Here is an 88,587-nt window from a genome sequence, read left to right as displayed (position 1 = left end):
ATCTCGTTGACCAGCCTTTTCTCGACAACTATTGCATCGGCTACGATGAAAAGACCCTTCCGGCTGACGCGCCCCCCAATGGCCATTATAAGGCTTATATTTTGGGCCAGGGCGAGGACGGTATCGCGAAGACGCCGGAGTGGGCGGCGCAAATTACCGGTATCCCGGCGGATCGCATTATTAAGCTGGCGCGAGAAATCGGCAGCGCTAAACCCGCCTATATTTGCCAGGGGTGGGGACCACAACGTCATGCTAATGGAGAAATCGCCACGCGCGCCATCTCGATGCTGGCGATCCTGACGGGTAATGTTGGGATTAACGGCGGTAACAGCGGCGCGCGCGAAGGGTCTTATGCCCTACCATTTGAACGTATGCCCACGTTGGAAAATCCGGTTGAAACCAGCATCTCCATGTTTATGTGGACCGATGCCATTGAACGCGGCCCGGAAATGACGGCGCTGCGTGATGGCGTGCGGGGTAAAGATAAGCTGGACGTGCCGATCAAAATGATCTGGAACTATGCTGGCAACTGTTTGATTAACCAGCACTCTGAGATTAACCGCACCCACGAAATCCTGCAGGATGACAAGAAATGCGAAATGATCGTCGTTATCGACTGTCATATGACCTCGTCGGCAAAATACGCCGATATTCTGTTGCCTGATTGTACTGCTTCTGAGCAGATGGACTTTGCGCTGGATGCCTCCTGTGGGAACATGTCTTACGTTATCTTCACTGACCAGGCGATTAAACCGCGCTTCGAGTGTAAGACGATTTATGAGATGACCAGCGAACTGGCGAAACGTCTTGGCGTGGAACAACAGTTTACCGAAGGACGGACGCAAGAAGAGTGGATGCGTCATCTGTACGAACAGTCGCGTAAATCCATTCCGAATCTGCCCACCTTTGAGGAGTTCCGTAAGCAAGGCATCTTCAAACAGCGTGACCCCGAAGGCCACCATGTCGCCTATAAAGACTTCCGCGAAGATCCGCAAGCGAATCCACTTACAACGCCATCGGGCAAGATTGAAATCTATTCACAGGCGTTGGCGGATATCGCCGCCACTTGGGAGCTGCCGGAAGGCGACGTGATCGATCCATTACCGATCTACACGCCAGGTTTTGAAAACTATAACGATCCGCTAACGGATAAATTCCCGCTGCAGTTGACGGGTTTCCACTATAAAGCGCGTGTGCATTCCACTTATGGCAACGTAGACGTACTGAAAGCCGCCTGTCGCCAGGAAATGTGGATTAACCCAATGGATGCGCAGAAACGCGGTATCAACAATGGCGATAAAGTCCGCATCTTCAACGATCGCGGCGAAGTACACATCGAGGCTAAAGTGACGCCGCGCATGATGCCGGGCGTGGTCGCCCTGGGAGAAGGCGCATGGTATGACCCGGATGCAAAACGCGTGGATCAGGGCGGATGTATTAACGTACTGACGACCCAACGTCCTTCTCCGCTGGCGAAGGGGAACCCGTCACATACGAACCTCGTTCAGGTTGAAAAGGCGTAAGGAGTAACCGATGACAACCCAGTATGGATTTTTTATTGATTCCAGCCGTTGCACCGGTTGCAAAACCTGCGAACTGGCCTGCAAGGACTACAAAGATTTGACCCCGGATGTCAGCTTCCGCCGCATTTATGAGTATGCGGGCGGCGACTGGCAGGAAGATAACAGCGTCTGGCACCAGAACGTCTTTGCCTACTATCTCTCCATCTCCTGTAACCACTGCGAAGACCCGGCCTGTACCAAAGTCTGCCCGAGCGGCGCGATGCACAAGCGCGATGACGGTTTTGTGGTGGTGGATGAAGACGTATGTATCGGCTGCCGCTACTGCCACATGGCCTGCCCGTACGGCGCGCCGCAGTACAACGCCGCCAAAGGTCATATGACCAAGTGCGACGGCTGTTATGATCGGGTGGCGGAAGGCAAGAAACCGATCTGCGTGGAATCCTGCCCGCTGCGGGCGCTGGACTTTGGTCCTATCGACGAACTGCGCAAAAAACACAGTGAGCTGGCTGCCGTCGCGCCGTTGCCGCGCGCGCATTTCACGAAGCCGAATATTGTGATTAAACCCAACGCCAACAGCCGCCCGACCGGGGACACCACCGGTTATCTGGCCAATCCGAAGGAGGTATAAGATGGGAAGTGGATGGCATGAATAGCCGTTGATGATCTTCACGGTCTTTGGTCAGTGCGTGGCCGGTGGTTTTATTGTTCTGGCTCTGGCGCTGATGAAGGGCGACCTGCGCGCGGAAACGCAGCAGCGGGTGATCGCCTGTATGTTTGGTCTGTGGGTGCTGATGGGGATTGGCTTTATCGCCTCGATGCTGCATCTGGGCTCGCCGATGCGCGCGTTTAACTCGCTTAACCGCGTGGGTGCTTCCGCACTGAGCAATGAAATTGCCAGCGGCTCGGTGTTTTTTGCGGTCGGCGGGATTGGCTGGCTGCTGGCGGTACTGAAAAAGCTGCCGCCGGCACTGCGCACACTCTGGCTGATTATCACGATGGTACTGGGCGTCGTCTTCGTCTGGATGATGGTACGCGTCTATAACAGCATCGATACAGTACCGACCTGGTATAGCGTCTGGACGCCGCTGGGCTTCTTCCTGACGCTCTTTATGGGTGGCCCGCTACTGGGTTATCTGCTGCTGCGCATCGCAGGCGTGAACGGTTGGGCGATGCGTTTGTTGCCTGCGGTGTCGGTGCTGGCGCTGGTGGTTATTGCCATTATGGTGGCCATGCAGGGCGCGGAACTGGCGACGATTCACAGTTCCATTCAGCAGGCGTCTGCTCTGGTGCCGGATTATGGCTCGCTGATGGCCTGGCGTATGGTGCTGCTTGCGGCGGCGTTGTGCTGCTGGATTGTGCCACAGTTAAAAGGGTATCAACCTGCGGTACCGTTGCTCTCTGTCGCCTTCATTCTGATGCTGGCGGGGGAATTGATTGGCCGCGGCGTATTCTATGGGCTGCATATGACCGTGGGCATGGCGGTAGCCAGCTAACGCGTTGACGCGAATTCGGCCTGCAGAACGTGCAGGCCGAATGCGCCTTTAGCCGCCATCAATTTAAGGAATATAACCGGGGCGGAGAAGGCGCATATAAATCCATAGAGAAGAAAACGAAGCTAAAGGAACCATGAAATTTTTCGACTGAACAAAACGCCGATTTTGCGGGTTAGATCAATAAAAACAAGGGGATGAATTTTTAGCCTTTCAATATATTCACGAACAGAATAAGTAAATCAAATCGATAGTCTCAAAACTTGCGGATCGCCCATGCGGAGCCGATTGACAATGTTTTTGGCGATGGCATGATGCGCATGAAATTTGAACTTCCTCACGGTTTTTATTCATGTTCACCTATACCCGTCCCGTCATGCTTTTGCTGTGCGGGCTACTTTTGTTGACCCTGGCCATTGCGGTACTGAATACGCTTGTGCTGCTGTGGCTTGCTCAGGCAAACCTTCCGACCTGGCAGGTGGGGATGGTCAGCTCGTCTTATTTTACCGGCAATCTGGTCGGGACGTTATTTACCGGGTATTTAATTAAACGCATTGGGTTTAACCGTAGCTATTATCTTGCCTCGCTGATCTTCGCCGCGGGTTGTGTCGGATTGGGGGTGATGGTGGGGTTCTGGAGCTGGATGAGCTGGCGTTTTATTGCTGGTATCGGCTGCGCTATGATTTGGGTGGTTGTCGAAAGCGCGTTGATGTGCAGCGGAACCTCGCATAATCGCGGGCGCCTGCTGGCTGCCTATATGATGGTCTATTACATGGGGACCTTCCTTGGACAATTATTGGTCAGTAAAGTATCTGGTGAATTGCTGCACGTCCTTCCCTGGGTGACCGGAATGATTCTGGCGGGAATTCTGCCGCTACTCTTTACCCGAATTGTAAATCAGCAAACGCAGACACGTCATTCCTCTTCTATTAGCGCCATGCTGAAGCTACGCCAGGCGCGTCTTGGCGTGAATGGTTGTATTATTTCCGGCATTGTTCTTGGTTCATTATATGGCCTGATGCCGTTATATCTGAAGCATCAGGGGATGGCTAACGCCAGCATCGGTTTCTGGATGGCGGTGCTGGTGAGTGCCGGCATTTTGGGGCAATGGCCAATGGGACGTCTGGCGGACAAATTTGGTCGCTTGCTGGTGTTACGCGTACAGGTATTCGTTGTCATACTCGGTAGTATTGCCATGTTAACCCAGGCGGCGATGGCGCCAGCTCTGTTTATTCTGGGGGCGGCGGGTTTTACGCTTTATCCCGTTGCAATGGCCTGGGCCTGTGAAAAAGTCGAACACCACCAGCTTGTGGCAATGAACCAGGCGCTGTTGTTAAGTTATACGGTAGGGAGCCTGTTGGGGCCGTCTTTTGCTGCGATGTTAATGCAGAATTATTCAGATAATCTGCTGTTTATTATGATCGCCAGCGTATCGTTTATTTATCTGCTGATGCTGTTACGTAACGCCGGCCAGACGCCTAATCCTGTCGCCCACATCTAACTGTTCTCTGAATCGTATGCAGGACGTGAGTCTTGCATACTCTTTGTTTATGTTTTACGTAAAATAATTGACCTGCATAATTTTCTTGCTTTACTGAAAAATAAAATGTGCCGAAGGTTATAATTTTGCGCTCCTCTATTTTCTCTCTTCGTCTTTACCGCGCATAATCCCCCGCTTCATTTATAGTAATAGCATTGTGTTCACGAAGGATCGCGTTATGCCGAATGTGCAGGAAAAACAGTTGCGATGGTACAACATCGCCTTGATGTCGTTTATTACCGTTTGGGGATTCGGCAATGTTGTCAATAACTATGCTAACCAGGGGTTAGTGGTTGTCTTCTCCTGGGTGTTTATTTTTGCGCTCTATTTTATTCCTTATGCCTTAATCGTGGGGCAACTGGGCTCAACCTTCAAAGAGGGAAAAGGGGGCGTCAGTACCTGGATTAAGCATACGATGGGGCCGGGGTTGGCTTACCTTGCGGCATGGACTTATTGGGTCGTGCATATTCCCTACCTGGCGCAAAAGCCGCAGGCGATACTCATTGCATTGGGATGGGCTTTAAAAGGCGACGGCTCGTTGATAAAAGAATATACCGTCGTTGCCTTGCAGGGGCTGACGCTGGCATTGTTTGTTTTCTTTATGTGGGTTGCTTCCCGGGGGATGAAATCGCTAAAGGTTGTTGGGTCTGTGGCCGGGATTGCCATGTTTATCATGTCAATTTTATATGTTGTGATGGCAGTGACCGCGCCAGCAATTACAAACGTTGAAATTGCGACCGCTAACATCACCTGGCAGTCATTTATTCCCCATATCGATTTTACCTATATCACCACCATCTCTATGTTGGTCTTTGCGGTTGGTGGGGCGGAGAAGATCTCGCCTTACGTCAACCAGACGCGGAATCCAGGAAAAGAATTTCCGAAGGGGATGCTCTTTTTAGCCGTCATGGTTGCGGTCTGCGCTATCCTCGGTTCGTTGGCGATGGGAATGATGTTTGATTCCCGGCATATACCTGACGATTTAATGACCAACGGGCAATATTATGCATTCCAGAAATTGGGTGAGTATTACCATATGGGTAATTCATTGATGGTGATTTATGCCATTGCCAATACTCTGGGGCAAATCGCCGCGCTGGTGTTTTCTATTGATGCGCCACTGAAAGTATTACTGGGTGATGCAGACAGTAAATATATCCCGCAGCGCTTATGTCGTACTAACGCTTCAGGTACGCCAGTTAATGGTTATTTGCTGACATTAGTGTTGGTCGCTATCTTGATTATGTTGCCAACGCTTGGCATCGGCGATATGAACAACCTGTACAAATGGCTGCTTAATCTCAACTCAGTCGTCATGCCGCTGCGCTATCTGTGGGTATTCGTCGCCTTTATTGCCGTCATTCGACTGGCGCAAAAGTACAAACCCGAATATGTGTTTATTCGCAACCGGGCGTTGGCGTTAACTGTGGGGATATGGTGTTTTGCCTTCACCGCGTTTGCCTGCCTTACCGGTATTTTCCCCAAAATGGAGGCGTTCACACCGGAGTGGACATTCCAGCTGACGTTGAACATCGTGACACCTTTTGTCCTGGTCGGGTTGGGATTAATTTTCCCACTGCTGGCGCGTAGAAACACATAACGACGCTCTTTTCCACGGCGCTCCTGTCAGGCGAGCGCCTTTTAAGGTTACAGGTGCCTGGGTTCCAGGCGGAGACCACGGTATTAACAGGCGCCGGGGGCAGCAATAGTTGTCAGACCTTCAACCCAGCAGCAGATAAGCGACTCTGTATTTAATACCTGGTAAGCGTAATATTGTTAACCAGGCCTGTCTGACGGCGGGGTCGGGTATTTTAGCGGTAAGAGCGTTACCCAGACAGCAAAACGGCTACCGTCATGGGTAGCCGTTTAAAAGCGGATAAGATAGCAGGCGATTAATACATCACTTTATGACCATACTGCTCAAGAATACCCTTTACACGCTCTATGGTCTCTTTTTTAGGCGGCTTCACGCCATCCAGTTTATATTCTTCGCCCATTGCCACCCATTTATGTTTGCCCAGCTCATGATAGGGCAGCAGTTCGATTTTTTCGACATTACCCATATCGCGGGTAAACTCACCCAGGCGATGCGCGGAATCATCGTCGTCAGACCAGCCGGGAACGACAACGTAACGGATCCAGACCTTCACATTTTTCTTTGATAAATACTGCGCGAATTCCAGCGTCCGGTGATTGGAGACACCGACCAGATTCTGGTGGATCTCATCATTCATCTGCTTGAGATCGAGCATCACCAGATCGGTAACGTCCAGCAGTTCATCAATCACCGGGTCATAACGGCGCACAAAGCCGTTGGTGTCGAGACAGGTGTGGATACCTTCTTTTTTACAGGCGCGAAACCAGTCGCGTACAAATTCTGCCTGCAAAATGGCCTCGCCGCCGGATGCCGTCACGCCGCCGCCAGAAGCATTCATAAAATGCCGATAGGTCACCACCTCTTTCATTAAGTCTTCAACGGTGATTTCTTTACCGCCATGCGTATCCCATGTGTCGCGGTTATGGCAATACAGGCAGCGCATCAGGCAGCCCTGGAAAAAGGTAATAAAGCGGATGCCTGGGCCATCAACGGTGCCACAGGACTCAAAGGAGTGAATGCGACCAATAACCGGCTTTTTATCAGCAGTTACTGCAACACTTTCATTTGTAATACAATCGGTTAAGTTACTCATATCGCTTCGGCTAGCTCTAAATAACATGGGGTTTATGGACACATTCCGGGCATGTTGAGCACCCTGGTAAGGGGGGGGCATCCTGTAAAAAAGCGGTACTGCGAGCGTAAATTTTGGACTACAGAATGTGTGGCTGTTCCAGAATGTGCTGCAATGGAGCTATTTTACCTCTATTCAGTATAAAATATACGGCAAATCTATGCTGCATAACTCGCACCGCCAGAAATTCTGGCTCATTCATCAGCTCGTAACGCCTCAACCGCAATACATACTGCAAGTGTATCATCCATAGCGCCCTGGTTTTACTGTTTATGATCCGCCTCTTTTTTCGAATGGTTGGCGCCGTTTTGTTGTGGTCAGAACGAAAATAATTCTCAACATAATTCAGATGTGTCCAAAGAACGTTATGCGCTGTCCAGCGCCTGGCGTCGCATTCAACGCGCAATCAGGTGTAAATCTGATGTCATTTCTAAACCCAGGCTGATTCAATCTCTTAAATAGAGTGTGGTTTTAATCAAAAAATGAGAGCAACGGATTGGATTTTGCTTTCGCGGTAAATAATCAAAGGAGTTATTATGCCAGTTACGTTAAGTTTTGGTAATCGTCATAACTATGAAGTTAATACTTCACGGCTAATCCGTTTGATGAGTCCTGATAAAGAAGAAGCGCTATACATGGGGGTATGGGATAGATTTAAGGACTGCTTCAGAACACACAAAAAAAAGAGGTGCTGGAGGTATTATATACACTCATCCATGGATGTGAACGTGAAAATCAAGCTGAACTTAATGTTGATATAACCGGCATGGAGAAGATACATGCCTTTACACAATTAAAACAATATGCTAATCCATCTCAACAAGAGCGCTTTGTTATGCGTTTTGATATGAATCAGACACAAGTTTTATTTGAGATTGATGGCCAGGTTATTGATAAATGTAATTTGCATCGTCTCCTCAACGTTTCAGAAAACTGTATTTTTAAAGTGATGGAAGAAGATGAAGAAGAGTTGTTTTTTAAAGTATGTATTAAGTATGGAGAAAAAATTGCTCGCTATCCAGAATTATTAGAAGGCTTTGCTAATAAACTTAAAGATGCAGTTAGTGAGGATGATTACATTAAGGATGAAGTTTATAAGTTTATGCGATCTGGAGAAGATCGAAAAAGGGCATGTGTTGAATGGAATGGTACGCTTACTGAAGAGGAGATGAATAAACTACGTTGTCTTCAAATGGGGTCTTTTAATATTCATACCCAATTTTGTAACATAGGTTACTGGGAATTAGAGGAAGAAGTCCTGTTTGATATGGTTCATCCAACACTTATCTATCTGCTACACGCATATAAACCGTCATTGTTATCTGATTTAATAGAAACTAACACCATGCTGTTTTCTGATGTATTAAATAAGGATTATGATGAGTATCAAAATAATAAAAGAGAAATTGATGCTATTCTGAGAAGAATATATAGATCACATGATAACACTTTATTTATAAGTGAAAATTCTTGTTGTCGCAATATGCTTATATAAAAAGTCATTAAAAAGGCCCCACTGACATGGAGCCTTTTTTTGTACGCTTTTTATGGCGTAATTTCAGTCAAACCCATTACATGGTCTGCGTGAAGGTACGAGTAATAACGTCCTGCTGCTGTTCTTTCGTCAGGGAGTTAAAACGTACTGCGTAACCAGATACACGGATGGTCAGCTGCGGATATTTTTCCGGATGTTCCATCGCGTCCAGCAACATTTCACGGTTCATGACGTTGACGTTCAGGTGCTGACCGCCTTCGATGGACGCTTCGTGGTGGAAGTAACCATCCATCAGACCTGCCAGGTTAGTCTTACGAACTTCGTCGTCTTTACCCAGTGCGTTCGGAACGATAGAGAAGGTATAAGAAATACCATCTTTCGCGTAAGCAAACGGCAGTTTAGCAACGGAGGTCAGAGAGGCGACAGCGCCTTTCTGGTCACGACCGTGCATCGGGTTAGCACCTGGTCCGAACGGCGCGCCAGCACGACGACCATCCGGGGTGTTACCAGTTTTCTTACCATACACAACGTTAGAAGTGATGGTCAGAACAGACTGCGTCGGGATAGCGCCACGGTAGGTGGTCAGTTTCTGAATTTTCTTCATGAAACGTTCTACCAGGTCAACCGCCATGTCATCTACACGAGCGTCGTTGTTACCAAACTGCGGGTATTCGCCTTCGATTTCGAAGTCGATAGCCAGGCCATCTTCGTCACGAATCGGTTTAACTTTCGCATATTTGATGGCAGACAGGGAGTCAGCCGCAACGGACAGACCTGCGATACCACACGCCATGGTGCGGATAACGTCACGGTCGTGCAGCGCCATCAGAGAGGCTTCGTAGCTGTACTTGTCGTGCATGTAGTGGATAACGTTCAGCGCGGTGACATACTGTTTAGCCAGCCAGTCCATGAAGTGATCCATGCGATCCATCACTTCGTCGAAGTTCAGAACATCGCCTTTGATCGGTTCGGATTTCGGACCAACCTGCATTTTCAGTTTTTCATCAACGCCGCCGTTGATTGCGTACAGCATGGTTTTCGCCAGGTTTGCACGCGCACCGAAGAACTGCATTTGTTTACCAACGATCATCGGGCTTACGCAGCATGCGATAGCGTAGTCATCATTGTTGAAGTCCGGACGCATCAGGTCATCGTTCTCGTACTGCAGAGAAGAGGTGTCGATGGAGACTTTAGCGGCGAATTTCTTGAAGTTCAGCGGCAGTTTTTCAGACCACAGAACGGTGATGTTCGGCTCCGGAGACGGCCCCATGGTGTACAGGGTGTTCAGGAAGCGGAAGCTGTTTTTGGTGACCAGAGTACGGCCGTCAACGCCCATACCACCGATAGATTCGGTTGCCCAAATCGGGTCGCCGGAGAACAGTTCATCATATTCAGGAGTACGCAGGAAGCGAACCATACGCAGTTTCATGACCAGGTGGTCAATCATTTCCTGTGCGTCTTGCTCGGTGATTTTGCCTGCTTTCAGGTCACGTTCGATGTACGCATCCAGGAAGGTGGATACACGACCGAAGGACATTGCTGCGCCGTTCTGAGATTTAACCGCAGCCAGGTAACCGAAGTAAGTCCACTGGATTGCTTCCTGAGCGTTAGTCGCCGGACCAGAGATATCGCAGCCGTATTTAGCCGCCATTTCTTTGATCTGACCCAGAGCGCGGTGCTGTTCAGCGATTTCTTCACGCAGACGGATAGTCGCTTCCAGATTTACGCCGTTTTCCAGATCGGATTGCAGAGACGTAAACTGCGCGAATTTGTCTTTCATCAGGTAGTCGATACCGTACAGCGCTACGCGACGGTAGTCACCGATGATACGGCCACGGCCATACGCATCCGGCAGACCGGTCAGAACGCCGGATTTACGGCAACGCAGGATGTCCGGAGTATAAACGTCGAACACGCCCTGGTTGTGGGTCTTACGGTATTCGGTGAAGATTTTTTTGATCATTGGGTCCAGCTCGCGATTGTACGCTTTGCAGGAACCTTCAACCATTTTGATGCCGCCGAACGGGATAATCGCACGCTTCAGCGGAGCTTCAGTCTGCAGACCAACAATTTTCTCAAGCGCTTTGTTGATGTAGCCAGCGTCGTGAGAAGTGATGGTGGAAGCAACGGAGGTGTCAAAGTCAACAGGCGCGTGAGTGCGGTTTTCCTGTTTAACGCCTTCCATTACGCTGTCCCACAGCTTGGTGGTCGCGTCAGTAGCGCCAGCCAGGAAGGACTCGTCACCCTCATACGGAGTGTAGTTTTTCTGAATGAAGTCACGGACGTTTACTTCATTCTGCCAGTCACCTTTGGTAAAACCTTCCCAGGCTGTGGCTAACTTTTCATTAAGCTCGGACATGTAACACCTACCTTCTTAAGTGGATTTTTTATTTACTGCGTGTAATAGGCATCAACAGATTAATGATGCTCGTTACCACGCAGGTAAATGACCCAGTATGTCAACCCGACCAACAAACCGCCGCCGATAATATTACCGATCGTGACCGGAATCAGGTTATCAGTGATGAAGCTCATCACGGTCAGGTGAGAAAAACTTTCCGGAGACGAACCAACCGCGGTCCAAAACTCCGGTGTAGCGAAATCGCGTATTACAATACCCATAGGAATCATAAACATGTTTGCGATACTGTGCTCAAAACCGCTGGTGACAAACATGGCGACGGGCAGTACCATGATGAACGCTTTGTCCATCAGGCTACGACCTGAGTAGCTCATCCACACGGCCAGACAAACCATCAGGTTCGCCAGAATACCGAGGCAGACAGCTTCAATAAAAGTGTGGTGCATTTTGTGGTCGGCGGTTTGCAGGACGTTAAGTCCCCATTGACCGTTGGCAGTCATATACTCGCCGGAAAGCCACATCAGTAACACGAAAAGCAGAGCGCCAATCAGGTTACCAAAATAGACGTTTAACCAGTTTTTAGCCAGTTGCCCCCAGGTGATGCGACCGCTAGCTTTAGCTACAACGATCAGAACAGTAGAGGTGAAAAGATCAGCGCCGCAAATAACACAGAGAATCAGTCCCAAAGAGAAACAGATACCCCCGATAAGTTTCGCCATACCATAAGGCATCGCGCCAGTACCGGTTGTCGCAGTAATATAAAAAACAAAGGCAATTGAAATGAATACGCCGGCGGTAATCGCCAGATAGAAAGTCTTAAGCGGATGTTTCGTTGCTTTATAGACGCCTGCTTCTTCAGCCACTTTGGCCATTGCTGCAGGGAGTAAAAGGTCAAAAGGGTTGTCAGCTTTCACACTAACTCTCTCTTTATTAAGTCGGCGACGAGATACTAACAAAGCATTATAGATGAGAATTTGATATAGATCATATCTCGCCTGGCTTATAGGCCCGTAAGTCGCATGGCTTTTATGCAATTACGGTGTAACTTTTTGATTATCCTAATAAAAATAAATTTTAAAAATTATAAATAGAGTTGAATTTTTTCCTGGCTCCTCCTGCTGCACGGTTAATTAATATGGAGTAATCAACAAATAAAGTAACATCACTATGTCAATTAATTTAATGTCAACAACCAATATTTAACCTTGTTATTACATTTTTCGCCGTTTAGTGAAAATAAATAAAACGGGGCCGCAAAGGCGCCCCGTAATATAACGCAGCCGAGAGGGTAAACCTACCCTAAGTCACTCATATGGCCTTATTTTGACCAGTATGCCGCTTTCGCGCGCTGTAATTTATCATACGCTTTTAACAAGGACTGATGCGCCGGGAACGCTTGTAGATCGTGGTCGACAGCCGGTAGTCCATAAAAAGCCGCTTCACCGCTAAGCGCGGCGCTGGCGGCTTCTACAGCCTCTGCGCCATACATTTTTATAAAAGCATTGAGATATTGCAGTGGCTGACGCGCATCTTCTTGCGACAGGAGCAGCAGCGTTTGCAGGCAACGGTAATAGTTTGCGCGTGCCGGACTAAAGACCGACGAATTGAACTCCATCGTCCATTCTGTCCAGATTAGCGCCTGCTCCAAATCGCCGCCCGCTAACGCTAGCATTGCTTTTAATTCGCCGACGCGCAGTGTATACCAACCATTGTCCGCTCCGGTCGCCAGACCCAACAGTTCACGCACGCGGGTGAAATCGTCAAAACCTTCTTCATCCAATTGTTCAATCAGATTGAGATAGTCTTCTTTATTCCAGGCGCTACCGGGCAGCGAAAGCAGAGTCTCACGAAGATGGCTACCCATATTGTTGTTGGCCAGCCACAGATCTTCGGCAGGATAAATATCAGACATTCCCGGTACGATAATACGACAGGCGTATACGCCGAGATGCTCGTAATCGGCAATGTAAACTTCTTTATCTTCAGCAGCAAAGATGGCCATCAGCGTGGCGAATTCTTCTTCGGTAGTGCCGGAAAAACTCCAGTCCGTGAACGGGTAATCGGCGTCCTGTTTGAACAGATCCCAGGAAATCAGGCCGCTGGAGTCGATGAAGTGGGTCTCCAGATTAGTGTGCTCCGCGACTTCTTCATCATCGAACGTTGGTGGCGTGAAGACATCAAGATCTTTCAGTCCGCGTCCCTGGAGTAGCTCGGTCACTGTACGTTCCAGCGCAACGCCAAAGTCAGGATGGGCGCCAAAAGAAGCAAAGCAGGTACCGTTAGCCGGGTTGAACAGCACGACGCAGATAACCGGATACTTACCGCCCAGCGAGCCGTCATAGGCGAAAATCGGGAAACCCTCGGCTTCCAGCGTGGCGATTGACTCCATTACCGCCGGATAACGCGCCATCACCTCTGCGGGAATCTCCGGCAGACTGATACTTTCCGCAATGATGCGATTTTTCACATAACGCTCGAAGACTTCCGACAGCCCCTGAACGCGGGCTTCATTACGCGTATTGCCGGCGGACATTCCGTTAGAGACGTACAGGTTGCCGATGATATTCATCGGAATATACACGGTCTGGTTATCTGATTGACGGGTAAACGGCAGGCCGCAGACGCCACGATCTTCATTACCGGATTGCAGGTCGATAAGCATGCTTCCGGTTAATTCGTTCTCTGGATCGTAAAATGCGCGCAGACGGGCATCAAGCAAGCCTTCCGGTACGTCGTCATTTTCAGTCAGCGGGAACCACTTTTCATTCGGATAATGCACGAACGGGCTGTTGGCGATGGTTTCACCCAGCCAGAAATCAGCAAAAAAGTAGTTGGTTGACAGACGCTCGAAGTATTCGCCCAGCGCCGAGGCCAGCGCCGCTTTTTTGGTCGCGCCTTTTCCGTTGGTAAAGCATAACGCGCACTCTTTATCGCGAATATGCACTGACCAGACGTTTGGCACCGGGTTCAGCCAGGAGGCCTCTTCGATGTGAAAGCCGAGGTCGAGTAACTTTTGCTGGAAGCGGGCGATGGAGTCTTCCAGCGCGGCGTCTTTGCCGGGAATAAATGTTTGCGTCATGAAAATCACTTTTGTCGTACGGAAAGCGCGCAATGATACGGGTTTTATGTGACGGGCGCTATCTCGCCGGGACATCGGCGGAAATAAAAGTATTGGCTATGCTTTTACACTGGAATTCACAGGAAGAGCATAAAAAATGAAAGCATTTGATTTGCAACGAATGGCGCTGGATAACGTGCCGGTAGCGTTTTTGGGGGAAGTGGCGCTACGTAGCTTTTACACCTTTGTTCTGGTGTTTCTTTTCTTAAAGGTGACAGGACGACGCGGCGTACGGCAAATGTCGCTTTTTGAAGTGCTGATCATTTTGACATTGGGATCGGCGGCAGGCGACGTCGCGTTTTATGATGACGTTCCGATGCTCCCTGTTCTGGTGGTATTCATCACCCTGGCGCTGCTCTATCGCCTGGTCATGTGGCTGATGGCGCATAGTGAAAAGTTGGAAGATCTGCTGGAAGGCAAGTCGGTGGTCATTGTTGAAGACGGCGAACTGGCGTGGGAAAAACTGCAGCGCTCGAATATGACGGAGTTTGAATTTTTTATGGAGCTTCGCTTGAATGGCGTTGAGCAACTGGGGCAGGTCAGACTGGCCATCCTGGAGACAAACGGACAAATCAGCGTCTATTTCTTTGAAAATAAAGACGTTAAGCCGGGGTTAAGCATTCTTCCTGAGCACTGTACGCCACGCTTTATCGTGGCGCCGGAGGCTGGCGACTATGCCTGCGTACGTTGCAGTGAAGTGATACGCATGAACGCCGGGGAAAAGCAATTATGTCCGCGCTGCGCAAATCCAGAATGGACGAAGGCAAGCCGGGCTAAACGCGTTGTTTAACAGCGAAAATATCGGATTTATATGGTTAATCCGGAAGATTCTGTTGTGTGACGAATGCCGCATTTTCTCCTCGCATTGTTTTACCCATTGCGGCGCGTGTCACTGAATGATAAAACCGATATTCACATGAATAACGTTTGCCTGATGTCTGTCAGGCAGGAAACAATGCAGCGTGGTGAGGGGAAATGGCTCAGGTCTTTAATTTTAGTTCAGGTCCGGCGATGCTACCGGCGGAAGTACTTAAACTGGCGCAACAGGAACTGCGTGACTGGCACGGTCTTGGTACGTCGGTAATGGAAATTAGCCATCGAGGCAAAGAGTTTATCCAGGTCGCTGAAGAGGCGGAGCAGGATTTTCGCGATCTCCTTAATATCCCCTCCAACTATAAAGTTTTATTTTGTCACGGCGGCGGTCGCGGGCAGTTTGCTGGCGTGCCGCTCAATCTGCTGGGCGATAAAACCACGGCGGATTATGTCGATGCTGGTTACTGGGCGGCGAGCGCCATCAAAGAAGCCAAAAAATACTGTGCTCCGCAGATTATCGACGCCAAAATCACCGTTGACGGCAAACGTGCCGTGAAACCGATGCGCGAGTGGCAGCTTTCCGATAACGCCGCTTATTTACACTATTGCCCGAATGAGACCATTGACGGCATCGCCATCGATGAAACGCCGGATTTTGGCCCGGAGGTGGTCGTCACGGCGGACTTTTCTTCTACCATCCTGTCTGCGCCGCTGGACGTCTCTCGCTATGGCGTAATTTATGCTGGCGCGCAGAAGAATATCGGTCCGGCAGGACTGACGCTGGTTATCGTCCGGGAGGATCTGTTAGGCAAGGCGCATGAGAGCTGCCCGTCCATCCTCGACTACACCGTCCTGAGTGATAACGACTCGATGTTTAATACGCCGCCGACTTTCGCCTGGTATCTTTCCGGTCTGGTGTTCAAATGGTTGAAAGCGCAGGGCGGCGTGGCGGCGATGCACAAAATCAATCAGCAAAAAGCGGAGTTGCTGTACGGTGTGATTGATAACAGCGATTTCTACCGTAACGATGTCGCACAGGCCAACCGTTCGCGGATGAACGTTCCGTTCCAGTTAGCGGACAATGCGCTGGACAAGGTCTTTCTGGAAGAGTCTTTCGCCGCCGGTCTGCACGCCTTAAAAGGGCACCGTGTTGTTGGCGGTATGCGCGCCTCTATCTATAACGCCATGCCGATTGAAGGGGTGAAAGCGCTGACCGATTTCATGATCGATTTTGAGCGCCGCCACGGCTAATACGTTTCTTTTTTCATCCCCACGGCCAGTCTGTGGGGTTTTTATTTCTGTTTTTTGAGAGTTGAGTTTCATGGAATCCCTGACGTTACAACCCATCGCGCGGGTCGACGGCGCCATTAATTTACCTGGCTCCAAAAGTGTTTCAAACCGTGCTTTGCTCCTGGCGGCTTTAGCTTGTGGTAAAACCGTTCTGACGAATCTGCTGGATAGCGATGACGTCCGCCATATGCTCAATGCCCTGAGCGCGTTGGGGATCAATTACACCCTTTCTGCCGATCGCACCCGCTGTGACATTACGGGTAATGGCGGCCCATTACGCGCGTCAGGCGCTCTGGAACTGTTTCTCGGTAATGCCGGAACCGCGATGCGTCCGTTAGCGGCAGCGCTATGTCTGGGGCAAAATGAGATAGTGTTAACCGGCGAACCGCGTATGAAAGAGCGTCCGATAGGCCATCTGGTTGATTCGCTGCGTCAGGGCGGGGCGAATATTGATTACCTGGAGCAGGAAAATTATCCGCCCCTGCGTCTGCGCGGCGGTTTTATCGGCGGCGACATTGAGGTTGATGGTAGCGTTTCCAGCCAGTTCCTGACCGCTCTGCTGATGACGGCACCGCTGGCGCCTGAAGACACAATTATTCGCGTTAAAGGCGAACTGGTATCAAAACCTTACATCGATATCACGCTAAATTTAATGAAAACCTTTGGCGTGGAGATAGCGAACCATCATTACCAACAATTTGTCGTGAAGGGCGGTCAACAGTATCACTCTCCAGGTCGCTATCTGGTCGAGGGCGATGCCTCGTCAGCGTCCTATTTTCTCGCCGCCGGGGCGATAAAAGGCGGCACGGTAAAAGTGACCGGGATTGGCCGCAAAAGTATGCAGGGCGATATTCGTTTTGCCGATGTGCTGGAGAAAATGGGCGCGACCATTACCTGGGGCGATGATTTTATTGCCTGCACGCGCGGCGAATTGCACGCCATAGATATGGATATGAACCATATTCCGGATGCGGCGATGACGATTGCCACCACGGCGCTGTTTGCGAAAGGAACCACGACGTTGCGCAACATTTATAACTGGCGAGTGAAAGAAACCGATCGCCTGTTCGCGATGGCGACCGAGCTACGTAAAGTGGGCGCTGAAGTCGAAGAGGGGCACGACTATATTCGTATCACGCCGCCGGCGAAGCTCCATCACGCGGATATTGGCACGTACAACGACCACCGTATGGCGATGTGCTTCTCACTGGTCGCACTGTCCGATACGCCAGTCACGATCCTGGACCCTAAATGTACTGCAAAAACGTTCCCTGATTATTTCGAACAATTGGCGCGGATGAGCACGCCTGCCTAATTTTTCTGTTGTGCCAGTCGACGGGCTGGCGCGCCGAGTCCGCATTCGCACTATTTTTACAATTATGACTAATGCTAATTTGTTGATGATTTAACACATTGATTTATGTGTTTTTTATAATAGTTATCAACGGAAGATTAGTATGAAAAATAAATCATTACTACTGGCGGTGGCGATTTCCGCTACGCTACTGGCAGGATGTAAAAATGGCGTGAATGGCAATTTAATCGCCAGTTCCGGCATGTCAGCCTACAAAGCCGCCACACTGTCCGATGCGGATGTTAAAGCATTATCTAATAATGCCTGTAAACAAATGGACAGCGAGAATCAACTGGCAGGTTCGAAAAGCAAATACACCAAACGTCTGAGCAAAATCGCCAAAGCGCTGGGTAACAACATTGAGGGTACGCCGGTTAGCTATAAAGTCTATATGACCAGCGATATCAACGCATGGGCGATGGCGAACGGTTGCGTTCGCGTATACTCCGGCCTGATGGATCTGATGACCGATAATGAAATTGAAGGTGTACTGGGCCATGAACTGGGCCATGTCTCTTTAGGGCACTCCCGCAAGGCAATGCAGACCGCCTATGCCACGCTGGCGGCTCGCGATGCGATTTCCGCCACCAGCGGCGTTGCAGCGCAGCTTTCCCAGTCTCAATTGGGCGATCTGGCGGAAGGCGTCATCAATTCGGCGTTTTCTCGCAGTCAGGAGTCGGATGCGGATGACTTCTCTTACGATCTGCTGAAAAAACGCGGGATTAACACCCAGGGCTTAGTCACGGCATTCGATAAATTCGCCACAATGGACGCAGGTCATGCAAAATCATTGATGGACTCCCACCCGGCCTCAGCCGATCGCGCGCAGCATATGCGCGACAGAATTGCCGAAGATAAAAAGTAAATCATTGTCATCTTTCGGGCTGGTTTCTCGCCGGCCCGCTATAATTGCGCAATTATTCCGCATCTGATTACAGACAAAACTGGTTTTTGCACGCAACGTTAACGGTCGCGAGCGTTGGCGCGTATAATGCGCGGCGTTTACGTTAACGGTACGCCTGTTTAAGGAGATAAAGATGACGGCAATTGCCCCGGTAATAACCATTGATGGCCCAAGCGGTGCAGGTAAAGGCACCTTGTGCAAAGCAATGGCGGAAGCATTGCAATGGCATCTGCTGGATTCCGGCGCGATATACCGCGTACTGGCGCTGGCGGCATTGCATCACCATGTCGATCTCGCCTCTGAAGATGCGCTGGTGCCGCTGGCGTCCCATCTGGACGTGCGTTTCGTCTCAACGGACGGCAACCTGGAAGTTATCCTGGAAGGCGAGGACGTTAGCGGCGAAATCCGTACGCAGGAAGTCGCGAACGCGGCATCCCAGGTGGCGGCATTCCCACGCGTGCGTGAAGCGCTTCTTCGCCGCCAACGCGCATTCCGCGAAGCGCCTGGTTTAATCGCCGATGGACGCGATATGGGGACCGTGGTCTTCCCGGATGCGCCGGTAAAAATTTTCCTTGACGCCTCCTCGGAGGAACGTGCGCATCGACGTATGCTACAGTTGCAGGAGAATGGCTTTAGTGTTAACTTTGAACACCTTTTGGCCGAGATCAAGGAACGCGACGATCGCGATCGTAATCGCGCTGTAGCGCCGTTAGTTCCTGCTGCTGATGCATTAGTTTTGGATTCTACCCGATTAAGCATTGAGCAAGTGATTGAAAAAGCGTTACAATATGCGCGCCAAAAATTGGCTCTCGCTTAAATGCGACCGAATTTGTAGTACCCCCGTTGCAAAGGATTGACAGCGGGTATGTTAAACAACCCCATCCGGCACGGAGCCAGGTGGACGTTAAATATGAAACCTGAAGATTAAACATGACTGAATCTTTTGCTCAACTCTTTGAAGAATCCTTAAAAGAAATCGAAACCCGCCCGGGTTCCATCGTTCGTGGTGTTGTTGTTGCTATCGACAAAGACGTAGTACTGGTTGACGCCGGTCTGAAATCTGAGTCTGCCATTCCGGCTGAGCAGTTCAAAAACGCCCAGGGCGAACTGGAAATCCAGGTTGGTGACGAAGTTGACGTTGCTCTGGATGCAGTAGAAGACGGCTTCGGTGAAACTCTGCTCTCTCGTGAGAAAGCTAAACGTCACGAAGCATGGATCACGCTGGAAAAAGCTTACGAAGATGCTGAAACTGTTACCGGTGTTATCAACGGCAAAGTTAAGGGTGGCTTCACTGTTGAGCTGAACGGTATTCGCGCGTTCCTGCCAGGTTCTCTGGTAGACGTTCGTCCGGTGCGTGACACTCTGCACCTGGAAGGCAAAGAGCTTGAATTCAAAGTAATCAAGCTGGACCAGAAACGTAACAACGTTGTGGTTTCTCGTCGTGCCGTTATCGAATCCGAAAACAGCGCAGAACGCGATCAGCTGCTGGAAAACCTGCAGGAAGGCATGGAAGTTAAAGGTATCGTTAAGAACCTCACTGACTACGGTGCATTCGTTGATCTGGGCGGCGTTGACGGCCTGCTGCACATCACTGATATGGCCTGGAAACGCGTTAAGCATCCGAGCGAAATCGTGAACGTTGGCGACGAAATCAACGTGAAAGTGCTGAAATTCGACCGCGAGCGTACCCGTGTATCCCTGGGCCTGAAACAGCTGGGCGAAGATCCGTGGGTTGCTATCGCTAAACGTTATCCGGAAGGTACCAAACTGACCGGTCGCGTGACCAACCTGACCGACTACGGCTGCTTCGTTGAAATCGAAGAAGGCGTTGAAGGCCTGGTTCACGTTTCCGAAATGGACTGGACCAACAAAAACATCCACCCGTCCAAAGTGGTTAACGTTGGCGACGTAGTGGAAGTGATGGTTCTGGATATCGACGAAGAACGTCGTCGTATCTCCTTAGGGTTGAAGCAGTGCAAATCTAACCCGTGGCAGCAGTTCGCAGAAACCCACAACAAGGGCGACCGCGTTGAAGGTAAAATCAAGTCTATCACTGACTTCGGTATCTTCATCGGCCTGGACGGCGGCATCGACGGCCTGGTTCACCTGTCTGACATCTCCTGGAACGTTGCAGGCGAAGAAGCAGTTCGTGAATACAAAAAAGGCGACGAAATCGCTGCAGTTGTTCTGCAGGTTGACGCAGAACGTGAACGTATCTCCCTGGGCGTTAAACAGCTCGCAGAAGATCCGTTCAACAACTGGGTTGCTCTGAACAAGAAAGGCGCTATCGTAACCGGTAAAGTCACTGCAGTTGACGCGAAAGGCGCAACCGTAGAACTGGCTGACGGCGTTGAAGGTTACCTGCGTGCTTCTGAAGCATCCCGTGACCGCGTTGAAGATGCGACTCTGGTTCTGAGCGTTGGCGACGACGTTGAAGCTAAATTCACCGGCGTTGATCGTAAAAACCGCGCAATCAGCCTGTCTGTTCGTGCGAAAGACGAAGCTGACGAGAAAGATGCCATCGCAACTGTTAACAAACAGGAAGATGCAAACTTCTCTAACAACGCAATGGCTGAAGCATTCAAAGCAGCTAAAGGCGAGTAATCCTCTGGAACTTCGGGCCTTTTAGTCCGAAGTATAACGAGATTACTTGACAGATTGCAGGTTTCGGCCTGTAATCAAGCACTAAGGGCGGCTACGGCCGCCCTTAATCAATCTCACGGCTGCAGCCAATTTGCCTTTAAGGAACCGGAGGAATCATGACCAAGTCAGAATTGATTGAAAGACTTGCAACCCAGCAATCTCACATTCCCGCTAAGGCGGTTGAAGACGCGGTAAAAGAGATGCTGGAGCATATGGCCTCGACTCTTGCGCAGGGCGAGCGTATTGAAATCCGCGGTTTCGGCAGTTTTTCTTTGCATTACCGCGCGCCTCGTACCGGACGTAACCCCAAGACCGGCGATAAAGTGGAACTGGAAGGAAAATACGTTCCTCACTTTAAACCGGGTAAAGAACTGCGCGATCGCGCCAATATTTACGGTTAAGTTTTAACGCAAAACTTGAACCCGAAAAAAGCACCGTCAGGGTGCTTTTTTCATTTATACGCCGTCAGGCGCAAACGCTATTCGACCGAAAACTGGAAAACGTTTCGCATTTTTTGCTGCGTCTTACATTTATCAGGTAAAAAACCTGGAATCCGCGCCGTATAGCACAAAATCCCCTCCAGACAATGGCGTCCTGAACCTGCACACTTTCCCGCACAGGGAGGTGTCTATGAAGATAACGACGGTCAGCGTATGCGTAGTATGCGGCATACTTCCGCTCATGATATTGCCAGTATTACCTGATACGTGGATTCTCGCGGTGCTGTTTTGTCTGGCATGTTTGCTTTGCCTCATACCCCATCACTATGCGCGCTACGCGGCATTAACCTTGCTCTTTTTCATGTGGGGGATATTTGCCGCCAGGCAGGCCATCTGGGCGGGAAACGTCCTGCCCGCCGCGACGCAGGAGGCGACAGTCGTCATTACTGCCACCGATCATATGACCACTCATTATGGGCGAATTACCCATTTGCATGGAAAGCCACTCTTTCCTGCTGTAGGGATTGTCCTGCATGGCCAGTACTTACCCACGGAAGTGTGTGCCGGACAGCAGTGGGCGATGACGCTGAAGGTCAGAGCGGTACACGGACAGCTTAACGAAGGCGGTTTTGATAGCCAGCGTTACGCGCTGGCGCAGCACCAACCGTTGACCGGGCGTTTTCTACAGGCTAAAGCGATTAACCCTGAGTGTAGCTTGCGTGGGCGCTATCTTGCTTCGCTTCGCGCTACGCTTGCGCCTTATCCGTGGCAGCAGGTTATTCTGGCGTTGGGAATGGGGGAGCGGGGAGCGGTGTCGCAGGAGGTGAAGGCCGTTATGCGCGATACGGGGACTGCCCATTTGATGGCGATTTCCGGCCTGCATATCGCTTTTGCTGCGTTATTGGCTGCCGGATTAATCCGTGGCGGACAATTCTTTTTGCCGGTCAGATGGATTCGTTGGCAGACGCCATTGCTGGGCGGCATTCTTTGCGCGATATGTTATGCCTGGCTTACCGGCTTACAACCGCCTGCGCTGCGCACGGTGGCGGCACTGAGCGTCTGGGGAGGATTAAAATTAAGCGGACGACAGTGGAGCGGCTGGCAAGTCTGGTGCTGCTGTCTGGCCGCGATTATTTTCGCCGATCCTGTGGCGGTTATATCACAAAGTCTTTGGCTGTCAGCATTTGCGGTTGCCGGCCTGTTATTCTGGTATCAGTGGTTTCCTGCGCCAAACGGAAATTTTCCACGAGGCTTACGCTGGTTGCTTAACCTGCTTCACCTACAGGCAGGCATTACACTTCTGCTTTTGCCTCTCCAGGTGGCGCTTTTTCATGGCATAAGCGTTACCGCAATGCTGGCGAATCTTTTTGCCGTACCTTGGGTCACATTTGTGACGGTTCCACTCATCCTGGCGGGAATGATTCTGCATTTAACCGGGCCGTTTTTTCTTGAAGAGTGGGTATGGTACCTGACCGATCGCGCGTTAGCCGCGCTATTTTACCTGTTGAATGCTTTACTGTAGGGCTGGGTGAATATTGATAACCGTTGGCAGTGGCTGACGCTTTTACCCTAGCTAACGCTTATCGCGTGGCGATTAAACGTCTGGCGTACCTGGCCGGCGGTCTGTTTATGCGGGTTATTGTTGATGAGCTGGCCACTCTGGCGGCCGATAAACGCCAGCGGATGGCAGGTGCATATGCTGGATGTCGGTCAGGGGCTGGCGATAGCGATCGTCAGGGGCGATAAAGTAATACTCTACGATACCGGTCGGGCATGGCCGGAGGGCGACAGCGGGCAACAGGTTATTATTCCCTGGTTGCGCTGGCATAATCTGACGCCGGAGGGCGTTATTTTGAGTCATGAGCATCTGGATCATCGGGGCGGGCTGCGTTCGCTACAGCAGGTCTGGCCGTCAATGTGGATTCGCAGCCCGTTAGGCTGGCAGGGACATTTGCCCTGTTTTCGCGGCGAGCAGTGGCAATGGCAGGGGCTAACGTTTCAGGCGCACTGGCCGTTACACGAAAGTGCCGATCGAGGAAATAACCGTTCTTGTGTGGTCAAAGTGGATGACGGTGTACATAGCATCCTGCTCACGGGCGATATCGAAGCGGGCGCTGAACAAAAAATGCTAAGTCGTTACTGGCGACATCTTGCGGCGACGTTTATCCAGGTGCCGCATCATGGTAGTAATACGTCGTCGTCGTTACCATTTATTCAGCGCGTACATGGTGAAGCGGCGCTGGCGTCCGCATCGCGCTATAACGCATGGCGGCTGCCGTCCCGCAAGGTAAAACAGCGCTACCGACAGCAGGCGTATCAGTGGTTTGATACACCCCACCAGGGGCAAATTTCGCTGCTGTTTTCTCCGCAGGGCTGGCGCATACAAGGCTTACGGGATCAAATTTTACCTCGCTGGTATCATTAGTGGTTTGGCGTGTCCGAGGATAACGGGTAGAATATGCGGCTATTTCAACAAATGCTGGTTTTTTGAATGCATAACGATAAAGATCTCTCTACGTGGCAGACCTTCCGCCGACTGTGGCCAACCATAGCGCCTTTTAAAGCAGGTCTGATCGTGGCGGGCATAGCGTTAATTCTCAACGCAGCCAGCGATACCTTCATGCTATCGCTCCTCAAGCCATTACTGGATGATGGTTTCGGTAAAACGGATCGCTCAGTGTTGCTGTGGATGCCGCTGGTGGTTATTGGGCTGATGATATTACGAGGCATCACTAGCTATATCTCCAGCTACTGTATTTCATGGGTGTCAGGCAAGGTGGTAATGACCATGCGCCGTCGCCTGTTTGGCCATATGATGGGAATGCCCGTCGCCTTCTTTGATAAACAGTCTACCGGTACGCTGCTGTCGCGTATTACATACGATTCAGAACAGGTTGCCTCTTCTTCATCTGGCGCGCTGATTACCGTGGTGCGTGAAGGGGCATCGATCATCGGATTGTTTATTATGATGTTCTATTACAGCTGGCAGCTGTCGATCATCCTGGTTGTTTTAGCGCCGATTGTGTCGATTGCGATTCGCGTTGTCTCAAAGCGGTTCCGCAGCATCAGTAAAAATATGCAGAACACGATGGGACAAGTGACTACCAGCGCTGAACAAATGCTGAAAGGACACAAAGAGGTACTGATTTTCGGCGGTCAGGAAGTCGAAACTAAACGCTTTGATAAAGTCAGCAATAAGATGCGACTGCAAGGCATGAAAATGGTCTCTGCCTCGTCAATTTCCGATCCTATCATTCAGCTCATTGCCTCGCTGGCGCTGGCGTTTGTTCTCTATGCTGCGAGCTTCCCAAGCGTAATGGATAGCCTGACGGCAGGGACCATCACGGTGGTGTTCTCCTCCATGATCGCGCTGATGCGTCCATTAAAATCGCTGACAAACGTTAACGCGCAGTTCCAGCGTGGGATGGCGGCTTGTCAGACGTTGTTTGCGATTCTGGACAGCGAACAGGAGAAAGATGAAGGTAAACGTGTCATTGACCGCGCGACCGGCGATCTCGAATTCCGCAATGTGACGTTTACTTACCCGGGCCGTGAAGTGCCGGCATTGCGTAACATCAATTTGAAAATTCCTGCCGGGAAAACCGTGGCGCTGGTGGGGCGTTCCGGATCGGGTAAATCAACTATCGCCAGTCTGATCACCCGTTTCTACGATATTGATGAAGGACACATCCTGATGGATGGTCACGATCTACGCGAATACACTCTGGCCTCTCTACGTAATCAGGTGGCGCTGGTTTCGCAAAACGTGCATCTGTTTAACGACACGGTCGCCAATAACATTGCTTATGCCCGGACGGAAGAATACAGCCGCGAGCAGATTGAAGAGGCGGCGCGCATGGCCTATGCCATGGACTTTATCAACAAGATGGATAATGGCCTGGATACCATCATCGGCGAAAACGGCGTACTGCTTTCCGGTGGTCAACGTCAGCGTATCGCGATTGCCCGCGCCTTACTGCGCGACAGCCCGATTCTGATCCTTGATGAAGCTACGTCCGCGCTGGATACCGAATCTGAACGTGCGATTCAGGCCGCGTTGGATGAGCTGCAGAAAAACCGTACCTCTCTGATGATTGCGCACCGTCTCTCCACCATCGAACAGGCGGATGAGATCGTTGTAGTCGAAGACGGTATTATCGTTGAGCGCGGCACTCATAGCGAGCTGCTGGCGCAACACGGCGTTTACGCCCAGCTACATAAGATGCAATTTGGCCAATGATTGCGCGTATCTGGTCGGGTGAATCCTCTCTATGGCGGTTACTGCTGCCGCTCTCCTGGCTGTATGGCCTGGTGAGCGGGGCGATTCGTCTGAGCTATAAGCTTGGTTTGAAACGCGCCTGGCGAGCGCCAGTACCGGTGGTTGTGGTAGGGAATCTTACGGCTGGCGGTAACGGTAAAACCCCCGTAGTCATTTGGCTGGTGGAAAAGCTGCAACAGCGTGGCGTGCGCGTGGGGGTCGTTTCCCGCGGCTACGGCGGGAAAGCTGCCGCTTATCCGCTACTTCTGACGCCGGAGACGACAACCGCAGAAGCGGGAGATGAACCGGTATTGATTTATCAACGGACCGGCGCGCCTGTCGCGGTAGCGCCTGAACGCGCCGCGGCGGTGAAAGCGATTCTGGCGGCGCATAATGTGCAGATTATTATCACCGACGATGGGTTGCAGCATTACCGACTCGCGCGAGATATTGAAATTGTGGTGATTGACGGGGTGCGCCGTTTTGGCAACGGCTGGTGGCTTCCTGCCGGTCCTATGCGCGAACGCGCCAGTCGCCTGAAAACCGTAGACGCCGCTATCGTGAATGGCGGCGTCGCCCGGGCGGGCGAAATCCCCATGCAGCTAGCGCCTGGACTGGCGGTGAACTTACGTACGGGAGCGCGTTGCGATGTGGCGCAACTGAGCAATATTGTGGCGATGGCGGGCATCGGTCATCCGCCGCGCTTTTTCGCCACGCTGGAAGCCTGTGGCGCGCATCCGCAAAAGTGCGTCCCGCTGGCCGATCATCAAACGCTCGCCCCTGCTGACGTTCAGGCGTTGGTCGGTGAAGGGCAGACCCTGGTAATGACGGAAAAAGACGCGGTGAAATGCCGTGCTTTTGCCGAAGATAACTGGTGGTTCTTACCGGTTGATGCGCGTTTGTCCGGTGAGCAGCCTGATAAGTTGCTTGAACATATCACCTCGCTGGTTCGCTAGCGTCCCCCAATGCAGCGGCAGTGATGAATTTATGGAGTCATGAATGTCATTGCCGTACCTTTCTCTTTCCCAGGCCCGGTGTCTTCACCTTGCTGCGCAGGGACTATTGAAAAAGCCGCGCCGTAACGCGCTGCCTGGCGATGTTCTTGCCGCCATCTCACGCATGGCGTTGCTGCAAATTGATACCATCAATGTTGTCGCACGTAGCCCCTATCTGGTGCTGTTTAGCCGTCTCGGTTCGTACCCGCAGGCCTGGCTGGATGAGGCGCTGCGACGCGGCGAGTTAATAGAATACTGGGCGCATGAGGCCTGTTTCTTACCACGCCGCGACTTTAAACTTATCCGCCATCGTATGCTGTCGCCGGAAAAGATGGGCTGGAAATATCGCGCGGCATGGATGCATGAGCACGCGGAAGAAATAGAACAGTTAGTGCGGCATATTCAGGAGCACGGTCCGGTGCGTTCTGCCGATTTTGAACATGCGCAGAAAGGCGCCAGCGGCTGGTGGGAATGGAAACCACATAAACGCCACCTTGAGGGTTTATTTACCGCCGGAAAAGTCATGGTTGTTGAGCGGCGTAATTTTCAACGCGTATATGATTTAACGCGCCGTGTGATGCCGCACTGGGATGATGAACGCGATGGACTGTCACAGCCGCAGGCGGAAAGCCTGATGCTGGATAATAGCGCGCGCAGTCTGGGGATTTTCCGTGAACAGTGGCTGGCGGATTACTACCGCCTGAAACGTCCTGACCTGAAAGGATGGCGGGAGAGCCGGGCGGAACAGCAGCAGATTATTCCGGTCGAGGTGGAAACGTTGGGGCGGATGTGGCTTCATGCCGATCTTCTTTCGCAGCTTGAACCGGCGCTAAATAACGCCTTAAAGGCGACCCATAGCGCAGTGCTGTCGCCTTTCGATCCTGTGGTATGGGATCGCAAGCGGGCAGCGCAGCTCTTCGCATTCGACTACCGGCTGGAATGTTATACGCCCGCGGCGAAGCGCCAGTACGGTTATTTTGTGCTGCCGCTATTATACCAGGGCCGTTTAGTCGGGCGAATGGACGCCAAAATGCACCGTAAAACGGGGGTGCTTGAGGTTATCTCGCTGTATCTGGAGGACGATATTCGCCCTGGCGTTAGTCTGCAAAAAGGAATCTGGCAGGCCATTAGCGCGTTTGCTGCCTGGCAACGAGCATCGCGCGTGACGCTGGGACAATGTCCGCCAGGCCTGTTTAGCGCCATGCGTCATGGCTGGGAAATAGACCCTGCACCATAACCGATTATGTTAATATTGAAGGATTCACAATCCGGTCCATCTGGAGGAACTATGGATCATCGTCTGCTTGAAATCATCGCCTGCCCGGTATGTAACGGCAAACTCTGGTATAACCAGGAACAGCAAGAATTAATTTGCAAACTGGATAATCTCGCTTTCCCGTTACGCGACGGCATTCCTGTATTGCTGGAAAATGAAGCTCGCGCCCTGACATCTGATGAGAGTAAATCATGAGTTTCGTCGTCATCATTCCGGCCCGTTTTTCATCTACCCGACTGCTAGGCAAACCATTAGTGGATATTAATGGTAAACCCATGATTGTTCATGTCCTGGAGCGGGCGCGCGAATCTGGCGCGGAACGCATTATTGTCGCGACCGATCATGAAGACGTGGCTCGTGCGGTAGAAGCGGCTGGCGGCGAAGTGTGCATGACGCGCGCCGATCACCAGTCCGGCACCGAACGGTTGGCGGAAGTGGTAGAGAAGTGCGGATTCAGCGACGATACCGTTATTGTGAACGTTCAGGGCGATGAGCCGATGATCCCGGCGGTTATTATTCGCCAGGTCGCGGAAAATCTGGCGCAGCGCCAGGTTGGCATGGCGACGCTGGCGGTGCCGATTCACAGCGCCGAAGAAGCGTTTAACCCGAATGCGGTAAAAGTCGTGCTGGATGCTGAAGGCTATGCGCTTTACTTTTCCCGGGCGACGATTCCCTGGGATCGCGATCGCTTTGCAAAAAGTCTGGAAACGGTAGGGGATGCTTGCCTTCGTCACCTGGGCATTTATGGCTATCGCGCGGGATTTATCCGCCGTTACGTGAGCTGGCAACCCAGCCCGCTGGAACATATTGAAATGCTGGAGCAACTCCGTGTGCTGTGGTACGGCGAAAAAATTCATGTCGCTGTCGCCAAAGCGGTGCCCGGCACGGGCGTAGACACCGCCGACGACCTGGAGCGCGTGCGCGCTGAAATGCGTTAACATGATCCTGTTCATGATCGTCTTAGACGGTCATGAACAGCGCGGTATGATAGCGCAAAGATGAATACTCACGTCTGCTCATCAGTGGCGGCTTTCTCGTACCGTTACGATTTTCCTCATTTTTCTTTTCTTCCCTTGATCTGATACGGGTGACATCTGTCCATACGACGCTCATTATTAAAGCAGTAGCACTAATGGGGGTAATCTGGAATGGAACAGTTGCGGGCCGAACTCAGTCATTTGTTGGGTGAAAAACTTAGCCGTATAGAGTGCGTGAATGAGAAAGCGGATTCCGCATTGTGGTCATTATATGACAGCCAGGGCATTCCGATGCCGCTGATGGCGCGAAGTTTTACTACTCCCGGTGTTGCGCAGCAACTGGCATGGAAAACCTCAATGCTGGCGCGTAGCGGTACGGTGAGGATGCCGGTAATCTATGGCGTATTGACGCATGAAGAGCATCCTGGTCCGGATGTGCTGCTACTGGAACGACTGCGCGGTGTGCCGGTCGAGGCGCCGGCGCGCACTCCGGAACGCTGGGAACAGCTAAAAGATCAGATTGTCGAAGGATTGTTAGCTTGGCATCGGCAGGATAGCCGCGGTTGCGTGGGCGCCGTAGACCATACTCAGGAGAATATCTGGCCTTCCTGGTATCGTCAGCGTGTGGAAGTGCTGTGGACGACGCTAAATCAGTTCAGCAATACCGGCCTGACGATGCAGGACAAACGCATTCTGTTTCGTACCAGAGAATGTCTTCCTTCGTTATTTGAAGGGTTTAACGACAACTGCGTACTGGTGCATGGCAACTTCTGCTTGCGCAGTATGCTTAAAGACGCCCGTAGCGATCAGCTTCTGGCGATGGTCGGCCCCGGGCTGATGCTGTGGGCGCCGAGAGAATTCGAACTGTTTCGCCTGATGGATAATCCATTGGCGGAGGGATTGCTTTGGCATTATCTGCAACGCGCGCCAGTGGCGGAGTCATTCATCTGGCGGCGTTGGCTCTATGTGCTGTGGGACGAGGTTGCGCAATTGGTCAATACCGGACGTTTTAACCGTACCAATTTTGATCTGGCGGCGAAATCATTACTCCCCTGGCTTGCCTGATATGCCTTTCAGCCATTGCCAAAGTCGCCCTAATGTTTCATACCCAGCGCGATCGCTGTGCATCAGCCAGACCGGGGACGGAATTGCCCGCTCCCAGGGATTGAGCGGCGAATCGATCGCCAACTGATTCGCCGGCGCGGGAAGCGGATTCAGCCCGGCATGCTGAAAGAAAATCATCGCACGCGGCAAATGCGAGGCGGAGGTTACCAGCAGGAAAGGCGCGTCGCCGATGGCCTGCTTAACGGCGGCGGCTTCTTCTTCCGTATCTTTTGGTTTATCCAACGTAATAATATCGCTACGCGGTACGCCCAGCGACTGCGCCACCCGCGCACTGACTTCCGCCGTGCTTACCGTATTGGTTTTTGCTACGCCGCCGGTAAAAATCAGCTTTGCTCCCGGATTCGCGCGCCACAGCCGGATGCCTTCCGCCAGCCGCGGCAAGCTGTTGTTAATTAAATTAGAGCTCGGCGCCCACTGCGGGTTCCAGGTATAGCCGCCGCCGAGAACCACAATATATTCCACCTGTTGCGGACCCTGCCAGGTAGGATAGCGGTTTTCTATTGGACGCAGCAGATGGTCAGAAACGGGTTGCAGGCTTAATAGCAATAGCGCCAGCCAACCTACGCTGATAAATACTTTTCCGGTTTTCTGAAAGCGGCTAAACCAGACTAGCGCCAGGCCGACGCCAATGATCAGCAACATCAGCGGAAGCGGCAATAACATACCGCCAATCACTTTCTTTAGTGTAAAAAGCATCCTTTTTGGTTCCTTTTTTAACCATATAGCGGAGGATTAACGGTGATATTACACCAGACAGGTTCATTCTCGCCGCGGCTGTGACAAAATAGCGGTTTTATCAGATAACGCCTGAGCCAGCCTGTGGAGAGTCCGATGCAGGATCGCAATTTTGATGACATTGCTGAAAAGTTTTCCCGTAACATTTACGGCACGACCAAAGGACAACTGCGGCAAGCCATTCTGTGGCAAGACCTGGATCGCGTGCTGGAGGAGATTGGCGGGCAAAAACTGTGGGTACTGGATGCCGGCGGCGGCGAAGGGCAAACGGCGATTAAGATGGCGGAACGCGGCCATCAGGTAACGTTATGCGATCTGTCTGGTGAAATGATCGCCCGCGCGCGGCAGGCGGCCGAGGCAAAAGGTGTGAGCAAAGACATGCATTTTATACAATGCCCGGCTCAGGACGTCGCTTCGCATTTGGAAAGCCCGGTTGATCTGATATTGTTTCATGCTGTGCTGGAGTGGGTAGCCGATCCTGTCGGCGTATTAGAAACGCTCTGGTCAGTATTGCGCCCTGGCGGCGCGCTGTCGTTGATGTTCTATAACGCTAACGGTTTGCTGATGCACAATATGGTGGCGGGTAATTTTGACTACGTGCAGGCGGGGATGCCTAAACGCAAGAAGCGCACGCTGTCGCCTGACTACCCGCGCGACCCCGCGCAGGTGTACCAGTGGCTGGAGGCGATTGGCTGGCAGATTACCGGTAAAACCGGCGTGCGTGTGTTTCATGATTATCTGCGTGAAAAACACCAGCAGCGTGACTGTTATGAGACCCTGGTCGAACTGGAAACGCGTTATTGCCGCCAGGAGCCGTATATTAGCCTTGGGCGCTACATTCATGTCACCGCGATTAAAAGCCCGGCGCTAGCCGCAGATGCAAGGATAACCTATGAGTGAATTTTCCCAGACAGTCCCCGAACTGGTTGCCTGGGCCAGAAAAAACGACTTTTCCATCTCGCTGCCGGTAGACAGACTTTCCTTTCTGCTGGCGGTCGCCACGTTGAACGGCGAACGCCTTGACGGCGAGATGAGTGAAGGCGAGCTGGTGGATGCATTCCGCCATGTGAGTGATGCGTTTGAGCAAACCAGCGAAACCATCGGCGTGCGCGCTAATAACGCGATTAACGATATGGTGCGTCAACGTCTGCTGAACCGCTTTACCAGCGAGCAGGCGGAAGGCAATGCGATTTACCGATTAACCCCGCTCGGGATTGGCATCACCGATTACTACATTCGTCAACGCGAATTCTCTACGCTGCGTCTTTCTATGCAGTTGTCGATTGTGGCCGGCGAATTGAAGCGCGCGGCGGATGCGGCAGCGGAGGGTGGCGATGAGTTCCACTGGCATCGCAACGTTTACGCGCCATTGAAATATTCGGTGGCGGAGATTTTCGACAGTATCGATCTCACCCAGCGCATCATGGATGAACAGCAGCAGCAGGTGAAAGACGATATCGCACAACTGCTGAATAAAGACTGGCGGGCGGCGATTTCCAGCTGTGAACTGCTGCTTTCCGAAACGTCCGGTACGCTGCGCGAATTGCAGGATACGCTGGAGGCGGCGGGCGATAAGCTGCAGGCTAACCTGCTGCGCATTCAGGATGCCACGATGACGCACGACGATCTGCATTTTGTCGACAGGCTGGTGTTTGACTTACAAAGTAAACTTGACCGCATTATCAGTTGGGGTCAACAGTCTATTGATTTATGGATCGGCTACGATCGTCACGTGCATAAATTTATCCGTACCGCGATCGATATGGATAAAAACCGTGTCTTCGCCCAGCGGTTGCGCCAGTCCGTGCAGACTTATTTTGACGATCCGTGGGCGCTAACCTACGCGAATGCCGATCGTCTGCTGGATATGCGCGATGAAGAGATGGCGTTGCGTGACGATGAAGTCACCGGGGAGTTGCCGCCGGATCTGGAATATGAAGAGTTTAACGAGATCCGCGAGCAGTTAGCGGCCATCATTGAAGAACAGCTGGCTATCTACAAAACCAGACAAACGCCACTGGATCTTGGGCTGGTGGTGCGCGAGTATCTGGCGCAATACCCGCGCGCGCGTCATTTCGACGTGGCGCGTATTGTTATCGATCAAGCGGTACGTCTTGGCGTAGCGCAAGCAGATTTCACCGGACTGCCAGCCAAATGGCAGCCGATTAATGATTACGGAGCCAAGGTACAGGCGCATGTCATTGACAAATATTGAACAAGTGATGCCGGTTAAGCTGGCGCAGGCGCTGGCGAATCCGTTATTTCCGGCGCTGGATAGCGCATTACGTTCGGGCCGCCACATCGGGCTGGACGAACTGGATAATCATGCCTTTCTGATGGATTTTCAGGAATACCTGGAAGAGTTTTACGCGCGTTATAACGTGGAACTGATTCGCGCGCCGGAGGGGTTCTTCTACCTGCGTCCGCGTTCTACCACGCTTATCCCGCGCTCGGTGTTATCCGAACTGGATATGATGGTCGGTAAAATTCTCTGCTACCTCTATCTTAGCCCGGAGCGTCTGGCCAACGAAGGGATCTTTACTCAGCAGGAGTTGTACGACGAGCTGCTTACCCTTGCGGACGAAGCCAAACTGCTAAAGCTGGTGAATAACCGCTCGACGGGATCTGACGTTGATCGTCAGAAACTGCAGGAAAAGGTGCGTTCTTCTTTAAACCGCCTGCGTCGTTTGGGCATGGTATGGTTTATGGGCCACGACAGCAGCAAATTCCGCATTACCGAATCGGTCTTCCGCTTTGGCGCGGATGTCCGCGCCGGCGACGATCCTCGCGAGGCGCAGCGTCGTCTCATCCGCGACGGGGAAGCGATGCCCATTGAAAACCATCTGCAACTTAATGATGAGACCGAAGAGAGTCAGCCGGACAGTGGAGAGGAAGAATAATGATTGAACGCGGTAAATTTCGCTCGCTAACGCTGATTAACTGGAACGGTTTTTTTGCCCGCACTTTTGACCTGGATGAACTGGTCACGACGTTATCCGGGGGCAACGGCGCCGGGAAATCCACGACGATGGCGGCGTTCGTCACGGCGCTGATCCCGGATCTTACATTACTGCACTTTCGTAACACCACGGAAGCCGGCGCCACCAGCGGTTCGCGTGATAAAGGTCTGCACGGTAAGCTGAAGGCGGGCGTCTGTTACTCCATGCTCGACACCATTAATTCCCGCCATCAGCGGGTGGTGGTCGGCGTGCGTCTGCAGCAGGTCGCTGGGCGCGATCGCAAAGTGGACATCAAACCGTTCGCTATTCAGGGGCTGCCGATGTCGGTACAGCCGACACAACTGGTGACGGAGACATTAAACGAACGTCAGGCGCGCGTACTGTCGCTTGCTGAGCTGAAAGACAAGCTTGACGAGATGGAAGGCGTGCAGTTTAAGCAGTTTAACTCCATCACCGATTATCATTCGCTGATGTTTGACTTAGGGATTATCGCCCGTCGTCTGCGCTCCGCTTCCGATCGTAGTAAATTCTATCGTTTGATAGAGGCCTCGCTGTACGGCGGGATCTCCAGCGCCATTACCCGATCGCTACGCGATTATTTATTGCCGGAAAACAGCGGCGTGCGCAAGGCGTTCCAGGATATGGAAGCGGCGCTGCGCGAGAACCGACTCACGCTGGAAGCGATTCGTGTTACCCAATCCGATCGCGATCTGTTTAAGCATTTGATCAGCGAAGCCACCGATTATGTGGCGGCGGATTATATGCGTCACGCTAATGAGCGTCGGGTTCACCTTGATCAGGCGTTGGCGTTTCGACGCGAACTGTACACATCGCGCAAACAACTGGCGGCGGAGCAGTACAAGCACGTCGATATGGCCCGTGAGTTGGGCGAACATAACGGTGCCGAAGGTTCTCTTGAGGCGGATTACCAGGCGGCGAGCGATCACCTGAATCTGGTGCAAACCGCGCTGCGCCAGCAGGAAAAAATTGAACGCTACGAAGCGGATCTTGAAGAGCTGCAGATTCGACTCGAAGAGCAAAACGAAGTGGTGGCGGAAGCCGCCGAAATGCAGGACGAAAATGAAGCGCGTGCCGAAGCCGCCGAGCTGGAAGTCGATGAACTCAAAAGCCAGCTTGCGGATTACCAGCAGGCGCTGGATGTACAGCAAACGCGCGCGATTCAGTATAACCAGGCGATATCAGCGCTCGCCCGCGCTAAAGAACTTTGCCATCTGCCGGATCTAACGCCGGAAAGCGCCGCCGAATGGCTGGATACTTTCCAGGCAAAAGAGCAGGAAGCTACGGAAAAACTGCTGTCGTTGGAACAAAAAATGAGCGTGGCGCAAACCGCGCACAGTCAGTTTGAGCAGGCTTATCAGCTGGTAGCGGCGATCAACGGCCCGCTGGCGCGTAGCGAAGCCTGGGACGTGGCGCGCGAGCTGTTACGGGACGGCGTGAACCAGCGTCATCTGGCGGAACAGGTACAGCCGTTGCGGATGCGCCTGAGCGAACTGGAACAGCGGCTGCGCGAGCAGCAAGAGGCGGAACGTCTGCTGGCTGAGTTCTGTAAGCGACAGGGCAAAAATTTTGATATTGACGAACTGGAAGCGCTGCATCAGGAGCTGGAAGCCCGCATAGCGTCCTTGTCTGATAGCGTATCGTCAGCCAGCGAACAGCGTATGGCCTTGCGTCAGGAACAGGAACAGCTGCAATCCCGTATCCAGCATCTGATGCAACGCGCTCCTGTCTGGCTGGCGGCGCAGAATAGCCTGAACCAGCTTAGCGAACAGTGCGGCGAGGAGTTTACGTCCAGCCAGGAAGTGACCGAATACCTGCAACAGCTACTGGAGCGTGAGCGCGAAGCCATTGTCGAACGCGACGAAGTGGGCGCGCGTAAAAATGCGGTTGATGAAGAGATCGAACGTTTAAGCCAGCCGGGCGGCGCGGAAGACCAGCGTTTGAATGCGCTGGCGGAGCGTTTTGGCGGGGTACTGCTGTCGGAAATCTACGATGATGTCAGCCTTGAAGATGCGCCGTACTTTTCCGCACTGTATGGTCCGTCGCGCCATGCGATCGTCGTACCGGATTTATCGCAAATAGCCGAACAGCTTGAAGGTCTGACCGACTGCCCGGAAGATCTGTACCTGATCGAAGGCGATCCGCAGTCTTTTGATGACAGCGTATTCAGCGTTGACGAGCTGGAAAAGGCGGTGGTCGTGAAAATTGCCGACCGTCAGTGGCGTTATTCGCGTTTTCCGTCGCTGCCTATTTTTGGCCGTGCGGCGCGCGAGAACCGTATTGAAAGTCTCCATGCGGAACGGGAAGTGCTTTCCGAGCGCTTTGCCACGCTCTCGTTTGACGTGCAGAAAACCCAGCGTTTGCACCAGGCGTTCAGCCGTTTTATCGGTAGCCACCTTTCTGTTGCCTTTGAGGACGATCCGGAAGCGGAAATTCGCCGACTGAACGGGCGTCGCGTCGAGCTGGAGCGCGCGCTGGCGACGCATGAAAGCGACAACCAGCAGCAGCGCCTTCAGTTTGAGCAGGCCAAAGAGGGCGTTTCCGCGCTTAACCGTTTGCTGCCGCGGCTGAATTTATTGGCCGATGAAACGCTGGCCGATCGGGGCGATGAAATTCAGGAGCGGTTGGATGAGGCGCAGGAAGCGGCGCGATTTGTGCAGCAATATGGAAACCAGTTAGCCAAACTGGAGCCAGTAGTTTCCGTTCTGCAAAGCGATCCGGAACAGTTTGAGCAATTAAAAGAAGACTATGCATGGTCGCAGCAAATGCAGCGCGACGCGCGCCAGCAGGCTTTTGCTCTGGCTGAAGTTGTCGAACGTCGGGCGCATTTCAGCTATTCCGACTCGGCGGAAATGCTGAGCGGCAACAGCGATCTCAACGAAAAGCTGCGCCAGCGGCTGGAGCAGGCGGAAGCCGAGCGTACCCGCGCCCGCGAAGCGCTGCGCAGCCATGCCGCGCAGTTAAGTCAGTACAGCCAGGTTCTGGTCTCGCTAAAAAGCTCTTACGACACGAAAAAAGAGCTGCTTAACGATTTGCAGCGCGAATTACAGGATATTGGCGTTCGCGCCGACAGCGGGGCGGAAGAGCGCGCCCGCCAGCGTCGGGATGAACTGCACGCTCAGTTGAGCAATAACCGTTCGCGTCGCAATCAGCTTGAGAAAGCGCTCACCTTCTGCGAAGCGGAGATGGAGAACCTGACCCGTAAGCTGCGCAAGCTGGAGCGTGATTATCATGAAATGCGCGAGCAGGTTGTGACCGCGAAAGCCGGCTGGTGCGCAGTCATGCGGATGGTGAAAGACAATGGCGTGGAACGCCGTCTGCACCGTCGTGAGCTGGCTTATCTGTCGGCGGATGAACTGCGCTCCATGTCGGATAAGGCGTTGGGCGCGCTGCGCCTGGCCGTCGCGGATAACGAACATTTACGCGACGTATTGCGCCTGTCGGAAGATCCGAAACGCCCGGAACGTAAAATCCAGTTCTTTGTGGCCGTTTACCAGCATCTGCGCGAACGTATTCGTCAGGATATTATTCGTACCGACGATCCGGTTGAAGCCATTGAACAAATGGAGATTGAGCTGAGCCGTCTGACGGAAGAGCTGACATCGCGTGAGCAAAAGCTGGCGATCAGTTCCCGCAGCGTGGCAAACATTATCCGCAAGACTATCCAGCGTGAGCAGAACCGTATCCGTATGCTGAACCAGGGGTTGCAAAGCGTCTCGTTTGGCCAGGTGAATAGCGTGCGGTTAAACGTCAACGTGCGTGAAACGCATGCCACCTTGCTGGATGTGCTTTCAGAACAGCAGGAGCAGCACCAGGATCTGTTTAACAGCAATCGTCTGACCTTCTCCGAAGCGCTGGCGAAACTGTACCAGCGTCTGAATCCGCAGATCGATATGGGGCAACGCACGCCGCAGACCATCGGCGAGGAGCTGCTGGACTACCGTAACTATCTGGAAATGGAAGTTGAAGTTAACCGTGGGTCCGACGGCTGGCTGCGTGCGGAATCCGGCGCGCTATCAACGGGGGAAGCTATCGGGACCGGGATGTCAATTCTGGTGATGGTGGTGCAAAGCTGGGAAGACGAAGCGCGCAGACTGCGCGGGAAAGATATTTCGCCATGTCGCCTGCTGTTCCTCGATGAAGCGGCGCGTCTGGATGCGCGCTCTATCGCCACGCTGTTTGAACTATGTGAACGTTTGCAGATGCAGCTCATCATCGCTGCGCCGGAAAACATCAGTCCGGAGAAGGGCACGACCTATAAGCTGGTGCGTAAAGTGTTTCAGAATACTGAGCATGTTCATGTTGTCGGGCTGCGTGGCTTTGCGCCGCAGCTTCCGGAAACGCTTCCCGGTACGCAAACGGAAGATACGCCTTCAGAAGCGAGCTAAATACGGCAGAAACGATGAAGTGCCCGATGGCGCCTCGCTTATCAGGCAAGGCCGGATAAGTCGGTTACGCCGCCATCCGGCACAACAAGTTCTGCTTTATCATTAGCCTGGGGCGGCGAAAGCCGCCTTTTTCTTTATCTGAAAAATCTCTCCGGGTAGTGCATTTTCTTTAAACTTCTTTACATTAGGTTAGGCAAAAACGTAACGAACTTTATATACTGGAGTTAAGCCTGACGAGTGAGCAGGCTGACTCGTCATACTAAACAAAAGCATTGGTTGAGGTTGACCCCCGCTGCGGGCAGCACAGTCATGCGGAGTATGATAACGAAAACAGGGGGCAAGGGATGTTGCTTAATAAGATGTGTGGTCGTTGTCTGTCGGCAATCAGTTTATGCCTGGCCGTAACATTCGCTCCACTGTTCAATGCGCAGGCCGATGAGCCTGAAATGATACCTGGCGATAGCGCCGTTGCCGCGACGGGTCAGGCTGGGTCGCAGAAGCAATCAGCCGCGACGGCGATTCTGGCCGGGATTCAGCCGCTGCCGGAGGGCGTTTCAGCCGAGAAAGTTCGGGCTGATTTACAGTCGCAGCTTCCTTCCGGCTATACGCCGGTCTATATGAGCCAGCTGACATTGCTGTATGCCGCGCGCGACATGAAGCCCATGTGGGATAATCGCGATGCGGTGAAAGCCTTCCAGCAACAGTTGGCGGAGGTGGCGATTGCCGGATTCCAGCCGCAGTTTACCGCCTGGGTGGCATTGTTGACCGATCCCGCCGTAAACGGTATGGCGCGCGATGTTGTGTTGTCAGACGCCATGATGGGCTATCTCCATTTCATTGCGAATATCCCCGTCAAAGGCCAGCGCTGGTTATATAGCAACAAACCTTACGCATTGGCGACGCCGCCAGTCTCGGTGATTAACCAGTGGCAAATCGCGCTGGAAGAGGGGCAGTTGCCGATGTTTGTCGCCAGCCTGGCGCCGCAGCACCCACAGTATGCGCCCATGCATGACGCACTGCTGAAGCTGGTGGCGGACTCTCGCCCGTGGCCGCAGTTGGCCAATACCGCGACGCTGCGCCCGGGGCAATGGAGTAACGATGTGCCTGCGCTGCGCGAAATATTACAGCGTACGGGGATGCTGGATGGCGGTCCAAAGATAGCCTTACCCGGCGATAACACTGCTGATAGTGCCGTCGTCAGCCCCTCCGCCGCGATAGTCGAAACATCGGTGGCGCAGCCGGTCGACGAACCAACGGCCCGCCGTAGTAAGTCGGCTCCGGCGGCACGCGCCTACGATCGTGAACTGGTCGAGGCGGTAAAGCGTTTTCAGGCATGGCAAGGGCTGGGGGCGGATGGCGTTATTGGCCCGGCGACGCGTAACTGGCTTAATATGACCCCCGCGCAACGCGCAGGCGTACTGGCACTGAATATCCAACGTTTACGCCTGCTGCCGGCGGAACTCTCTACCGGTATTATGGTAAACATTCCCGCTTATTCGCTGGTCTACTATCAGAATGGCAACCAGGTGCTGGCTTCGAGGGTGATCGTCGGGCGTCCCGATCGTAAAACGCCGATGATGAGCAGCGCGCTGAATAATGTGGTGGTGAACCCGCCGTGGAACGTTCCGCCCACGCTTGCGCGTAAAGACATTTTACCGAAGGTGTGGAATGACCCAGGCTATCTGGAGCGCCATGGCTACACCGTGATGCGCGGCTGGAACAGCAAAGAAGCGATCGATCCGTGGCAGGTTGACTGGACCACCATTACGCCATCGAATCTTCCGTTCCGTTTCCAGCAGGCGCCAGGCGCGCACAATTCGCTGGGGCGTTATAAATTTAATATGCCGAGCTCAGATGCGATCTATCTGCACGATACGCCTAACCATACTCTCTTTCAGCGTGACGCCAGGGCGTTAAGTTCCGGCTGCGTGCGGGTCAATAAGGCCTCTGAACTGGCGAATATGCTCTTGCAGGATGCTGGCTGGAACGATGCGCGGATCTCAGGCGCCCTGAAGCAAGGCGACACGCGGTATGTCAATATCCGGCAGAACATTCCAGTAAATCTTTACTATCTGACCGCGTTTGTCGGCGCAGATGGACGTATGCAATATCGTACAGATATTTACAATTACGATCTCACAGCGCGATCCAGCGCACAAATTGTGCCAAAGGTTGAACAATTAATCAGGTAAATGAAGAAGTTCTGGTAAATATGTTGTCCTAATGTTTGGCTTCAACGGGGCGTTTCGCTGTAGACCCCCGTTGTGGCTGGGGGAGGGCCATCTTGACGCGGGCTTTATCGGCAGTTAAGGTGCCTTTCGTGCGCCAGAAGTGCATATACAATAACCTTTAAGTCGACCGGGCCGTTCAGAAGTCTGTGCCAGCCGGTATCATGTCTGCTTAAAGGTAGAAGTGTATTAACGATAACATTGACCTGTAGACCTGATTATCATGGACAAATTTGACGCTAATCGCCGCAAGCTGCTGGCGCTTGGTGGTGTCGCTCTCGGCGCCGCCATCCTGCCCGCGCCAGCGTTTGCCACACTCTCGACCCCACGCCCGCGCATTTTGACGTTAAACAATCTCCATACCGGAGAGTCAATCAAGGCGGAGTTTTTCGATGGAAGAGCCTACATTCAGGATGAATTAGCAAAGTTAAACCATTTTTTCCGTGACTATCGCGCGAATAAAGTCCGATCAATCGATCCCCGCCTGTTTGACCAACTTTACCGACTTCAGGGGCTGTTAGGGACGCGTAAACCTGTGCAGCTCATCTCAGGCTACCGTTCTCTTGATACCAATAATGAATTACGCGCCCGTAGCAGCGGCGTAGCGAAAAAAAGCTACCATACAAAAGGGCAGGCGATGGATTTTCATATTGAAGGCGTGGCGCTGAGCAATATTCGCAAAGCGGCGTTATCTATGCGCGCAGGTGGTGTAGGATATTACCCACGTAGTAACTTTGTGCATATTGATACCGGGCCGGCGCGGCACTGGTAATCAGCGAGGCTTAATCAAAGGAGCAGTATGAACTATCGTATTATTCCGGTCACCGCGTTCTCCCAGAACTGTTCATTAATCTGGTGCGAACAAACCCGGCTGGCGGCGCTGGTCGATCCGGGCGGCGACGCGGAAAAAATTAAACAGGAAGTGGACGCCAGCGGCGTGACGTTGATGCAAATTTTACTCACGCATGGGCATCTCGATCATGTCGGCGCGGCGAGTGAACTGGCGCAGCATTACGGCGTTCCTGTTATCGGTCCGGAAAAAGAAGATGAGTTCTGGCTGCAAGGACTGCCGGCGCAAAGTCGCATGTTTGGTCTGGATGAGCGTCAGCCGCTGACGCCTGATCGCTGGCTGAACGACGGCGATCGCGTCAGCGTAGGGAATGTGACGTTACAGGTGTTACATTGTCCGGGACACACGCCGGGACACGTGGTTTTCTTTGATGAACAGTCGCAACTGCTGATCTCCGGCGATGTGATTTTCAAAGGTGGCGTCGGGCGCAGCGATTTTCCTCGCGGCGATCACACCCAGTTGATTGACGCCATTAAGCGTAAATTATTGCCGCTTGGCGATGATGTGACCTTTATTCCTGGCCACGGCCCGCTCTCTACGCTCGGATACGAGCGTCTGCATAATCCCTTCCTGCAAGATGAGATGCCGGTCTGGTAAGCAGAATGAAAAAGCCTGCAATGTGCAGGCTTTTTTATCGGTCACGCCAGTCGGCAGCTTTTTACAGTACCGCGACAATGGCTTCGCACAGCGGCGCCATATTATCCGGGGTCATGCCCGCCACGTTTACGCGACCAGAAGCCACGGCATAAACGCCAAACTCTTCACGCAGACGCAGCACCTGATCTTTGGTCAGACCGCTGAATGAGAACATCCCGTTCTGCTTGATAATAAAGCTGAAGTCACGGTTCGCGCCTTTTTCCTGCAAGGTATTCACGAACAGTTGACGCATACGCTGAATACGCTGGCGCATGTCCGTCAGTTCCTGTTCCCAGATAGCGCGCAGGACGTCATTACTCAGGATAGTCGCGACGATGGACGCGCCGTGCGCTGGTGGGTTGGAGTAGTTAGCGCGAATGGCGGATTTCATCTGGCTAAAAGCGCGATCCACGGTTTCCGCATCGGCAGCCACGAGGGTGCAGGCGCCGACGCGCTCATTATATAAGCCGAAGTTTTTGGAGTAGGAGCTGGCGACAATGAGCTCTTTATGCAGCGCGGCAAAGGCGCGCAGACCTTCCGCATCTTCTTCCAGGCCGCGGGCAAAGCCCTGGTAAGCGAAATCGAATAGCGGCAGCCACCCTTTTTCAACGGAAAGCTCAGCCAGAACCTGCCACTGTTCCAGAGTAGGGTCAATGCCGGTTGGGTTATGACAGCAACCGTGGAACAGAACCACATCGCCGGCCTGTGCTTCGCTCAGGCTGGCTTGTAGCGCTTCAAAATCCAGCGTGTGATTTTCCGCATCGTAGTAAGCGTACTCCCGAACTTCCAGGCCGGCAGCGTTAAACACGCTTTTGTGGTTCGGCCAGCTGGGGTTGCTCACCCACACCCGTTTTACCGGAGTATTTTTTGCCAAAAAGTCGGCGGCAATGCGTAACGCGCCGGTACCGCCCGGCGTTTGCGCCGTGCGTGCGCGCTTATCGTTAATCAGCGCGCTGCCTTTGCCGAACAGCAGTTCCTGAGTGCAGCGAGCAAATTCTGGAATCCCGTCAATGCCGAGATAGTTTTTCGTCGTTTCATTTTCCAGTAAATACTGCTCGGCTTTTTTAACGCTGGTGAGCACCGGTGTTTTGCCGGTTTCATCTTTATATACGCCAATGCCAAGGTTAATTTTCCCTGGACGGTCATCGGCGCGAAACAGATCGGCCAGGCCCAAAATCGGGTCGGCAGGAGCGGCGGTTATGTTCTCAAACATGACGAGGTTCCATTATAGTTACAGAAGGGAAATCCGCTATCAGGTTAACGGCAGATTTACAAAATGCCAACCGTTAGCGCTAAAAAGCCCGCCTGTTTTTGAAAGACGCACATTTTCTCTAAGAGAGATAAAAAAACAGGACCGAAGTCCTGTTTTTGAGGCATAAAACAAAGGGGTCTGCTGATCAGAACTGGTAAGTAATACCGACAGCCGCCTGATCGTCGGTGCCAACGTAGCTGGAGCTGTAGTCGTTTTCGTCCAGCAGGTTGAAACGGTAGTCAACCCATACGTTCATGTTTTTGTTGAAGTAGTAAGTCGCGCCCGCCTGAATATATTTCGCCAGATCGGCCGAGCCGTCGGCGCCGTTCAACTGCTTACCTTTACTCTGCACATACGAGATTGCCGGACGCAGGCCGAAGTCAAACTGGTACTGAGCGACCACTTCCAGGTTCTGCGTTTTGTTTGCCATTTCCACGGTATCGGTAACCGTATTTTCAACAATGCTCATATTGCGGGTTTCAGCATATACGGCAGCCAGGTAGACGTTGTTTGCATCATATTTCGCGCCAACGGCCCACGATTCTGCGCGATCGCCATTACCATCGCGATCCTGCTGATCGTTAGTACGCTTGCTGTTGCTGTACGCTGCGGTGACGCCAAAGCCGTCGAACTCATATGCCATGGTGTAACCTACGCCATCGCCATTCTGAGAGTTAATGCTGTGGTTGTCCTGATTTTTACCCTGATACTGGATACCGAAAGAGAGACCGTCCACCAGACCAAAGAAGTCAGAGTTACGGTAGGTCAACAAACCGCCAGCACGGCTGGTCATGTAGTTATCAGTATAGGCGCCGCCCCAGGTTTCGCCGGAGAAGTAGGGGGCCATATCGGTATAGGATTCAACATCGTAAACGATACCGTAGTTACGACCATAATCGATTGAACCCACTTCCGCGTATTTCAAACCCGCGAAAGCCAGACGGACCAGATTCGAGTTCTGCTGTTCGCCTTCAGCGCGGTCTGCTTTAGTACGGTATTCCCACTGACCGAAACCGGTCAGATCGGTGTTAATCTGCGTTTCCCCTTTAAAACCAATCTGGGCATAAGTCTGGTCGGCATTTTTACTATCGCCGGTCGTTGTCCATACGTGACGACCCACGGCTTTACCGTACAGATCCAGCTTATTACCATCTTTATTATAAATTTCTGCTGCGTTTGCGGTTGCAGCAGCCAGCAGGGCAGGGATCACCGCTGCCAGGATTTTGCGCTTCATCATTATTTATTACCCTCATTGGTTTTTTTATATGACACCTGCCACTGCCGTCAATAAATTCCGTAAATAAAACTTTACAGAAATATTGATGAGAGTTTGGTGTCTTTATGTGTCTGACAGGCATCTTTCCATTCAAACTAACGTTTCGCTACCGTGAAAGTGCTACAAATATAAATATTTAGTTTCAAAAGGAAAAAATATGTAAACAAATATTATTTTCGCGGAACTTTGTGAACAACGTCAAACTTCCCCTGAGTTCTCGCTTTGATTTGATCGTTTTTCTTTTATCGCTATGATTTTATTGTAATTATTCGCTTGTGGAACCGTTGTGCCTGAAAAAGCAGCAGACGAGCTATTTCATAAAAATAGCCATTTGGAAGTCTTGATGTCTGAAATTGTGGTGAAAAATTGTGCTACTAGAACAGAAAAATCTAATCCGCAATAAAATTAAGGATTAATTTTTATGTGTAAATATTTTCTTGAAATAAACAGTAACAAGATGTGGTAATTCAGAGGGTTGTAATTAAATTTATTTACTTATTGAGAATAAAACTGACATTCAGGCGAAAAAAAAGGCCAGCATAGCTGGCCCTGAGTGTGACGTAAAAATCAGAAGCTGGCGTTGCGTGGGGTCCGTGGGAACGGAATAACATCGCGCACGTTTTGCACACCCGTGACGTAAGCGATAAGGCGTTCAAAGCCCAGGCCAAAGCCGGAATGCGGTACAGTACCGTAGCGACGCAAGTCGCGATACCACCAGTAATCCTCTTTATTCAGCCCCATTTCGGCCATACGGGCATCCAGCACATCCAGACGCTCTTCACGCTGGGAACCACCGATGATTTCGCCGATTCCCGGCGCCAGCACATCCATGGCCGCCACGGTTTTGCCATCTTCGTTAAGGCGCATGTAAAACGCTTTAATTTCTTTCGGATAGTTTTTCACCACTACCGGCGCTTTGAAATGCTCTTCCGCCAGATAACGTTCGTGTTCGGAAGAGAGGTCGACGCCCCAGAACACCGGGTTTTCAAATGTCTTACCACAGCGTTCCAGAATGGCGACCGCATCGGTGTAATCCACCTGAGCGAAGTCGGTGGAGACAAAACGCTCCAGACGAGCGATAGCGTCTTTATCCACGCGTTCGGCAAAGAACTTCATATCATCCGCACGCTCTTCCAGAACCGCCTTGAAGACATATTTCAGCATGGCTTCCGCCAGACGGGCGTTGTCTTCCAGATCGGCGAACGCCACTTCCGGCTCCAGCATCCAGAACTCCGCCAGGTGGCGGCTGGTGTTGGAATTTTCCGCGCGGAAGGTCGGCCCAAAAGTATAGATTTTGGACAGCGCACAGGCATACGTTTCACCGTTGAGCTGGCCGGAGACGGTCAGGAATGATTCTTTGCCAAAAAAGTCTTTGTCAAAATCTACCCTGCCCTGGTCGTTACGCGGCAGGTTTTCCAGATCCAACGTTGAGACGCGGAACATTTCGCCAGCGCCTTCGGTATCGGAAGCGGTAATCAGCGGGGTAGAGACCCAAAAGAAACCCTGCTCATCGAAGAAGCGATGCAGCGCCTGCGCCAGAGTATGGCGGACGCGCGCTACCGCGCCAATCAGGTTGGTGCGCGGGCGCAGATGCGCGACCTCACGCAGATACTCAATGCTATGGCGTTTTGCCGCCATCGGGTAGGTATCCGGATCTTCCACCCAGCCTGCGACTTCTACTTTCGTGGCCTGGATTTCGAAACTTTGCCCCTGTCCCGGCGACGCGACAACTTTACCTGTTACTACCACGGAGCAGCCTGTCGTCAGGTGTAATACTTCTTCATTATAATTGGGCAGAGAATTATTAATGACAGCCTGTACAGGATCAAAGCAGGAGCCGTCATAAACGGCGAGGAAGGAGATGCCAGCTTTTGAATCTCGGCGGGTACGCACCCATCCGCGCACGGTGACTTCTTGGTCAACGGCTACGCGGCCCTGGAGTACGTCGGCTACAGGCACAACGCTCATAATATTCTCTCTAGTTAATAGTCGGAAAAAATAAACACTTGTCCACCCGAAATGGGGGTATTCCTATGTTACCTGGCATCTGCAATCAGACAAGCAGAAATCGCATCTGGAAGCAGGTTTTCAGAAAGAAACCTGTAAAAAGTTCGCACCTGCTCGCGAACAATTGAGAATTTAGGCTGGTTTTGCAAGCTTTGCGCACGTTACTCGATCAGGACGCGCATCTCTTGCTTGGCGTTTTGCATCACGACAATCGTTTTAAAAGACTTAATATTGCCTGAGGAAAAGAAAAGCTCACGGGTAAGCGTTTCATATTCCGCCATGTCACGAACATTGAGCACCAGTAAAAAGTCGAAATCGCCCGTTACGTAGTAGACCTGCTGCACCTGCGGGCAACTGACAAACCGTTGACGAGCCTCTTCCAGTAAATTGAATCGCTCGTTTTCGATCACCACCTGCACCACAATCGTGACCGGGCGTCCCACTTTGCCAGCATCAACAAGGCTGACATTGCCTTTAATTATGCCCGCCTCCTCCAGTGCCGCGATACGACGATTCACTGCCGAAGGTGAAAGATTGACCTGTTCGGCGATTTCCCGCTGAGAAAGACGATTATCGCGTTGCAATAATGTCAGAATGTTTTTATCCCAGGCGTCAAGCTTCATATCGCAAATAACCTCTTTAATGTGATGACTATCACTGTGCGCAATTTTGCCGCGTCCAGGCCGTTAAAAAAAGGTGAAAATTGCACGACGATGGGCATTTTCGCGCCATTTAACAGCAATAAGCATAGTACTATCATAATCAGCGGAATAAAGAAAAGGACGTAATAGATATTGTGCGACTCTTTTATCAGTACGGTTTATTAAAGTGAGGATAACCACTACTACAGCCACAAAACGCGAGTTCTTTACTTGTTTCTACTCAATAATTGCCAAAAACATATTATTTCAATAAATAAACTTTAACAAAAGGTATCATTATGCATGAGCTTATTAAATACCAGTTTAATACACGTCGGAAAAAATATGGTACAGGAGCGGCTTTAAGTTTGCTTAACGGAAATGTTGGGCGTGAGGTGTTAGCATTTCATAAAAAATTACCCAATTATGCCGTTACGCCGTTACATAATCTGGCGCATCTAAGCCGGCGGCTTGGACTAGGGTCCATCCATATTAAAGATGAGTCCTGGCGTTTTGGTCTGAATGCTTTTAAAGGTCTGGGCGGCTCTTATGCTGTAGGAAAATATCTCGCTGATAAATTGCAATGTGATATTAACTCGTTAAGTTTTGCTGCCCTTAACACTCCTGAGATTAAAGAAAAAATTAAAGATTGTGTTTTTGTTACCGCGACGGATGGCAATCATGGCCGTGGTGTGGCGTGGGCGGCGGAGCAATTAGGTCTAAAAGCCGTCGTTTATATGCCTAAGGGATCATCGTTAATCCGGGCAGAGAATATTCGCCATCATGGAGCTGAATGCACCATCACCGATCTGAACTACGATGATGCAGTGCGACTGGCCCATAGAATGGCGCAAACAAAAGGCTGGGTGCTTTTGCAGGATACAGCCTGGACAGGGTATGAAGAGATCCCAACATGGATTATGCAAGGCTATATGACACTAGCGGTTGAAGCTTATGAGCAGCTCGCAGAAACAAACAGTCCGTTGCCAACCCACCTTATTTTACAAGCGGGGGTGGGATCATTTGCTGGCAGTGTTATGGGTTATTTTGTTGAAAAAATGCAGGAAAATACCCCTAATATTATTGTGGTTGAGCCGCATCAGGCCAACTGTCTTTATCAATCCGCAGTTATGAATGATGGTCAACCTCACTGCGTCACTGGCGATATGGCGACGATAATGGCCGGGCTTGCGTGTGGGGAGCCGAATATTATCAGTTGGCCTATTATTCGGGACAACACCAGTTGTTTTATTTCCGCTGATGATTGTCTGGCGGCTAAGGGTATGCGCATTGCTGCCGCGCCGCGTCCAGGCACTGATACGCCTTTTATTTCCGGCGAGTCCGGAGCTATTGGCGTAGGGTTACTTTATGAGTTGATGAACAATATGCATTATCAGGATCTTGCTAATCGCTTACAGCTTGATGCCAATGCTCATGTTCTGCTTATTAGCACCGAAGGCGATACGTCCCCAGATATTTATGAAGATATAGTCTGGAACGGACGCAGTGCTTAAACATTACGACTAAAAAATTAGATAATAAAGGCAGCATGTAAAAAACGCGTTTTTTATACGCATAATAAACCTAATGCAGGAAGCAAAACTTCATAACAATATACCATTAAAACGGCATTTAGTGAGTAAGGGATGCTCCTACCCGCTGACTTTCCAGTTTAGTGTTGTTGGCAAAATTCAGGATTACGCTGAACTGGAAAGATTATTTCTGAGACTGAACGAATTAATTTAAATCCGAGGTCATTATGTTAGAGCAACTTTCACAACTCTTTGAATTTCTATGGGGTGGCCCATTATTTTTGTGTGTCATCGGCATTGGCTTTTATTTTACAGTACGCCTCAAATTTTTCCAGATTATCAATTTAAAAGAAATTTACCGTAATACAATTGGTACACTTGCCGGAAAAAATAAACAAAACACTACTGGCGAGGCAGCGTCTAAAAAATCCTTAAAATCAATAGAGGTGGCTGCCACTGTGCTATCCGGCTCATTAGGCGCGGGAACGATCGCAGGTGTTGCTGCGGCTATTGCGGTTGGCGGACCTGGGGCAATTTTCTGGATGTGGATCATTGCGGTCGTGGGTATGATGACCAAAATGGTTGAAGTGACGCTGGCGGTGAAATACCGAAGTAAAGGTGAGAATGGCGAATATTATGGCGGCCCAATGCATTATATTAAGAAAGGGCTCAATAAAAAATGGCATCCCCTGGCAGGATTATATGCGTTTGCATTAATGATTCTGGTTATTACGGATGCCTGTTTTGTGCAAACTAATACGATGGCGGCGGTCATTCACTATACGTTTGACATCCCAACAAGCGTCATTGGGGGATTTATTGTCATCGTAGGCGCGTTGGTTATTTTAAAAGGACTCGCCAGTCTTGGTAAATTCTGTACGATTGCACTTCCACCGATCACCATTGCCTATTTCATTGGTGCCGCTGGTGTAGTGGTATTGAATATCGAGGCTATCCCACAGGTTATAAAAAGTATTTTCTATTATGCCTTTGCCCCTGCGCCAGCAGCCGGTGGCTTTGTCGGGTCAACCATCATGATGGCCATCAGTAAAGGAGCCAGTCGCGGAATATTCACTAACGAAGCCGGCATGGGTACCTCGGCCACAGTACATGCTACTGCCAACGTGGATTACGCTTTCCGTCAGGGAATGTGGGGGGCAGTGGAAGTTTTTTTTGTCTCAATGATTACCTGTAACTTTACTGCATTTGCTGTACTTGCTTCTGGTATGTGGACAGACGCCAGTTATCAAGGTATTCAGATTATCTTTGCCGCCTTAAAAGAAACATGGCATCCGATTATTGTTCAGGTTCTCTGTCTCGGTGTGGCGTTGATTCTGTTTACTTCTTATCTTGGTTCATATATTAAATTTCGCACTTCGATAAACTATATTTTTGGCGATAAGCTAGAACGCATCATTAAATGGCTATATTTTTTGCCGCCACTGATTGCCGTTAATATGGAAATCCCGGTAATCTGGTTAATGGCTGATATTGCTGTCGGTTTTCTGGTTATCCCCAACGTAATTGCTCTGTTCTTGCTGCGTAAAGAATTTATTAGCGAATTCAATTTATTCAGAACGCGTACACAGCGGGACACTAATTCTGTAAAAACAACGCAAATCACGCACGTAAATATGTCGAAGAGTGAAGGGAAAGAAGAGTAACCATCGCGGCCAGAACAGGTAAGATGGTCAGAAGAGTAACAAAGCGCCCACTTTCCGGGCGCTTCGCACAGGCATGGTTAACTTGCTTTACGCACCTGCGGGAGATCGAACGCTTTACGCAGCGCGCGCACAAACGCTTTATCATGACAGATCGTTTTACCGGGGCTGTCGGAAAGTTTAGCCACCGGCTTTCCGTTACATTCCACGAGTTTAATCACGATATTGAGCGGTTTTACCTGAGGGATATCGCAGGTCAGGCGGGTACCGATGCCGAAGCTTAACTGCACGCGAGAGGCGAAATGGCGATAGAGCTCGACCGCCTTTTGCAGATCAAGGTTATCTGAAAAGACCAGCGTTTTTGTCAGCGGATCAATCCCCAGCTTTTCATAATGGGCAATCGCCTTTTCGCCCCATGCGACAGGGTCTCCTGAGTCGTGGCGTAACCCCTGATAACGGCTGGCGAATTCAATGCCGAAATCGCGTAAAAACGCATCCATTGTAATGCAATCTGTCAAGGCGATACCAAGCTGGTCCGGATATTCGTTAAGCCAGGCGGCCAACGCGGCACGCTGACTGGTCGCCAGGTCCGGACTGATTTGTTGATGCGCCTGGAACCATTCGTGCGCCTGAGTGCCCATCGGCGTCAGCGCCAGGCGACGCGCGAGATCATAGTTGCTGGTGCCGACGAACCATGACTCCTGCTGGAGACGTTTAACTATCGCCTGCTGCACTTCACGAGAGAAACGGCGGCGGGTGCCGAAGTCCATCAGATGGAAGCGGGACATATCGAGATTGGCGGTTAACGCAGTGAAATCAACCAGCTTACTTTCCAGCGCGTCGAGCGCCTGATCAACGCCTGCGTTTGGCGAGCGGTAGTGATGAACCAGCTCACTGATCACGGCCAGCAGCGGCACTTCCCACATAATGACTTCACGCCACGGGCCGGTTAAGCGAATATTCAGCTTGCCGTTATCGTTGGTGACACAGACTTGAGCTGGGTTATAGCGAAACTCGCGTAACCAGTTCAGATAATCCGGTTTAAAAAAGGGCAGGCCGGAGAGCCACTGGAACTCGTCCTCCTGGAGGCGCAGGTGCTGCATCGCGTCCACCTGCTCGCGAATAGCATCGGCATAAATACCCAGCAGGTCGTCGCCACGGCAACGAAACTCAGCCGCTACCTGCACATCATAGTAGTGGTGAAAAACGGCTTGCTGCATATGCAACTTATAAGCATCTGTATCCAGCAACGAGTGCAGAACAGGAGAAGCGAATTGTGTCATAGGTGCGCTGTTGCGTCCTCTCACGGGAGCGTTTAGTACAATAAACAACTAAGAAAACAGCTGGAGTATACCTTGTTTAGCGATTTATTGAACCCCGATCACACCATAAGCTGTCTTTAGGGTCGAGCGCATTTCGTGCCCCATGTTATAAAAATGTAGCAAATAGGCCGTTTGTGCCTGAAAAGATGAACATTCTGCGTAGCGCGATTTGCGCAACAGGAATAGACTGGAGTCGACACTCTACACAAAGATGCGAAAGGTTTTTTATGACACAACAGCCACAAGCCAAATACCGCCATGACTATCGCGCGCCGGATTACCAGATTACTGATATTGACTTGACCTTTGACCTCGATGCCGAAAAAACCGTGGTCACCGCAATAAGCCAGGCTGTTCGTCATGGCGCGCCTGATGCGCCTCTTCGCCTTGATGGGGAAGATTTAACGCTGGTATCTATCCACGTCAACGATGCGCCGTGGACAGTATATAAGGAAGAAGAGGGCGCGCTTATCATCAGCGACCTGCCAGAGCGTTTTACGTTACGCATTGTCAACGAGATAAGTCCGGCGGCGAATACGGCGCTGGAAGGATTGTACCAGTCCGGCGATGCGCTCTGTACCCAGTGTGAAGCGGAGGGCTTCCGCCATATTACCTGGTATCTTGACCGCCCGGACGTACTGGCGCGATTTACCACCAAAATTATTGCCGATAAAAGCAAATATCCGTTCCTGCTTTCCAATGGCAACCGTGTTGCGCAGGGTGAACTGGAGAATGGCCGTCACTGGGTTCAGTGGCAAGATCCGTTCCCGAAACCGTGTTATCTGTTTGCGCTGGTGGCCGGTGATTTTGACGTGCTGCGCGATACCTTTACCACCCGCTCCGGGCGTGAAGTCGCATTAGAACTGTACGTTGACCGTGGCAATCTGGATCGCGCGCCGTGGGCAATGACCTCGCTGAAAAATTCCATGAAATGGGATGAAGCGCGTTTTGGGCTCGAATATGACCTCGACATCTATATGATTGTCGCGGTGGATTTCTTTAATATGGGCGCGATGGAGAATAAAGGTCTCAATATCTTTAACTCCAAATACGTGCTGGCGCGAACCGATACCGCGACGGATAAAGATTATCTCGATATTGAGCGCGTGATAGGCCATGAGTATTTCCACAACTGGACCGGCAACCGCGTCACCTGCCGCGACTGGTTCCAGTTGAGCCTTAAAGAGGGGCTAACCGTGTTCCGCGATCAGGAGTTTAGCTCTGATTTGGGGTCACGCGCGGTGAACCGCATCAGTAACGTACGTACCATGCGCGGTTTACAATTCGCGGAAGACGCCAGCCCGATGGCGCATCCTATCCGCCCGGATAAAGTAATCGAAATGAATAACTTCTACACCCTCACCGTTTATGAAAAGGGTGCGGAAGTCATTCGCATGATCCACACGTTGCTGGGTGAGGAAAATTTCCAGAAAGGGATGCAGCTTTATTTTGAGCGCCATGACGGCAGCGCCGCGACGTGTGATGACTTCGTACAGGCGATGGAAGATGCTTCTAATGTCGATTTGTCCCATTTCCGCCGCTGGTACAGTCAGTCCGGCACGCCGATTGTAACGGTAAAAGATGATTATAATCCGGAAACCGAGCAGTACACGTTGACCATCAGCCAGCGCACTCCGGCGACGGCGGATCAGGCGGAGAAGCAGCCGCTGCATATTCCATTCGCCATCGAACTGTACGATAACGAAGGCAACGTCATTCCGTTGCAAAAAGGTGGTCATCCGGTCAATGCCTTGCTGAACGTCACGCAGGCGGAGCAGACATTTACCTTCGATAATGTCTACTTCCAGCCTGTTCCGGCCTTGCTGTGCGAGTTTTCAGCGCCGGTGAAACTGGAATATAAATGGAGCGATCAGCAGTTGACGTTCCTGATGCGCCATGCGCGCAATGATTTCTCCCGTTGGGATGCGGCGCAAAGCCTGCTGGCCACATACATTAAACTGAATGTGGCGCGTCATCAGCAGGGGCAACCGCTATCGCTTCCGGTGCATGTCGCTGATGCGTTCCGCGCAGTACTGTTGGATGAGAAAATCGATCCGGCGTTGGCCGCAGAAATTTTAACGCTGCCTTCGGCCAATGAAATTGCGGAGCTGTTTGAGGTCATTGACCCGATCGCCATTGCGCAAGTTCGTGAAGCGCTAACGCGTACGCTGGCGGCAGAACTGGCGGATGAGTTCCTGGCTATCTATAACGCCAATCATCTGGATGAGTATCGTGTTGATCACGGCGATATCGGTAAGCGCACGCTGCGCAATGCTTGCCTGCGCTTCCTGGCGTTCGGCGAGACGGAGCTGGCTAATACGCTGGTCAGCAAACAGTATCGCGACGCCAATAATATGACCGATGCGCTGGCGGCCCTGTCTGCTGCGGTGGCGGCGCAGTTGCCGTGCCGCGATACGCTGATGCAGGAGTATGACGATAAGTGGCATCAGGACGGCCTGGTGATGGATAAATGGTTTATCCTGCAATCCACAAGCCCGGCGGAAAATGTACTGGAAACCGTACGCGGCCTGCTCAAACACCGTTCTTTCAGTATGAGCAACCCGAACCGCATCCGTTCATTAATTGGCGCGTTTGCTGGCAGCAACCCGGCGGCGTTCCATGCGCAAGACGGTAGCGGATACCAGTTCCTGGTCGAGATGCTGACCGATCTGAATAGCCGTAACCCGCAGGTAGCATCTCGCCTCATTGAACCGCTGATTCGTCTGAAACGTTATGATGATAAGCGTCAGGAGAAAATGCGCGCGGCGCTGGAGCAGTTAAAAGGACTGGAGAATCTTTCCGGCGATCTGTACGAGAAGATAACTAAAGCGTTAGCCTGACAGTATCCGTTATAAAGAGGTAAGACATGCCCGGTAAGCGTTAGCGCTGCCGGGTATTTTTTTGCCGGACGATGACGCTCCCTGGCGAAACGTGAAGTGAGAATGAAGGAAAACGATTGCTATTTATTGCCGTAGGTCAATTCCCTTTTGCCTTGTTATCGCCCATAATACGCCCCCGGTTTGCACACCGGGAATCCAGGAGAGTTCATGTACTATCCCTTCGTTCGTAAAGCCCTTTTCCAGCTCGATCCAGAGCGCGCTCATGAATTTACATTTCAACAATTACGCCGCATTACAGGTACGCCGCTGGAAGCGCTGGTGCGCCAGAAAGTACCGACAAAGCCGGTTACCTGCATGGGACTTACCTTTAAAAATCCACTGGGGTTGGCTGCCGGTCTGGATAAAGACGGGGAGTGCATCGACGCGTTAGGCGCGATGGGGTTTGGCTCCCTGGAAATCGGCACCGTGACGCCGCGCCCACAGCCGGGTAACGATAAGCCGCGTCTTTTTCGTCTGGTGGATGCTGAAGGTCTCATCAATCGAATGGGCTTTAATAATCTGGGCGTCGATAACCTGGTCGAGAATGTTAAAAAAGCCCATTTTGATGGTATTCTGGGAATTAACATCGGTAAAAATAAAGATACACCTGTCGAAAATGGCAAAGATGACTACCTGATTTGTATGGAAAAAGTCTATGCTTATGCGGGTTATATCGCCATTAATATTTCTTCGCCGAATACGCCAGGGCTACGTACGCTCCAGTATGGCGATGCGCTGGACGATCTGTTAACTGCCATTAAAAATAAGCAAAACGATCTTCAGGCGATCCACCATAAATATGTGCCGGTGGCAGTAAAGATCGCGCCGGATCTTTGTGAAGAAGAATTGATCCAGGTTGCCGATAGCCTGCTTCGTCATAATATTGATGGGGTGATTGCGACAAATACCACCCTCGATCGTTCTCTGGTACAAGGAATGAAAAATTGCCAGCAAACGGGGGGATTAAGTGGCCGGCCATTACAATTAAAAAGCACAGAAATTATTCGCCGTTTATCCCAGGAGTTAAAGGGACAATTGCCTATTATCGGCGTCGGCGGCATTGACTCAGTTATCGCCGCGCGCGAGAAGATAGCGGCAGGAGCTACGCTGGTACAAATTTATTCCGGCTTTATTTTTAAAGGCCCGCCATTGATTAAAGAAATCGTAACGCACATCTAAACTTTAGCCTTTATCAGACAACCAGGGCTTTATTTCCGGCGCTGGTTGTTTTATATTTCTCCACTGTTGCTTATTTAGACATTTTAGGCTTTTATTATTGGGGTAATAAACGAAGCGGCAAAAGGGCAATGCTGTTACGAGTTGCTTAAAAGCGGGAGAGAGGTAATGCGAATTAAACCTGACGATAACTGGCGCTGGTATTATGATGAAGAGCACGATCGTATGATGCTCGATCTCGCCAATGGTATGCTTTTTCGCTCGCGCTTCTCTCGTAAAATGCTTACGCCGGACGCGTTTTGCCCGACCGGTTTTTGTGTGGATGATGCCGCGCTCTATTTTTCCTTTGAAGAAAAATGCCGGGATTTCGAATTAACCAAAGAGCAACGCGCGGAGCTGGTGTTGAATGCGCTGGTGGCGATTCGCTATCTCAAACCGCAGATGCCAAAAAGCTGGCATTTTGTGGCGCATGGCGAAATGTGGACCCCGGGAACGGGCGATGCCGCAAGCGTCTGGTTAAGCGATACGGCGGAACAGGTTAATTTGCTGGTCGTTGAGCCGGGAGAAAATGCCGCGCTGTGTCTGCTGGCCCAGCCGGGCGTGGTGATAGCAGGCCGAACCATGCAGCTTGGCGATGCGATTAAAATTATGAACGACAGGCTGAAACCGCAGGTTCACTGTCACAGTTTCAGCCTTGAACAAGCGGTTTAATTTTCCAGTCGTAACGCGGTCTTAGGCACGCAGCTACAGCTCAGAATCGTACCATCGTCACCCATAGCCGATTTTTTCAGCGGACTTACTTCGCCTTCCAGCAAACGTATCCGGCAGCAACCACAGATACCAGCCCGGCAAGAATACGGAATACGAATCCCCTGATTCTCCAACTGTTCCAGTAGTACCTGTTGATTATTCCCGCAGAAGGTTTGCCCCTGCCAGTCGATGGTTACACTCGCGTCCGGGTGTTTATCTGGCGTAACGCTGTCGTCGACCGTTGTGGCGCCATAAGCTTTTGCCGGGGCAGTCGCCAGAATCTCCACTTCATCGCCGACGCGAATGACGCCGCTATTGCGGGCAATCAGATTCTGACCGAAATCCACATCACCATTGTCCTGGGCGGTACGAAAAGCTTGCAGTGTCGCCAGCGGTTCTCCGGAAGGATGTTTTTGCCCCTTTTCAGGGCTGACGGTCGTAAAAATACAGCGGCTACAGGGCTTCACGACGTCAAAAATCACATCGCCAATGCGAAGCACTTTCCAGCTATCTTCCTCCCAGGCCGCTACGCCGGAAACCACTAAGTTTGGGCGAAATTGCTCCATTTGTACGCCTGCCGGACAACACTGTTGCAGATCGCGCAGTGAGGCTTCGTTGGTCAATAAATACGGGTAGCCATCGGCAAATCCCAGCGGCACCGCGTTATGCCGTTTAACCCGGCGCGTCAACTGCGGCCCAACCCAGCGCAACTGGACATCGCGGGAGAAAAAGCCGCTCAACCATTGATTAATCGCCGTCGGGGCGACGCGAGCGGTAAAATGATTTCCCCAGACCTCGGTCGGCGCATCCTGCGGGGTGAAATCCGTAAAGCGAACCAGCGCGCTGCTGCCGTCTGGCGCGGTCAAATGGAGGCCGTCGTGTAAGGGAGAGGGGGTAAAACGTACCATTTGTGGAAACTGGCGGGCGGTAATAAATGTGCCGTCAGACTCGGTTACCATGAAGATGCGATCAAAAGCCAGGCCGCTGATATCTGCCAGCGCATGAGTCAGGCCAATGCCGCGCATGGATTTGACCGGATGAATAAAGAGCCGTGATAACGTCGCCACCGTACAGTCCCTCAAATGAAAATAAGCCTTCAACTTTATGACATGGGCGTGAGATTAGCTATAATGCGCAACAATTTTCTTAGCGTAAAAGTGACAATATGAATTCTCTGTTTGCCAGTACGGCCCGCGGGCTGGAAGAGCTGTTAAAAACTGAACTGGAAAAACTGGGCGCCGTAGGGTGTCAGGTTGTTCAGGGTGGGGTCCATTTTCAGGGCGACACGCGGCTTATTTACCAGAGCCTGATGTGGAGCCGCCTGGCCTCGCGTATTATCCTGCCGATGGGTGAGTGCAAGGTCTACAGCGATCTCGATCTTTACCTCGGCGTTCAGGCGATAAACTGGACAGAGATTTTTAATCCTGGCGCGACGTTTGCGGTGCATTTCAGCGGCCTGAACGACACCATCCGTAATAGTCAGTATGGCGCGATGAAAGTTAAAGACGCGATTGTCGATGCGTTTACGCGGAAAAATCTTCCGCGTCCAAATGTGGACCGCGAATCGCCGGACCTCCGTATTAACGTCTGGCTGAATAAAGAAACGGCCAGCATTGCGCTGGATCTCAGTGGTGATGGCCTGCACCTGCGCGGTTATCGCGATCGCACCGGGCTGGCGCCAATTAAAGAGACGCTGGCGGCAGCGATTGTTATGCGTTCCGGCTGGCAGCCAGGTACGCCGCTGCTCGACCCTATGTGTGGTTCGGGGACACTGTTGATTGAGGCCGCGATGTGGGCGACCGATCGCGCGCCGGGCCTGCACCGTGGTCACTGGGGATTTAGCGGCTGGGCGCAGCATGACGAGACTATCTGGCAGGAAGTGAAAGCCGAAGCGCAGACCCGGGCGCGTAAGGGGCTGGCGGAGTATTCCTCTCATTTCTACGGTTCCGACAGCGATGCGCGTGTCATTGAGCGGGCGCGCAGCAACGCCCGTCGCGCCGGTATCGGGGAGCTTATCACCTTTGAAGTGAAAGATGTGGCGCAACTGAGTAATCCATTGCCGAAAGGCCCGTATGGTACGGTGATCAGTAACCCGCCTTACGGCGAACGTCTGGACAGCGAACCGGCGCTGATTGCGTTGCACAGCCTGTTGGGTCGTACCATGAAAAATCAGTTTGGCGGCTGGAACCTGTCGCTGTTCAGCGCTTCGCCCGATTTGCTGGGCAGCCTGCAATTACGTGCCGACAAACAGTTTAAAGCCAAGAATGGCCCGCTGGACTGCGTGCAGAAAAACTATCATATTGCGGAAACCACGGCGGACAGTAAGCCGGCGACGGTGGCGGAAGATTACGCTAATCGCCTGCGTAAAAATCTTAAAAAGCTGGAGAAATGGGCGCGCCAGGAAGGGATTGAATGCTATCGCTTGTATGATGCCGACCTGCCGGAATATAACGTGGCGGTAGACCGTTACGGCGACTGGGCGGTGATTCAGGAATATGCGCCGCCGAAAACGGTGGATGCGCAAAAAGCGCGGCAGCGCCTGTTCGATATTATTGCGGCAACCTTGTCAGTGCTCGGTATTCCGCCGAATAAACTGGTGTTAAAAACCCGCGAACGGCAAAAAGGAAAAAACCAGTATCAGAAAATGAGCGAGAAGGGCGAGTTCCTTGAGGTCAGCGAATATAATGCGCGCTTATGGGTAAATCTGACGGATTATCTCGACACCGGTCTGTTCCTCGATCACCGTATTGCCCGCAGAATGCTGGGAGAAATGAGCAAAGGCAAAGATTTCCTGAATCTCTTTTCTTATACCGGCAGCGCCAGCGTACATGCGGGTCTGGGCGGCGCGCGCAGCACCACAACGGTGGATATGTCCCGCACCTATCTGGAGTGGGCCGAACGTAATTTGCGTCTGAACGGACTGAGCGGCCGCGCGCATCGCCTGATTCAGGCCGACTGCCTGGGCTGGCTGCGCGAGGCGAATGAACAGTTCGATTTGATCTTTATCGATCCGCCGACGTTCTCTAACTCAAAACGTATGGAAGAGTCGTTTGATGTTCAGCGCGATCATGTCGCGTTAATGAAAGATTTAAAACGTCTGCTGCGTAAAGGCGGCACCATCATGTTCTCAAATAATAAGCGCGGATTCCGTATGGATCTGGAAGGGCTGGCTGAGCTGGGGCTTACCGCACAAGAAATTACGCAAAAAACGCTTTCCCCGGATTTTGCCCGTAACCGTCAGATCCATAACTGCTGGCTGATCCGCGCCGCCTGAAAGGAAAAGTAAATGTCATTAATCAGTATGCATGGCGCATGGCTGTCGTTCAGCGACGCGCCGCTTCTCGATAACGCAGAGTTGCATATCGAAGATAACGAACGCGTCTGTCTGGTGGGGCGTAACGGCGCCGGGAAATCCACCTTGATGAAGATCCTCAACCGCGAACAGGGTCTGGACGATGGGCGTATTATTTATGAACAGGATCTGATCGTCGCGCGTCTGCAACAGGATCCGCCCCGTAATATTGCGGGCAGCGTCTATGACTTTGTCGCCGAAGGTATCGAAGAACAAGCGGAATACCTCAAGCGCTATCATGAGATTTCCCGTTTGGTGATGACCGCTCCCAGCGAGAAAAACCTCAATGAAATGGCGCGCGTACAGGAACAGCTCGATCATCATAATCTGTGGCAGCTGGAAAACCGTATTAATGAAGTGCTGGCGCAGCTTGGACTCGATCCTAACGCCGCGCTGTCGTCGCTCTCCGGCGGCTGGCTGCGTAAAGCCGCGCTGGGTCGGGCGCTGGTCAGCAATCCGCGCGTATTGTTACTGGATGAACCGACTAACCATCTGGATATCGAAACTATCGACTGGCTGGAAGGGTTTCTGAAAACCTTTAACGGAACGATTATTTTTATCTCTCACGATCGTTCGTTTATTCGTAATATGGCGACCCGCATTGTCGATCTCGATCGTGGCAAACTGGTTACTTATCCGGGAAATTACGATCAATACCTGCTGGAGAAAGAAGAAGCGCTGCGCGTAGAAGAATTACAAAACGCGGAATTTGATCGCAAACTGGCGCAGGAAGAAGTCTGGATTCGCCAGGGTATCAAGGCGCGCCGCACCCGTAATGAAGGGCGCGTGCGGGCGTTAAAAGCGATGCGTCGTGAACGCAGCGAGCGCCGGGAAGTGATGGGCACGGCGAAGATGCAGGTCGAAGAGGCGGCGCGCTCCGGTAAAATCGTTTTTGAGATGGAAAACGTCGATTACCAGGTAGAAGGAAAACAACTGGTAAAAGATTTCTCCGCTCAGGTACAGCGCGGTGACAAGATTGCGTTAATTGGCCCGAACGGCTGCGGTAAAACCACGCTACTGAAACTGATGCTGGGACAGCTTCAGGCTGACAGTGGGCGCATCCACGTAGGAACGAAGCTGGAAGTCGCCTACTTCGATCAGCATCGCGCCGAACTGGACCCGGAAAAAACCGTGATGGATAACCTTGCGGAAGGCAAGCAAGAGGTGATGGTAAACGGTAAGCCGCGCCATGTACTGGGCTATTTGCAGGACTTCCTGTTTCACCCCAAACGGGCGATGACGCCCGTCCGCGCGCTTTCCGGCGGCGAACGTAACCGTCTGCTGCTGGCGCGACTGTTCCTCAAGCCGAGCAATCTTTTAATTCTCGATGAACCAACGAACGATCTTGACGTCGAAACGCTGGAACTATTAGAAGAATTAATTGATGGCTATCAGGGCACGGTACTACTGGTCAGCCACGATCGGCAATTTGTCGATAATACCGTGACGGAATGCTGGATTTTCGAGGGCGGCGGCAAAATCGGACGTTATATTGGCGGCTACCATGATGCGCGCGCGCAGCAAGAGCAGCATCTGGCGACGAAACAGCCAGTGGCGAAAAAAAATGAGGAAGTTATTGCCCCTAAAGCAGAAATTGTAAAACGTGGCAGTAGCAAACTAAGCTATAAACTGCAGCGCGAGCTGGAGCAGTTACCCGGTCAGCTTGAAGACCTGGAAGCGAAGCTGGAAGCGCTACAGGCGCAGGTTGCGGATGCGGCCTTTTTTAGCCAACCCCATGAGCAAACGCAGAAAGTTCTGGCCGATTTAAGTCAGACGGAGCAAGAACTTGAGCAAGCCTTCGAACGTTGGGAGTATCTTGAAGGCCTGAAAAACGGGGCATAACGAAAGGAGCGCCTATGTGTGAACATCACCATGCTGCGAAGCACATATTGTGCCCGCAATGTGACATGCTGGTGGCTTTACCCCGCCTCTCGCATGGGCAAAAAGCAGCATGTCCACGATGCGGCGCAACGTTAACGACCGAGTGGGACGCGCCCCGGCAGCGTCCTACCGCCTATGCGTTAGCGGCACTATTTATGTTGCTGCTTTCTAACCTTTTTCCCTTCGTGAATATGAATGTCGCGGGCGTCACCAGCGAAGTCACGCTTCTGGAAATCCCCGGCGTCATGTTTTCTGAAGATTACGCCAGCCTCGGCACGTTCTTTTTATTATTTGTCCAACTGGTGCCGGCATTTTGCCTGGTGACCATTCTATTACTTGTCAACCGCGCCAGTCTGCCGTTGTCGGTAAAAAAAACGCTGGCAAGGATCTTTTTCCTCCTCAAATCGTGGGGAATGGCGGAAATATTTCTCGCCGGGGTGTTGGTCAGTTTTGTTAAGCTGATGGCCTACGGCGATATCGGCATCGGCAGCAGTTTTATTCCCTGGTGCTTATTTTGTCTCGTTCAACTGCGGGCGTTCCAGTGTGTCGATCGCCGCTGGCTGTGGGATGATATCGCCCCGCAGCCTGCACTGGCGCAGCCGTTAACGCCGGGGATTACCGGTATTCGGCAGTCTTTGCGTTCTTGCGCCTGCTGTACGGCGATCCTGCCTGCGGAGAGTCTCGTCTGTCCGCGTTGCCATACGAAAGGCTATGTCCGGCGTAAAAACAGTTTGCAGTGGACGCTGGCGTTATTATTTACCTCGATCATGCTTTATCTGCCCGCCAATATTTTGCCGATTATGATTACTGACTTACTGGGCTCGAAAATGCCGTCGACCATTCTGGCTGGCGTGATTTTGCTGTGGAGCGAGGGGTCTTATCCGGTGGCGGCGGTTATCTTTCTTGCCAGTATTATGGTGCCGACGCTAAAAATGTTCGCCATTGCCTGGCTTTGTTGGGATGCGAAAGGCCACGGTAAGCGCGACAGTGAACGGATGCATTTTATTTATGAAGTAGTGGAGTTTGTGGGGCGCTGGTCAATGATTGATGTCTTTGTCATTGCCGTACTCTCTGCGCTGGTGCGTATGGGAGGGTTAATGAATATTTATCCTGCGATGGGTGCGTTGATGTTTGCTTTAGTCGTCATAATGACAATGTTTTCTGCGATGACCTTTGATCCGCGTCTGTCGTGGGATCGTGAATACGAACCAGGCCATGAGGAGTCCTGATAGCATGGAACCTAAAAAAGGGGAAGCCAAAGTACAAAAGGTGAAAAATTGGTCGCCTGTCTGGATATTCCCGATTGTTACTGCGCTTATCGGAGCCTGGATTCTGTTTTATCACTACAGCCACCAGGGACCGGAAGTTACCTTAATTACCACCAATGCGGAAGGCATTGAAGGCGGAAAAACGACGATCAAAAGTCGCAGCGTGGATGTCGGCGTGGTTGAAAGCGCGACGCTGACTGACGATCTGACCCATGTACAAATCAAAGCACGGCTTCATTCCGGTATGGAGAAGTTGCTGCATAAAGACTCGGTATTTTGGGTCGTAAAACCGCAGGTGGGGCGTGAAGGCATCAGCGGGCTTGGGACGCTGCTATCAGGCGCGTATATTGAACTACAACCAGGAAGTAAGGGCAGTCAGCCGGAAAGCTATCAGCTTCTTGACTCACCGCCGTTGGCGCCGCCCGATGCCAAAGGTATTCGTGTGATTCTGGACAGCAAAAAGGCCGGTCAGCTCAGTCCTGGCGATCCCGTTCTGTTCCGGGGTTATCGGGTAGGATCCGTTGAAACCAGCTCTTTCGATCCGCAAAAACGGACAATGAGTTATCAGTTGTTCATTAAGGCGCCAAACGATCGATTGGTCACCAGTAATGTCCGATTCTGGAAAGATAGCGGTATCGCTGTGGATCTGACATCGGCGGGAATGCGCGTGGAAATGGGATCGTTGACGACGTTGTTTGGCGGCGGCGTGAGTTTTGATGTGCCGGAAGGACTTGAGCAGGGGCAACCCGTCGCCGAAAAAACGGCGTTTAATCTCTACGACGATCAAAAAAGTATTCAGGATTCGCTGTACACCGATCATATCGATTACCTGATGTTCTTTAAAGATTCGGTGCGCGGATTACAACCCGGCGCGCCGCTGGAGTTCCGCGGTATTCGTCTGGGGACGGTAAGCAAAGTGCCTTTCTTTGCGTCTAAAATGCGCCAGGTATTTAACGACGATTACCGTATTCCTGTGCTGGTGCGCATTGAACCGGAGCGTCTGAAAGCGCAATTGGGAGAAAATGCGGATGTTGGCGCGCATTTGACGGAACTGCTTAAGCGCGGTTTACGCGCTTCGCTTAAAACCGGTAACCTGGTGACCGGGGCGCTGTATGTCGATCTGGACTTTTATCCTAAGGAGCCGCCGATTACCGGGCTACGCGAATTTGATGGTTATGAAATTATTCCCACCGTCAGCAGCGGTCTGGCGCAAATTCAACAGCGACTGGTGGAAACGTTGGATAAGATCAACAACCTGCCGCTGAATCCGATGATTGAACAAGCGACCAATACGCTGTCGGAAAGCCAGCGTACTATGCGTCGGCTGCAAACCACGCTGGATAATATGAACAAGATTATCTCCAGTCAGTCGATGCAGCAGCTTCCGGCAGATATGCAAACGACGTTACGCGAACTTAACCGCAGTATGCAAGGCTTCCAGCCTGGATCGGCGGCGTATAACAAAATGGTGGCGGATATGCAGCGTCTCGATCAGGTGCTTCGTGAGTTACAACCGGTGTTGAAAACTCTGAACGAGAAGAGCAACGCGCTGGTATTTGAAGCGAAGGATAAAAAAGATCCTGAGCCTAAGAGGGCGAAACAATGAAAAAATGGCTAGTCGTGATAATGGCGTTCTGGCTGGCGTCATGTAGCTCCGGCGGAGAGAATAAAAGCTATTATCAGCTCCCGATAGCGCAAAGCGGTGTGCAAAGCACCGCAAGCCAGGGCAACCGTCTCTTATGGGTAGAGCAGGTTTCCGTACCTGACTATCTGGCAGGTAACGGCGTGGTGTATCAAACCAGTGATGTCCAGTATGTGATTGCCAATAACAATCTGTGGGCCAGCCCGCTGGACCAGCAATTACGTAACACGCTGGTGGCGAATCTTAGCGCCCGGCTTCCTGGCTGGGTCGTCGCTTCCCAGCCGTTGGGAACCACCCAGGATACGTTAAACGTTACCGTAACCGGATTCCATGGACGCTACGATGGTAAGGTTATCGTCAGCGGGGAGTGGTTATTAAACCACAATGGACAGCTGATTAAGCGGCCTTTCCATATCGAAGCCAGTCAGCAGAAAGATGGCTATGATGAGATGGTCAAAGTACTGGCAAGCGCATGGAGTCAGGAAGCAGCCGCTATCGCAGATGAGATAAAGCGCCTTCCCTGAGATAAAAGTAATGTAAATTTAACCGCTTCAGGCCGTGCGCCTGAGGCGGTTTCTTTATTTTTGACGCCGGAAAAATAGTTGTTATGGCTCACATTTTTTGTACAAATGATTTACCGTATAGCTCACAAATATGACATTGGTGTGAATTTTGCGCATTGACGGGCGATCCATTTAGAGGTATTCGTGTAGTGTGATTGCACATTTTGTAATCACTGTTTTCTTTTCCACCAGATACAAATATGAGGGAAACGAGGCATGAAGAGACAAAAACGAGATCGCCTGGAACGGGCACATCAACGTGGATATCAGGCCGGCATCGCCGGACGATCAAAAGAAATGTGTCCCTATCAGACGCTGAATCAACGGTCATACTGGTTGGGAGGTTGGCGACAAGCCATGGAGGAGAGGGCGGTAATGGCCTGATTCTGTCTCTTTAGAAAAAGAAACCTCCGCAGTGCGGAGGTTTCGCCTTTATGGGCTTTGCAAGCATGATACCGATAGCGCGGAATATCAATTCAACACTTAGAACGCGGAAGTATCCTGGAACAAACCGACTTTCAAATCGTGTGCGGTATAGATCAGACGACCATCCACCAGAACCTCACCGTCCGCCAGACCCATGATCAGGCGACGGTTTACGATACGTTTGAAATGAATGCGATAGGTGACTTTCCTGGCTGTCGGCAGAACCTGGCCGGTAAATTTCACTTCGCCCACGCCCAGAGCGCGGCCTTTGCCTTCGCCGCCCAACCAGCCCAGGTAGAATCCCACCAATTGCCACATAGCATCCAGACCCAGACAACCGGGCATCACCGGATCGCCGATAAAGTGGCATCCGAAGAACCATAGATCCGGATTGATATCCAGCTCGGCTTCGACATAGCCTTTGTCGAAATTGCCGCCCGTTTCGGTCATCTTAACGACGCGGTCCATCATCAGCATGTTCGGCGCAGGGAGTTGCGGCCCTTTAGCGCCAAACAGTTCACCACGACCAGAGGCAAGAAGGTCTTCTTTTGTATAGGATTCGCGTTTATCTACCATGTTTTATGTAAACCTTATTTTATTGAAGCACGCAGGATAGCTAACACGTGTACGCTGAACAAGTCCGATCAGTTCGGAATAAAAGCGTTCAGCCAACGTAATGGCCACGGGAAACGATGACGGCCTTCCTGTTGCGTCGCCTGCGCGATACGCTCCTGGATAGTCTGCATCAACGTCGTTTGACCTTCGCCATCCCACACCAGATTTAACAGTAGCGGTAAGGCGTCGGTCACGTCGTCTACCGCCCAGATAGTGAACTTCTCTTCTTTAACCGCTTGCAGCAGTTCAGATTTAAGACTGAGATGGCGGACATTGGCGGCAGGGATAATCACGCCCTGTTTACCGTTTAATTCCCGCTGCTCGCAGATGGCGAAGAAACCTTCAATTTTTTCGTTTAGCCCACCCACCGGTTGCGCACGACCAAACTGATCGACCGAGCCGGTAATCGCAATGTTTTGATTCACCGGCACATTGGCCAGCGCGCTGATGAGCGCGCATAATTCCGCCATTGAGGCGCTATCGCCATCCACTTCGCTGTAGGACTGCTCAAAGGTTAACGAGGCAGAGAAGGGAATTTGTTGCTCCAGCTGCAACTCCGACATCAGGAAGGCCTGCATAATCATCATTCCCTTAGCGTGGATATTCCCGCCAAGTTCGGCCTTGCGCTCAATATCGTTAAATTCGCCATCGCCGATATGCACAACACAGCTAATTCGCGACGGTTCGCCAAAGGCGCGCGGATGTCCGGGAAACTCAATGACGGAAAGCGCATTGATTTGTCCAACGCGTTCGCCTTCGGTTTCAATCAGGATCTGCTCTTGCAGAATCTCATCCTGCATCCGCTCCGCCAGAAAGCCTTCTCGCCATTCGCGTCGGGCAAGCATCAGGCTGAGCGCTTCTGCGCCGCAGGTATCGCCTTCGCATAAAGGCGACGCCTCCTTAAACTGGCGGGCTATCCACAGTGGGCAAAGAGGCAGCGTATCCTGTTCGCCGGTATAGCGCACAGCCTCGCGTATCAGGACGGGCCAGGCGTCCGGTGCCGGGGGCGGCAAATTATCGCGTAAAGCGATACGCGTCACCCATTGACACCACAGGGTCATAGCTTCTGCGTCCGCTATCTGTAAATTGTCTTCAAATTCACTGTAGATAGCCTGTTCCGCGAGCTCCGGTTCCATCTCCTGAAAATCAGCCAGTGATTCACGTTCGCCAACCAGAATCACCTTCAGTTTGAGCGGCATTGATGGCACGGAGACCGGTAATGGACGCGACTCGTCAAAGGCCACCCAGTCAAAACGCTCGCGGCTAACGATGGCTTTCAGACGCATCCATAGTAACGGCTGCGCCAGAAGGGTTCGTAAGGAAATAATCAGCACGCCGCCGTTCGCCTGATGAACCAGTCCCGGTTGCAGGGTAATGTCGCCGTTATACTGCCGCAAGCAACCAAAGAGCTGTTCGGCTTCGACCCAGTCAGCGCTGACGACTTGTGTGACGGTGGCAAAGTTGTCTTGCGCATTCTGCGCGGCGCGGTAATGAACAGTATGCCCGGAAACGTCATAATGTCCGCCGGTTAATTGTCCGGCATCGGTTTGCAGAGCGCGGACGGCATCTGAAAGTAAAGTGAGATACTCTTGCTCTTCAGGCGCTTTAGTCAGCATAAAAGAGGATGATGCCCACGGCTGTATAAGTTGCTCAAGCGCAAATTGCAGTCGTGGCTGAGTATCACTGAGTAAGGTGTCGTTTTCGTCAGTCGCGTGTGGCTGTGCAAATATCTCCTGATAGCTTTCGCTATCCGGAACCAGATCACGCCATGCAAGTTTCGTAATGGTCAAAGTTGAGGTTTTTTAGTCTGTTGTAAAAGGGGGGATTATAGCCTAACCCGTCACGCTGCACACGCGGAAAGCGAATGCAAAGTAATATGAAGACGTGTAACCATTCACAGGTTCGAGATTCTTTTCTTCAGATGGCTAAAAAACTGATATTCTGATAACAGTTACACGGTAACATTGGGATCACAATGAAATATCAACAACTTGAAAATCTTGAAAGCGGTTGGAAATGGAAATATCTGGTGAAAAAGCACCGCGAAGGGGAGTTGATCACCCGCTACGTGGAAGCCAGTGCTGCCCAGGAAGCCGTCAATTTGTTGTTGGCCCTCGAAAATGAACCGGTGCGGGTAAATGTCTGGATAGACAGGCATATGAATCCTGCCTTGCTTAATCGGATGAAACAAACCATTCGGGCAAGACGCAAACGACACTTCAATGCGGAACATCAGCATACGCGCAAAAAATCTATCGATTTAGAGTTTATGGTCTGGCAGCGTCTGGCGGGCCTTGCGCAGCGACGCGGTAAAACATTATCCGAAACGATTGTGCAACTGATAGAAGACGCGGAGCATAAAGAGAAATATGCCACGCAAATGACCACGTTAAAGCAGGATTTACAGGCGTTATTAGGCAAGAAGTAACGCTGAAAGGCGTTGTCACCCAGACCAGAGCAAAAAACCCCGCGACGCGGGGTTTTTTATCAGACGGAAACTTAAGCCTGCGGCTGAGTTACCACGTCTTTAACGCCTTTAACTTCGATCTCTACGCGACGATCTGGAGCCAGGCAATCGATCAGGGCAGCGCGAGGTTTCACGTTGTCACAGGTGTTGCCGGTAACCGGGTTAGATTCGCCCATACCACGTGCGGAGATTTTGTCAGACGGAATACCTTTGGAGATCAGGTAATCAACAACAGACTGAGCACGTTTCTCGGACAGACCCTGGTTGTAAGCGTCAGAACCGATACGGTCAGTGAAGCCCAGAACGACAACGGAACCGTCTTTCGGATCCAGGTTGCTCAGCTGGCTGTACAGCTGATCCAGAGCCTGCTGGCCTTCCGGCTTCAGGGTAGATTTGTTGAAGTTGAACAGTACGTCAGACTTCAGAGTGAAGTGCTTGGTCTGTACTTCCGGAGCCGGAGCCGGTGCCGGAGCTACTACCGGAGCAGCTTCTTGCTGGCCGAAACGGTAGGAAACACCTACGCTCAGCAGGCCGTTGTCCGGACGGGTGCCGATGGTGTTGGCATCACCGATGTTGTTAGTCCACTGGTATTCCAGACGGGTTGCGATTTCAGGGGTGATGGCATACTCGATACCGCCCGCGAATACCGGGGAAACGCCGGTGTCGTGGTCTTTAGTAGACGGGCCGCCAGGGACGTTAGACTTGGTGTCTGCACGCCATACCATACCACCCAGACGGGTATAAACGTCCAGATCGTCAGTGATTGGATAACCCAGTTTAGCGGTCAACTGAACGCCCTGAGCTTTATAAGCGCCATTGATGTTGTCGCCTTTGTACGGCATACGGCCTAACCAGTCGTAGCCCATTTCAAAGCCAACGTACGGGTTAACCTGGTAACCACCAAAAGCACCTGCGCCCAGTTGGTTTTCATGAGTCGGGCCATCATTGTTAATGAAGCCGGTGTCATGGTACTGAGACCAGCCCAGTTTAGCACCAGCGTACCAGGTGTTATCTTTCGGAGCGGCCTGCGCTACGGTAGCGAAACCAGCCAGTGCCACTGCAATCGCGATAGCTGTCTTTTTCATTTTTTGCGCCTCGTTATCATCCAAAATACGCCATGAATATCTCCAACGAGATAACACGGTTAAATCCTTCACCGGGGGATCTGCTCAATAGTTACTCTACCGATATCTACGGCTTATGCTGAGCACCCCTGGCGATGTAAAGTCTACAACGTAGTTGGAAACTTACAAGTGTGAACTCCGTCAGACATGTGAAAAAAACATGACGGATATACACATCATTTAACAGTTTCAGATGATAAATCGTACAGCAAAAATTGCGGAAACCGCTTCTGGCAAGCGTTCTCGCAAAAAAAAAGTTAGCACTCAAAGGAGATACGTTCGCGTAAAAAAAAGTCCAGGATAAATCCTAATTTTACTTAATGATACAAATTAGAGTGAATTTTTAGCCCGGAATGCTGTCTCCTGGGTAAAGCGTGCGCACGTACAGGGCGCATGATAAACCCTACCGCATTACCTACCTTCGCTGCTTCAACCAGGCTGGCATGTTCTTCTTCTGTCAGTTCTTCAGTCATCCAACCAATTACCACGCTGTAATTTCCTGTACGCAAAGCGCGGATCATCGACTCCAGCGTATGACGAGGCGCAAGCTGGCTAATTTGCATCACTTTCGTTAATGGCAAACCTGAAGACTGTACCCATTCACGGCTGAGCTTTTGCTGCGGCGTGAGCCAGAGCTGCCAGCGTGATTGTTGGCCTAACTGACGGAGTAAAGGCAAAAGCAGGAGTTGCGCCATCATGGGCTGGTCTTCGTGGTAGACAACTTCACTGACCAGTCCTGCCGCGGCATTTTCCGTAGCGGTGCGCGCAGCGTTGTGGGTAGTGGTAGGAAATGACGAAGAACGATTTGCATAACCTGAAGTGTACATAATCAATCCAGCCCTGTGAGTTACTGTATATTCATACAGTACCCCTGTGGCGATGAAAGATCAACTCTATTTTCGGAAACTGTCTCGCAATTTTTATTCTTAGTGGCGTCAAAAATAAAAATCATCTTGCTCGCGGAGTATAAGTTGCCTATTTTCGTCATTAACGGATCCGTTACTGCAAATCATTCTTTTACTTTATGATTTAAAAGGAATTTTATGAGAGTACTCTCTTATGACAGGATCTATAAATCGCAAGAATATTTGGCCTCTTTGGGGACGATCCAGTATCGATCTTTATTCGGTAGCTATAGTCTGACCGTGGAGGATACCGTCTTTGCGATGGTGGCTAATGGCGAGCTTTATCTCCGCGCCTGTGAAGAAAGCGTACCCTACTGTGTGAAGCATCCCCCCGCCTGGCTCATGTTCATGAAATGTGGACGTCCCGTTATGCTCAACTATTACCGGGTGGATGAAAGCCTGTGGCGCGATCAGCAGCAGCTGGTACGTTTATCGAAGTATTCGCTTGACGCGGCAATGAAGGAAAAACACAGCCGTATTTTACAGCACAGACTCAAAGATCTCCCCAATATGACCTTCCATCTGGAAACATTGCTCAATGAGTCAGGGATAAAGGACGAAAATATGTTACGCATACTGGGCGCTAAAATGTGCTGGCTAAGGTTGCGACAAAGCAATCCCTTGCTGACGGTGAAAGTTTTGTATGCCCTGGAAGGCGCAATTGTCGGCGTACATGAAGCGGCGCTCCCGGCGAGTCGTCGCCAGGAGCTTGCCGACTGGGCTCATTCGCTTACGGCTGGGTAATTAATGTAGAAGTCGGCGGTGAAATTTGCCGTTGCAAGCGTCCAATCTCGGGCAGTAAGGCAATGAGCAAACCAATTTGTTGAACAACCAGAGGTTCTTTGCTGTCCGGACGTGTTTCCAGCGACTGAACTCGCTGCTTTAAACCCTCCAGCGCCTGGTGTACGCGCTGTTCGTCTTCAGGCTGATGATGAAGCGCATCATCAACGTAGCAGACCGCGTCATCCAGAAGCCCCAACACGTCCGGATTACTGAGCTTTTCGCGGTGCGCGCCGAGGGCGGAGATATAGCTGGTAAAAGTGTGATTGAGGCAAAGCAGCCTGAACGCCGCCTCCCGGGTTTCAGCCGTGACGTCGGGTTCGCTCGACATATTAGAAACCACGGATGCCAGTTCTGCATCGCGGTTGTGCGCGTCGCGTCTGGCAATGCGATAGGCCAGGCGGTTATCCCGTCCCTGATGATATTGCTCAAGGATCGCATCAAGGTAGCGGCAATTAGCATCGGTGGCGCGCTGGAGTACCCGGGGAAGGTTGCGAAAGCGCCAGTCCGGCCAAATAAAGCTGACCGCAGCCCAGGCGATAGCGCAGCCAATTAACGTGTCGATGACGCGCGGTAACGCTACCTCGAAGCCTTCGCCCAGGAGGTTAAAGCAGAGTAATACCAGCAGGGTGATGAACATCGTCGCATGGGCATACTGCACATTACGGAATGCGAAGAAAAGCACGCCGGTAATCACCAGCAGAACTAACTGTCCTTCAAGCGAAGGGACAAACCATAAAATCGGCAGGCCGATCGCAACGCCTACCAACGTACCGATAATCCTGAGCGCAAGGCGATGGCGGGTCGCGTTATAGTTAGGCTGACAAACGAACAGGCTGGTGAGCAATATCCAGTACCCGTGGCGCATCCCGGTAATTTGGATGAGAGCATAACCGATGCACAATACCAGCGACATGCGTACCGCATGGCGAAAGAGAGCGGACTCCGGGGTAAAATTACGGCTCAGACGCAGCCAGATGTCGCTAAACCCGTGCAGGCTATCGTCAGCCAACTGGTTTTCTGACTCATTGCGCGGCATTGCCTGGGCCTGCTCCGACTCGATCGTCGCCAGTTGCGCATCAATAGCGCGTAGGTTGGTTAATAAGAATCCAAGCGTATTCAGCAGCTCTAAAGAAGCGCCGCTGGCGCGCATACGTTCAAGCGCGGCGTCAATGTGGGTAAAGACGCGTTCAAAGCGCGGATCATGCTGGTACGGCGTACGCAGTAAGATACAGCGCGCCAGCTGCGTACAGGCCTGCGCCTGCATCGACATCAGACGTTGAAAGCGGAACATGACGTCTCTATGGCGAAAATAATCGCGCAGCGTCTGGTATTGAATATGCGAAGAACTGGCGCGTTCATGAATATCCTGCGCCACAAAATAGTAATGGAGAGTGCGGCGCGTACCGCGTTGACCGCGATCGCCGCGCAGGCGAGTCAACAACGACACTTTCGTTTGGTTCAGCGTCGCCATTAACTGCCCGTTCGCTAACGCTAAATCATAGAGCGGCGCCTGGCTTTCATCTTCAATATCAGGATCAAACAGACGTGATTTCAGTTCCAGATAGTGCGCCAACTGTTCGTAACTGCGTGCCAGATTATCCTGCAACGGACGGATCGGAAATAGCAGATGCCCGGTTAGCGTCAGTAGGTTATACCATACTGCGCCTGCCAGCAGGAGCAGTGGTTGCTGATACCAGTGATCGTATAAAGAAGCGCCCAGCATCGTATAAATCGCAATGAGTAACGCGCCGAACGCGATGGTGGCATAGCGTTGCCCTAGTCCTCCCAACAGAATAAATCCGCTGGTGGATAACGTTAAGCCCAACGCAAATAGCCACGGCCAGGGAAAGAGCAGCTCCACAGAAGCCGACGCGATAAAAAAGCAAATTAAGGTAATGATTAAATTACGCAAGCGTCCGGCAAGGCGGTCGTCGAGATCGGTTAGCGCCGCGGCAACCATACCGAGCGTGAGCGGGATGGTCAGTTTGACGTCGCCCAGCCACCAGGGCAGGGCGGTGGTGCCGCACAGAGCGATAAAAATGCGGATGTAATACAGCCAGGTACTGTTCCAGGTATAACGGCGAATCAACGGACTTAACATAAAGGCTATTTGTCCCGATCATTCAAAACGGCGGCGCGCGTTAGCTTCTCGCGCGGCGCGAGCGGTTTCTACAGAGACGACGCGGCGACCGACAGGCCAAAGCGCAATCGCGGCAATTTTAAAGTTCGCAATACCGACAGGTATCCCGATGATAGTGACACACTGCGCGATACCGGAGGCAATGTGCATCAGGCATAGCCACCAGCCGAAAAAAAGTAACCAGAAAATATTCAGCAAGGTACCGCCAGTATTCATTAATACGCTTTTTGCCGCCGGATTAAGTTCGTCAACGTGAATGGCTTCATTACCGTAAGGGAACAGGGACAGTTTGGTTATCTCCCAGCAGGAGCGGGTCAACGGCAGGGTAAAAATAAGCACAATACTGACCAGCGTCGCCAGCAGCCAGGCCAGCGTAGTGGCAAAGCCGCCCAGTACAAAGTTTAAAATATTCAGAACGGTACGCATAAACCCTCAGTTCATTCCGGTTTTCTATCACTGCGGGCAATTGTAACGTTTTTTTAGACTGGAGCACGTTTTCTCTGGCGGTTACACTGATAAGCACATCTTTACGTCTGGATTCGCTGAGTCATGGAACTGAAAGCAACTTCTCTTGGAAAACGTCTGGCGCAACACCCGTATGATCGTGCCGTGATCCTCAACGCTGGGGTGAAAGTGTCTGGCGACAGGCATGAATATCTTATTCCATTCAATCAGTTATTGGCGATTCACTGTAAGCGTGGGCTGGTATGGGGCGAGCTGGAGTTTGTCCTCCCGGAGGATAAAGTCGTGCGTTTGCACGGTACCGAGTGGTCGGAAACCCAGCAATTCCATCGCTATCTGGACGCGCACTGGCGTCGCTGGAGCCAGGAGATGAGTGATGTCGCCGCGCAGGCATTACAGGAGCAATGGGCGCGTATTAGTGAGCGAACGGGCGAAAACCAATGGCTTACCCGTGAACGCGTTCGTGGGCTGGAACACGAAATTCGCCAGACGTTTACCGCCTTACCGCTGCCGGTCTCACGTCTGGAGGAGTTTGCTCACTGTCGCGAGATATGGCGTAAGTGTCTGGCATGGTTACAGGATAGCGAGGGAAGTCGGCAGCAGCATAATCAGGCGTATGCTGATGCCATGCTGGAAGCGCATGCCGACTTTTTTACGCAGATAGAATCTTCTCCGCTTAATCCTTCCCAGGCCAGGGCGGTGGTTAACGGCGAATCATCGTTACTGGTACTGGCGGGCGCGGGAAGCGGTAAGACCTCGGTGCTGGTGGCGCGCGCGGGTTGGCTGTTGGCGCGCGGGCAAGCCGATGCGGGGCAAATTCTTTTACTGGCGTTTGGTCGCAAGGCGGCAGAAGAGATGGATGAGCGTATCCGCGAGCGCTTACATACGGAAGAGATTACTGCCCGTACGTTCCATTCGCTGGCGCTGTATATTATTCAGCAAGGCAGTAAAAAAGCGCCGGTTGTCAGTAAGCTGGAAAGTGACGCCACCGCGCGGCATCAGCTATTTCTGCACACCTGGCGTCAGCAGTGTAGCGAGAAAAAAGCGCAGGCCAAAGGCTGGCGTCAGTGGCTGGAAGAGGAGATGCAGTGGGTAGTGCCGGAAGGTAATTTCTGGGACGATGAGACATTGCAGCGGCGTCTGGCCCCTCGCCTGGATCGTTGGGTCAGTTTGATGCGTATGCACGGCGGCGCGCAGGCAGAAATGATCGCTGGCGCGCCAGAGGAGTGCCGCGAGCTGTTTGGCAAACGCATTAAGTTGATGGCGCCGCTGCTGAAGGCCTGGAAAAGCGCATTGAAAGCGGAAAATGCCGTTGATTTCTCCGGGCTGATCCATCAGGCAATGGTGATCCTCGAAAAAGGGCGTTTTATTAGCCCGTGGAAGCATATTCTGGTCGATGAATTTCAGGATATTTCCCCGCAACGGGCGGCGCTGTTAGAGGCGCTACGCAAGCAGAATAGCCAGACTACGCTGTTTGCCGTTGGCGATGACTGGCAGGCGATTTACCGTTTTAGCGGGGCGCAGCTCTCCTTAACGACGGCGTTTCATCAGACGTTCGGCGAGGGCGAGCATTGTCACCTGGACACCACGTACCGTTTTAACAGTCGGATTGGCGATATTGCCAATCGCTTTGTACAGCAGAATCCGCACCAACTTAAAAAACCGTTAAATAGTCTGACCCCAGGCGATAAAAAAGCGGTTACGTTATTGGATGAAAGCCAGTTGGACGCGTTACTGGATAAATTATCCGGCTATGCGAAGGAGGATGAACGTATCCTGGTGCTGGCGCGCTATCACCATCTGAAACCCGCGAGTCTACAAAAAGCGGCGACTCGCTGGCCGAAGTTACAGATAGATTTCATGACTATCCATGCCAGCAAAGGCCAACAGGCCGATTACGTGATTCTTGTCGGATTGCAGGAGGGTAACGACGGTTTCCCCGCCCCGGCGCGAGAATCCATTATGGAAAGTGCGCTTCTTCCTCAGGTTGAGGATTTTCCGGACGCTGAAGAGCGGCGTTTGTTATATGTGGCGTTGACGCGCGCGCGTGCGCGGGTCTGGCTGCTTTTCAATAAAGATAATCCCTCGCGCTTTGTGGAGGCGCTTAAACAGCTGGATGTGCCGGTGGCGAGGAAGCCCTAAAGCGCGGGCGGTATAGCATCCCGCCCGCGTAGCGGTTATTTCAGGCGCTCGGCCAGATAACGCGCATAATCCGGAATAAGAATATCTACAGCGTCATTAAAATGCGGGGACTGGATGATAAAGTCCGCCGTTGAGACATTAGTGGCGACAGGGATATTCCATACAGTGGCCAGACGCAGTAGCGCTTTGACATCGGGGTCGTGCGGTACCGCGTTAAGCGGGTCCCAGAAGAAAATCAACACGTCGATTTTCCCTTCTGAAATGAGCGCGCCAACCTGCTGGTCGCCGCCCATCGGGCCGCTCAGCATCGCATTAACGTCCATACCGGTTGCGCGCTGGATCAGATTCCCCGTGGTGCCGGTTGCATAAAGAACGTGTTTTTCCAGCAACGGCTGATGGCGTTCCACCCAGTTCATTAACATCTGTTTGCAGTGGTCGTGAGCAACCAACGCGATATGTTTGCGCGTCGGCAAGGTGCGAGTCGTCAGTTCCATAATTCGATTCCGTAGTTAACCTATCTACAGATTACTGGAAGCGCTTGATGCTGCAAGAGAAAGACAAAAAAATTGCGCGCTGGGACAACTCATATCAAGAGGGCGGCTGTTTTTCCGCCCATTGCAGAAAATGATGGCGTGTCTGCGGGTCGGCCAGTCGGAAGCAATATTTCAGCCGCTGTTCTGTCAGAGTTTGTGATTGCGGCGGTACGGTATCAAGCTCTGAGACGTCGGAAAGTAATGTGCTGTCGTCTGCCATCATCGTGGCGAACTGAGGAAGCGAGGCGCGTTTCGCCGATTTATTATAACGCTCGGTCTCTATTTCGTAATCGACCACTTTAGCCGTAGAAGTAATGGCCAGAATATCGAGTTTTACCGGAATGGGCATGGCGTCGCCGTCCAAAAGCGCCAGACGCGGCGCCGCGTTAAAATGCGAGGCTTCGCGCTCGTTTTCCAGCCGCGGGAGCTGAAAATTGACCTGACTTATCAGCTGGGTATCGAAGCTTATCACCAGCGGCGGAGAAATATAAAGTCGCTCTTCATTACCGGGCAGGCGGATGGTTTTTTCCACCCGGAAAACGAGTTGATGCGGCCCGTTTTCCAGTTCGATGCTCTCTGCGCCGCGTAATAAAGAGCTGGACACCTTTTTGCCGTCCAGCACCAGCAGATCAACCTCATTAGACAAACGGAGCGTTGTGGCAAAAACAGTCACCGGCAAACAGAGAGCAAGGAAGGTGGCTAGCGCGCCGGTTTTCATAAGGTTCTCCTGTCCAAAGGCCGTCTGGCTAATAATGTATCGAAATTTTTCTTAGATCATGTTTACTAACATATAGACATATTTTGGCGTTTTGCTCTCATACATCGGTATGGGATGAATGGTTGCTATGTCAGGTTTGTCGTACACTTTGCAAAACAGCCAGGAGAAAGATGATGAAAGAGACCGATATTGCTGATGTTTTGACGTCCACTCGCACTATCGCGCTGGTAGGTGCGAGCGATAAACCCGATCGTCCAAGCTATCGGGTAATGAAATACCTGCTTGAACAGGGCTACCATGTGATTCCGGTTGCGCCAAAAGTCGCGGGTAAGACATTGCTGGGGCAACAGGGGTATGCCACGCTGGCGGATATTCCCGAAAAAGTCGATATGGTGGATGTTTTTCGCAACTCTGAAGCTGCATGGGGCGTCGCGCAGGAAGCTATCGCCATCGGCGCAAAAACGCTGTGGCTACAGCTTGGCGTGATCAACGAACAGGCGGCGGTACTGGCGCGGGATGCAGGCATGACCGTGGTGATGGATCGCTGCCCGGCGATTGAGATCCCTCGCTTGGGGCTGGCGAAATAAAAGTTTAAATGGCCGGATATCGCTCTCCGGCCTTTTACATACAATCAGTTACGTAGTCGCGGCGCCTGAAGCTGCTTGCGAATGGTACGCGCCAGTTCATCCATCGATGGCTGTTCTGGATGCTCGTCCCGCATTTCGCTTCGCAACTGGGCCTCGGCCAGATAAGTATGCACTGGCTGACCATTATCATCTTCCATTACCACGTGGTACCACGGAGCGGCGCGAAGTTCGTCGTTAACCGCCAGTTCATCAGGCGACGGCTCATCAAGCGAATATTCCGGGTCGATATCGACGACCACTCCGAGGTAACCTAACAGGGAATGGCGGACCTGTTGGCCGATACCGAATTTGCTGGCTATCATAGTCACCTCCCGGGAAATAGATACCCTTTATATGAGGATACTATTCCACTTTTCAAGTTACATGACGCGACAGGCAAACCCTTTCAGATACAGCCCTTCCGGGTAGGTGGCGATCACCGGGTGATCGGCGGCCTGACGGAACTGCTCTATAAATTGTACATCACGACCGGCATCTATTGCGGCATCGGCAATGATTTTCTGAAATAAATCGCTGGTCATCAGTCCGGAGCAAGAGAATGTCAGCAGTATGCCGCCCGGATTGAGCAGTTGAATCGCTAACATGTTAATGTCTTTATAGCCCCGGCAGGCGCCCATTAACTGGCTTTTATTTTCGACGAATTTGGGCGGGTCCATGATGATGACGTCGAATTTTTCGCCGTGTTCACGGTAAGCGCGCAGCAACTTAAACACGTCGTCGCGCACGAATTCGGCTTTGCTCAAGTCCAGTTGGTTCAGTTCAACGTTTTGCCTGGCGATATCCAGCGCATCCTGTGAGGTATCCACGCTGACAACCTGGCGACAACCGCCCATTAACGCCGACACGGCAAAACCGCCGGTATAAGAGAAGCAGTTCAGTACCCGCTGATTTTCCACGTAGCGGCGCGTCGCCAGACGACTGTCGCGCTGATCAAGATAATAACCGGTTTTGTGGCCGCCCTGGATATCGACCAGCAATTTCATACCGTGTTCTTCAATTGGCAAAAGCGCAGGCGGCAGTTCGCCAGTGACCGGGCCTTGCGTCAGCGCCATCCCTTCTTTTTTCCGCACGGCGACGTCGCTGCGATCGTAAATAGCGCAATCCGGATAGCATGTTTGCAGAGCGCTAATTAATGCGGCGCGTTGATATTCGGCCCCGGCGCTGAGCAGTTGCAGCACCAAAAAATAACCAAAACGATCGATAGTGACGCCAGGCAGGCCATCGGATTCACCGGCGATCAGACGATAGCTATCCAGACCGTCTTTTTTCGCCAGCCAGTCGCGCCACTGCTGCGCCTGACGCAGGCGGCGGGTGAAAAACGCAATATCAATGGATTCTGCTTTATCAAATGTCCAGACGCGCGCGCGGATCTGGGAGGCTGGCGACCAGGCGCCGCGTGCTAACCACTTTCCCTGATGGTCGACGATATCGATAGTTTCACCGAGGTTGGCTTTGCCTTCCAGACGGGATACGGCGCCGGAAAAGACCCATGGGTGGCGGCGGAGTAAAGATTTTTCTCGCCCTTTGCTGAGGACTAAACGGGGATATTGCGGAAATGTAGATTCAGTCATGCGGAGTAACCTCTCACAAACAGTGACGCGAGCCGGATGATAGCTCCAGCCAGGGACCGTGAAAACGAAATGGCGCGTAGGGTAGCACAGATAAGAGGGGCAATCATCAGCGTATGGCGGTGAGCGTTTCTGCACAAAATAGAATCGTAAAGGCACAGTTTCTTCGGCGGGCGCTTTTTATAGTGTTATTTCTTTACATAAAGAAGGAAATACAATGAAAACAGTCTTCTCTTTGACCGCAGCCGCAATGATGGCATTAAGTGGCAGCGTATCTGCCGCGTCGACGTTTAGCCTCAGTAGCGCGGATATTCCGGCGGATTTTCGTTTGTCGCAACAGCACGTCTTTAAAGGATTTGGTTGTAGCGGAGAAAATATTTCGCCGCAGCTGAGCTGGCGCAATCCGCCTGCCGGAACCAAAAGCTACGCTATTACCGTCTTCGATCCTGATGCGCCACCGGAAGCGGCTGGTGGCACTGGACGATGGTGAATATTCCTGCGCAGATTCACGACCTGCCGACGGGGGCTGATAAAAAAACGTTACCCGCTGGAGTGGTGCAGGGGCGTAATGATTTCGGTTATGCTGGCTTTGGCGGCGCCTGTCCGCCGCCGGGCGATAAGCCTCATCGCTATCAGTTTACTGTGTGGGCGCTGAATACGGCAACACTGCCGCTCGACAGTGAGTCGAGTGGCGCGTTGGTAGGGTTTATGCTTAACGCGCATGTGATTGCGAAAGCACAATTCACGGCCACATACGGAAGGTAAAACAGAGGACGGCACGGTGCAGGAGATGCATATTCGACATCAGGATCTTACGACGGCAGAGGTGCGTTCCAGTCATCTGCACCGTTTGCATCGTGTTACGCTTTTTTCCGCCGCGATCTGCCATATTACGCAGGGCAGTAAAGTCATCATTCAGGATGATAGCCGCCTTGTCGCCGGGCCTGGCGAGTTAATTATTATTCCGGCGAACACGCCGCTGGAGATTATTAATCAGCCTGCGCAGAACGGTTTTCGCTCCGACCTGTTGTTACTTTCACCGGAGATTATTGCTCGCTTTAAAACGATGTATGTTCAGGATTATCCACCGGCAAACCTGACATCGCTGTGTACGCCGATGAGCCGTAGCCTGACATTTATGTGGGAGAACGTGTTGGATGCTGTGCGCCAGGGGTTGCCCGTTGGGCTACAGGAACATCAGGCGATGGGGTTACTGTTAGCGCTTTTACATGATGGCGCGGCGGGACCGCTGCTTATTGAACGGCGTTACACCCTCACGGAGCAGGTGCGGCAACTGATTATGCTCTCACCTGCTAAGCTATGGACAGCCCAGGAGATAGCCCGCCGCCTTGCTATGGGAACATCGACGCTGCGTCGGCGTTTGCAGCGCGAATCGCAGAGTTATCGGCAAATTATTGAAGAGGTACGCATGTCCTGCGCGCTTTCTCAACTGCAATCGACGACGCTGCCGATCGGCGAAATAGCGCTACGGTGCGGCTACCTGTCGGGGTCGCGATTTACGGCCAGATTCCGCCAACATTATGGGTGTCTGCCCAGTCAGGTACGTTAAGTATGTCCTGTATGCGTCTTCACCGTTGATTATGAAAGGAGAACCATCATGTCGAACGTCTGCATTATCGCCTGGGTTTATGGTCGCGTTCAGGGCGTCGGGTTTCACTATACCACGCAGCATGAGGCGCAGCGGCTGGGGTTAACCGGCTATGCGAAGAATATGGATGACGGAAGCGTAGAAGTGGTGGCCTGTGGCGACGCGGCGCAGGTAGAAAAGCTCATCAAGTGGCTGAAAGAAGGCGGACCGCGCTCTGCTCGTGTGGACAAAATCCTCACTGAACCGCACAGCCCTCGCGAGACGCTAACAGGATTTAGTATTCGGTATTAAATACATTTTACCGGCTTGGGCAGACCGGCGATTTTGGTCGCTTGCTTTGCCGGGCCTTTCGGGAACAGACGATACAGATAGCGGCTGTTGCCTTTTTCTTCGCCGAACTTATTCGCCATCGCTTTTACCAGCATTCGGATGGCGGGAGAGGTATTAAACTCCAGGTAAAATTCGCGCACGAAGCGCACGACTTCCCAGTGTTCCGCAGAGAGCTCAATGCCTTCATTGGCGGCGATAGCGACTGCCAGCGCTTCACTCCACTGCGTCGTCTCTTTCAGATAGCCTTCGCTATCAGTACTGATTTCTTTACCTTCAAAGATCAACATAACGTTTCACTGCGTAATCAACACGGACGGCAGTGTAGCAAAAAATAAAGCCCTGCATAAGCAGGGCTGGAAGAGGGGAATGTCGATTAGTCGCGGCTGGCGAAGCCCAGAATGCTGAGCAGGCTGACAAAGATGTTGTACAGCGAAACGTACAGACTGACGGTCGCACGAATATAGTTGGTTTCACCGCCGTGAATGATGTTACTGGTTTCATACAGGATAGCGCCCGAGGAAATCAGGATAAACACCGCGCTAATCGCCAGGTGCAATGCAGGCAGTTGCAGGAAAATATTCGCCACCATACCAATCAGCACGACGACGATCCCGGCCATTAACATACCGCCCAGGAAAGACATATCCTTACGGGTGGTCAGAACGTAAGCGGAGCAGCAGAAAAATACTAACGCGGTCCCACCCAGCGCCAGGCCAATGACATCGCCCATGCCTGCTGACAGATAGGCGTTAAGAATTGGGCCCAGGATATAGCCGAGGAAGCCGGTAAACGCAAAAGCAGACAGGATACCGACCGGCTTATTGGCGGTTTTATAGGTCAGGAACATCAGCCCATACATACCGACCAGCGTCAGAATCAGGCCGGGGGAGGGCAGCATCAGTACCGTACTGGCTGTCGCGGTAATTGCGGAGAAAGCCAGCGTCAGGCTCAACAGAAAATAGGTGTTGCGCAGTACTTTGTGCGTACTCAGTAGCGAGCTACGATCACGCGATGATGTAATGATACGATCCATTAGTCACTCTCTTATGACAGATGTAATTAATAAAGGAGAATAATAAAAACAGTCACTGTCACCCAGTGGTTTTACCCATCTTTACGCATTCGTTTACGTTTAGTTTCCTTAAGAGATTTCAGGTGATTACCGTCGTTAAAACGGTCTGCTCATGCCTGGCGCTACGCCATAAAACAGGCGGCAGCGCCAACCACGCGTTACCGATAAAAAATTGATAATCACAGAGGTAAAACAGTGGGGACGATCAACACGTATTAAGCCCGTTTTTGTGTTGAAGAAATGGTCAATGTGCCGCTATTTCAGGCAATTAACGAAAATTTGCCTGTTTTTCACGCAAACGAACACATTCGGTCTTTACATGACGCACCGGGATGTTTATAGTGCGCCTCATTCCGGAAGTGTGGCCGAGCGGTTGAAGGCACCGGTCTTGAAAACCGGCGACCCGAAAGGGTTCCAGAGTTCGAATCTCTGCGCTTCCGCCAGATTAAACAAGGGGTTACCGAAAGGTAACCCATTTGTTTTTTGGGCGCTTAGAATATAGTTAGAAAATACTGCCAGAACATTTCCCGAAAAAACGGACTACGTGGGTTTTTAGTTTCTTTTCGTTTCCTGATGTGTCTATTTATTGAAGATGTAGACCATTCTGGGAGGTGAAGGATGCCCCATCTCTTTCAGAATAATGTTGGTATATTCGACAACAGGGCCTCTTGGATGATTTTCTTCTTTATCCTGAAGATGGGTCAGTGCATGTACAACTTCATGAATAAATGAACGTTTTGTGTCAAAAAGTTGTCTTCCTTCGTTACTTTCATAATGTTCGGTATATGAATCATCAGAATCGTCCAGATTGAGACAAATAACTTTCCTGCCTTCTGAAAGTTTGAAGTGTTCCTGAGCCACGGTAGTTTCAAAGGCTTCGCCTGCCCCCAGTAGCCAGCGCTGCTCCACATCATGTAGTTCTTTTTCATATGCGTAATTCATCAGTCTGCGGAATGTTTCGCTTTGGGTATGCGCATTTTGAAGTACGGAGGATAGTTCATCGTAGCATTCGTCATAAGTGTCGTCATCAATTTCTGTATCAGGGTCTATTCCACCCGCGCCTGAGATAAGGTACTCCACCACACACTCTGGCTCCAGACGGAATTCACTGTTTATGGCAAGGCTGTCATGAGCAAGGCGTAGCCGTGAGGGGTTTGGTGCATGTTCGGGAATATCGGGGAAAACAGGTGTATCTGCGGTATTTAATCCATATGTGGATACTCCGCTTTGAGGTATTAATCTGTAGGTGACCGGAAGCATAATTTCTTATTCCCTGACTGCAATTATGAATTATTTAAATTAAACAATAATAGTGTTTTTAGTTAATGTGCCACATACAGATAACGCTATGATTCAGACAAAACCAACAAGTAATACGCTGAAAATGTTATTTATAATGAAGCTTAGGGGCGGGGTTTGTTTAATAAAACAAGGGGGGCTTCTGTTTGAATACTTCTTGTTTATAAAATCCCTTTATCTCGACTAAAATATTGGATGGGGGAAAAGCGTTTTATCATTGTAATCCGGGAGTGGAGTAGGGGTATGTTGACTACCTGTCAGATCGGCTCCTGTTAATGCTTTTGCTAAAGTTAGAACTATCTTATCTAATTTTGCACCATTTAGTTTGGTGTCAGTTAAGTCTGAGCCGAATAGAATTGCAGCGGTTAAGTTTACACCGGACATGTTAGCGCAAGTCAGGTCTGCGTGAGTCAGGTTTGCTTTAGTCATGTTTGAACCCATTAGATTTACAGCGTGTAGATTTGCACAACACAAATTTGCACCGACTAAATTTACATTAGAAAGAGTTGTTTCACGGAAATCTGCATTAGAAGCATCTATTTTTGACAAATCTTCCCCCTGGAAATCTTTATGAGCCAGGTTTACTCCGCGCAGGTTCAGAAAACCATCCTCGGTTATAAGTGAATCAGGCTGTTGTATATTATGTTTACTCATCAGCTTTAACATTCGACATACATTCCAAAATCTCTCACTATCAACGTTATCCGTTACAGTTTTTCCATTTTTGTTCACTTCAATAATGACCATGGGATCCGTATTTTCGGATGCTGCTCCACATGACAGACATATAGTACACCCGTTGACATCCTCCAGAAATATTTTATTACCATCGAAGAAAGCATCTTTATTTACATATAATAATGATGTGGTCAGTTTTCCAATTACCTCCTGAAAGCATCTTTCATTGCTTCTTCTTACTCCACCACAGGTAAAAAAATTGACAAACCATTCCAGTATACCGCGTGGTGAAGTTGCACTTTTCATTGCTTCTTTCGTACCGGTACCGGCCGCATGCAAATATCTTAATATATTTTCTGGGGACGCGTTAGTTATTGGCATTTTGATTCCTTCTTATGGAAGTGAGTCGACTCCTTATAGGTGTGAGTCAAGTCACATTTATACAAGGAATAATAAGAAAAGATATAAGGTGATTTTTGTATTTAGAGCTTTGGTTGAGTATGAGTAGGTGTCTGGCATCTGACAAGAGGCGATGATATCTGCCATAACGGTGAAGCAGAAGTAATATCACCCGTGAATAATAAGATTATCCTTGCTATTGACTTCCTTCATTTCCAGCATAGCTTACGCTTCATCATCATTGAATAAACAATTAAGTTTGTTGAGCGAAAATTTACTTAAAGAAAAAATAATAAGCTTTAATATTTTTTGCAGCATTTCAACTTATAGCAGAATAAATGTGCGTAGATGGCGTAAAAACCTGATGAGCAGGAATACTTACACACTAAAAATGCTCCCGCAAACAGAGCAAAATGAGAAAGAGGAACGTTTGCCCCTTACATTTCCACCAAAGATTCTGGTTTTGTCTCTTGTAAAGGGCATACGTATCGCGTTTTATCTCATTAAGAAAGTATGTTGACGTATTACATTATGCATAATGCTCTTTCAATTGCTTCACGTTTGAAATGAATAATTCAAAACCAGTGAGCGCCTCTTCTTCGGTACTGGTTTGCGGCAAGCGATAAAGCGCCACTAAAGCAGTATTGTCTGCGTCAGCGCCGATAGTGACGGCGCTGGTGTAGTTAAGACGTAAAAAATGCTGCAAAGTCAGGATGTCGTCAGGCAATGGCATAAAGGGACAGCACATTTCCAGTGTATGATCGGATTCATTAAAATAAACCTGTATCCCATCATCAATGATAAGCAGTGGCTCATCTTCTGGCGCATCCAGGCCTAACGCGTCATATAAACGATTTAATAGACTTTCCATATAATTACCTCAAGACTCAAGATGTGATTAATGAAGAAATGCCTTTTACTGACTGCCAAATATTTTCATCCCCAACTCGTTTTTGATAGGAAAGATTGAGCACCTCTGGTGATAAATTTTTCATTACTTTGTTTCCCGCCCCGCCCGTATTTTGTTTCTGAATCTCCAGGTTACCGCTATTCAGTAATACTTTTTGGAAAATTTTCTGTCCACCGCTATCCGGAAGACTACCAGGCGCACTTAACATATGGGTCTGATGTAAAGAAATGTGCTCTCGCTTGATTTCTGAATCCATCATTCCTGTACGATCTTTGCCGCTTTTACAATTCCAGGCGGGCACCGCGTCAATTTCATGGGCTAACATGGCAAGGCGTTGTGCGAGTTTATAGGGTTCGCCACCATCTTTATGATGTTGGTTATTTTTCCAGATATCCTTAATCTGGCGCGCTAATGTATTGACGACCTCATAATTATCCGGGTATTGCGCCAGCCATTCGCCAACCCAGCCACCTGGTCTGGCTTCAGGGCGTAAATCATTGCCTAATAACTGATGTAGCGCTTCGGCATTATATCTATCCGATGCTTTAAGGCCAAAGCCGAGCTTGAGCGCCAGCTCATTAACACCCACATTAAATGCGGCGACGTCCGGTTTTATTTTTACCGTCTGTAGATCGCCATCTTTATTGCGGATTTTTAAATGAATCATTTTTCCCGGCTGGGTCAACGATTGCCATGCGCGCATTTGATCCTCGACCATAGTTCCCTCTTTGCCGAAAATATTCGACGCGGTGAGTAACCCGACGGATACCAGTTTAAGGCTTACCGCTTCGCCCTCTAAGGCTCTGTTAAGCAACTCAGGTTTACTATAAAGTGCCGCAGTTAATACTTCTTTGGCTTTGTTTTCAGCGCCGACCTGACGCAGAAGCGGATCTTTTTCATGATAGGGGGAAAGCACGCCATGACGTATCCCGCAAAAAAGCGTTTTATCTTTACCGTCCTCATGCACACTCACCGTGGACATCCACAAATTATTGGCGTGATGAATATTTTTGGTATCCCAACTGCATACGCCCTTTCCCTGATAAGCACTGGGAAAGATATCTTTTGCGCCGATTTTCATCTCTGCGGCAGGGAGCTGTGTGTTGGTATAGTGATGCCCGTTATGCGTGAGTGTATTTTTTATGGTTTGCCAGGGCTGGTTATTAAGCTGCTTGACCTGAGCATCTCTAAACGCTACTGCCGCAAAGCGATGAGCTTCTTTTGCAGGTAAGCCATTTTGCTGCTGAGTGCGTGCTGCAATAAGTTCGATAAGATTTTTCTTCAATGCTTTTGCCGCAGCTTCTTCTTGTTTTGTTGCTGGCCGGTCCGCTTTAACTTTGGCTAACTCCATTTGGTTTGCCATTGACGCCAGGACCGGGTCTTGTTTACCCAGAACGGTTGCCGCGACGGTAAGAAGATCGCGCTGTAAGTTATAGAGGTTATGCAGCGAGTGGTTAGACGTCTTCTGATGCTGTAGATAATTCCCCCATGTCGCGCCAGGTTCTCGCAGGACAATAATTTCCGGGCGAGCGTCGGGCGCTTTAGCCGGCGCTTTGCCCTGGCCTGAGAGAATCTGCATTCCGTTGTATAAGGTTTTTTGTAGGCTTTTAAAAGCCTCCTGGGTTTTTAGTGAAGCTGAGTGATAGAAGCTCTGTATTTGCATAGCGTTTTTAATATTCCTGAATAGGGGAGTGGAAACATTCAACAGGGTTAACAACCCTTTAAAAGGATGTGACTTTTATGCGCCAGGAACTTTAAAAAAATGTCCTTTTTAATGAGGAAACGCTTCTGATCAGGCGGGGAGGCATCCTGACGTCCATACGTAGTGGCGATCATGGGGGGAGATCGGTACATTAAATGTTCATAAAATCTACAAACTTCACAATTTAGGGCACAACTTTTATTGAAAACCCACCTTCTTGACTCAGATCAAATTCACCGATTTACTCCTGCGTAAAGTAACGGCGTTACATCAAATGTTATACAGGTGTGTGTATGCCAGCAAAGCCCCGGACAAGTAAGACCGTGACGAAGAACATTCGTTTTTCCTATTCCATGCTTGAACAGATAGAATTCGCGTTGAAATCTGAAAAGACGCGGAATTTTTCAGCATGGGTAAAAGAGGCCTGTCGGGAAAAGTTATGTAACACGGGGCATAAGCTGTAGTTATCGTCTTATGTAAGAGGGGGCGGCCATTTTGAAAAGAACAACGTGCTTATATACCTCCTGGGTCTTTGCCGTTTTTGTCTCTCTGCTGATATTTGCCTGGAGTGTCATAAACTATCCTCTCTATGAATCTATAATAATTATTGTCTTTTATATCTGGCTAATTCTGGTACCGCTTTATCTTATTGTGTATGAGTGGCTAATAGATTGTCATTAAATTTATGGCTGCGTACTTGAAAAGTGAT

General features: G+C 51.3%; 73 protein-coding genes, 1 tRNA gene and 4 pseudogenes (1 of these 78 running past the window's edge). 48 read left to right on the top strand and 30 right to left on the bottom strand.

What is annotated here, in order from left to right; all coding sequences use genetic code 11:
• From J4685_RS17060 to J4685_RS17040, 5 genes are all read left to right on the top strand, one after another.
• Positions 1–1,523, top strand: a 1,523-nt coding sequence (locus J4685_RS17060; RefSeq protein ID WP_208202747.1) for a DMSO/selenate family reductase complex A subunit, incomplete at its 5' end; no start/stop codon positions are given.
• 10 nt (positions 1,524–1,533) lie between these two features.
• Entirely contained in the window at positions 1,534–2,151 is a 618-nt protein-coding gene (dmsB, locus tag J4685_RS17055) for a dimethylsulfoxide reductase iron-sulfur subunit DmsB (RefSeq protein ID WP_000213085.1), read from the top strand.
• 31 nt (positions 2,152–2,182) lie between these two features.
• Positions 2,183–3,016 carry a dimethyl sulfoxide reductase anchor subunit family protein gene (locus tag J4685_RS17050; protein WP_000578267.1) on the top strand — a complete coding sequence of 278 codons (834 nt, stop codon included), beginning with the start codon at positions 2,183–2,185 and terminating at the stop codon, positions 3,014–3,016.
• Positions 3,017–3,365: 349 nt separating this feature from the next.
• On the top strand, positions 3,366–4,514 hold the full coding sequence (locus tag J4685_RS17045; RefSeq protein ID WP_000495738.1) for an MFS transporter: 1,149 nt from the start codon (positions 3,366–3,368) through the stop codon (positions 4,512–4,514).
• Between the two features lie 217 nt (positions 4,515–4,731).
• Entirely contained in the window at positions 4,732–6,153 is a 1,422-nt protein-coding gene (locus J4685_RS17040; RefSeq protein ID WP_001134260.1) for an APC family permease, read from the top strand.
• 292 nt (positions 6,154–6,445) lie between these two features.
• Here J4685_RS17040 and pflA read toward each other — a convergent pair whose 3' ends face one another.
• Both pflA and J4685_RS17030 read right to left on the bottom strand, forming a co-directional pair.
• The gene (pflA, locus tag J4685_RS17035) at positions 6,446–7,243 is read right to left on the bottom strand and encodes a pyruvate formate lyase 1-activating protein (protein ID WP_000067927.1); all 798 of its coding nucleotides are present in this window, start codon (positions 7,241–7,243) and stop codon (positions 6,446–6,448) included.
• A 118-nt stretch (positions 7,244–7,361) separates the two neighbouring features.
• A complete protein-coding gene (locus tag J4685_RS17030) occupies positions 7,362–7,688 on the bottom strand; it encodes a hypothetical protein (protein WP_010989001.1) in 327 nt (108 codons plus the stop codon).
• A gap of 130 nt (positions 7,689–7,818) precedes the next feature.
• On the opposite strand from J4685_RS17030, the pseudogene sopD2 reads away from it, so the two are divergent.
• Positions 7,819–8,777, top strand: a pseudogene (gene sopD2, locus J4685_RS17025) (type III secretion system effector SopD2).
• A gap of 76 nt (positions 8,778–8,853) precedes the next feature.
• Here sopD2 and pflB read toward each other — a convergent pair.
• From pflB to ycaO, 3 genes are all read right to left on the bottom strand, one after another.
• The gene (gene pflB, locus J4685_RS17020) at positions 8,854–11,136 is read right to left on the bottom strand and encodes a formate C-acetyltransferase (RefSeq protein ID WP_001292799.1); all 2,283 of its coding nucleotides are present in this window, start codon (positions 11,134–11,136) and stop codon (positions 8,854–8,856) included.
• 59 nt (positions 11,137–11,195) lie between these two features.
• Complete coding sequence (gene focA, locus J4685_RS17015) at positions 11,196–12,053, bottom strand: formate transporter FocA (protein ID WP_000642541.1); 858 nt, start codon at positions 12,051–12,053, stop codon at positions 11,196–11,198.
• Between the two features lie 404 nt (positions 12,054–12,457).
• Positions 12,458–14,218 carry a 30S ribosomal protein S12 methylthiotransferase accessory factor YcaO gene (gene ycaO / locus J4685_RS17010; RefSeq protein WP_011233085.1) on the bottom strand — a complete coding sequence of 587 codons (1,761 nt, stop codon included), beginning with the start codon at positions 14,216–14,218 and terminating at the stop codon, positions 12,458–12,460.
• Between the two features lie 136 nt (positions 14,219–14,354).
• Between ycaO and J4685_RS17005 the strand changes: the two genes are divergently transcribed.
• The 14 genes and pseudogenes from J4685_RS17005 (at position 14,355) to J4685_RS16940 (ending at position 30,272) form a co-directional block, all read left to right on the top strand.
• A complete protein-coding gene (locus J4685_RS17005) occupies positions 14,355–15,047 on the top strand; it encodes a DUF421 domain-containing protein (protein ID WP_000642866.1) in 693 nt (230 codons plus the stop codon).
• A 185-nt stretch (positions 15,048–15,232) separates the two neighbouring features.
• A complete protein-coding gene (gene serC / locus J4685_RS17000) occupies positions 15,233–16,321 on the top strand; it encodes a 3-phosphoserine/phosphohydroxythreonine transaminase (RefSeq protein WP_000079592.1) in 1,089 nt (362 codons plus the stop codon).
• Between the two features lie 70 nt (positions 16,322–16,391).
• Positions 16,392–17,675 carry a 3-phosphoshikimate 1-carboxyvinyltransferase gene (gene aroA / locus J4685_RS16995; protein WP_000445201.1) on the top strand — a complete coding sequence of 428 codons (1,284 nt, stop codon included), beginning with the start codon at positions 16,392–16,394 and terminating at the stop codon, positions 17,673–17,675.
• Positions 17,676–17,817: 142 nt separating this feature from the next.
• The gene (locus tag J4685_RS16990; protein WP_000792307.1) at positions 17,818–18,579 is read left to right on the top strand and encodes a M48 family metallopeptidase; all 762 of its coding nucleotides are present in this window, start codon (positions 17,818–17,820) and stop codon (positions 18,577–18,579) included.
• A gap of 172 nt (positions 18,580–18,751) precedes the next feature.
• A complete protein-coding gene (gene cmk / locus J4685_RS16985; protein ID WP_000125004.1) occupies positions 18,752–19,435 on the top strand; it encodes a (d)CMP kinase in 684 nt (227 codons plus the stop codon).
• 113 nt (positions 19,436–19,548) lie between these two features.
• Positions 19,549–21,222 (top strand): 30S ribosomal protein S1, encoded by a 1,674-nt coding sequence (gene rpsA, locus J4685_RS16980; protein WP_000140324.1) that lies wholly within the window; start codon positions 19,549–19,551, stop codon positions 21,220–21,222.
• A gap of 155 nt (positions 21,223–21,377) precedes the next feature.
• On the top strand, positions 21,378–21,662 hold the full coding sequence (gene ihfB / locus J4685_RS16975; RefSeq protein ID WP_000167332.1) for an integration host factor subunit beta: 285 nt from the start codon (positions 21,378–21,380) through the stop codon (positions 21,660–21,662).
• A 229-nt stretch (positions 21,663–21,891) separates the two neighbouring features.
• Positions 21,892–24,126: pseudogene (locus J4685_RS16970) on the top strand (ComEC family protein).
• Positions 24,127–24,192: 66 nt separating this feature from the next.
• Positions 24,193–25,941: a lipid A ABC transporter ATP-binding protein/permease MsbA gene (gene msbA / locus J4685_RS16965; protein WP_000551245.1), complete on the top strand. Its 1,749-nt coding sequence runs from the start codon at positions 24,193–24,195 to the stop codon at positions 25,939–25,941.
• Positions 25,938–26,915, top strand: coding sequence for a tetraacyldisaccharide 4'-kinase (lpxK, locus tag J4685_RS16960; RefSeq protein WP_000561702.1), 978 nt, complete (start codon positions 25,938–25,940; stop codon positions 26,913–26,915). The genes msbA and lpxK overlap by 4 nt, the downstream gene beginning before the upstream one ends.
• A gap of 43 nt (positions 26,916–26,958) precedes the next feature.
• On the top strand, positions 26,959–28,191 hold the full coding sequence (locus J4685_RS16955) for a winged helix-turn-helix domain-containing protein (protein ID WP_000056909.1): 1,233 nt from the start codon (positions 26,959–26,961) through the stop codon (positions 28,189–28,191).
• A 51-nt stretch (positions 28,192–28,242) separates the two neighbouring features.
• A complete protein-coding gene (gene ycaR, locus J4685_RS16950; RefSeq protein WP_000350061.1) occupies positions 28,243–28,425 on the top strand; it encodes a protein YcaR in 183 nt (60 codons plus the stop codon).
• The gene (gene kdsB / locus J4685_RS16945) at positions 28,422–29,168 is read left to right on the top strand and encodes a 3-deoxy-manno-octulosonate cytidylyltransferase (protein WP_000011567.1); all 747 of its coding nucleotides are present in this window, start codon (positions 28,422–28,424) and stop codon (positions 29,166–29,168) included. Before ycaR ends, kdsB begins: the two co-directional genes overlap by 4 nt.
• A 210-nt stretch (positions 29,169–29,378) precedes the next feature.
• Positions 29,379–30,272, top strand: a complete 894-nt coding sequence (locus J4685_RS16940; RefSeq protein WP_000436888.1) for a YcbJ family phosphotransferase — start codon at positions 29,379–29,381, stop codon at positions 30,270–30,272.
• Here the strand turns inward: J4685_RS16940 and elyC are convergent.
• Positions 30,252–31,028 (bottom strand): envelope biogenesis factor ElyC, encoded by a 777-nt coding sequence (gene elyC / locus J4685_RS16935; protein ID WP_000899557.1) that lies wholly within the window; start codon positions 31,026–31,028, stop codon positions 30,252–30,254. The genes J4685_RS16940 and elyC overlap by 21 nt on opposite strands.
• A gap of 135 nt (positions 31,029–31,163) precedes the next feature.
• Here elyC and cmoM point away from each other — a divergent pair, with 135 nt between their 5' ends.
• The 7 genes from cmoM (at position 31,164) to J4685_RS16900 (ending at position 42,108) form a co-directional block, all read left to right on the top strand.
• A complete protein-coding gene (gene cmoM, locus J4685_RS16930; protein WP_001154017.1) occupies positions 31,164–31,967 on the top strand; it encodes a tRNA uridine 5-oxyacetic acid(34) methyltransferase CmoM in 804 nt (267 codons plus the stop codon).
• Complete coding sequence (gene mukF / locus J4685_RS16925) at positions 31,960–33,282, top strand: chromosome partition protein MukF (RefSeq protein ID WP_001288828.1); 1,323 nt, start codon at positions 31,960–31,962, stop codon at positions 33,280–33,282. Before cmoM ends, mukF begins: the two co-directional genes overlap by 8 nt.
• Positions 33,263–33,967, top strand: a complete 705-nt coding sequence (mukE, locus tag J4685_RS16920) for a chromosome partition protein MukE (RefSeq protein WP_000060025.1) — start codon at positions 33,263–33,265, stop codon at positions 33,965–33,967. Before mukF ends, mukE begins: the two co-directional genes overlap by 20 nt.
• A complete protein-coding gene (gene mukB, locus J4685_RS16915) occupies positions 33,967–38,433 on the top strand; it encodes a chromosome partition protein MukB (protein WP_000572734.1) in 4,467 nt (1,488 codons plus the stop codon). The genes mukE and mukB overlap by 1 nt, the downstream gene beginning before the upstream one ends.
• A gap of 344 nt (positions 38,434–38,777) precedes the next feature.
• Positions 38,778–40,625, top strand: coding sequence for a L,D-transpeptidase (ldtD, locus tag J4685_RS16910; protein WP_000925901.1), 1,848 nt, complete (start codon positions 38,778–38,780; stop codon positions 40,623–40,625).
• A gap of 259 nt (positions 40,626–40,884) precedes the next feature.
• Entirely contained in the window at positions 40,885–41,433 is a 549-nt protein-coding gene (locus J4685_RS16905; protein WP_000357052.1) for a YcbK family protein, read from the top strand.
• A gap of 27 nt (positions 41,434–41,460) precedes the next feature.
• The gene (locus tag J4685_RS16900; protein ID WP_001109475.1) at positions 41,461–42,108 is read left to right on the top strand and encodes an MBL fold metallo-hydrolase; all 648 of its coding nucleotides are present in this window, start codon (positions 41,461–41,463) and stop codon (positions 42,106–42,108) included.
• Between the two features lie 61 nt (positions 42,109–42,169).
• Here the strand turns inward: J4685_RS16900 and aspC are convergent, their stop codons facing one another.
• From aspC to J4685_RS16880, 4 genes are all read right to left on the bottom strand, one after another.
• Positions 42,170–43,360, bottom strand: coding sequence for an aspartate transaminase (gene aspC, locus J4685_RS16895; protein WP_000462654.1), 1,191 nt, complete (start codon positions 43,358–43,360; stop codon positions 42,170–42,172).
• 184 nt (positions 43,361–43,544) lie between these two features.
• Complete coding sequence (gene ompF, locus J4685_RS16890; RefSeq protein WP_000977709.1) at positions 43,545–44,636, bottom strand: porin OmpF; 1,092 nt, start codon at positions 44,634–44,636, stop codon at positions 43,545–43,547.
• 606 nt (positions 44,637–45,242) lie between these two features.
• The gene (gene asnS, locus J4685_RS16885) at positions 45,243–46,643 is read right to left on the bottom strand and encodes an asparagine--tRNA ligase (RefSeq protein ID WP_000117867.1); all 1,401 of its coding nucleotides are present in this window, start codon (positions 46,641–46,643) and stop codon (positions 45,243–45,245) included.
• Positions 46,644–46,843: 200 nt separating this feature from the next.
• Positions 46,844–47,305 (bottom strand): Lrp/AsnC family transcriptional regulator, encoded by a 462-nt coding sequence (locus J4685_RS16880; RefSeq protein WP_000762345.1) that lies wholly within the window; start codon positions 47,303–47,305, stop codon positions 46,844–46,846.
• A gap of 317 nt (positions 47,306–47,622) precedes the next feature.
• On the opposite strand from J4685_RS16880, the gene dpaL reads away from it, so the two are divergent.
• Together dpaL and J4685_RS16870 are read left to right on the top strand one after the other, a co-directional pair.
• On the top strand, positions 47,623–48,837 hold the full coding sequence (gene dpaL, locus J4685_RS16875; RefSeq protein WP_000544859.1) for a diaminopropionate ammonia-lyase: 1,215 nt from the start codon (positions 47,623–47,625) through the stop codon (positions 48,835–48,837).
• Positions 48,838–49,082: 245 nt separating this feature from the next.
• Complete coding sequence (locus tag J4685_RS16870; protein WP_000893193.1) at positions 49,083–50,519, top strand: alanine/glycine:cation symporter family protein; 1,437 nt, start codon at positions 49,083–49,085, stop codon at positions 50,517–50,519.
• A 77-nt stretch (positions 50,520–50,596) separates the two neighbouring features.
• Here J4685_RS16870 and pncB read toward each other — a convergent pair whose 3' ends face one another.
• The gene (gene pncB, locus J4685_RS16865; RefSeq protein ID WP_000191406.1) at positions 50,597–51,799 is read right to left on the bottom strand and encodes a nicotinate phosphoribosyltransferase; all 1,203 of its coding nucleotides are present in this window, start codon (positions 51,797–51,799) and stop codon (positions 50,597–50,599) included.
• A gap of 266 nt (positions 51,800–52,065) precedes the next feature.
• Between pncB and pepN the strand changes: the two genes are divergently transcribed.
• The 3 genes from pepN (at position 52,066) to zapC (ending at position 56,604) form a co-directional block, all read left to right on the top strand.
• Positions 52,066–54,678, top strand: a complete 2,613-nt coding sequence (pepN, locus tag J4685_RS16860) for an aminopeptidase N (RefSeq protein WP_000193786.1) — start codon at positions 52,066–52,068, stop codon at positions 54,676–54,678.
• 207 nt (positions 54,679–54,885) lie between these two features.
• Positions 54,886–55,896, top strand: a complete 1,011-nt coding sequence (gene pyrD, locus J4685_RS16855) for a quinone-dependent dihydroorotate dehydrogenase (protein WP_000291723.1) — start codon at positions 54,886–54,888, stop codon at positions 55,894–55,896.
• Between the two features lie 165 nt (positions 55,897–56,061).
• Positions 56,062–56,604 (top strand): cell division protein ZapC, encoded by a 543-nt coding sequence (gene zapC, locus J4685_RS16850; protein WP_001220671.1) that lies wholly within the window; start codon positions 56,062–56,064, stop codon positions 56,602–56,604.
• On the opposite strand, the gene J4685_RS16845 is transcribed toward zapC, so the two are convergent.
• Positions 56,601–57,710 carry a YcbX family protein gene (locus tag J4685_RS16845; RefSeq protein WP_000224085.1) on the bottom strand — a complete coding sequence of 370 codons (1,110 nt, stop codon included), beginning with the start codon at positions 57,708–57,710 and terminating at the stop codon, positions 56,601–56,603. The genes zapC and J4685_RS16845 overlap by 4 nt on opposite strands.
• A 98-nt stretch (positions 57,711–57,808) precedes the next feature.
• Here J4685_RS16845 and rlmKL point away from each other — a divergent pair, with 98 nt between their 5' ends.
• The 6 genes from rlmKL (at position 57,809) to rmf (ending at position 65,733) form a co-directional block, all read left to right on the top strand.
• The gene (gene rlmKL / locus J4685_RS16840; RefSeq protein ID WP_001086485.1) at positions 57,809–59,917 is read left to right on the top strand and encodes a bifunctional 23S rRNA (guanine(2069)-N(7))-methyltransferase RlmK/23S rRNA (guanine(2445)-N(2))-methyltransferase RlmL; all 2,109 of its coding nucleotides are present in this window, start codon (positions 57,809–57,811) and stop codon (positions 59,915–59,917) included.
• 12 nt (positions 59,918–59,929) lie between these two features.
• A complete protein-coding gene (locus J4685_RS16835) occupies positions 59,930–61,837 on the top strand; it encodes an ABC transporter ATP-binding protein (protein WP_000053034.1) in 1,908 nt (635 codons plus the stop codon).
• A gap of 14 nt (positions 61,838–61,851) precedes the next feature.
• Positions 61,852–63,105 (top strand): membrane integrity-associated transporter subunit PqiA, encoded by a 1,254-nt coding sequence (gene pqiA, locus J4685_RS16830; RefSeq protein ID WP_000333150.1) that lies wholly within the window; start codon positions 61,852–61,854, stop codon positions 63,103–63,105.
• A gap of 4 nt (positions 63,106–63,109) precedes the next feature.
• Positions 63,110–64,750, top strand: coding sequence for an intermembrane transport protein PqiB (gene pqiB / locus J4685_RS16825; protein ID WP_000433413.1), 1,641 nt, complete (start codon positions 63,110–63,112; stop codon positions 64,748–64,750).
• Entirely contained in the window at positions 64,747–65,310 is a 564-nt protein-coding gene (gene pqiC, locus J4685_RS16820; RefSeq protein ID WP_000759136.1) for a membrane integrity-associated transporter subunit PqiC, read from the top strand. The genes pqiB and pqiC overlap by 4 nt, the downstream gene beginning before the upstream one ends.
• Before the next feature lie 255 nt (positions 65,311–65,565).
• Entirely contained in the window at positions 65,566–65,733 is a 168-nt protein-coding gene (gene rmf / locus J4685_RS16815) for a ribosome modulation factor (RefSeq protein WP_011233083.1), read from the top strand.
• Positions 65,734–65,832: 99 nt separating this feature from the next.
• Here the strand turns inward: rmf and fabA are convergent, their stop codons facing one another.
• Both fabA and J4685_RS16805 read right to left on the bottom strand, forming a co-directional pair.
• On the bottom strand, positions 65,833–66,351 hold the full coding sequence (gene fabA / locus J4685_RS16810) for a bifunctional 3-hydroxydecanoyl-ACP dehydratase/trans-2-decenoyl-ACP isomerase (RefSeq protein WP_000227928.1): 519 nt from the start codon (positions 66,349–66,351) through the stop codon (positions 65,833–65,835).
• A gap of 68 nt (positions 66,352–66,419) precedes the next feature.
• Positions 66,420–68,180: a Lon protease family protein gene (locus tag J4685_RS16805; protein ID WP_000156454.1), complete on the bottom strand. Its 1,761-nt coding sequence runs from the start codon at positions 68,178–68,180 to the stop codon at positions 66,420–66,422.
• A gap of 185 nt (positions 68,181–68,365) precedes the next feature.
• On the opposite strand from J4685_RS16805, the gene matP reads away from it, so the two are divergent.
• Entirely contained in the window at positions 68,366–68,818 is a 453-nt protein-coding gene (matP, locus tag J4685_RS16800) for a macrodomain Ter protein MatP (RefSeq protein WP_000877172.1), read from the top strand.
• Between the two features lie 71 nt (positions 68,819–68,889).
• Here matP and ompA read toward each other — a convergent pair whose 3' ends face one another.
• Together ompA and sulA are read right to left on the bottom strand one after the other, a co-directional pair.
• Complete coding sequence (gene ompA, locus J4685_RS16795; protein ID WP_001670727.1) at positions 68,890–69,942, bottom strand: porin OmpA; 1,053 nt, start codon at positions 69,940–69,942, stop codon at positions 68,890–68,892.
• A 356-nt stretch (positions 69,943–70,298) separates the two neighbouring features.
• A complete protein-coding gene (sulA, locus tag J4685_RS16790; protein ID WP_000288732.1) occupies positions 70,299–70,808 on the bottom strand; it encodes an SOS-induced cell division inhibitor SulA in 510 nt (169 codons plus the stop codon).
• A 216-nt stretch (positions 70,809–71,024) separates the two neighbouring features.
• Between sulA and J4685_RS16785 the strand changes: the two genes are divergently transcribed.
• Positions 71,025–71,630: a TfoX/Sxy family DNA transformation protein gene (locus J4685_RS16785; protein WP_001265371.1), complete on the top strand. Its 606-nt coding sequence runs from the start codon at positions 71,025–71,027 to the stop codon at positions 71,628–71,630.
• Here J4685_RS16785 and yccS read toward each other — a convergent pair.
• Positions 71,617–73,770: a YccS family putative transporter gene (gene yccS / locus J4685_RS16780; protein ID WP_000950864.1), complete on the bottom strand. Its 2,154-nt coding sequence runs from the start codon at positions 73,768–73,770 to the stop codon at positions 71,617–71,619. The two genes, J4685_RS16785 and yccS, sit on opposite strands and share 14 nt — an antisense overlap.
• 18 nt (positions 73,771–73,788) lie before the next feature.
• Positions 73,789–74,235, bottom strand: coding sequence for a YccF domain-containing protein (locus J4685_RS16775; protein WP_001261222.1), 447 nt, complete (start codon positions 74,233–74,235; stop codon positions 73,789–73,791).
• Between the two features lie 123 nt (positions 74,236–74,358).
• Between J4685_RS16775 and helD the strand changes: the two genes are divergently transcribed.
• Positions 74,359–76,413 carry a DNA helicase IV gene (gene helD / locus J4685_RS16770; RefSeq protein ID WP_000420524.1) on the top strand — a complete coding sequence of 685 codons (2,055 nt, stop codon included), beginning with the start codon at positions 74,359–74,361 and terminating at the stop codon, positions 76,411–76,413.
• A gap of 35 nt (positions 76,414–76,448) precedes the next feature.
• Here the strand turns inward: helD and mgsA are convergent, their stop codons facing one another.
• Positions 76,449–76,907: a methylglyoxal synthase gene (gene mgsA / locus J4685_RS16765; RefSeq protein ID WP_000424187.1), complete on the bottom strand. Its 459-nt coding sequence runs from the start codon at positions 76,905–76,907 to the stop codon at positions 76,449–76,451.
• 94 nt (positions 76,908–77,001) lie between these two features.
• A complete protein-coding gene (locus tag J4685_RS16760; protein ID WP_000847717.1) occupies positions 77,002–77,664 on the bottom strand; it encodes a DUF2057 family protein in 663 nt (220 codons plus the stop codon).
• Between the two features lie 173 nt (positions 77,665–77,837).
• On the opposite strand from J4685_RS16760, the gene J4685_RS16755 reads away from it, so the two are divergent.
• Entirely contained in the window at positions 77,838–78,251 is a 414-nt protein-coding gene (locus J4685_RS16755) for a CoA-binding protein (RefSeq protein ID WP_001537782.1), read from the top strand.
• A 44-nt stretch (positions 78,252–78,295) separates the two neighbouring features.
• Here the strand turns inward: J4685_RS16755 and hspQ are convergent, their stop codons facing one another.
• Both hspQ and rlmI read right to left on the bottom strand, forming a co-directional pair.
• Complete coding sequence (hspQ, locus tag J4685_RS16750; protein ID WP_000561984.1) at positions 78,296–78,613, bottom strand: heat shock protein HspQ; 318 nt, start codon at positions 78,611–78,613, stop codon at positions 78,296–78,298.
• Between the two features lie 57 nt (positions 78,614–78,670).
• Positions 78,671–79,882: a 23S rRNA (cytosine(1962)-C(5))-methyltransferase RlmI gene (gene rlmI, locus J4685_RS16745; protein ID WP_000140483.1), complete on the bottom strand. Its 1,212-nt coding sequence runs from the start codon at positions 79,880–79,882 to the stop codon at positions 78,671–78,673.
• A 214-nt stretch (positions 79,883–80,096) separates the two neighbouring features.
• On the opposite strand from rlmI, the pseudogene J4685_RS16740 reads away from it, so the two are divergent.
• The 3 genes and pseudogenes from J4685_RS16740 (at position 80,097) to yccX (ending at position 81,779) form a co-directional block, all read left to right on the top strand.
• Positions 80,097–80,644 (top strand): annotated as a pseudogene (locus J4685_RS16740) (YbhB/YbcL family Raf kinase inhibitor-like protein).
• Between the two features lie 25 nt (positions 80,645–80,669).
• On the top strand, positions 80,670–81,449 hold the full coding sequence (locus J4685_RS16735; protein WP_000548080.1) for an AraC family transcriptional regulator: 780 nt from the start codon (positions 80,670–80,672) through the stop codon (positions 81,447–81,449).
• Between the two features lie 48 nt (positions 81,450–81,497).
• Positions 81,498–81,779, top strand: coding sequence for an acylphosphatase (yccX, locus tag J4685_RS16730; protein WP_000072878.1), 282 nt, complete (start codon positions 81,498–81,500; stop codon positions 81,777–81,779).
• On the opposite strand, the gene tusE is transcribed toward yccX, so the two are convergent.
• Both tusE and yccA read right to left on the bottom strand, forming a co-directional pair.
• Positions 81,776–82,105: a sulfurtransferase TusE gene (gene tusE / locus J4685_RS16725; protein ID WP_000904446.1), complete on the bottom strand. Its 330-nt coding sequence runs from the start codon at positions 82,103–82,105 to the stop codon at positions 81,776–81,778. The genes yccX and tusE overlap by 4 nt on opposite strands.
• Before the next feature lie 86 nt (positions 82,106–82,191).
• Positions 82,192–82,851 carry an FtsH protease modulator YccA gene (yccA, locus tag J4685_RS16720; protein ID WP_000374046.1) on the bottom strand — a complete coding sequence of 220 codons (660 nt, stop codon included), beginning with the start codon at positions 82,849–82,851 and terminating at the stop codon, positions 82,192–82,194.
• A gap of 394 nt (positions 82,852–83,245) precedes the next feature.
• Between yccA and J4685_RS16715 the strand changes: the two genes are divergently transcribed.
• Positions 83,246–83,333: transfer RNA gene (locus tag J4685_RS16715), tRNA-Ser, on the top strand.
• A 136-nt stretch (positions 83,334–83,469) separates the two neighbouring features.
• On the opposite strand, the gene pipA is transcribed toward J4685_RS16715, so the two are convergent.
• Together pipA and pipB are read right to left on the bottom strand one after the other, a co-directional pair.
• Positions 83,470–84,150: a type III secretion system effector protease PipA gene (gene pipA, locus J4685_RS16710; protein ID WP_000938179.1), complete on the bottom strand. Its 681-nt coding sequence runs from the start codon at positions 84,148–84,150 to the stop codon at positions 83,470–83,472.
• Between the two features lie 222 nt (positions 84,151–84,372).
• Positions 84,373–85,248 carry an SPI-2 type III secretion system effector PipB gene (pipB, locus tag J4685_RS16705; protein ID WP_001123031.1) on the bottom strand — a complete coding sequence of 292 codons (876 nt, stop codon included), beginning with the start codon at positions 85,246–85,248 and terminating at the stop codon, positions 84,373–84,375.
• 217 nt (positions 85,249–85,465) lie between these two features.
• On the opposite strand from pipB, the gene J4685_RS16700 reads away from it, so the two are divergent.
• On the top strand, positions 85,466–85,786 hold the full coding sequence (locus J4685_RS16700; protein WP_011233082.1) for a hypothetical protein: 321 nt from the start codon (positions 85,466–85,468) through the stop codon (positions 85,784–85,786).
• 9 nt (positions 85,787–85,795) lie between these two features.
• Here J4685_RS16700 and sigE read toward each other — a convergent pair whose 3' ends face one another.
• Together sigE and sopB are read right to left on the bottom strand one after the other, a co-directional pair.
• Entirely contained in the window at positions 85,796–86,137 is a 342-nt protein-coding gene (sigE, locus tag J4685_RS16695) for a type III secretion system chaperone SigE (protein WP_000444724.1), read from the bottom strand.
• A 16-nt stretch (positions 86,138–86,153) separates the two neighbouring features.
• On the bottom strand, positions 86,154–87,839 hold the full coding sequence (sopB, locus tag J4685_RS16690) for an SPI-1 type III secretion system effector inositol phosphate phosphatase SopB (protein WP_001166948.1): 1,686 nt from the start codon (positions 87,837–87,839) through the stop codon (positions 86,154–86,156).
• A 332-nt stretch (positions 87,840–88,171) separates the two neighbouring features.
• On the opposite strand from sopB, the gene J4685_RS16685 reads away from it, so the two are divergent.
• A complete protein-coding gene (locus J4685_RS16685; RefSeq protein ID WP_001111006.1) occupies positions 88,172–88,342 on the top strand; it encodes a YlcI/YnfO family protein in 171 nt (56 codons plus the stop codon).
• On the opposite strand, the gene J4685_RS16680 is transcribed toward J4685_RS16685, so the two are convergent.
• Both J4685_RS16680 and J4685_RS16675 read right to left on the bottom strand, forming a co-directional pair.
• Complete coding sequence (locus J4685_RS16680; RefSeq protein WP_000174816.1) at positions 88,343–88,453, bottom strand: hypothetical protein; 111 nt, start codon at positions 88,451–88,453, stop codon at positions 88,343–88,345.
• A gap of 108 nt (positions 88,454–88,561) precedes the next feature.
• A pseudogene (locus J4685_RS16675) lies at positions 88,562–88,587 on the bottom strand (C69 family dipeptidase); it runs 1,444 nt beyond the window's last position.

Origin of the sequence: Salmonella sp. 32100201201700099SM, from assembly GCF_017572645.1 — a bacterium.
Taxonomy (GTDB): Bacteria; Pseudomonadota; Gammaproteobacteria; order Enterobacterales; family Enterobacteriaceae; genus Salmonella; species Salmonella enterica.
This window is presented reverse-complemented; position numbering and strand designations above follow the sequence as displayed.

Coding starts and splice junctions, on each gene's coding strand:
- dpaL (WP_000544859.1), top strand. CDS start 47,623: ATGCATGAGCTTATTAAATACCAGTTTAATACACGTCGGAAAAAATAT.
- ompA (WP_001670727.1), bottom strand. CDS start 69,942: ATGAAAAAGACAGCTATCGCGATTGCAGTGGCACTGGCTGGTTTCGCT.
- asnS (WP_000117867.1), bottom strand. CDS start 46,643: ATGAGCGTTGTGCCTGTAGCCGACGTACTCCAGGGCCGCGTAGCCGTT.
- matP (WP_000877172.1), top strand. CDS start 68,366: ATGAAATATCAACAACTTGAAAATCTTGAAAGCGGTTGGAAATGGAAA.
- J4685_RS16955 (WP_000056909.1), top strand. CDS start 26,959: ATGTCATTGCCGTACCTTTCTCTTTCCCAGGCCCGGTGTCTTCACCTT.
- sigE (WP_000444724.1), bottom strand. CDS start 86,137: ATGGAAAGTCTATTAAATCGTTTATATGACGCGTTAGGCCTGGATGCG.
- serC (WP_000079592.1), top strand. CDS start 15,233: ATGGCTCAGGTCTTTAATTTTAGTTCAGGTCCGGCGATGCTACCGGCG.
- pflA (WP_000067927.1), bottom strand. CDS start 7,243: ATGAGTAACTTAACCGATTGTATTACAAATGAAAGTGTTGCAGTAACT.
- pyrD (WP_000291723.1), top strand. CDS start 54,886: ATGTACTATCCCTTCGTTCGTAAAGCCCTTTTCCAGCTCGATCCAGAG.
- J4685_RS16835 (WP_000053034.1), top strand. CDS start 59,930: ATGTCATTAATCAGTATGCATGGCGCATGGCTGTCGTTCAGCGACGCG.
- J4685_RS16760 (WP_000847717.1), bottom strand. CDS start 77,664: ATGAAAACCGGCGCGCTAGCCACCTTCCTTGCTCTCTGTTTGCCGGTG.
- J4685_RS16680 (WP_000174816.1), bottom strand. CDS start 88,453: ATGACACTCCAGGCAAATATCAGCAGAGAGACAAAAACGGCAAAGACC.
- elyC (WP_000899557.1), bottom strand. CDS start 31,028: ATGCTTTTTACACTAAAGAAAGTGATTGGCGGTATGTTATTGCCGCTT.
- J4685_RS16775 (WP_001261222.1), bottom strand. CDS start 74,235: ATGCGTACCGTTCTGAATATTTTAAACTTTGTACTGGGCGGCTTTGCC.
- yccS (WP_000950864.1), bottom strand. CDS start 73,770: ATGTTAAGTCCGTTGATTCGCCGTTATACCTGGAACAGTACCTGGCTG.
- J4685_RS16870 (WP_000893193.1), top strand. CDS start 49,083: ATGTTAGAGCAACTTTCACAACTCTTTGAATTTCTATGGGGTGGCCCA.
- tusE (WP_000904446.1), bottom strand. CDS start 82,105: ATGTTGATCTTTGAAGGTAAAGAAATCAGTACTGATAGCGAAGGCTAT.
- pncB (WP_000191406.1), bottom strand. CDS start 51,799: ATGACACAATTCGCTTCTCCTGTTCTGCACTCGTTGCTGGATACAGAT.
- mukE (WP_000060025.1), top strand. CDS start 33,263: ATGTCATTGACAAATATTGAACAAGTGATGCCGGTTAAGCTGGCGCAG.
- J4685_RS16905 (WP_000357052.1), top strand. CDS start 40,885: ATGGACAAATTTGACGCTAATCGCCGCAAGCTGCTGGCGCTTGGTGGT.
- hspQ (WP_000561984.1), bottom strand. CDS start 78,613: ATGATAGCCAGCAAATTCGGTATCGGCCAACAGGTCCGCCATTCCCTG.
- pipA (WP_000938179.1), bottom strand. CDS start 84,150: ATGCTTCCGGTCACCTACAGATTAATACCTCAAAGCGGAGTATCCACA.
- yccA (WP_000374046.1), bottom strand. CDS start 82,851: ATGGATCGTATCATTACATCATCGCGTGATCGTAGCTCGCTACTGAGT.
- sulA (WP_000288732.1), bottom strand. CDS start 70,808: ATGTACACTTCAGGTTATGCAAATCGTTCTTCGTCATTTCCTACCACT.
- J4685_RS16735 (WP_000548080.1), top strand. CDS start 80,670: ATGCATATTCGACATCAGGATCTTACGACGGCAGAGGTGCGTTCCAGT.
- yccX (WP_000072878.1), top strand. CDS start 81,498: ATGTCGAACGTCTGCATTATCGCCTGGGTTTATGGTCGCGTTCAGGGC.
- rpsA (WP_000140324.1), top strand. CDS start 19,549: ATGACTGAATCTTTTGCTCAACTCTTTGAAGAATCCTTAAAAGAAATC.
- sopB (WP_001166948.1), bottom strand. CDS start 87,839: ATGCAAATACAGAGCTTCTATCACTCAGCTTCACTAAAAACCCAGGAG.
- ompF (WP_000977709.1), bottom strand. CDS start 44,636: ATGATGAAGCGCAAAATCCTGGCAGCGGTGATCCCTGCCCTGCTGGCT.
- rmf (WP_011233083.1), top strand. CDS start 65,566: ATGAAGAGACAAAAACGAGATCGCCTGGAACGGGCACATCAACGTGGA.
- J4685_RS17040 (WP_001134260.1), top strand. CDS start 4,732: ATGCCGAATGTGCAGGAAAAACAGTTGCGATGGTACAACATCGCCTTG.
- aspC (WP_000462654.1), bottom strand. CDS start 43,360: ATGTTTGAGAACATAACCGCCGCTCCTGCCGACCCGATTTTGGGCCTG.
- rlmI (WP_000140483.1), bottom strand. CDS start 79,882: ATGACTGAATCTACATTTCCGCAATATCCCCGTTTAGTCCTCAGCAAA.
- mukB (WP_000572734.1), top strand. CDS start 33,967: ATGATTGAACGCGGTAAATTTCGCTCGCTAACGCTGATTAACTGGAAC.
- helD (WP_000420524.1), top strand. CDS start 74,359: ATGGAACTGAAAGCAACTTCTCTTGGAAAACGTCTGGCGCAACACCCG.
- zapC (WP_001220671.1), top strand. CDS start 56,062: ATGCGAATTAAACCTGACGATAACTGGCGCTGGTATTATGATGAAGAG.
- J4685_RS17005 (WP_000642866.1), top strand. CDS start 14,355: ATGAAAGCATTTGATTTGCAACGAATGGCGCTGGATAACGTGCCGGTA.
- fabA (WP_000227928.1), bottom strand. CDS start 66,351: ATGGTAGATAAACGCGAATCCTATACAAAAGAAGACCTTCTTGCCTCT.
- ldtD (WP_000925901.1), top strand. CDS start 38,778: ATGTTGCTTAATAAGATGTGTGGTCGTTGTCTGTCGGCAATCAGTTTA.
- aroA (WP_000445201.1), top strand. CDS start 16,392: ATGGAATCCCTGACGTTACAACCCATCGCGCGGGTCGACGGCGCCATT.
- cmk (WP_000125004.1), top strand. CDS start 18,752: ATGACGGCAATTGCCCCGGTAATAACCATTGATGGCCCAAGCGGTGCA.
- kdsB (WP_000011567.1), top strand. CDS start 28,422: ATGAGTTTCGTCGTCATCATTCCGGCCCGTTTTTCATCTACCCGACTG.
- msbA (WP_000551245.1), top strand. CDS start 24,193: ATGCATAACGATAAAGATCTCTCTACGTGGCAGACCTTCCGCCGACTG.
- J4685_RS16755 (WP_001537782.1), top strand. CDS start 77,838: ATGAAAGAGACCGATATTGCTGATGTTTTGACGTCCACTCGCACTATC.
- J4685_RS16990 (WP_000792307.1), top strand. CDS start 17,818: ATGAAAAATAAATCATTACTACTGGCGGTGGCGATTTCCGCTACGCTA.
- pqiA (WP_000333150.1), top strand. CDS start 61,852: ATGTGTGAACATCACCATGCTGCGAAGCACATATTGTGCCCGCAATGT.
- dmsB (WP_000213085.1), top strand. CDS start 1,534: ATGACAACCCAGTATGGATTTTTTATTGATTCCAGCCGTTGCACCGGT.
- pepN (WP_000193786.1), top strand. CDS start 52,066: ATGACACAACAGCCACAAGCCAAATACCGCCATGACTATCGCGCGCCG.
- mgsA (WP_000424187.1), bottom strand. CDS start 76,907: ATGGAACTGACGACTCGCACCTTGCCGACGCGCAAACATATCGCGTTG.
- ycaO (WP_011233085.1), bottom strand. CDS start 14,218: ATGACGCAAACATTTATTCCCGGCAAAGACGCCGCGCTGGAAGACTCC.
- ihfB (WP_000167332.1), top strand. CDS start 21,378: ATGACCAAGTCAGAATTGATTGAAAGACTTGCAACCCAGCAATCTCAC.
- ycaR (WP_000350061.1), top strand. CDS start 28,243: ATGGATCATCGTCTGCTTGAAATCATCGCCTGCCCGGTATGTAACGGC.
- rlmKL (WP_001086485.1), top strand. CDS start 57,809: ATGAATTCTCTGTTTGCCAGTACGGCCCGCGGGCTGGAAGAGCTGTTA.
- pipB (WP_001123031.1), bottom strand. CDS start 85,248: ATGCCAATAACTAACGCGTCCCCAGAAAATATATTAAGATATTTGCAT.
- mukF (WP_001288828.1), top strand. CDS start 31,960: ATGAGTGAATTTTCCCAGACAGTCCCCGAACTGGTTGCCTGGGCCAGA.
- J4685_RS17045 (WP_000495738.1), top strand. CDS start 3,366: ATGTTCACCTATACCCGTCCCGTCATGCTTTTGCTGTGCGGGCTACTT.
- pqiC (WP_000759136.1), top strand. CDS start 64,747: ATGAAAAAATGGCTAGTCGTGATAATGGCGTTCTGGCTGGCGTCATGT.
- J4685_RS17050 (WP_000578267.1), top strand. CDS start 2,183: ATGATCTTCACGGTCTTTGGTCAGTGCGTGGCCGGTGGTTTTATTGTT.
- J4685_RS16685 (WP_001111006.1), top strand. CDS start 88,172: ATGCCAGCAAAGCCCCGGACAAGTAAGACCGTGACGAAGAACATTCGT.
- J4685_RS16940 (WP_000436888.1), top strand. CDS start 29,379: ATGGAACAGTTGCGGGCCGAACTCAGTCATTTGTTGGGTGAAAAACTT.
- J4685_RS16900 (WP_001109475.1), top strand. CDS start 41,461: ATGAACTATCGTATTATTCCGGTCACCGCGTTCTCCCAGAACTGTTCA.
- J4685_RS16880 (WP_000762345.1), bottom strand. CDS start 47,305: ATGAAGCTTGACGCCTGGGATAAAAACATTCTGACATTATTGCAACGC.
- J4685_RS16785 (WP_001265371.1), top strand. CDS start 71,025: ATGAGAGTACTCTCTTATGACAGGATCTATAAATCGCAAGAATATTTG.
- cmoM (WP_001154017.1), top strand. CDS start 31,164: ATGCAGGATCGCAATTTTGATGACATTGCTGAAAAGTTTTCCCGTAAC.
- pflB (WP_001292799.1), bottom strand. CDS start 11,136: ATGTCCGAGCTTAATGAAAAGTTAGCCACAGCCTGGGAAGGTTTTACC.
- lpxK (WP_000561702.1), top strand. CDS start 25,938: ATGATTGCGCGTATCTGGTCGGGTGAATCCTCTCTATGGCGGTTACTG.
- pqiB (WP_000433413.1), top strand. CDS start 63,110: ATGGAACCTAAAAAAGGGGAAGCCAAAGTACAAAAGGTGAAAAATTGG.